This window comes from Leptospira kanakyensis, from assembly GCF_004769235.1.
In the GTDB taxonomy this organism is placed as follows: domain Bacteria; phylum Spirochaetota; class Leptospiria; order Leptospirales; family Leptospiraceae; genus Leptospira_A; species Leptospira_A kanakyensis.
In genome coordinates, this window is sequence record NZ_RQFG01000010.1 from 57,672 (window position 1) to 173,014 (window position 115,343).

104 protein-coding genes (1 of these 104 only partly in view) are annotated in these 115,343 nt (G+C 38.7%); 35 read left to right on the forward strand and 69 right to left on the reverse strand.

Annotated features, from left to right (window positions below):
* Both rnc and acpP read right to left on the reverse strand, forming a co-directional pair.
* Positions 1 to 491, reverse strand: partial view of a ribonuclease III gene (gene rnc / locus EHQ16_RS08220; protein ID WP_135631431.1) — the 5' portion only. Its footprint begins 238 nt before the window's first position; the window shows 491 of its 729 coding nt (coding positions 1-491); it begins with the start codon at positions 489 to 491; its stop codon lies off the left edge, out of view.
* 53 nt (positions 492 to 544) lie between these two features.
* Positions 545 to 778 carry an acyl carrier protein gene (gene acpP / locus EHQ16_RS08225; protein WP_100744393.1) on the reverse strand — a complete coding sequence of 78 codons (234 nt, stop codon included), beginning with the start codon at positions 776 to 778 and terminating at the stop codon, positions 545 to 547.
* A gap of 375 nt (positions 779 to 1,153) precedes the next feature.
* Here acpP and EHQ16_RS08230 point away from each other — a divergent pair, with 375 nt between their 5' ends.
* From EHQ16_RS08230 to EHQ16_RS08240, 3 genes are all read left to right on the forward strand, one after another.
* Positions 1,154 to 2,641: a sulfurtransferase gene (locus EHQ16_RS08230; protein ID WP_135631433.1), complete on the forward strand. Its 1,488-nt coding sequence runs from the start codon at positions 1,154 to 1,156 to the stop codon at positions 2,639 to 2,641.
* 103 nt (positions 2,642 to 2,744) lie between these two features.
* Positions 2,745 to 4,655 carry a DUF1538 domain-containing protein gene (locus tag EHQ16_RS08235; RefSeq protein ID WP_135631435.1) on the forward strand — a complete coding sequence of 637 codons (1,911 nt, stop codon included), beginning with the start codon at positions 2,745 to 2,747 and terminating at the stop codon, positions 4,653 to 4,655.
* A complete protein-coding gene (locus EHQ16_RS08240; RefSeq protein ID WP_135631437.1) occupies positions 4,652 to 5,773 on the forward strand; it encodes a P-II family nitrogen regulator in 1,122 nt (373 codons plus the stop codon). The genes EHQ16_RS08235 and EHQ16_RS08240 overlap by 4 nt, the downstream gene beginning before the upstream one ends.
* Before the next feature lie 124 nt (positions 5,774 to 5,897).
* On the opposite strand, the gene fabG is transcribed toward EHQ16_RS08240, so the two are convergent.
* From fabG to cmk, 7 genes are all read right to left on the reverse strand, one after another.
* Entirely contained in the window at positions 5,898 to 6,659 is a 762-nt protein-coding gene (gene fabG, locus EHQ16_RS08245) for a 3-oxoacyl-ACP reductase FabG (protein WP_004787563.1), read from the reverse strand.
* Positions 6,660 to 6,736: 77 nt separating this feature from the next.
* A complete protein-coding gene (gene plsX, locus EHQ16_RS08250; protein ID WP_135631439.1) occupies positions 6,737 to 7,759 on the reverse strand; it encodes a phosphate acyltransferase PlsX in 1,023 nt (340 codons plus the stop codon).
* 5 nt (positions 7,760 to 7,764) lie between these two features.
* The gene (gene rpmF / locus EHQ16_RS08255; protein WP_015679024.1) at positions 7,765 to 7,965 is read right to left on the reverse strand and encodes a 50S ribosomal protein L32; all 201 of its coding nucleotides are present in this window, start codon (positions 7,963 to 7,965) and stop codon (positions 7,765 to 7,767) included.
* A gap of 67 nt (positions 7,966 to 8,032) precedes the next feature.
* On the reverse strand, positions 8,033 to 8,647 hold the full coding sequence (hisG, locus tag EHQ16_RS08260) for an ATP phosphoribosyltransferase (protein WP_135631441.1): 615 nt from the start codon (positions 8,645 to 8,647) through the stop codon (positions 8,033 to 8,035).
* A gap of 3 nt (positions 8,648 to 8,650) precedes the next feature.
* Complete coding sequence (locus EHQ16_RS08265; RefSeq protein ID WP_135631443.1) at positions 8,651 to 9,397, reverse strand: tetratricopeptide repeat protein; 747 nt, start codon at positions 9,395 to 9,397, stop codon at positions 8,651 to 8,653.
* Between the two features lie 4 nt (positions 9,398 to 9,401).
* Positions 9,402 to 11,102 carry a 30S ribosomal protein S1 gene (locus tag EHQ16_RS08270; protein WP_135631445.1) on the reverse strand — a complete coding sequence of 567 codons (1,701 nt, stop codon included), beginning with the start codon at positions 11,100 to 11,102 and terminating at the stop codon, positions 9,402 to 9,404.
* 20 nt (positions 11,103 to 11,122) lie between these two features.
* On the reverse strand, positions 11,123 to 11,875 hold the full coding sequence (cmk, locus tag EHQ16_RS08275) for a (d)CMP kinase (protein WP_135631447.1): 753 nt from the start codon (positions 11,873 to 11,875) through the stop codon (positions 11,123 to 11,125).
* 144 nt (positions 11,876 to 12,019) lie between these two features.
* Here cmk and EHQ16_RS08280 point away from each other — a divergent pair, with 144 nt between their 5' ends.
* A complete protein-coding gene (locus EHQ16_RS08280) occupies positions 12,020 to 13,552 on the forward strand; it encodes a histidine kinase dimerization/phosphoacceptor domain -containing protein (protein ID WP_135631449.1) in 1,533 nt (510 codons plus the stop codon).
* Here EHQ16_RS08280 and EHQ16_RS08285 read toward each other — a convergent pair.
* The 3 genes from EHQ16_RS08285 to EHQ16_RS08295 form a co-directional block, all read right to left on the reverse strand.
* The gene (locus tag EHQ16_RS08285) at positions 13,533 to 15,131 is read right to left on the reverse strand and encodes a hypothetical protein (protein ID WP_135631451.1); all 1,599 of its coding nucleotides are present in this window, start codon (positions 15,129 to 15,131) and stop codon (positions 13,533 to 13,535) included. The two genes, EHQ16_RS08280 and EHQ16_RS08285, sit on opposite strands and share 20 nt — an antisense overlap.
* Before the next feature lie 109 nt (positions 15,132 to 15,240).
* Positions 15,241 to 15,666 (reverse strand): hypothetical protein, encoded by a 426-nt coding sequence (locus tag EHQ16_RS08290; protein WP_135631452.1) that lies wholly within the window; start codon positions 15,664 to 15,666, stop codon positions 15,241 to 15,243.
* A 124-nt stretch (positions 15,667 to 15,790) separates the two neighbouring features.
* Complete coding sequence (locus tag EHQ16_RS08295) at positions 15,791 to 16,978, reverse strand: helix-turn-helix domain-containing protein (RefSeq protein ID WP_244242001.1); 1,188 nt, start codon at positions 16,976 to 16,978, stop codon at positions 15,791 to 15,793.
* Between the two features lie 204 nt (positions 16,979 to 17,182).
* On the opposite strand from EHQ16_RS08295, the gene EHQ16_RS08300 reads away from it, so the two are divergent.
* Positions 17,183 to 17,812 carry a DUF6272 family protein gene (locus tag EHQ16_RS08300; RefSeq protein WP_135631454.1) on the forward strand — a complete coding sequence of 210 codons (630 nt, stop codon included), beginning with the start codon at positions 17,183 to 17,185 and terminating at the stop codon, positions 17,810 to 17,812.
* A 92-nt stretch (positions 17,813 to 17,904) separates the two neighbouring features.
* On the opposite strand, the gene aroA is transcribed toward EHQ16_RS08300, so the two are convergent.
* A complete protein-coding gene (gene aroA, locus EHQ16_RS08305; protein ID WP_135631456.1) occupies positions 17,905 to 19,191 on the reverse strand; it encodes a 3-phosphoshikimate 1-carboxyvinyltransferase in 1,287 nt (428 codons plus the stop codon).
* 87 nt (positions 19,192 to 19,278) lie between these two features.
* Here aroA and EHQ16_RS08310 point away from each other — a divergent pair, with 87 nt between their 5' ends.
* Positions 19,279 to 21,816, forward strand: coding sequence for a cyclic nucleotide-binding domain-containing protein (locus tag EHQ16_RS08310; RefSeq protein ID WP_135631458.1), 2,538 nt, complete (start codon positions 19,279 to 19,281; stop codon positions 21,814 to 21,816).
* A gap of 38 nt (positions 21,817 to 21,854) precedes the next feature.
* Complete coding sequence (locus EHQ16_RS08315) at positions 21,855 to 22,757, forward strand: NAD(P)/FAD-dependent oxidoreductase (protein WP_135631460.1); 903 nt, start codon at positions 21,855 to 21,857, stop codon at positions 22,755 to 22,757.
* Here EHQ16_RS08315 and EHQ16_RS08320 read toward each other — a convergent pair whose 3' ends face one another.
* The gene (locus EHQ16_RS08320) at positions 22,758 to 23,444 is read right to left on the reverse strand and encodes a hypothetical protein (protein WP_135574738.1); all 687 of its coding nucleotides are present in this window, start codon (positions 23,442 to 23,444) and stop codon (positions 22,758 to 22,760) included. It lies immediately after the preceding gene.
* A gap of 83 nt (positions 23,445 to 23,527) precedes the next feature.
* Between EHQ16_RS08320 and EHQ16_RS08325 the strand changes: the two genes are divergently transcribed.
* Positions 23,528 to 23,932: a hypothetical protein gene (locus tag EHQ16_RS08325; RefSeq protein ID WP_135631462.1), complete on the forward strand. Its 405-nt coding sequence runs from the start codon at positions 23,528 to 23,530 to the stop codon at positions 23,930 to 23,932.
* 6 nt (positions 23,933 to 23,938) lie between these two features.
* Positions 23,939 to 24,430 (forward strand): hypothetical protein, encoded by a 492-nt coding sequence (locus EHQ16_RS08330; protein ID WP_135631464.1) that lies wholly within the window; start codon positions 23,939 to 23,941, stop codon positions 24,428 to 24,430.
* Positions 24,431 to 24,434: 4 nt separating this feature from the next.
* Here the strand turns inward: EHQ16_RS08330 and EHQ16_RS08335 are convergent, their stop codons facing one another.
* The 19 genes from EHQ16_RS08335 to EHQ16_RS08420 all read right to left on the reverse strand — a co-directional run bounded on the left by EHQ16_RS08335 (position 24,435) and on the right by EHQ16_RS08420 (position 44,025).
* Positions 24,435 to 24,920, reverse strand: coding sequence for a tetratricopeptide repeat protein (locus EHQ16_RS08335; protein ID WP_135631465.1), 486 nt, complete (start codon positions 24,918 to 24,920; stop codon positions 24,435 to 24,437).
* Positions 24,921 to 24,982: 62 nt separating this feature from the next.
* Entirely contained in the window at positions 24,983 to 26,872 is a 1,890-nt protein-coding gene (dxs, locus tag EHQ16_RS08340) for a 1-deoxy-D-xylulose-5-phosphate synthase (protein ID WP_135631467.1), read from the reverse strand.
* A gap of 7 nt (positions 26,873 to 26,879) precedes the next feature.
* Positions 26,880 to 29,207, reverse strand: coding sequence for an adenylate/guanylate cyclase domain-containing protein (locus tag EHQ16_RS08345; protein WP_135631469.1), 2,328 nt, complete (start codon positions 29,205 to 29,207; stop codon positions 26,880 to 26,882).
* Between the two features lie 90 nt (positions 29,208 to 29,297).
* Entirely contained in the window at positions 29,298 to 30,098 is an 801-nt protein-coding gene (gene trpA / locus EHQ16_RS08350) for a tryptophan synthase subunit alpha (RefSeq protein ID WP_135631471.1), read from the reverse strand.
* Positions 30,099 to 31,286 (reverse strand): tryptophan synthase subunit beta, encoded by a 1,188-nt coding sequence (gene trpB / locus EHQ16_RS08355; protein ID WP_135631473.1) that lies wholly within the window; start codon positions 31,284 to 31,286, stop codon positions 30,099 to 30,101.
* A gap of 193 nt (positions 31,287 to 31,479) precedes the next feature.
* Positions 31,480 to 33,240: a proline--tRNA ligase gene (locus EHQ16_RS08360; RefSeq protein WP_135631474.1), complete on the reverse strand. Its 1,761-nt coding sequence runs from the start codon at positions 33,238 to 33,240 to the stop codon at positions 31,480 to 31,482.
* Positions 33,241 to 33,284: 44 nt separating this feature from the next.
* Positions 33,285 to 34,991 carry a site-2 protease family protein gene (locus EHQ16_RS08365; protein WP_135631476.1) on the reverse strand — a complete coding sequence of 569 codons (1,707 nt, stop codon included), beginning with the start codon at positions 34,989 to 34,991 and terminating at the stop codon, positions 33,285 to 33,287.
* A complete protein-coding gene (gene dxr / locus EHQ16_RS08370) occupies positions 34,988 to 36,148 on the reverse strand; it encodes a 1-deoxy-D-xylulose-5-phosphate reductoisomerase (protein WP_135631477.1) in 1,161 nt (386 codons plus the stop codon). Before dxr ends, EHQ16_RS08365 begins: the two co-directional genes overlap by 4 nt.
* Positions 36,149 to 36,178: 30 nt before the next feature.
* Positions 36,179 to 37,090 (reverse strand): phosphatidate cytidylyltransferase, encoded by a 912-nt coding sequence (locus EHQ16_RS08375; protein WP_135631479.1) that lies wholly within the window; start codon positions 37,088 to 37,090, stop codon positions 36,179 to 36,181.
* Positions 37,087 to 37,800 carry an isoprenyl transferase gene (locus tag EHQ16_RS08380; RefSeq protein WP_135631481.1) on the reverse strand — a complete coding sequence of 238 codons (714 nt, stop codon included), beginning with the start codon at positions 37,798 to 37,800 and terminating at the stop codon, positions 37,087 to 37,089. The genes EHQ16_RS08375 and EHQ16_RS08380 overlap by 4 nt, the downstream gene beginning before the upstream one ends.
* Before the next feature lie 6 nt (positions 37,801 to 37,806).
* Positions 37,807 to 38,358 (reverse strand): ribosome recycling factor, encoded by a 552-nt coding sequence (gene frr, locus EHQ16_RS08385; protein ID WP_135631483.1) that lies wholly within the window; start codon positions 38,356 to 38,358, stop codon positions 37,807 to 37,809.
* A complete protein-coding gene (gene pyrH / locus EHQ16_RS08390) occupies positions 38,348 to 39,094 on the reverse strand; it encodes a UMP kinase (protein ID WP_135631485.1) in 747 nt (248 codons plus the stop codon). The genes frr and pyrH overlap by 11 nt, the downstream gene beginning before the upstream one ends.
* Positions 39,084 to 39,680, reverse strand: a complete 597-nt coding sequence (gene tsf, locus EHQ16_RS08395; protein ID WP_135579135.1) for a translation elongation factor Ts — start codon at positions 39,678 to 39,680, stop codon at positions 39,084 to 39,086. Before tsf ends, pyrH begins: the two co-directional genes overlap by 11 nt.
* Positions 39,680 to 40,561 (reverse strand): 30S ribosomal protein S2, encoded by an 882-nt coding sequence (gene rpsB, locus EHQ16_RS08400; RefSeq protein WP_100717689.1) that lies wholly within the window; start codon positions 40,559 to 40,561, stop codon positions 39,680 to 39,682. Before rpsB ends, tsf begins: the two co-directional genes overlap by 1 nt.
* A gap of 2 nt (positions 40,562 to 40,563) precedes the next feature.
* On the reverse strand, positions 40,564 to 40,797 hold the full coding sequence (locus tag EHQ16_RS08405; RefSeq protein WP_002974969.1) for a hypothetical protein: 234 nt from the start codon (positions 40,795 to 40,797) through the stop codon (positions 40,564 to 40,566).
* 694 nt (positions 40,798 to 41,491) lie between these two features.
* Positions 41,492 to 41,617 carry a hypothetical protein gene (locus EHQ16_RS19645; protein ID WP_279632392.1) on the reverse strand — a complete coding sequence of 42 codons (126 nt, stop codon included), beginning with the start codon at positions 41,615 to 41,617 and terminating at the stop codon, positions 41,492 to 41,494.
* Positions 41,618 to 41,736: 119 nt separating this feature from the next.
* The gene (locus tag EHQ16_RS08410) at positions 41,737 to 42,348 is read right to left on the reverse strand and encodes a hypothetical protein (RefSeq protein ID WP_135631487.1); all 612 of its coding nucleotides are present in this window, start codon (positions 42,346 to 42,348) and stop codon (positions 41,737 to 41,739) included.
* Positions 42,349 to 42,616: 268 nt separating this feature from the next.
* Positions 42,617 to 43,111, reverse strand: coding sequence for a hypothetical protein (locus EHQ16_RS08415; protein ID WP_135631489.1), 495 nt, complete (start codon positions 43,109 to 43,111; stop codon positions 42,617 to 42,619).
* 92 nt (positions 43,112 to 43,203) lie between these two features.
* The gene (locus EHQ16_RS08420; RefSeq protein ID WP_135631491.1) at positions 43,204 to 44,025 is read right to left on the reverse strand and encodes a metallophosphoesterase; all 822 of its coding nucleotides are present in this window, start codon (positions 44,023 to 44,025) and stop codon (positions 43,204 to 43,206) included.
* 244 nt (positions 44,026 to 44,269) lie between these two features.
* On the opposite strand from EHQ16_RS08420, the gene EHQ16_RS08425 reads away from it, so the two are divergent.
* The 10 genes from EHQ16_RS08425 (at position 44,270) to EHQ16_RS08470 (ending at position 57,741) form a co-directional block, all read left to right on the forward strand.
* Entirely contained in the window at positions 44,270 to 44,611 is a 342-nt protein-coding gene (locus EHQ16_RS08425; RefSeq protein WP_135638868.1) for a hypothetical protein, read from the forward strand.
* Positions 44,593 to 45,651 carry a hypothetical protein gene (locus EHQ16_RS08430; RefSeq protein WP_167482648.1) on the forward strand — a complete coding sequence of 353 codons (1,059 nt, stop codon included), beginning with the start codon at positions 44,593 to 44,595 and terminating at the stop codon, positions 45,649 to 45,651. Before EHQ16_RS08425 ends, EHQ16_RS08430 begins: the two co-directional genes overlap by 19 nt.
* Positions 45,648 to 46,379, forward strand: coding sequence for a class I SAM-dependent methyltransferase (locus EHQ16_RS08435; RefSeq protein ID WP_135631495.1), 732 nt, complete (start codon positions 45,648 to 45,650; stop codon positions 46,377 to 46,379). Before EHQ16_RS08430 ends, EHQ16_RS08435 begins: the two co-directional genes overlap by 4 nt.
* A gap of 163 nt (positions 46,380 to 46,542) precedes the next feature.
* A complete protein-coding gene (locus EHQ16_RS08440; RefSeq protein WP_135631497.1) occupies positions 46,543 to 48,717 on the forward strand; it encodes a bifunctional alpha,alpha-trehalose-phosphate synthase (UDP-forming)/trehalose-phosphatase in 2,175 nt (724 codons plus the stop codon).
* Complete coding sequence (locus EHQ16_RS08445) at positions 48,717 to 50,495, forward strand: glycoside hydrolase family 15 protein (RefSeq protein ID WP_135631499.1); 1,779 nt, start codon at positions 48,717 to 48,719, stop codon at positions 50,493 to 50,495. Before EHQ16_RS08440 ends, EHQ16_RS08445 begins: the two co-directional genes overlap by 1 nt.
* Positions 50,496 to 50,665: 170 nt before the next feature.
* Positions 50,666 to 53,695, forward strand: coding sequence for a PAS domain-containing protein (locus EHQ16_RS08450; protein ID WP_135631501.1), 3,030 nt, complete (start codon positions 50,666 to 50,668; stop codon positions 53,693 to 53,695).
* A 168-nt stretch (positions 53,696 to 53,863) separates the two neighbouring features.
* A complete protein-coding gene (locus tag EHQ16_RS08455) occupies positions 53,864 to 55,369 on the forward strand; it encodes an LA_3751/LA_3752 family putative glycosyltransferase (RefSeq protein WP_244242002.1) in 1,506 nt (501 codons plus the stop codon).
* A gap of 79 nt (positions 55,370 to 55,448) precedes the next feature.
* On the forward strand, positions 55,449 to 56,288 hold the full coding sequence (locus EHQ16_RS08460) for a hypothetical protein (RefSeq protein ID WP_135631505.1): 840 nt from the start codon (positions 55,449 to 55,451) through the stop codon (positions 56,286 to 56,288).
* A gap of 132 nt (positions 56,289 to 56,420) precedes the next feature.
* The gene (locus EHQ16_RS08465) at positions 56,421 to 56,813 is read left to right on the forward strand and encodes a VOC family protein (RefSeq protein WP_135631506.1); all 393 of its coding nucleotides are present in this window, start codon (positions 56,421 to 56,423) and stop codon (positions 56,811 to 56,813) included.
* Between the two features lie 67 nt (positions 56,814 to 56,880).
* On the forward strand, positions 56,881 to 57,741 hold the full coding sequence (locus EHQ16_RS08470) for an AraC family transcriptional regulator (RefSeq protein ID WP_135631508.1): 861 nt from the start codon (positions 56,881 to 56,883) through the stop codon (positions 57,739 to 57,741).
* Positions 57,742 to 57,779: 38 nt separating this feature from the next.
* Here the strand turns inward: EHQ16_RS08470 and EHQ16_RS08475 are convergent, their stop codons facing one another.
* Entirely contained in the window at positions 57,780 to 58,241 is a 462-nt protein-coding gene (locus EHQ16_RS08475) for a hypothetical protein (protein ID WP_135631510.1), read from the reverse strand.
* A 117-nt stretch (positions 58,242 to 58,358) separates the two neighbouring features.
* Between EHQ16_RS08475 and EHQ16_RS08480 the strand changes: the two genes are divergently transcribed.
* Both EHQ16_RS08480 and EHQ16_RS08485 read left to right on the forward strand, forming a co-directional pair.
* On the forward strand, positions 58,359 to 58,553 hold the full coding sequence (locus EHQ16_RS08480; protein WP_244242003.1) for a hypothetical protein: 195 nt from the start codon (positions 58,359 to 58,361) through the stop codon (positions 58,551 to 58,553).
* A 74-nt stretch (positions 58,554 to 58,627) separates the two neighbouring features.
* A complete protein-coding gene (locus EHQ16_RS08485; protein WP_135631512.1) occupies positions 58,628 to 59,467 on the forward strand; it encodes an SGNH/GDSL hydrolase family protein in 840 nt (279 codons plus the stop codon).
* Between the two features lie 73 nt (positions 59,468 to 59,540).
* Here the strand turns inward: EHQ16_RS08485 and EHQ16_RS08490 are convergent, their stop codons facing one another.
* From EHQ16_RS08490 to EHQ16_RS08500, 3 genes are all read right to left on the reverse strand, one after another.
* Positions 59,541 to 60,023, reverse strand: coding sequence for a hypothetical protein (locus tag EHQ16_RS08490; RefSeq protein WP_135631514.1), 483 nt, complete (start codon positions 60,021 to 60,023; stop codon positions 59,541 to 59,543).
* 55 nt (positions 60,024 to 60,078) lie between these two features.
* Positions 60,079 to 61,485 (reverse strand): NHL repeat-containing protein, encoded by a 1,407-nt coding sequence (locus EHQ16_RS08495; RefSeq protein ID WP_244242004.1) that lies wholly within the window; start codon positions 61,483 to 61,485, stop codon positions 60,079 to 60,081.
* Positions 61,486 to 61,572: 87 nt separating this feature from the next.
* Positions 61,573 to 62,331 (reverse strand): response regulator, encoded by a 759-nt coding sequence (locus tag EHQ16_RS08500; protein WP_135631518.1) that lies wholly within the window; start codon positions 62,329 to 62,331, stop codon positions 61,573 to 61,575.
* 242 nt (positions 62,332 to 62,573) lie between these two features.
* Here EHQ16_RS08500 and EHQ16_RS08505 point away from each other — a divergent pair, with 242 nt between their 5' ends.
* The 4 genes from EHQ16_RS08505 (at position 62,574) to msrA (ending at position 66,760) form a co-directional block, all read left to right on the forward strand.
* On the forward strand, positions 62,574 to 64,154 hold the full coding sequence (locus tag EHQ16_RS08505; protein ID WP_135631520.1) for a methyl-accepting chemotaxis protein: 1,581 nt from the start codon (positions 62,574 to 62,576) through the stop codon (positions 64,152 to 64,154).
* Between the two features lie 112 nt (positions 64,155 to 64,266).
* Positions 64,267 to 65,454: a diguanylate cyclase gene (locus EHQ16_RS08510; protein WP_135631521.1), complete on the forward strand. Its 1,188-nt coding sequence runs from the start codon at positions 64,267 to 64,269 to the stop codon at positions 65,452 to 65,454.
* A 53-nt stretch (positions 65,455 to 65,507) separates the two neighbouring features.
* The gene (locus EHQ16_RS08515; RefSeq protein ID WP_135631523.1) at positions 65,508 to 66,032 is read left to right on the forward strand and encodes a hypothetical protein; all 525 of its coding nucleotides are present in this window, start codon (positions 65,508 to 65,510) and stop codon (positions 66,030 to 66,032) included.
* Positions 66,033 to 66,079: 47 nt separating this feature from the next.
* Entirely contained in the window at positions 66,080 to 66,760 is a 681-nt protein-coding gene (gene msrA, locus EHQ16_RS08520) for a peptide-methionine (S)-S-oxide reductase MsrA (RefSeq protein ID WP_135631525.1), read from the forward strand.
* 18 nt (positions 66,761 to 66,778) lie between these two features.
* Here msrA and EHQ16_RS08525 read toward each other — a convergent pair whose 3' ends face one another.
* Entirely contained in the window at positions 66,779 to 68,299 is a 1,521-nt protein-coding gene (locus tag EHQ16_RS08525) for an HDOD domain-containing protein (protein ID WP_135631527.1), read from the reverse strand.
* 197 nt (positions 68,300 to 68,496) lie between these two features.
* Entirely contained in the window at positions 68,497 to 69,123 is a 627-nt protein-coding gene (locus EHQ16_RS08530; RefSeq protein ID WP_135631529.1) for a trimeric intracellular cation channel family protein, read from the reverse strand.
* A gap of 82 nt (positions 69,124 to 69,205) precedes the next feature.
* Between EHQ16_RS08530 and EHQ16_RS08535 the strand changes: the two genes are divergently transcribed.
* On the forward strand, positions 69,206 to 72,277 hold the full coding sequence (locus EHQ16_RS08535; protein WP_135631532.1) for a beta strand repeat-containing protein: 3,072 nt from the start codon (positions 69,206 to 69,208) through the stop codon (positions 72,275 to 72,277).
* Positions 72,278 to 72,279: 2 nt separating this feature from the next.
* On the opposite strand, the gene EHQ16_RS08540 is transcribed toward EHQ16_RS08535, so the two are convergent.
* The 17 genes from EHQ16_RS08540 to EHQ16_RS08620 all read right to left on the reverse strand — a co-directional run bounded on the left by EHQ16_RS08540 (position 72,280) and on the right by EHQ16_RS08620 (position 91,781).
* Positions 72,280 to 73,320 (reverse strand): SMP-30/gluconolactonase/LRE family protein, encoded by a 1,041-nt coding sequence (locus EHQ16_RS08540; protein ID WP_135631534.1) that lies wholly within the window; start codon positions 73,318 to 73,320, stop codon positions 72,280 to 72,282.
* A complete protein-coding gene (locus EHQ16_RS08545; protein WP_135631536.1) occupies positions 73,317 to 74,195 on the reverse strand; it encodes an acetyltransferase in 879 nt (292 codons plus the stop codon). Before EHQ16_RS08545 ends, EHQ16_RS08540 begins: the two co-directional genes overlap by 4 nt.
* Positions 74,196 to 74,208: 13 nt before the next feature.
* A complete protein-coding gene (locus tag EHQ16_RS08550; protein WP_135631538.1) occupies positions 74,209 to 75,441 on the reverse strand; it encodes a PP2C family protein-serine/threonine phosphatase in 1,233 nt (410 codons plus the stop codon).
* Positions 75,442 to 75,444: 3 nt separating this feature from the next.
* Positions 75,445 to 75,819, reverse strand: coding sequence for a cupin domain-containing protein (locus tag EHQ16_RS08555; protein ID WP_135631540.1), 375 nt, complete (start codon positions 75,817 to 75,819; stop codon positions 75,445 to 75,447).
* Positions 75,820 to 75,821: 2 nt separating this feature from the next.
* Complete coding sequence (locus EHQ16_RS08560; RefSeq protein ID WP_135631542.1) at positions 75,822 to 76,679, reverse strand: SDR family oxidoreductase; 858 nt, start codon at positions 76,677 to 76,679, stop codon at positions 75,822 to 75,824.
* Complete coding sequence (locus EHQ16_RS08565; protein WP_135631544.1) at positions 76,676 to 78,457, reverse strand: sensor histidine kinase; 1,782 nt, start codon at positions 78,455 to 78,457, stop codon at positions 76,676 to 76,678. Before EHQ16_RS08565 ends, EHQ16_RS08560 begins: the two co-directional genes overlap by 4 nt.
* 1 nt (position 78,458) lies before the next feature.
* Positions 78,459 to 78,827 carry a bactofilin family protein gene (locus tag EHQ16_RS08570; RefSeq protein ID WP_002974586.1) on the reverse strand — a complete coding sequence of 123 codons (369 nt, stop codon included), beginning with the start codon at positions 78,825 to 78,827 and terminating at the stop codon, positions 78,459 to 78,461.
* Between the two features lie 5 nt (positions 78,828 to 78,832).
* Positions 78,833 to 79,054: a hypothetical protein gene (locus tag EHQ16_RS08575; protein ID WP_208742276.1), complete on the reverse strand. Its 222-nt coding sequence runs from the start codon at positions 79,052 to 79,054 to the stop codon at positions 78,833 to 78,835.
* A complete protein-coding gene (gene acpS, locus EHQ16_RS08580; protein ID WP_135631547.1) occupies positions 79,054 to 79,437 on the reverse strand; it encodes a holo-ACP synthase in 384 nt (127 codons plus the stop codon). Before acpS ends, EHQ16_RS08575 begins: the two co-directional genes overlap by 1 nt.
* A gap of 8 nt (positions 79,438 to 79,445) precedes the next feature.
* Positions 79,446 to 85,160: a protein kinase domain-containing protein gene (locus EHQ16_RS08585; RefSeq protein ID WP_135631548.1), complete on the reverse strand. Its 5,715-nt coding sequence runs from the start codon at positions 85,158 to 85,160 to the stop codon at positions 79,446 to 79,448.
* Between the two features lie 9 nt (positions 85,161 to 85,169).
* Positions 85,170 to 85,934 (reverse strand): SDR family NAD(P)-dependent oxidoreductase, encoded by a 765-nt coding sequence (locus EHQ16_RS08590; RefSeq protein WP_135631549.1) that lies wholly within the window; start codon positions 85,932 to 85,934, stop codon positions 85,170 to 85,172.
* Complete coding sequence (locus tag EHQ16_RS08595) at positions 85,931 to 87,190, reverse strand: AfsA-related hotdog domain-containing protein (RefSeq protein ID WP_135631550.1); 1,260 nt, start codon at positions 87,188 to 87,190, stop codon at positions 85,931 to 85,933. Before EHQ16_RS08595 ends, EHQ16_RS08590 begins: the two co-directional genes overlap by 4 nt.
* Positions 87,191 to 87,292: 102 nt before the next feature.
* Complete coding sequence (locus EHQ16_RS08600; RefSeq protein WP_135631552.1) at positions 87,293 to 87,724, reverse strand: universal stress protein; 432 nt, start codon at positions 87,722 to 87,724, stop codon at positions 87,293 to 87,295.
* A 105-nt stretch (positions 87,725 to 87,829) separates the two neighbouring features.
* Complete coding sequence (locus tag EHQ16_RS08605) at positions 87,830 to 88,633, reverse strand: ABC transporter permease (RefSeq protein WP_135631554.1); 804 nt, start codon at positions 88,631 to 88,633, stop codon at positions 87,830 to 87,832.
* A complete protein-coding gene (locus tag EHQ16_RS08610; protein ID WP_135631556.1) occupies positions 88,623 to 89,540 on the reverse strand; it encodes an ABC transporter permease in 918 nt (305 codons plus the stop codon). Before EHQ16_RS08610 ends, EHQ16_RS08605 begins: the two co-directional genes overlap by 11 nt.
* Positions 89,541 to 89,550: 10 nt before the next feature.
* The gene (locus EHQ16_RS08615; RefSeq protein WP_135631558.1) at positions 89,551 to 90,576 is read right to left on the reverse strand and encodes an ABC transporter ATP-binding protein; all 1,026 of its coding nucleotides are present in this window, start codon (positions 90,574 to 90,576) and stop codon (positions 89,551 to 89,553) included.
* A 35-nt stretch (positions 90,577 to 90,611) separates the two neighbouring features.
* Positions 90,612 to 91,781, reverse strand: a complete 1,170-nt coding sequence (locus EHQ16_RS08620) for an ABC transporter substrate-binding protein (protein ID WP_135631559.1) — start codon at positions 91,779 to 91,781, stop codon at positions 90,612 to 90,614.
* 138 nt (positions 91,782 to 91,919) lie between these two features.
* On the opposite strand from EHQ16_RS08620, the gene EHQ16_RS08625 reads away from it, so the two are divergent.
* The 4 genes from EHQ16_RS08625 to EHQ16_RS08640 are packed head-to-tail and all read left to right on the forward strand — an operon-like array spanning position 91,920 to position 97,465.
* On the forward strand, positions 91,920 to 93,377 hold the full coding sequence (locus EHQ16_RS08625) for an NAD-dependent succinate-semialdehyde dehydrogenase (protein WP_135631562.1): 1,458 nt from the start codon (positions 91,920 to 91,922) through the stop codon (positions 93,375 to 93,377).
* Positions 93,374 to 94,663, forward strand: a complete 1,290-nt coding sequence (gabT, locus tag EHQ16_RS08630; RefSeq protein ID WP_135631564.1) for a 4-aminobutyrate--2-oxoglutarate transaminase — start codon at positions 93,374 to 93,376, stop codon at positions 94,661 to 94,663. The genes EHQ16_RS08625 and gabT overlap by 4 nt, the downstream gene beginning before the upstream one ends.
* Before the next feature lie 6 nt (positions 94,664 to 94,669).
* Positions 94,670 to 96,115 (forward strand): gamma-aminobutyraldehyde dehydrogenase, encoded by a 1,446-nt coding sequence (locus EHQ16_RS08635; protein WP_135631566.1) that lies wholly within the window; start codon positions 94,670 to 94,672, stop codon positions 96,113 to 96,115.
* A 42-nt stretch (positions 96,116 to 96,157) separates the two neighbouring features.
* On the forward strand, positions 96,158 to 97,465 hold the full coding sequence (locus tag EHQ16_RS08640; RefSeq protein ID WP_135631568.1) for a DUF389 domain-containing protein: 1,308 nt from the start codon (positions 96,158 to 96,160) through the stop codon (positions 97,463 to 97,465).
* A 49-nt stretch (positions 97,466 to 97,514) separates the two neighbouring features.
* Here the strand turns inward: EHQ16_RS08640 and EHQ16_RS08645 are convergent, their stop codons facing one another.
* Positions 97,515 to 98,204, reverse strand: a complete 690-nt coding sequence (locus EHQ16_RS08645) for an LIC_11490 family protein (RefSeq protein ID WP_244242005.1) — start codon at positions 98,202 to 98,204, stop codon at positions 97,515 to 97,517.
* Between the two features lie 43 nt (positions 98,205 to 98,247).
* Here EHQ16_RS08645 and EHQ16_RS08650 point away from each other — a divergent pair, with 43 nt between their 5' ends.
* Positions 98,248 to 99,489: a hypothetical protein gene (locus EHQ16_RS08650; RefSeq protein WP_135631570.1), complete on the forward strand. Its 1,242-nt coding sequence runs from the start codon at positions 98,248 to 98,250 to the stop codon at positions 99,487 to 99,489.
* Positions 99,490 to 99,954, forward strand: a complete 465-nt coding sequence (locus EHQ16_RS08655; protein WP_002974575.1) for a chemotaxis protein CheX — start codon at positions 99,490 to 99,492, stop codon at positions 99,952 to 99,954. It begins immediately after the preceding gene.
* 10 nt (positions 99,955 to 99,964) lie between these two features.
* On the opposite strand, the gene EHQ16_RS08660 is transcribed toward EHQ16_RS08655, so the two are convergent.
* From EHQ16_RS08660 to EHQ16_RS08670, 3 genes are read right to left on the reverse strand one after another with little or no spacing between them, the layout of a single operon-like run.
* The gene (locus EHQ16_RS08660) at positions 99,965 to 100,888 is read right to left on the reverse strand and encodes a tetratricopeptide repeat protein (RefSeq protein WP_244242022.1); all 924 of its coding nucleotides are present in this window, start codon (positions 100,886 to 100,888) and stop codon (positions 99,965 to 99,967) included.
* Positions 100,889 to 100,944: 56 nt separating this feature from the next.
* Complete coding sequence (locus EHQ16_RS08665; protein ID WP_135631574.1) at positions 100,945 to 101,679, reverse strand: LIC_11485 family protein; 735 nt, start codon at positions 101,677 to 101,679, stop codon at positions 100,945 to 100,947.
* 3 nt (positions 101,680 to 101,682) lie between these two features.
* Positions 101,683 to 103,539 (reverse strand): OmpA family protein, encoded by a 1,857-nt coding sequence (locus EHQ16_RS08670; RefSeq protein ID WP_135631576.1) that lies wholly within the window; start codon positions 103,537 to 103,539, stop codon positions 101,683 to 101,685.
* Positions 103,540 to 103,589: 50 nt separating this feature from the next.
* Here EHQ16_RS08670 and EHQ16_RS08675 point away from each other — a divergent pair, with 50 nt between their 5' ends.
* Positions 103,590 to 105,230, forward strand: a complete 1,641-nt coding sequence (locus tag EHQ16_RS08675) for an ATP-binding cassette domain-containing protein (RefSeq protein WP_135631578.1) — start codon at positions 103,590 to 103,592, stop codon at positions 105,228 to 105,230.
* Here EHQ16_RS08675 and EHQ16_RS08680 read toward each other — a convergent pair.
* The 5 genes from EHQ16_RS08680 to ompL47 all read right to left on the reverse strand — a co-directional run bounded on the left by EHQ16_RS08680 (position 105,227) and on the right by ompL47 (position 109,055).
* Positions 105,227 to 106,267, reverse strand: a complete 1,041-nt coding sequence (locus EHQ16_RS08680; RefSeq protein ID WP_244242006.1) for an Lsa36 family surface (lipo)protein — start codon at positions 106,265 to 106,267, stop codon at positions 105,227 to 105,229. The genes EHQ16_RS08675 and EHQ16_RS08680 overlap by 4 nt on opposite strands.
* Before the next feature lie 26 nt (positions 106,268 to 106,293).
* Entirely contained in the window at positions 106,294 to 106,890 is a 597-nt protein-coding gene (gene rdgB, locus EHQ16_RS08685) for an RdgB/HAM1 family non-canonical purine NTP pyrophosphatase (protein ID WP_135631582.1), read from the reverse strand.
* Positions 106,887 to 107,237, reverse strand: a complete 351-nt coding sequence (locus EHQ16_RS08690; protein ID WP_002974559.1) for an STAS domain-containing protein — start codon at positions 107,235 to 107,237, stop codon at positions 106,887 to 106,889. The genes rdgB and EHQ16_RS08690 overlap by 4 nt, the downstream gene beginning before the upstream one ends.
* A gap of 5 nt (positions 107,238 to 107,242) precedes the next feature.
* Positions 107,243 to 107,839: a ComF family protein gene (locus EHQ16_RS08695; RefSeq protein WP_244242008.1), complete on the reverse strand. Its 597-nt coding sequence runs from the start codon at positions 107,837 to 107,839 to the stop codon at positions 107,243 to 107,245.
* Positions 107,840 to 107,972: 133 nt separating this feature from the next.
* Positions 107,973 to 109,055 carry a multi-beta-barrel domain surface protein OmpL47 gene (gene ompL47, locus EHQ16_RS08700; protein ID WP_135631587.1) on the reverse strand — a complete coding sequence of 361 codons (1,083 nt, stop codon included), beginning with the start codon at positions 109,053 to 109,055 and terminating at the stop codon, positions 107,973 to 107,975.
* Between the two features lie 64 nt (positions 109,056 to 109,119).
* On the opposite strand from ompL47, the gene EHQ16_RS08705 reads away from it, so the two are divergent.
* Together EHQ16_RS08705 and EHQ16_RS08710 are read left to right on the forward strand one after the other, a co-directional pair.
* A complete protein-coding gene (locus EHQ16_RS08705; RefSeq protein WP_135631589.1) occupies positions 109,120 to 109,761 on the forward strand; it encodes a flagellar filament outer layer protein FlaA in 642 nt (213 codons plus the stop codon).
* 84 nt (positions 109,762 to 109,845) lie between these two features.
* The gene (locus tag EHQ16_RS08710) at positions 109,846 to 110,295 is read left to right on the forward strand and encodes a hypothetical protein (RefSeq protein ID WP_244242009.1); all 450 of its coding nucleotides are present in this window, start codon (positions 109,846 to 109,848) and stop codon (positions 110,293 to 110,295) included.
* Positions 110,296 to 110,350: 55 nt separating this feature from the next.
* Here the strand turns inward: EHQ16_RS08710 and EHQ16_RS08715 are convergent, their stop codons facing one another.
* Genes EHQ16_RS08715 through EHQ16_RS08730 form a run of 4 tightly spaced genes read right to left on the reverse strand, consistent with a single transcriptional unit; the run spans position 110,351 to position 115,324 of the window.
* Positions 110,351 to 111,898 (reverse strand): hypothetical protein, encoded by a 1,548-nt coding sequence (locus EHQ16_RS08715; protein WP_135631593.1) that lies wholly within the window; start codon positions 111,896 to 111,898, stop codon positions 110,351 to 110,353.
* The gene (locus EHQ16_RS08720) at positions 111,879 to 113,642 is read right to left on the reverse strand and encodes an apolipoprotein N-acyltransferase (RefSeq protein ID WP_135631595.1); all 1,764 of its coding nucleotides are present in this window, start codon (positions 113,640 to 113,642) and stop codon (positions 111,879 to 111,881) included. The genes EHQ16_RS08715 and EHQ16_RS08720 overlap by 20 nt, the downstream gene beginning before the upstream one ends.
* A gap of 24 nt (positions 113,643 to 113,666) precedes the next feature.
* A complete protein-coding gene (locus EHQ16_RS08725) occupies positions 113,667 to 114,704 on the reverse strand; it encodes a PIN/TRAM domain-containing protein (RefSeq protein WP_135631597.1) in 1,038 nt (345 codons plus the stop codon).
* Between the two features lie 38 nt (positions 114,705 to 114,742).
* Entirely contained in the window at positions 114,743 to 115,324 is a 582-nt protein-coding gene (locus EHQ16_RS08730; protein ID WP_004785733.1) for a CarD family transcriptional regulator, read from the reverse strand.
* Positions 115,325 to 115,343 lie beyond the last annotated feature (19 nt).

A 115,343-nucleotide genomic window follows, 5' to 3' on the forward strand; every position in this document is an offset into this window, starting at 1 on the left:
ACCGCCTTTTCCATTGTTTGGAAATGGGGGATGAGAAAGGTTCGGCAACTTTGCAAACCTTGGTCTAAATAAAGTGCTCCTAAAAAGGCTTCAAAACAATCTGCTTGGAGATTGAGATTGGATTCTCCCTTTTCTCTTTCCCCTTTGCCGAGTAACAAAAATTCAGGGAAGCGGTAGGAGCGGGCTAACTTGGCAATGGCGGGAGCTGAAACCATTTTACTTTTTAATTTAGCAAGTTTCCCCTCTTTTCCTTTCGGAAGGGATCTGTATAAAAACTCGGCAGCTAAGATTCCAAGAACAGAATCACCTAAAAATTCCAATCGTTCGTTATCAGAAAGATAACGATCTGAGTCCTCATTGGCAAATGACCTATGAACAAACGCTAGGTGGAGAAGAGATATATCTTTAAACTGAGTTTTAGTGAGAGATTGAAGTTCTTTGAGAGAGGAAATTCTTTCGGGAGGGAGTTTGATTCGAATGGAGTCGGACAAGGTGCAAAGATCCGGGTTCCTCTATGAAAGGAACCCGGTTTTTGGATTGGGAATTACCCCTTAAGTTTATCGATGAATTTAATTACATCGCCTACGGTTTGGATTTTTTCTGCGTCTTCATCAGAAATTTCCACACCAAACTCTTCTTCAAGAGCCATTACTAGCTCAACTGTATCAAGAGAGTCAGCACCAAGATCATTGATGAAGTGAGCTTCAGGTGTAACTTCTGACTCATCAACACCAAGTTGTTCTACGATGATTGACTTAATTTTATCGAAATCTGCCATTTTATATCCTCCAGGCCACTGTAAACAGTGGGGCAAGTGTTAAATCGTTTTCCACCAGGCATATATGTACGCCTAGCGTTTTTTTAAAATGAAATTGTCGGAATTTTTGGCAAGTCTAAATAGATTATTTTCCTCTTGAAACCTTTGACATCGTTCTAACATCACCTAACGTTAATTAACCTGATCATACAAACGACTATTTGCTAAAAAAGGGCCCCAAGCAGTACAACACTTCTGAATTTCCAAAATCCTAGTCCGATTTCCAATGCTTTGCTCCATTTTAGCAGATTTAACTTCTGCTATAGTGGAAACAGCTTCCCCTATTCGTTCGTGATTACGAAATCATCCTTACGAATAAAAATTAAGGAGAATTCCATGATTCAAAATTGGACCCGATCATTCACAACCTTCCTCCTACTTTCCTTTGCGGTATCTTGTACAGAAAAGAAAGAAGACAACAATGCCTTACTTGCAGGTTTATTGCTATTTGCGGCAAACCAAGTCAAAGTCAGTTCTGCTACCGACTTGGTAAACGAATCCGCAGATGATTATAACCAAAACAATTGGGGACTCATCACACCACAAACCTTGGCTAAATTTGTGAACAATTGGCCTGCAAACAAACCAAGCCATATCACTGGTAACCTGATCATTTTACAACATGATGCGGCGAATCGTGTAACCGGTGGTGCAGCATTACCGTATGTAGCAGAAAATCCAAGCCAAGGTGTTTATGTATATCTTCTTGATGACTATATACTAGCATCCGGTGGTTCTTTTCGCTTCAACCAAACCAGAGATACTGGTTTATTTAAAGATTCAGTTCGTTACCAAGCCAATGGTCAATATGTGGATGATTGGTTGAAAACCTTCGGAATCAATCTCTCGAAGGATTTAGTGGTCTTTGCCGTAGGGACTGGAAATGGAATCACCGCTGGTGCCTATCCTGCCAAAGGAACAGGTGCAGGTGCTGTGCAAGAGATTACTCGTGGAGTGTATTGGTTGCGGTATTGGGGAGCTGATATCAAAAACTTGGCAGTTCTCAATGGTAACTTACACAGAAAAGCAACGGCAGCGGGAATTCCATTATCGAGCAGTCGATCAGGAATCAACTTAGAACGAAATGGTGGATTCTCAGTAAAACAGTTGCGAGTAGACAACACTGTCCTGACATTAGGACTCGAAGATATTTATGAAATTGCAAAATCAGGAGGAAATGCAAATCTCACTGGTCTTACCGCCAAACAACAGATTATCGATGCTAGGCCTGCCATACAATACGATGGGACTGCAGATGGATTGAATGTTGCAAGAAATGCGCTTGTAGCAAATCCAACAAACTCAGCTTACATCACTACGTCCTACCAGTCTTCTGGGGCACCATCAGCTTCAGCGGGGAACCAAACATTTGTTCCTTTTGAAGGAAATATCAAATCCTCAAAAACATTCCCATGGTCTGATCTTTTAAAAGATAATGCAGACGGATATGAATATTTAGATAAAGCAGCACTCAAAACACTGTTTAATACAACAAGGGCAGTTTACACTCCGGGAACAACGATCGTTAGTCAATGTAGAACCAATTTTGAGGCTCAAGTCAATGGATTCGCATCTTTGAATATTCTTGGATATCCCACTGTGTATTATGATGGTTCACTTGTGGAATGGACAGCTCTAGTCGCAGGACATGGAACCAGTGCCGTGAACCAAGTACCATCCGACTTTAAATGGAGAACTGACATTGGAGATGTTTCAACAAAACATTGGTACAATGAACCAACTCATGTGGTTCGTCCTAGTATTGATCTCACGGCAACCACCACAAAAAAATTCATCCAAGAAGATAAGGCGTATAAGTACTAATCTCTTTCCCAGTTTACACTTCGTCTCCTGGCATCTGCCGGGAGACATTCTTTTATCAGTTAAAATCCCTTTGCAAAAATGTTTTGTCTGACAGATTGTCATAATGGCAAGGAACGAAAAAGAAGAATCCATTCATATAGGATTCAAAGAAACATTAGCACTCATACTCCCGTACTTTCGAAAAAAACTTTGGGAACAAACAAAGTCAGTCGTTTGGGTTGTATCCTATTTAATATTATTCCAACTCATTGTACTCAGAATCCCCATTAAAGAAGCAGGAATCATTTCTTTAGGAATATTTGCCGTCATCCTCGGGTTAACCTTTTTTATGGAAGGTTTGTATTTAGGCATCATGCCACTTGGTGAAACAATTGGATTAAGACTTCCGCAAAAAGCAAACTTGTTAACAATTATGGTTTTCTGTTTGTTTGTGGGAATCGTTGCCACACTCGCAGAACCCGCCATCTCCGTACTCAAACAAAGCGGATCGGCTGTGAATCCCTGGGATGCCCCATTGTTATTTCATCTACTCAACGAAGGTGCGGATGTGCTTTTCCTTAGCATCGCGATTGGTGTTGGTTTTTCTATCGTATTTGGGATCATTCGTATTATTTATGGAATTTCTTTATCTAAGTTTTTAGTACCAAGTTTGATCGTTCTCATTTTGATCACGATATATTCCTTTAACAACGACAACTTAAGATTAATTTCAGGACTTGCTTGGGATTCCGGTGTGGTAGCCACTGGTTCTCTCACAGTTCCACTGATTGTTGCTTTGGGTCTCGGTGTATCCAAAGCATCACGCACAAGTGATACAACAACAGGTTTTGGTGTGGTGACACTCGCCTCTCTTTTTCCTATATTAAGTGTATTTGTTGTCGGCCTTTACTTTGCGCCAAAGTTACCCCAACCCATGTCCAAAGAAAAATTTTTTGGAAACGGAATTACTGTAGAACAATCCAAACTGATGTTTGGTGAAAAAAATCCAGAAACTCTATTCGGAATCAGCGAAAAAGAACAAAATTCACAACTATCCATTCACAACAAATTAGTAAAAATCATCGAAGGAATTTTGGAAAGTTTTTCAGGCTCTCTCCAAGCCATCATTCCTTTAGCCGGATGTTTGATTCTTTTTTTATACATCATCTTACGAGAAAGTTTACCATTCACCGATGAATTGTATCTGGGAATTTTATTTGTCTTTTTAGGGCTCGCTATTTTCAATTTTGGAATCTTTTTTGGACTCAGCAAACTCGGAAGCCAAGTAGGGAACAAACTCCCCTCTTCCTTTCGTTCCATTGAACTTACCGATTCCACACGGGAAATTAGAAACTTTAATCCAAAAATCGTTTTCACTGCCACCGACGAACAAGGGAAAACAGAAGATTTCTTTTATTTAAAAGATAAAAAGTCTTTTTCTCAAATTCCTTTCCGAGATAAAAACTACGATTCCCAATCAGAAATCTACAGTTATGTGCCAATCCATGGACCACTTTTTGGAAAAGAGGACAACCTCTTAGGATATTTTGTTGCACTTCTGTTTGCTTTTTTATTGGGCTATAGCGCCACACTCGCCGAACCAGCGCTAAGTGCCCTTGCAAATAGTGTGGAGGAAGTGACTGTTGGTACGGTTAAAAAGATGGTTCTCATCCAAGCGGTGGGGATTGGAGTTGGACTTGGTACTTTACTTGGAATTTTAAAAATATTTGTGGGGATTCCTCTTTTGTACATCCTCTTACCATCTTATATATTTTTAGTATTTTTAACCTTACTCAGTAAACCAGAGTTTATCGACATTGCTTGGGATAGTGCCGGGGTAACAACAGGCCCCATTACCGTTCCCCTAATCATTGTTCTTGGGCTTGGAATCGGGAATCAGTTGAACATTGTGGATGGATTTGGAATTTTATCCTCTGCCGCAATCTTTCCGGTACTGACAGTGCTCATTATGGGATTGTGGATGGAAAGATCACGAAGACAATCATTATCAAATATTGAGGCAGAAGAAAAATGAATCATTGCCAAGCCATTCGACTTACCGTTGTTGTTCACAAAGACATTGCAGAAGACGTTCAAAAAGTTTTTACCGATTTAGGTGTACCCTACTTCTCTCATGAACTCGGAAGGTATCCCATCCTCAAAAGAAATCATATTTTTCTTTTGAACCTATATTCCAGTGCTCAGTTGTATAATTTACCTGTTGTTATTTTTCAAGTGCTTACAGATAAAAAAACAGAAGATTTTTTATTCAACAAAATCATTGAATCGGCAGACCTTACCATTCCAGGCCATGGATCCATATATACTGAAGAAATTTCCGTATTTAGTCCGATGGCTGAAAATCTAGTCTACCGAAATCCCATCAAAACAAAACCGATGGGATTTACTGGGCTCACCGGAATCTTTTGTATCATCCAAAGAGGGGCCGCAGACACCATGTCGCATTACATCCTAGAAAATGGGGTGGCTGTTCCTACCATTACTTATGGTGTGGGAAGGGGCTTACGAGACCGACTTGGGTTACTCAGAATCACCATTCCCAAGGAGAAGGAAATTGTTAAGTTAATTGTCCATTCTTCTGACGCAGAACACGCACTAGACTTTATCATTGAAGCAGGGAAACTCGATTTACCTGGGAAAGGATTTATCTTTGAATATCCAATCAAACGAGGACTCATCAACACAAAGATCAGTTTGGATGGACCGAAACAAGCCGCAAGTATGGAACAAGTGATATCAGCTTTAGACCATTTGTATGGGAATATTGATTGGAGAAGGCAGTTTACGAACTTCCGAAAAGGTGCACGAAAAAGGAATTATTTTGAAGGTGTAAACATCCATCTCAATGCAAAAGAAGGCTCGGTTGAAAAAATACTGATGAAACTTTCTAAGTTAGGAATTTCAGGTGCGACCATTTCCCAAGATCGTTTGATTAAATTTGATGAAGAAAATAGTCTCTTTAACCCAGCACGTGATTCTGCAAATTTGCTCATCCCTAAAAAAATGTTAAACGAAGTGATTTCTGAACTAGAAACTTTAAGTTTTTTTGCAGAAGAAACAGAGGGGATTGCATACACAATGGAGATTCCAAGGGCATTTTCTTACCAATCGAAAGGAAATCAGAAAAAATAAAAAATCCCCTCTAAATCCGAATACCTCGGGAATGAGGGGATCCAATGTAACGAATTGAATTCTATCGCTACCACTAAAGTAACCATCACTTAAATTCTCGTGATGGTTACTTTAGCCCTAAATCTTAGTGACCGCCACCTGGTAAAAATCCACCACCATTGATATCAAGGATATGTCCTGTGATAAAAGAAGATGCATCAGATGCAAGGAATGCGATTCCGTTTGCGATGTCTTCTGGAAGACCAGCACGTTTGAGTGGAATTGCTTGCACCATACCGTGTCTGATGTTTTCAGGAATTGCTTCTGTCATTTCAGTTGCGATAAATCCTGGAGCGATTGCGTTACAACGAACCTTTCTAGAAGCCATCTCAAGAGCTACTGCTTTCGTAAAACCAATCACACCTGCTTTAGATGCAGAGTAGTTTGTTTGTCCAATGTTTCCGTTTTCACCAGAGATAGAAGAAAGGTTGATGATGGATCCACCATTTTCTTGTTTCATCATGACTTTGATGGCAGCTTGTGTACAGAGATAAGTTCCTGTAAGGTTTACTGCGATGACAGAATCCCACTGCTCTTTTTTCATTCTCATAAGGAGAGTGTCACGAGTGATCCCTGCGTTATTCACTAGGATGTCTACAGTTCCAAATTCTTTTTTTGCTGAATCAATTAGTTTTTGAGCATCTTCTTCTACAGAAACGTTTGCTACTACTGCGATTGCTTTGTAACCTTTGGATTTTAATTCTTCAGCAGTTGCATTCGTTGCTTCTGGGTTCATATCCGCTACAACGATATTGGCTCCAAGAGAAGCTAGTTTCAAACAAGTTGCTTTTCCAATTCCTCTTGCTCCACCTGTTACGATGGCTGTTTTTCCTGATAAACTAATCATTTGGTTTTTTCCTCTTTTTTTCTAATTCCTAAAAACATTTTCTAAACTAAATCAATTAAAATGAATCCTACTGGTTTCTAAGCCGAATCACCAAGTATTGTTTTGTATTCACCGAGCCTTGTGCGAATCCTCTCGTTGATTCCATGTTTGGCGCACTCAGCAATGACACGCACTGCATTTTTAACTGCCAATGCATTGGATGAACCATGACCAATCATACAAATCCCTTCTACACCGAGTAGAAGAGCACCACCATATTCCGCATAGTCTAAACGTTTTTTCACAGCGTTAAATGTTGATTTTAAAAGTAAGGCACCTGTTTGTGCAAGACTGGATTGTCTGATAGAATTTCTTAAAACATTAAAGATAGATTTTGCAAGGCCTTCTGTTGCTTTGAGAACAATGTTCCCAATAAAACCATCACATACAACCACGTCCACTTCGCGACCACCACCATAAAGATCACGACCTTCCACATTTCCTACAAAGTTAAATGGGATTTTTTTTAAGAGATCAAAGGTTTTTACTGAAACCGTATTTCCTTTTTTGTCTTCTTCCCCATTGGAAAGAATTCCTACCTTTGGATTTTGGATTCCAAAAAGTTCTCGGGAATAGATTTCACCCATCACCGCAAATTGTGCTAAGTATTCGGGTTTACAATCTACGTTCGCACCGGCATCTAACAGAAGTACAGGTGGCCCTTCTTCTCTTGGAATATGAGCCGCGATGGGTGGGCGCAAAACGCCAGGTAGGCGGCCGAGATGTAACAATGCGGCGGCCATAGTAGCACCTGTGTTTCCCGGAGAAAACACACCGATACATTCTTTATCTGCTACTAAACGAACTGCTTTGACTACGGAAGAATCCTCCATAGCGCGGACTGCTATCGAAGGAGAATCATTCATACCGATGATTTCGGTAGAATGAATGACACGGATTTTTTCAGTGTCATAATCAAATTTCAACAGGATATCGAGTAACTCTTGTTCGTCGCCGACGAGATACACAGACAGTCCGAATTCTCGTACTGCTAGCACCACGCCCTCGACGATACCTTCAGGGCCGTAATCTCCGCTCATCGCGTCCACGGCGACCCACATAATGGTTAGTTATCTTCGGTCGTTTTTTTAACTTTTTGAGCGACTACGAGTTTTCCCTTATAAAAACCGCAATAAGGGCAAACACGGTGGGATAGAACAAATGATCCACAATTGGAACACGGGTTTAAGTTAGGTTTGCCGATCGCATGATGGGCTCTTTTCGTTCTAACTTTCGATTTTGATTTACGTCTCTTTGGGACTGCCATGGCTATCCTCTATGGAATTATAACTGGTTTTTACTATGTTTTGGAAAACGAATGTGAAAACAATATTTTAATTTTCTAGGCTCTCGATAAGAGACCGTAATTCGCTATGTTTGTGATAAAAAGCAGAGCGATTGCATACCAAACGGGCTGTACTGTATAAAATGGACTCAAATTCCTTCAAACCATTGGCTTTTAGGGTGCCACCGGTCGAAACTAAGTCCACAATGCAGTCCGAAAGGCCCACAATGGGAGCCAGTTCAATCGAACCATAAAGTTTAATAATTTCGCAGGAGATCCCTTTAGAGAAAAAATACTCTCGGGTAAGGTTTGGGTATTTGGTCGCCACTCGCACTTTGGAACGTTTGGCAAAGAGGTCAAAGTCGGGAAAGGAAGCAAGAGAGAGCCTGCAAGCTCCTAGTTTCAAATCTACAGGGGAAATGAGGTCAAATCCCCCTTCCCGTAAAATATCCCAACCCACAATGCCTGCATCGGCAGCGGCTTCTTCCACGTAAGTGCATACATCTTGGGATCTGACAAATAAAAGACGAAGGCGTTTGTCTTCAGAGACAAAGGTGAGTTCTTTCGAACCCTCGGATGGCAGAGTTTTCAACCATCCTTTGGATAACAAAAGAACCGCAGTTTCTTCGGCAAGCCTACCTTTCGGAAGAGCCAAAGTTAACATAGGTTAGTTTTTCCCGAGTTTGAGGAGTAAATAACTAGAGAGAAGTTTTACATCTTCCCCAGATTCTGCTACGTCGAGTTTGACTGCTTTTTCAAGATATTGTTTGGCGCCCGCCTTGTCTCCGTTAAGGTAAGACAATCGACCAGCTTGGTAATAAGACCAAGCCTTAAATCCATTGAGTTCTCTCGCAGGTTCAATCACCGTTGCAGCAATTTTATAATTTTCTAAAGACTTTGTGTTGTTTTTTTCACGTTCACGGTAATTACCAGCAACGTAAAAATAAAGAGCTTTGATTTCTTTAGGAGTATCAATTTTTTTAGCAGCGTCTTCTAAGAATCCAGCAGCCTTTCCGAATTCCCCTTTTTCTGCATACAGTTTTGAAAGATCTTTCCAAACCCTAAGTTCCATTTTACCGGTACTTTGGTTTTGTAAAAAAGTTTCCAAACTCTGAATCTGTGCATCAAGACCCACCTTTGATTTTTGGTGGTTTAGTTTCAAATCCTCAAGTGTTACCGTTTCTTTTTCAAAAAGGTAAGCACGATATTCGAAAAACCCAATGACAACAGCTAACACAACAATGGCGGATGCAAGACCGATAAAAACAGACTTACGATTGCGTGCTAAAAAATGTGTGAACTTTAAAAAAGCGAGTTCGGCCTTGGAACCTTCAAAATCAGCGAACTCATCCTTTTGGATGAGTTCTGCTTGTTTCTTTTGTTCGATTTGGTTTTTTTTATGAAACTTATCCATGGACCTATCGGTTTTGGTTTAAATTCATAAAAGAACCGATGGATTCACGTGAAGGTTGGTTGTCTTCCTTCATGTATTTTGCCATCTCTTCACGTTCTACTGCTTTATCAAAGTCTTTGATAGAGAGAGAAATTTTCTTATTGTTAGGTTCAATTTTAACAACAACTGTGCGAACAGAATCGCCCACTTTGTAAAGATCTTCTAACTTAATGTTGCGACCATCTGGGATTTCAGAGATATGAACTAGGCCTTCGTAACCTGGTTCTACTTCTACGAAAACACCGAAACTAACAATCGACTTCACACGACCTTCTACAAGAGTACCTGGTGGGTATTTTTTGCGAAGAGCTTCGTATGGATGTTCAGAAAGTTGTTTCAGACCACAGCTGATACGTTGTGCATCTAAGTTCACATCAAGGATTTTGTATTGAACCGATTGGCCTTTTTTAAGGAGGTTTAATGGGTTCTTTTCTTTTTCATCCCAAGTGATGTCAGAGATATGAATGAGTCCTTCGATTCCACTTTCTACTTCAACGAAAGCACCGTATTTAGTGATTCCAGTGATTTTACCTTCGAGTACGTTTCCGGCACGAACGTTAGCAGAAAGAGCTTCCCAAGGGTTAGGAAGAAGTTGTTTGAGTCCGAGAGACAATCGTCTTGCTTCGAAATCAATGTCTAAAATTTCAGAGTCAACTTCTTGGCCTTTTTTCAAAACATCTTTTGGATGTGGTGGTTTTTTTGCCCAAGAAAGTTCTGTTGTATGAATCAGACCTTCCAATCCTTCTTTGAGTTCAACGAAAGCACCGAAGTTGGTAAGAGAGGTTACGATTCCGCGAACCACCATTCCTTTTTCGAGTTCTTTCTTTGCCCAAATCCATGGATCTTCGTAAAGTTGTTTGATTCCAAGAGAAAGTTTATTGTTCTCTTTATCAACTTCCAAAACAACCACTTCGACTTCGGCACCGATGTTGAAGTATTGTTTGAAAGGCGCAAATTTTTTATAAGAAATATCGTTTTGGCGGAGAAGTCCGACCACTTCGTAAACAGAAAGGAAAACACCAAAATTGGCAATTTTCACAACCTTACCGTTCACTTTGTCCCCAACTTTTACTTTGCCGAGGAGTTCTTCCCACTTCTCGCCGTTGATTTCGTCGAGCAGAGTTTTACGAGAAACCACACCGGTTCTTGTTTTTTCGTTGAGTTCAATGATTTTGAATGAAAACTCTTTTCCACCTTCTGTGGATTCTTTGAAACGAACCCCTACGTGAGACGCAGGTAGGAACAACTGAATTCCTTCGCTTTCTACAAGGTATCCCTTGTTTTTGACTTCACCGGCAATTTTACCAGAAAGTGGATATCCGTTTTGGCTTGCGTCTTTGATGGTTTCCCAACCAACTCTTTGGTCCGCTTCTTTTTTGGAGAGGACACAATATCCGTCGACCCGCTTCTTAATGATCGCACTGACTTTTTCACCGCGTTTTGGCGTTTCAGAAAAGTCTTCACGTGAGACACGAGCTTCCAATTTTTCTCCAATATCAAGGAAAACAGTGTCACCAATGACATCGACTACAGTCCCTTCAATGAGGGTACCTTTTCCTGCGGAGTTTTCTTGTTCTTGTGCTTGTGACTGCGATTCCCACTTCTCTAATAATTCGCCGAAGGAAGTGGTCTCATTTTTGGGGGAGGATGGGTTGGTTGAATTCAATGGTTACCGGGATACAAAACCTAGATTTGCCCAGAGGATGAAACCTTGGACAGGATAGTATTTAGGACAGTTTCTGTGTCGAGGGTGCTCGTGTCAATTAGGATTGCGTCGGAAGCCTGTTTCAAGGGGGCCACAGTACGAGTGGTATCACTTTCGTCCCGTGCTTCGATCTCGTCCTTAATGTGGTTTAGGTCTGCTTTGAAGCCTTTTCTTACTAATTCATCGTATCGGCGTTTGGCCCGCACTTCCACAGAAGCAGTCAGAAAAAATTTAAATTTGGATTTGGGAAAAACTTCTGTCCCAATATCCCGGCCATCCATCACCAATTGATGGGTTTTGGCAAATTCACGGATGTGGTGGTTCAGGATTTCGCGAAAAGCACGTCTAGGTGCGATGTAACGAATTTTTTTGGTGATCTCTGGATCGCGGATTTCAAAACTTATGTCTCTTTCACCCAGGAACATTAAATTTTCTCCCGTGGAAGAAAGTTCACAGTGTACGGGAATTTTTGCCACTGAAAATCCGAACTCTACTTCGTCTTTTTCCAGTAGAGTGGCGTCGGCTAATTTTTCTGTGAAAAAAGGAAACCTAGATTCATCTTCTTTAGTTTCTAAAAACTTTTCCCATATAGCAAGAGTTAGCGCCCGGTAGTAAGCACCTGAATCTAGATAAAGATATCCGATTTTATGGGCAATCATACGAGCGAGTGTACTTTTTCCAGAGCCGGCTGGCCCATCAATGGCAATGACATTTTCGATATTCAAGAGACTCATAGGTTCAAATTCTAAAACTAGAATGGGAATTGATTTCGTCCAGAGGAATTCTTAAAGAGAACAAAGGCTAACCTACGGTAAACGATTTTACCTTGACAAGCCCATTTCCGACCTCTAACTTAAGCGGCACTCAGGCGGGTACTAGTGAAACTAAGAAATCGCAATCTAGATCCTGAACGTATTGCCGACTTCGAATGTTTCCGAAGTGGGATCCTAGAACTCATCGTAGGGAACTCTCCGCTCACCGAAGTACTGAACGAAATTGTTATCGGGATAGAAACTCTAAATCCCACGATGATCTGCACTGTTGTTCTCGTTGAAAATTCTAAAATCAAAATGGGTGCTGCCCCTTCTCTTCCTAAAATTTATAACGATGCCATTGAAGGTGTCACCATTGGACCCGAAGTTGGTTCTTGTGGTACGGCAGCTTACACTGGCAAACGAGTCATTGTTGAAGATATTAGCAAAAGCCCATTGTGGAAAAATTTTAAAAACATTGCACTCAGTGTAGGTCTTTTCTCTTGTTGGTCGGAACCAATTCGTTCCCACAAAAAAGAAGTCATTGGCACCTTCGCCATTTATCATAAAGAAATTTTAAGTCCTAGTGAGTTTGATATCTTTATCATTACGGAAACAGCCGATCTCGTGAGTATTGCCATCGAAAAATCAATTGTTTCAGAAAGGTTAACGGAAAGTGAAGGAAGGTTTCGTAATTTTTTTGAAAAGAATTCTTCTGTGATGCTTATCATTGAACCCAACTCGGGAGAAATCATCAATGCCAACCAAGCAGCTGTTGCATACTACGGTTACCCTCATGAAGTTCTGACCAAGATGAAAATTGATGAGATCAACACTTTGCCCAGTGAACAAGTAAAAGAAGAAAGGATGCGTGCTCTCTCAGAAGAAAGAAGTTACTTCTCTTTTCCGCATAAATTAGCAAATGGAATCACTAAACAAGTAGAAGTTTATTCCACTCCTATTGAAACCAATAACCGCCACCTTCTTTTTTCCATCGTCCATGATGTTACGGAAAGAAAAACTGCAGAAGAAAAAGTAAAATCCTTACTTTCTGAAAAAGAATTAATTTTAAGAGAAGTCCACCACCGAATCAAAAACAATATGACGATCCTTTACAATCTACTAGATTTACAAGCTGGATCACAAACAAACGTAGATGTACAAAACTCTCTTAAAGATGCCACTAGCCGGATCAAAACCATGTCCCTTCTCTATGATAAATTATATTCGGGAAAAGGTTTTTCTGAATCTGCTCTTGATGAATATTTAATCCCTTTATCCGAACAAGTAATCTCTTTGTTCCCTTATCCGGTAAAACTAAATACTGAAATCACCAAACAACAATTATCTGCAGAACAACTCCAGGCAATTGGAATCATTACCAATGAACTTTTAACAAACAGTTTAAAATATGCCAGAGAACCAAACAAAGATTTAATCATTACGATCAAAACATGGCGCGAAGGCCAAAACTTCCAAATTCTCATTAGTGATAACGGAAAAGGGTTTGACCCAAAAATGTCAAACCCAGAGAATCTGGGTTTTGGACTGACTTTAGTGACGATGCTCCTCCAACAAATCCAAGGAACTCTTAGCTTCCAAGGAAACAAAGGAGCCGAATACCAAATCAAATTTCCAATCAGTAAACCCCATCTTTAATCGCTGGGAAAGTATATCTAAATCTTTTTTTAGAACTTCCGAGATATGCAAATTCCATCCGAATGTTTTTTACAAGATTAATATCATTGCCACCATCTAAATACAACCGAACTTCCTTCTCCATAGTATTCCGATAAAAATAATTATCTTTGATGTAATTATACATTTGAAGATACAAAACCTGATTTTCTTTGGATAGTTTTGGGTTTGGTTTGTCTGCGCTGATACTTGCAAATTTCAATTTTCCATTCAAAAAATGTAAATTAGATGAAAATAAATAATTCATAGGACTTGTTTGTTCCATTTGAATCACAAGCGGAAGTTTGACCTGATTACAATTCCAATAAAACCTGAGTGTAGGTTCTTCTACAATTACTTCCTTCCAATAGAATTCCAATTCATTCTTAGTACTACAAAATTCATTTGATTTCTCATCTGAATTGGGAAAACGAATCGAGGTTTTTGGGAATACGGAAAATACGGATTGGTTTTTACTTACCTTCGAATAAACCCCATGAGGAATCCAAACTTTGTTTTCAAGTTGTAAGGTTAGTTCCCTTGCTTTTTCTTCTCCACTTCGTTTTTTTAATTCCGTAAAAAGAGAGGCCGAAAGTGTATTGATAAACTCTGGAAAAAACCTATCCCCTGCATTTGTTTTTGAAATTGCTTGAAAAATAGTAACATCTGCTAACTCAGCACCCACAAGTTCTCGATACTGCCAAAGTAAAGAAGGAATGAAGGTAAAATCTTTTTTAAAATCGGATTCAATGGCCGCATCATAAAAACCAATCTGTTTGTCCAAACGAAAGGATGAAACTAGAAGTTGGCGTTTGACAGCCTCGCAGGTTTTATGTGTGTAAAGTTCTGGATAATTGAGTAATGAAGCAGCATAATAATCAGAAATCCCTTCAGCGAGCGAACGACCGATGGCATTGTTCCCCAGATATTTTCCTGTGATCAAATGAGTGTATTCATGATAAATCGAATCAGGACAAGTTGCCGTATCAATGATCCTTTCAAAGGCAAATGTGCTGAGGACTGGGAAATCCCATTTAGGAGCAAACCACAATTCACTATTCCAATTCCCATTGGATTCTGCCGGAGGGATGGTCAGTGCAGTGTTTTTTAAACTAACTTTCGAATCAAAATAATCTGTCGGCGAATACGCGTATGGTGCATCAACTCGCACAATCACCTTGGAAGGAAAAGTTGTTACTTTTTCTTTTGATCCAGATAAAGTAGATATAGTTTGGAACTTGGATTCTATTTTACGAAGATGGAATCCTAATGTTAATAATTTTAAATTCCCTTCCACTTGTTCTAAAGGAATGGGTGTATGATCCAACTGGGAATGGATGGCAAAGTTTTCCAATATATAATGTGTTTGTGATTTGAGACCTAATTCTTCTAAATTTACATTTTTATGTATGAATTGTCTACGTTCAACATCCCAATCCAAAACTTGGTTTTCTTTTTTTACTTCAGCGTTTAAGTTTATACCGAAGAGGAATGTAAAAGCAGAAAACAGAATGTAGATTCTTTTTTTTCTATCAGTGCTCTGAAACTCTATACTTTTCATTTTTATACTCGATTGAATTTTGTTTAAAAAAGAAATCTTGTTTCTAGTGACCATTATTATGGATAGAAACAAGATTCTTAAGTTTTTTTATTTGTGAGAACAGAAAGGATTAGAATCCAAGTCCTACGGAATCATACATTCCGCCAGTCACTACGTTTCCAAATCCACCTGTGTGAATGAGTAATCCTACAACGGCCACAACAGTCACAGAAGCTAAAATGTTTTCAAAAACTTTGAAGTTTGTTCCGTGTAAGTAGTTTCCTGTAGATTTTTTTAATTGAATGGAAGAAACAATACTTTCCAAATCTTGATCAAGAGTTCCTGCAAATTCTGCATTTTTGATTTCTCTGCTAATTCTTACGAATTCTTGAGGAGTGATATGAGCTTTTAAATACTCATGTGCTTCTTTGTTTGTCATTCCATTGTTTACTAAAACTCTTGCAGCTTCCTTTACACTCATTTGGTTTGTTGGTGTTGCAAATGCGGCTTGGCTAGCAAATACGATCGCAAGAACTAAACTGATTTTCTTTTTCATGGGATTATCCTTTGAATCAAATTTGTTTTTGGTGGGATCTTTATGAACTCCCCTCTCAAACTTGAATCCATCCTACTACGAAAAAGAATCCGAATCGTCTGGATCGATCGAATTGGATTGAAAACTACGACCGAATGGATCGAACTGGATGTTTTTTCAGGTTTTTTTCTCTATATTCTCTCGGAGTGGTTCCTGTTTCCTTTTTGAAAGCTTCATTGAATGTAGATTTGGAACCAAAACCCACATCATAGGCAATGGCAAGGAGAGACCTTTCCGGTTCTTTTTCGATTTTTTCCTTCGCTTCGTTCACTCGGTAAAGATTTGTGTATTGATAAAAACTTTGTTTGATTTCTGTATTTAAAAATTCGGAGAGTTGGTGTGAACTAAGATCCATCCTTTCCGCTAATTCACGAAGGCTTAATTTTTCTTCTCGGTATATTTTCTCTTTTTCAAATAAACTCGCAAGTTTGCTCCGAACTTCCTTGTGATCTAGTTTGGAAATTTGTGATATCTTAGCTTTTTTCTCATCTTCTACAATTTTTCGGACTTCCAAAAAGAAATCGGGATAACTCTGTCTTAGTACATATAAAAAACATAAAAATATTCCAATGGCAATTCCTGACAATTGGTGTGCCGTTTGGCCTCCAGTGACTAAAGTTTTGAGTCCATTTAAGGACAAAGCCAGACAAAACCCAACAATCATAATCCCAATCTTTAAAGTATAATTTTTACGGAAGGTACTCCAACGAATTTGTTTGGATATCCTTCTAAAAATACGGAGCATACACCAGATATAAATTAGAATTGTAGGCAAAACCAAAACCAAAGGCCGATCCAAAAAAGGATTCAATCCTTTGTTTTCTATTTCCAAATAATTTGTTCTGTTCCAAAAATTCCAAATCAAAATCAAAACAAATAAGGAAACCAATGGAACGATACGGTAAGATAACCTACGAAAAGAACGAAATTTTCCTTCTAAAACGGTAAGAAAGTATTCATCTAACAATACCCCAAGGCAGGCGACAATCGGTAAATCTGTTAGGTATAAAAGATAGAAGCCCTTGATTTTTCCGGAAGAAATTAGATAAAAATTAAATAAATGATAACTGGCCCCAAGGAAGATAATGCCGAGTAATACTTGTTTTCTATTTTTATGATAACTGAAAAATTCCCCGATTGCATAAAGGAAAGCAAGTAAGGAGGAAAACAAAAGGAAGAAGTTTAAGGATTCATGGTGAGTTTCAAAAAAAGAAAACATCGTTATACCAGCTGGATTAGAGATTCCACAGAGTGGATTAGTCTTTAGACTCATAGTGGTTTTTATTCAAAATATGTTACCATTCATTTTCGATAAAAATGGAATATTTATTTCCAAATGATTTAACATAATTAGCAAATTTTTAGGACACAATTTGTCCGGTTCGATCGAAACGGATTATTTTATAGGTAAGAACCGATCCACTCAGACGACCAATTTTCATTTTTCAGGTATCCTTAAATCATAAAGAGGTGCCCAATGTCCTTTGTCAGTTTTTCGAATCATGGTTTCAAAATCGCAGAAAAAACCAACGATCCTTTATTTTCACAAAACAAGAATCATCACCTAACGATTCCTAACGAAGAAATATCCCTTCTCGAAAAAACCGTTTTGTATCATAGCCATCTATCGATTTCTCTTTCGGCGATTGATATGACTTTTTATTGGAAACGATGTGATGTTTTATCCAATTTTATTTCTCAATTTTATTTTCATTCTTATGAATCTAAAAAATTAGATAACAATGCCATTTCCACTATCATCAATGAACTCGTAGAAAATGCAGCGAAGTATTCCGATAAAGAAAATAACAAAATTTTTCTCGAGATAAAAGACTTAGGTCACAATTTAAGGATTGAAGTCAAAAACAGAGTGACTCCATGGACAAAGGCAGTTTTTGAAAATAAAATCAATACAATTCAATCTGGGGACATAGACCAGTTGTATTTTGATGCGTTAGAGTCAAGAAACCATGGAACAGGAAATATGGGCATCGGCCTTCTGATGTTACTCAAAGATTATCAATTGAAATTGGCTTATGAGTTTACAAAGGTTGATGAATTCAGTTTTGAAGTGACCATACGAGTCCATATCCCAACAATCACTTAAATACAAAATCCTGGGTTAAAAAATTTTAGGTTGGGGTTTGGGGTCCATAAAAAATTTTGTTTAAGGCATTGTTTGAAACCTTAAACAAAATTTTAAAATGACTTTAAGATCTCAAAAAATCCAGGGAAACTTGTATCCACCCAACTTGTGTCATCAAATGTCAGTTCTACGCCAGATAACTTAGAAAGGATGGCAAAACTCATTGCAATCCGGTGGTCCATAAAAGTTTCAATCGCAGTGGATTTGATTTCTTTTACTTCACCGAATTCGTATCCATCTTTGGATTCGTTCACAGTGACACCAAGTCTTTCCAAATTGGATACCATAGACAAAATGCGATCTGATTCTTTGGCTCTGAGTTCTTCGGCATGAGAGATTTGGAATCCACCTTCGGAAAATAATCCAGCAATGGTAAGGATCGGGATCTCATCAATAATAGAAGGAATCAAATCTTCTGTAATCACTGAACGTTTTAGTTTAGAAGGATAAACGAGTAAATCTCCAATCTCTTCGCCGCATTCTTGCCGTTTGGCGGTCACTTCAATCCGACCACCCATATTTCTGAGTACTGTGATGATGCCCACTCTAGATGGATTGAGACCAATGTTACGAATGAGGAGAGGTTCTGTCCCTCCCGCACAAAGACCAAAAACTATATAAAAAGCAGCACTCGATATATCACCGGGAATCACAAACTTAGCACCCTCAAAATGATAAGGTGGTTTGACTGTGAAGTGGAAAGGTGAGTGATGTTCGATATTCCCACCCAAAAACCGAATCATATTTTCCGTATGGTCGCGGGAAACTTCGGATTCTTTATACTCAATCGAAATCTCCGAAGCAAGGGCAGCAAGTACGAGTGCACTTTTGATTTGTGCCGAAGCAATCGGACTTGTATAAGAATAATTTTTAAGTTGTTTTCCCGTCACAAGTAAAGGTGCCCGATCATTCCCTTCCACAGAAACAATTTCGGCTCCCATTTCCCGAAGGGGGTTCATGATCCTTGCCATGGGTCGTTTGCAAAGAGAGGCATCACCAGTCAAAGTGGCTGAGACTCCTGGAAGCCCTGCCAGAAGTCCTGCGGAAAGCCGAATCCCTGTGCCCGCATTTCCAAAATCTAGAACCCCAGAGGGGGATTTTAAGTTCTTTTTCCCAGGGCTTTGTACAGAATAACTCCCTTTGCCGATGGATTCGACTGAAAGCCCTAAACTAACAAAACATTTTAAGGTGTGAAGAGGATCTTCCCCTTCTAAAAAACCATGAATTTCGGATTTTCCTTCGGAGAGTGCACTAAAGAGAACCGACCGATGTGAGATGGACTTATCTCCAGGGACATAAATTTCTTTTTTGGCACTTAATTTGGTTTGGGGCTTCAACATGTTGTTTTTTCTAAAAAGTATTTTGCAATTTGGTGCTTCTTTATTAGGTTTTGACGGAAACCAAAGTTTCGCAAAACGAACAACCAAATGCCTCTAGATACCAGTAAAAATAACCAAAAGATCCCAGTCAATCCAGGTGAAGTCCTTTTCATCGGAGGCAAAGCCTCGACTTCCATGAACATCTTACACGAAGGTTCGGTTCGAGTGGAAACCACTTTGGGTGATACAAGCATTGTTCTCTATAGTTTAGAAGGGGCAAACCTCACTCCTGGTATCTTTGCACTATTAGAAGGAACACCCTATCCTTATACCATCCGAGCCAAAACATCTTGTGTCATCTCTACCTATGTGATGAACCAACCCAATGCAAAAAAAACTCTCACTTCCAAAGTTTCTGTGGGTGTGATGGCAGTAAGAACTTTACTCAAAGAAATCGGAGAACTCTACAAACGAGTCATTTCGATCAAAGGTCTTTCTGCCAAGTTCGAACAAACGATGGACAACTTGGGTGCCGTGTATTATATTTTAAACCCCTCCATCTTTTCCGATGTAAGTCCAGGAGCTCTCATCACTCGTGATGAAAACATCATTGATCCTGTGATGAAACTCATCCGAAACAATCTTGCTGGGTTCCAAGAACATGGTGGAATTTTACCTGATAAACCTAGTGTTACTTTTTTAGAAGAAGACCATGGAGAATTTTTTGAAAGAAACTATAGCGAAGCAGTCGAGTGGAACGATGCCGAGTTTCATTTCATTCGCAAAATCCTTTCAGTGAATCCAAAAATTTCACAAGCTTTGTTTGAAGCTGATCCAACTCTTTTACAAAGTGCAGCAGAAAGTTATGTAAAAACCTATCGCGAGTTATTCGAAATTCTAAATAAAGAAACCTTTGAACTTTCAGAAATGTTGAATACAATGTTTGCTGGGGAAAATTCTCTCATTGAAAAATTCAATTTAACTTTGGATTTATTCAACACAGGATATTCGACAATACCTTCCACTGTTTTATTGCCTGTGACAGAATGGGCACTTAAAAAATCCAAATCCTTACTCGAAGAGTATAAACAAATTTTTGGTTCACCTTTTGCTTCTGTAGGAAATAGTTTAGACAAATTAGAAACTAAACAAGCTGAATTAACTGGTAAATACAGCCACGAACTATCGGCACAAAAAAACAAAGAGGAACTTTCTGCGCAAGGGAATGGAACCATCCATGCAGGGATTGATACCAAAGCTCTCAAAGTAGAACTTCTAAATTCCGCCAGCCAAATCCTAAACTATTCCCAAGTAGATCCGGATTCAGTAAAAGAGTTCTCCACTCTCATGGTAAAGCTCAAGTCCTTCAAAAACCCATTGGATCCAGAACCAGACAATCGAAAGATCAGAAGGACCATTGCAAAAACCTATTGGGATGTTTATAAAAAATCTTTCTCAAAATGGTTACAAGCGGGCAAACAAGCACCAAAAGCCGTTGAACTTATGTTACGTTACGGGTACTTCGACGAAACCCTTTTGGATGAAGGCCATATCGTAGAACTTGTAGGCCGCCTGCACCAAGGTGGCGGAAATCCAAGTGCTCCTATCCATTACGGTACCGATTGGTTAGAAAGAATCTATTCGCGGGAAGCCCCGACTTCTGTGGATGAACTCGGACAAACATTTTTTGAAAAACTAAAAATGGATCTAAAAGATTCCGGAATCAAATCAGAAAAAGACATTCCTCCTGATTATGATACTGGAGAAGCAAGGCTTGGTTCAGAAATTACTTCGATGTACGAACCAAACGTTCGTTTAACGTCAGGTAACATTGCCAGCCACTTCCCTATTTTGACTAGATACCATATCACAATTCCTTTGGATAAATGTTTTGTTTCTAAAGAAGATGTGGAAAAGGCCCTCCAATATATTTTAGGTGTAGACTACACCGCTTTCAATAGAGAAGTCATTTATCGAAACGAAGATATTGGTATCAAAAATGAATTCATTCAAAGATCCATCATTCCAGATTTTATCTTAGTTCCATCCATTGGACCTAAAATTATGATGTGGCAGGATCTATCTATTTTCCGTGGTGCGGGTTCTAAAGAGTCAAGAGGCCGTATTTGTATTCCTCACTTTGTCACCGGAGACTTAAAAACATTTATGTTAGAAGCCATCGCGGCATTCCGTTGGGAACTTTGTAAAAACATTCTCGGCCCAGATTGGAACAACGTAGGGATTCCCTCCATCACGGCAGATTACACAGATTATGTGCAGTTCTACAAAAAAAGTAAGGATCTTTCCCCAGAACTCAAAGAAAAAATCTCTTCGGAATTCAAACGATTCCGTACTGACCGGGACAAATTTGCTTACGATTATTCCATGTGGATTCGTTATGAAGCAGAAGGAGTGCAGCGGGTCAACCGAGTGGTCAGGTCTATCTTCTACCGCCATATCCCTTTCCACAAAAATATCAGGGAAAAGGTAAGTTCCCAACCTGCTTATTCAGAATTACACAACCGATTCAAAAACATTCGAACACGCCAACACAAGGAATTCGAAAACAAATACAAAAAGTATATGGATGCCAGTGGAAACCTACCCAAAGAACTTTATGAGAATTTAACTTTTTACGAAGTTTAATCCTTGCCAACTTCCATAGATGCAACATAATTGCATCTATGGAATCCTTTCAAAAAGTAGATATAACTATCATTGGTGGAAGTTATTCGGGACTTTCTGCCGCTCTTTCCCTTGTTCGGTCTTTACGAAACATTGTGGTCATCGACTCCGAAAGGCCCTGTAACAAAAACACACCCGCGTCCCATAACTTCATCACACATGATGGAGAATCTCCCAGTGAAATTCGTTCTAAGGCTCTATTGAATTTAAAAGAATATCCAAACTTCAAACTACAGTTAGGTGAAGTGACTTCCGTCCAAAAAGAAGGAACGGGATTTTTAGTGCAAGGGAATGGATTTACGGAAATCCAAACAGATAAAATTATTTTTGCCACTGGCCTCAAAGATATTTTACCTGAGATTCCTGGGTTTCTTGAATCATGGGGAAAGTCTGTCATCCATTGCCCCTATTGCCACGGATATGAATTTGTCGGAAACAAAACAGGACTTTGGATGAATGAAGCAGGTGTATTCGAACATTCTAAATTTCTAAAACATTGGGCAAAAGAACTGACAGTTTATACCAATGGCCCTATTCAATTTTCAAAAGAAGAACAGGTTCAATTAGAAAAAGAAGGGATATCTGTTGTTACGGAAGTGGTTAAAACCCTGATTCATAACGAAGGCCAAATTTCTGCCATCCAACTACAATCAGGAAAGGAGATTCACATAGAGGCTCTTTACACAAGACTGCCGATGGTACAACATTCAAAGTTACCAGAATTACTTGGATGCAAACTCCTTCCTAGCGGACACATAGATGTTTCGAATTTTTATGAAACCAATGTGCCCGGTGTTTATGCAGTTGGTGATATGGCTTCGATGTTTCGTTCGGTGGCACATGCTGTCCACTCCGGGAATATCGCCGGTGCCATGCTCAACCGTTCTATGATTTTGTCTTAACTAAACTTCTTCTACAAAATAAGGTCTTGTGTATTCTCTCACAATTTCTACCACAAAGCGGCCCCAGGATTTGGGGTCTTCTTGGGAGATATTGACCTGTTTGATTTTTGGGAAATAGGCAGTGGGTTTAAATACCGAATGGGTGAGCTCCAAGGCTCTGAGGTAGTTGTCCAATCGTTTTACTTTTACAAAATTGATGATTTCGTTTTGGATTTTTTCTTTAGGAAGGTATCCCACAATGATCATCCGAGGGAATAGGTTTTTTTTGAGTAGGCCGATGAAGTCTTCAAAACTATCCACTCGGTCGATAAAACCTTCGTAAGCACCACCACCAAGGTTCATGATCTGGGTCACGATGTCCATGGAAAAGGAAACCCCTTCCATCGTGGACATATCAGAGATGATGACAAGCCCCTCATCCGGTTGGAAAACCTTAAACATATCTACGCCCTTAAAATGGCGCCTAAGGAGTTTGGCTGCGGATACATCGATTTCCTGTGCTTTGGCCAGGAGAACCTTCCCTTGGGGGTCGAGAATGGGATCTCGGGTGATGAGGTACCGTTTTTTCACGGCATTTTGGTTCATGACTCGAAAGGCCTTTACTTTTTCCTCGATTTCATCCAAGGTTGAGTAACCAATCTTAAGTACATTTTCCCGTTTGCGTTTCCCGATGTCTGTTTCTTCCATGAAAGCTTGGTGCCTAAATCTTTGTATTGCTTATCCTATGGTAATTCTACCAATGTATAGCATATTTTTGTCTAAGGAATAGAATGAGGTTTAATTTTTCCCTATTTCCCCTACTCTCACTTGTCATCAGCTGTTCTACGGTGGATTTTATCCCAGAACCTGATTACAGGCCAAATGATTCGCGTTATAAGGTGAATGCCTGGGAAGATGTTGAAATCGTGAGAGAACGACCGAAACGCCTGTTTAAAATTGTTGGAGAGGTGGTGGTTCGCAACACAGAAGACCTAACTTGGGATGAATATGAGCCACGGGTCAAAAAAGATATGTTCCGTCGAAAAATCGATGGAGTTTGGATGACAGAAAAAAACCAAACAACTATAGATTCCGTTTCCGTTGAAACTATGGACCAAAAAGGTCGCTCCACCAATTCCTATTTACAAAAATCGAACCTTCCTAGTTGGAAGGGATATGCCTATAGGTACAAATAAAAATTTATGCCAAGAATCTTTGACTCAGAAATCTATATTTCTCCGAATGATGAGTGGATCTTTCGTGGGAACAAAATTGATAAAGAGGAAATTTTACAATATTTCCGGAACAATCTGCACGGGAACCAGAAGGGTGTTTATATTGAGAACAAGTTCGGAGAACTCTCTGAACATGGATACATCAGAATTGATGGGTGCCCTTGCCATGTCCTTCATGTAGAAAAAACACCAGAAGGATTGGTTTTTCACACAGATGATGGAAGGAGTTACCCTTTTGGTGAATTCGAAATTTATGAAACCGGTGATGGTGGACTTTTGGGCCAACGTTCGGAAGAAGAAAAAGTCAAATACAGATTCACTTGGAATGCAGCGAGTGAACTTTCTTTGTTTTTAGAAGAAGAAGGTGAATCCACTTTTTTGGAATGGAAGGGAGTGAAAATGGAAGTCCCCAAGTTTTTGGGAGAGATGGTTGTCCCTCTCCCAACCGATTTTTCTTAATTTCTTAATTGGATGGAGCTTCTTCGTCGGATTTTAATTCCCGCCAAAGTTCATTTGCCTCAGAAAAATCTTTTTTTAATGTGAGTGCTTTGTGAAGGTATTGTAAGGATCTTTCTGGACGATTCCACAACTTATACAAAGTTGCTAGATTAAAATAAGAAATATGAGGAGCGTCGTTACGTTCACAACGAACGGATTTTTTCAGCCAATACACTGCCTCTTTATCGTTCCCCATACGTAACAAAAGAACTCCAATTTCATTACAAGGATTGCCGTATTCGTGATTGAGGCTCACTGCTTTATAATAAGAAGCCAAAGCATCACTCCACTGGCCTAGAGCGTTTTGAACCAAACCTAAATAAAAATAGGCCTCTTCGGATTCTTCCAATTCTAAACTGGAACGAAGGTGGAATTCGGCTCGGTCTAAATCACCGACTTTGAAATGGTCTTTTGCTAAATCTAATGAAAGTTGGAAAGAACTAGAAGACAATGAGATACTCGCCTGTTTTCTTTCATTTTCGGAAGACTTAAAAAATCTCCGTAAAACTATTTTTATTTTTTCAAAGTCAAATTGAGTTCTTCCGCAATTTGCGAAGCAGTCAGCTTGTAATGATCCAAAATTTGATTCCTTTCCCCGTGATGGATGGGTTCTGGTGGCAAGGCAAAGGTCTTCAAAAACTTACCAAGCAATTCGGAAGGAATTTCATTCAAAAGAAAACCAGAGGCACCAGCATGGATATAACTTTCGTCCAAAATCACAAACCTTTGGTTCTTTTCAATTTGTCCGTGTACTAGTTCTGTATCATAAGGTCGTAACCAAAAAAGATCCACAACAGAAACAGAGATCCCTTTTTCTTTCAAAATTTCTGCCACGGCTTTAGCGATCGGCAACATAAATCCAACGGAAAGAATGAGTAAATCTTTTCCTTCGGTCACTAACCTACTTTTTGCTTTTTTGACAATTTGCGGCGAATCAAAATTTAACTCGCGTAAGTTGCCATTGTCTTTAGGGAAACGAATGGCAATGGGATGGTCTACATAATCCTTCATAAAATGAAGGGTATCAATGATATCCTGTGCAGAACTTGGAACAATGATATCCATATTGGGAAGGCCAGCCAAATACCCAAGATCAGAAAGACCTTGGTGGGTTTCCCCGTCCGGGCCAACAATGCCTGCACGATCAATCACAAACCGAACGGGCAAATTCATAAGCGAAACATCTTCCACAAGTTGATCCATAGCCCTAGTGAGAAATGTGGAATAAATACACATATACGGAATGGCACCACCGCTAGTCATGGCACCAGCAAATGCTACCGAATGTTGTTCCGCAATTCCCACATCAAAAGTATGAGTTGGATAGGTTTCTTGGTATTCCCGAAGTCCCGAACCTTCAATCATCGCAGGAGTGATGACAGCAATTCGTTTGTCTTTGTCTGTTAAATCGGTAAGTGTTTTTCCAACAATTTTAGAAAGACTAATTTTATTGGAGTCGGCCGAGGCCATTTTCCCCGATTCTTTGTTAAACGGCGTAACACCGTGGTATTTGATTGGATCAGCTTCTGCCGGTTTGTATCCCTTCCCTTTTTGCGTTAACACGTGTAAGAGGATAGGGCCTTGGATTTTGGAAAGGTTCTGTAACATATGAACCACACGGTTCACATCATGGCCATCAATTGGGCCAAAATAAGTAAATCCCAAATCTTCAAAAAGTCCACCGGGACGCATCATAAAATGTTTAAAAGAAGTTTCCATATTATGGGCAAGCGCTTGTAATGCGGGCCCAATGAGCGGGATCCATTTTAAAAAACTATAAAATGCCGTTTTACCTTTGTTATAGATTTGAGAAGAAATGATACGATTGAGATAGTTAGAAATGGAACCCACGTTTTTGGAGATCGACATGTAGTTATCATTCAAAATGACTAACATATTTGGTTTGATATGACCACCGTGGTTCATGGCTTCAATTGCCATTCCCGTGGCAATGGATGCATCCCCAATCACCGCAGCCACTTTATAGTCTTTGCCAAGTAAGTCACGGGCACAAGCCTCACCCAGAGCCTGGGAGATAGAAGTTCCCGCGTGGCCTGTGTTGTACAAATCGTATTCAGATTCCTCTCGTTTTGGGAATCCCGAAAGTCCCTGCCATTTACGAACGGTAGGGAGTTCTTTTTTTCTGCCTGTCAGGATCTTATGAGGGTAAGTTTGGTGGCCTACATCCCAGATGATTTTGTCGGTAGGAGTTTGGAAAACATAGTGAAGGGCAACGGTAAGTTCCACAACACCTAAGTTACTAGCGAAGTGCCCTCCCACATCGGAGAGGGTGTCGATAATGTATTCCCGAAGGTCGTGGCAAACTTTCGGGAGTTCCGCTTCTGTTATCTTTCTAAGGTCTTCCGGAAATTGGATTTTGTCGAGATAAGGATAAGATGGCATGTAAACTTCATGTTGCCGCCTTTTGGAGAGGCCGCTTCATTTTCTCCATATCTTCTGGGTTTGTGATTCCAAGCAATTCGTAAATCCGAACAGGTTGGGTTTTTCCTTTTACTCGCACTAAATCCAGTTCCCGAGCGACCACTCGGTCTTTCACTTTTTCGTAAGTATATTCGGAGATGATCACATTTGTGGTGTACATTTTATTGGATCCTTCCAATCGGGATCCCAAGTTGATCGTATCACCCATACAAGTGTATTCCATCCTGTGTGAAGATCCCATATTCCCCACAACCGCAGGCCCAGAATTCAGACCGCAACCAATATCGATCACAGGAACATTTCGTTCTGCCCATTTTTGTTGGAGGACTTTTAAATAATCTAACTGAACGAGTGAGGCAACACAAGCATAGTACGCGTGGTCTTCGAGTGGAACCGGAGCTCCCCAGAAAGCCATAATCGCATCACCCATATACTTATCAATGGTTCCCTTGTACTCAATGATGATATCAGTCATTGCCGAGAGGTATTCGTTCAGTAACTTCACCAAATCTTCTGGACCCAACTGCTCGGAGATGGTTGTGAACCCACGAACGTCGGAGAAGAAAATGGTGATCTCTCGTTTGGATCCACCAAGTGCTAAGTTGTCGGGGTGTTTGAGGAGTTCATCCACAACGTCTTTAGATACGAATTTGGAGAAGGTTTGGCGAATGTATTTTACGTTCTCTTCTTCTGTTAAGATTCTAAATCCAATGATGGCAACAAAAACCACAATCTGTTCGATCGTTACCGAAGGAAGGACTGTGATGAGGTTGAAAGTTTGGAAGATATAAAGAGCAGCTACAACATAAAGTAAGAGCTGAGTCAACATAATCGCAAAACCGATATGTGTTTTTACCCTTGGTTGCAAAAAGCCAATCATCACACCAAGACCAACATAAATTAAGAAAATTCCCCAGTTGGGAACAGTGGAAAGAAAATCTTGGTTTAAGATGGTGTTTACGGCATGCGCGTGGTGTTCAATTCCCGACATATCACCAAACGGAGATAAGTGGGAGTCTTTCGAAGCCCCGCGACCTGTTGCATAATACATCGCAACAAGAAAGATTTTGTTACTGATTTGGTTGGCTTCGAGAAGTTCAGCATCCCAATCATTAGTAACTTCAAAAATTTCGTTTTGTTTGAACGAATAACGTCCACCCACGAAGTTGATTTCCATTTGGCCTTCCCAGTCAATAGGAATGACCACTTCCCTTTTCTCATTCGGAACTTGCATCACATCTCTTTCTTCAAACTTACGTTCTTTGATGTTAAATTCACGAATGATCTTTTTAGGAATATTGGACAATTTGATATAATGTCCCATATTGACTTCCACGTCTCTTTGTACGTCGATACCGTAGTATTTACAAACAATGAGTAAGTCGATGGATGGGAAATATTCGGTTTCTCTATCTCTACCTGAGTTATAAACCTTTACCACAAGTGGCATTTTACGATTCAAACCAGATTCATCTTTTTTTACGTTCGCAAAACCAAGTCCAGCTGACAATTCAGCAATGGGTTCAATCGGTGGCTGTGGGAACTTCACCCAAGAAATTCCTGCATCGTTTTCATCGATGACATTTTTCAATTGAAACTTACGGAGGATATCAATTCGTTTTTCTAAATTGAGAACCGCTTCTTTTGACTCCGCACTGACTTCCATTGGAAAGTCGAAGAGGACATTCCGGTTCTTTTGAAGAGCTGCTGCCATCTCTTCCGTTTGACCGGGTTTGTAATCTACGAAGAAAATATCGAACATCAGAATGTTATTCGATTCTTTAAAAGTTTCTATGATATCGGCGTAATAACTCCAAGGTAAAGGCCAAGTCCCTTGTAATTTTTCGAGTGATTCTGTTGTGATACCAATGATATTGATATCCTTACGAGCCTTAGCTGGTGGTTGGAACTGTATGTATTCAATACGGCCCGTGTCCCCTTCGCTTTCTGTTTTGGTGTTGGATCCACGTAAGAATTGGAATCTTGTGGAAATAGAATTTTCTTCTAAATCTTTGAGTGGTTGGAAAGTGTTTACCATTGCATACATAAAAATGGCAATTACATAAGACAACCAAATGGCACCTGACTTCTGTTTGTCCTTGGATACCTTTGCAATGGTTTTATAAACAAAGTAAGAGGAAACGAGTAAGGCGAGTAAACCACCAATAAGGAAGGAAAATTCATATTCCCATCCTGTCATGATGACAGAAATGATCACACCGAGTGTTCCTAGGGTGGCAACGGTAACACTGAGATAGTCCAAAATCGAAAGCGATTTTGATTCTTTGTCGGACATAGAGCCTCTTTATTCGTTTGGGAATTTCCGACCATTTTCCCGGAATTTTTAAAGAGACTCAAATGTTTTTGAAAGATTCAGGAAAAAAATTTAGGAAATTGATGCCCTGATTTTTGAAATGTAATCCGCCAGTGCCGTAACGGTTTTGGTTTTGTCAGACCCGTTTTCTTCAATGACCCTTTGGATGGCAGAACCAATGATGATTCCGTCTGCATACTGAGAAATTTGGTTGGCTTGTTCGGGAGTGGAGATTCCAAACCCGGCACAAATCGGCAATCGGATGGTGTCTTTCAAAAACTTGATTCTTTCCTTCAAATCGACCGAAAACTCCCGTCTTTCCCCCGTCACCCCAAACGAAGTCACATAATAAATGAAACCTGAGGATGTTTTGCTCAGAGCCTGGATCCTCTTTTTTTCGGAGGCAGGTGTGACCAAATGGATGAGATCCATATCCCTTACTTTTAGTTCTCGAAACAAAGTTTCACTTTCTTCTGTGTCAAAGGGTAAATCAGGAATCACAAGTCCCACAATCCCTGATTCCTTGGCTCGGTCTAAAAATTTCGTAATCCCACAATGGTAAATAGGATTGAAATAAGTTAGGTAAACAAGAGGAGTCTCAGGTTTATGATCATGGATGGCTTTGGTAACCCGAAAGATTTCATCGAAAGAAAAACGATTTTTTAAAGAACGAGCGGCTGCCCTTTGGATGACGGGACCATCTGCCACAGGATCAGAAAAAGGAATTCCTAGTTCCAAAATATCAGCCCCATTGTCTAAAATGGTTTTTCCAAATTCGATGGAGTCATGATAGTTTGGATCCCCTAAGGTAAAATAAGGGATAAAGGCTGACTTAAAACTTCCGCTTTCAAATAATGATTTTATTTTACTCATTTACTTTCTTTCACCCAAGAGCCGCAAAACTTCCGTTACGTCCTTATCACCCCGACCAGAAAGACAAATGATAAGATCTTTTTTCTTTCCTAGATCCTTTGCTACGTCCCGTGCCACATGAAAGGCATGAGCAGTTTCCAGGGCAGGGATGATCCCTTCCACACGAGTCACTTCCAAAAAGGAGTCTAATGCTTGTTCGTCTGTGACCATTCGATATTCCACTCTTCCTGTTTGAGATAGATGAGCATGTTCTGGCCCAACTCCCGGGTAATCAAGTCCTGCAGAAACAGAATGTGCTGGAACAATTTGACCAAATTCATCTTGGATGATTAAGGTTTTTGTTCCATGTAAAAATCCTGTTTTTCCATAAGTTAAGGTAGCAGAATGTTCTCCTGGTTTTGGGCCAAGGCCTCCTGCTTCCGCACCATAAATAGCAACTTGTTTATCTTTTAAAAATGCATGGAACATTCCTATGGAATTAGATCCACCACCCACACAGGCCACAATTGCATTGGGAAGTTTTTTGTTTCGTTTTTTAAACTCTGCTCTTGCTTCTGATCCTATAAAATCTTGGAAGTCACGAACAATTGTAGGAAAAGGATGAGGTCCAATCGCAGAACCAACAATATAATGAGTTGTGGATACGTTGAGTGCCCAGTCTCTCATAGCTTCACTAGTAGCTTCTTTGAGGGTGGCTTCACCTGCAGTGACTGGAAGAATTTTTGCACCTAACATCTCAATTTTTTTAGCATTGAGGTTTTGTCTTTCCACATCGACGGCACCCATATATACTACAGTTTCCATTCCGAACATAGCACCAACGGTAGCTGTGGCAAGTCCATGTTGACCAGCTCCCGTTTCAGCAATGATTCGTTTTTTTCCCATAAAACGTGCAATGAGAGCCTGCCCTATGGCATTATTAATTTTATGAGCACCAGTATGATTTAGATCTTCGCGTTTGAGCCAGATACGAGCACCTCCCCATAGTTTGGTGAGACGTTCAGCATAAGTCAGAGGACTAGGTCTTCCGACGTAGTTCTTTAAATAGTATTCGAGTTCTTTTTTGAACTTCTTACTTTTCTTTAACTTTTGATAGGTGGATTCAAGTTCTTCTAATGCTTCCGTTAAAATCTCAGGAGAGTAACGGCCGCCGAATTCACCAAAATATCCAGGTAGGTTTTTGCCCATATATCCCAAGATGAGAGGATGGGGGAATATGAAAACTGCTTCTTTTGTGGGGGGTGGGGGTTTTTGGGTACAATCTCCCCGCCCTGACTTAAGGGTGGGGAACTAGACCCGCCACCCAATGGCTTCCTTCTATCACATCGCCCGAATTCCGACCACCCCTTCTTCCGATTCTAAATAAAAAATCCGAAGAAGTTCATGTTCCTACTTGCTCTACAGCTTTCTCAAGGCTCTCATGAAGGTTACGGATTTGTTTTTGCAGTTTTCCTACCAAGTCTTCATTGGTCGTGAAGTTGATGGTTTCTTCTGCCATCGATTTTCGGTCAAGGATCGTGATTTCCCCTTTCTCCAAAAATCCCTTTCCTAGGGTAAGTCGGATGGGAAAACCAATGAGTTCGGAATCTTTGAACTTAAAACCTGGTCCCAGGTCGCGGTCATCCCAAAGCACTTCAATCCCTGCCGCAACAAGAGCTTTGTAGATGGATTCAATTTTGGCAATGTCGTCTGGATTTTTAGCAATGCTCACCAAACAAACAGTAAACGGCGCGATGGATATAGGCCAAAAAATTCCTTTATCGTCATTACATTGTTCGATGACAGTGGCCATACAACGATTTACGCCAATCCCATAACAACCCATAGTCGTTGTGGTGGCTTTTCCTTTATCATTTAAAACAGTAATATCAAATGCTTTCGAATACTTTTGGCCTAATTTAAAAATATGACCTACTTCGATTCCTTTTTCCGCAGTGAGACCGGTTCCACAATTAGGGCAAGGGTCTCCTACTTTGGATTGCGATACATCGATTTTTGTCACTTCCTCTTCTTTGAAAAAGTCGCTGAGCTTAACTCCTGCTATATGATAATCTACTTCGTTCGCACCGGATACATATCCAAATTTCCAATCGATAAGAGAATCGATGATGATTTTGAGAGATTCTGATTTTGGAAATCCTGGCCCGATGAATCCAGGAACAAGACCAAGTTTTTCCATTTCAGCAGCACCCATAGGTCTTAGTTCATTGCAAGCCAAATGGTTTTTTAGTTTGTTTTCATTGAGTTCGCGGTCTCCCTCTAAAAAGGCTAGGACGTAGGTTCCGTCTGCCCATAAAGCCACTGCCTTTAGGAGGTTTTCTTCCTTCGTCCCAATAAACTCAGCAACTTCTGTAATTGATTTTTTAGATGGAGTATGAATTTTATCTTTTCCGGCAAACGCTTGTTTTGCAATCGCAGCATTTCGAATCACAGGAGTTTTTTCAATATTCCCTGAATATTGGCAAGAAGGACAAATCGTAAGTGTTTCCTCTCCAATAGGAGACACTACCATAAACTCCTCAGAAGCAGACCCACCCATATTTCCAGAGTCTGCTTGTACTGGGATTGTAGAAAGACCCATCCCGGCAAAAATCCTTCTGTAAGTTTTACGCATTGTTTGGTAGGTTTTGTCCAAAGACTCATCATCTAAATGAAATGAATATGCATCTTTCATTGTAAATTCACGAGAACGAATCACTCCGAATCTCGGACGAATTTCATCTCTAAACTTTGTATGAATTTGGTATACGTTGATCGGTAGATCTTTATAAGAACGAACCATTGGTTTCACGAGTACACAAAAAGATTCTTCATGAGTGGGGCCAAGGCAACTTTCATTGTCATGACGATCTTTCAAACGAAACATCTCTTTCCCCATTTTATCCCAACGACCAGACTCTTTCCAAATTTCACTCGGAGTTAAAATGGGAAGTTGGAATTCCAAACCTCCTGCCAGATCCATCTCGGAACGAACAATACCTTCTATTTTTTTTAAAACTCTTAACCCCAGAGGAAGATAAGAATACAACCCGGCCGCGGATTTACGAATGAGTCCCGCCCTAGTCATCAGTTTATGGGAAGCGACAACTGCATCTTGAGGATCTTCTTTTGCAGTAGGAATCAAATAGGAACTAGCTTTCATCGATCTTTTCTCTTTTACTTATATAAAACTAAACGTAACAAAAATTAAAAAATACGCATCACATCATTGAACGAAACATAAAGTCCAAGGCCAATGAGAAAGAAAAACCCCAATCGAAAGATAGCTTCAATCGCTTTTCTCGGAAGTGGTCTACCAGTAATGGCCTCATAAGCATACAGTACAATGTGTCCGCCATCTGCCATAGGAATCGGTAATAAATTCATGACCATAAGGGCGAGGGAAATTTTTGCAACAAAGTCGAGGTATGTCACCCAACCATATTCCAAACTAATTCCCGCAATTTGTACAATCCCAATCGGCCCAGAAAGATTCTCTTTTGGAGAAAGAAGCCCAGAAAATAACATTCCAATTCCTTTTAAAGTAGTGGAAACATTTTCATAAACTTTTGTAGACGCACCCACTAACGAGGAGTATACAGTAGATTCTTTTTCTAACTTTTCTGCTTCAAATTTCATCGAAGCACGAAATCCGAGAAGCCCAATCGGTTTCAAATTGACATCGGCAGAATATTTCATATTCCCAATCCAGATATCTTTCCTACCTTCAGATTGTTTTAGGTATTCCGAAAAGGCATCCGCTTTTTCAAATGTTTTGCCTTCAATTTTTAAGTTAGAAAGACGGTTTTCAATTTCCGCATCATAACTATCCAATCGGAAGTATGGAATTCCTAGTTCGGAAAATTTAGGATGTCTGATATCCCAAAATTCAAACACATTGGCACCTAACACAGGAATTTGAATGGTTACAGTTTCAGTCGCCCAAGGTGTAAGAAGTGGATACGTTTTTCTTTCTACAACAACAGGGATTGTTTTTCCCTGGTGTTTTCCGAGTTCTGTTTGTAATTCAGGCACAGTATGAACATCTACGCCAGCCACTTGCAAAATCATATCCCCATCTTTTAGGAAGGAGAGTGCACGCCTGCGAAGGGATTTTTCTCGTTCTTGGATCTCTCTTTGTTTTAAAAGTTCTTCCGGAATTTCATCTTTTCTTTCTTCGATTTTTTCCTGAAAGTATACAGAAGATTTGTCATCACGATCGAGGAGATTTGCCATAAAATGGCTGAGTTGTTCCCCATAAGTAAAAGTAGCCACCACTCGTCTTTCTCCAAATGGCATCACTCCAATGGTGGGGTGTCCTCCAGCGGAATATAAATTAGGTACAACTTGTACGGTTTTTACTTCTTCTTCCCGTTTGTAAGAAACGGAAACAGGATCACCAGTAGTCAAACTCACATTAGTGAAAATATCTTCAAAACTTTCTGTTTTTTTTCCATTGATGGAAACAATTTGATCTCCGGTTCGAAGCCCAGCTGTATAAGCCGGACTAGAAACCTTGTTGGCATCTTCGATAAAAATACGATTGGAAGAAGGACTATCACCTGAAAGTTCCAATATAAACAATAAAACAAAACCTAACACCAAATTAGCGAAAGGTCCACCAAGAACAGGAATCATTCTTCGAAGCGGCGGCGTGGATAGTAAATCTCCTTGCCTTGGTTTTTTGTTTTTAGAATAATCATCTCCACGAAAAAGAACATAACCACCAATGGGAATGGCTGTGATTTGGTAGATGGTTTTCCCAATTCTTTTTTTCCAAATCCCTTTCCCATAACCAAGAGAAAAAATCCGAGCTTCCACTCCGACTAACTTTCCACATAGGAGGTGCCCCAACTCATGGATAAAAATAGAAACCGCTAACATGAATACGGCCCCGAATATCATGATGATCATATAGTCACTCCCCCTTTCTGAAATTCTTTTTGAATATAATTACGAGATTCCCTATCTTTTTCTAAATACCCTTCCAAATCATTAGGAAAGGAATTGGAAATTTTATTTAGCGCCGACTCAATTAACTTAGGAATGGCGGTAAAAGAAATTTTTTCTTCTAAAAACAAAGCAACAGCTTCTTCATTGGCTGCGTTAAACACACAGGGTGCCGTTCCTCCTGCCCTTCCCGCTTGGAAAGCCAAACGAAGTCCCGGATAACGACTTAAATCAGGAGGAAAAAATTCCAAGGTCTTCCATGTCCCAGGTTTTCTTTCAATGAGCATCTTTGGTGTTGGTGTTGGGTAAAACAAAGAATGAGCAATGGGATAAATCATATCTGGATGGCTTGTGTATTGCAAACAAGCCCCGTCCATGGTTTCAATGATTCCGTGGGTGAGAGATTGCGGGTGGATCACCACTTCAATTTCGTCATAGGAAAATCCAAATAAATAATGTGCCTCAATCACCTCGAGACCCTTGTTGATCAGTCCCGCAGAATCTACAGTGATTTTTGGCCCCATCGACCAAGTCGGATGGTTTAGCGCCTGTTTAACGGATACATGCTCCAACTCTTCGATAGGAAGGGTTCGAAAACTTCCTCCCGAGGCCGTGAGTGTGATGGCACGAATATTGGATCTTTTTTCTCTTTCAATGAGCTGAAAGAGTGCATTGTGTTCGGAATCCACAGGAACCATCAAGGTATTGTGTTTTGCCACCAAACGATTGATGAGCGGCCCAAAGGTCACGAGTGTTTCTTTATTGGCAATGGCAATTTTTTTTCCCGCTTCAATGGCGGCAATGGTAGGTTTTACCCCTCTTGCCCCAACAACGGCTGTTACTACTACAGATACAGAGGGAAGGCGAACCAAATCCGATAACGAATCTTCACCATAAAGAATGGTTGTGGATTTGTATTTGGATCCGAGGCTACCTTCTAACTTTGAATCGGTGATAGAAATCACCTCGGGAGAAAATTCTTCGATGAGTGATTTCGCAAGATCTAAATTGGAATGAACCGAAAAACTATGTAAAGAAAAGGAATCTCTAAATTGGCGGAGCACCTTCACTGTCGAAGAGCCAACAGAACCAGAAATTCCTAATACGGATACTCCAACCATCTAAGCCTTAGACCGATCCGGAACTGAGAATCAGACCGCGTAACCGAGAATTCCCTTAAATAGGAAATAATAATAAATCACAGGAACGGTAAATAAAAGGGCATCTGCTAAATCTAAAACCCCACCATGGCCAGGAATCAAACTCCCTGAATCTTTGATTTTAGCATCTCGTTTCATGGCAGACTCGGCCAAATCACCCATCACAGAAATGACAGACACGACAAAGGCAACTAGGATCGATTCCAAAACTCCAATCGGCAACTTCACACCACTAAAATGTTCCCAAGTAAAATTGAGAATTTGAACACCGAGCACAGCAGTGATATTTCCGGTCACGTAACCTTCCCAAGTTTTTTTAGGAGAGATTTTGAGTCCTGCAGGGTGTTTTCCAAACCAACGACCACCAAAATAAGCACCCGCATCACTCATAAAAGTAATCACAGAGACTAAAAAGATATAATAAGCACCAAAAGGGAAAGCGAGGAGGAGTAAAAAATGTCCGATGGGAATTGCTAAATAGATTGGACCGAGTATTGTAGCGCTTGCCGAAAACAATGCTCCATCTAACGGGCGTTTCAGAATTTGTAAAATCCAAACCGTGAGAGACAAAGCAATCAGTAAAAAAGGAATCGGATGGAATCCTTCTCGTAAAACTTTAGACAATTCTAAAACAAAAGCTGGAGGAGTGACTTCAAATTGAAGTCCTAAAAATTGAATGTAGTATACAGTAAATATCAAAAGGGAAAAGATAAGGCCAGTTCCAAAAAAAGGTTTGGAATCTTCTCTTCTGCAAAATGCATACAATTCTTTTAAACCCAAGTAGATGGTAATACAACCAAAGGCATAAAATTCCAAATAGTAAAAGGAACTATGGAAGATCATAAACACATATACAAAAGTGAGTACGATTGCAGATAGGATACGGAGTGTTGTCTCACTCATAACAAACCACCAAATTTACGTTTTCGGGAATCAAAAAAAAGAAGGGCTTCCTCCAAAGAGGTTCTTCCAAAGTCCGGCCAAAGTGTATTTGTGAAATACATTTCAGCATAGGCACTCTGCCACAAAAGAAAATTGGATATCCTTTGTTCTCCCGCAGTTCTGATCAATAAATCTACCGGCGGCAAAGGGAATGTATACAAATATTTTTCAAATTCTTTGGGGCTAATGGGTTTGTCCAAAGATTCTTTTTTGGACTTACGCACTGCCATGATCCGAGAAAAGTTACTGAGGATCTCTTCGTGCCCACCATAGTTCAAACAAAAGTTGGCGGTGAGTTTTTTGTTCTGTTTTGTGACCGCCATCGCATGGTCAATTTTGGTGAGGACTGTTTTAGAAAGTTTGTTCCTTGCTCCACTGTGGTGGATCCGAATTCCTTTGGAATGAATGGTATCAAGTCTGGTTTCAATAAACTCAACTAACAAACCAAAGATGGCTTGGATTTCAGTGATGGGGCGTTTCCAGTTTTCTGTAGAAAAAGCGTAAAGGGAGATATTGGGGATTTTGTATTCCAAAGCCACATCCAAAAGGCGATCGATTGCGTTCGCCCCTTCTCTGTGGCCTTCGGTTCTTTTTTTCCCTTGGCTTTCCGCCCACCTTCCATTTCCGTCCATGATGACAGCAATGTGGGCAGGGATTGTGTTCAACTTCATAGGAAATTAAAGAGTGGTGATCTCTTTTTCTTTTTCCTTTTCTAAATCTCCCAATTTGGCAATATAAGAATCCGTAATTTTTTGGATTTTATCTTGGTAGCCTTTGAGTTCATCTTGGGACATTTCTGCCTGGTGTTTTTTTAGTTCATCATTGGCATCACGGCGGATATTACGAATGGCAACTTTTTTTTCTTCGGCCCTTTGTTTGACCACTTTTGCCAACTCTTTTCGTCTTTCCCCTGTTAGTTCAGGTATATTGATACGAATGCTAGACCCATCATTGTTTGGAGTGAGCCCAAGACTTGCTGCAAAAATTGCTTTTTCAATGTCTTTCAACATTCCTTTTTCAAAAGGAGTGATGAGAATCATACGAGGTTCTGGACAAGCAATTTTACCAAGTTGGTTAAGCGGAGTGAGTGTTCCGTAATAGTCCACTCTTACATCTTCTACCATCATAGGACTTGCTTTTCCCGTACGTATGGTACCGAAGTCTTTTTTCAAAGCCTCAACCGTTTTGTCCATTTTGGACTGCATGGATTTTATAATTTCATCTACCATCTAAAATCACTTCCTCTGAATTGGAGATTAGCGTACCAATTGGTTCCCCATCGATTAATTTTCTTAAATTTCCTGCTTTAAAAATATCAAACACGATAATGGGCATATTATTGTCCATACAGAGACTAAGAGCAGTTGAATCCATAACCTTTAAGCGGTGTTTGATGGACTCCATAAAAGAAACTTCTAAGTAACGTTTTGCATTTGGATCTTTTTTTGGATCCGCAGTGTACACTCCGTCCACTTTTGTGGCCTTCAGGATGACTTCACATCCTACTTCCACAGCCCGAAGGGATGCAGTTGTATCCGTTGTAAAGTACGGATTCCCCGTTCCACCGGCAAAAATGATCACACGATTTTTTTCTAAATGGCGAACCGCACGCCTACGAATATAAGGTTCTGCAACGGATTTCATTTCGATGGCGGAAAGAACTCGGGTAAACATCCCTTGTTTTTCGCATGCATCTTGTAAGGCGAGACCATTCATAATGGTGCCAAGCATTCCCATGTAGTCTGCGGTAGCTCGTTCCATTCCGGACTTTGCTAACGTTTCTCCACGGATCATATTTCCACCACCCACAACCACAGCCACTTCAAGACCTAAGTCATGAACTTCTTTGATTTGTCCGGCAAGTGAAAATGTTTTATTGGTATCAATACCAAGTTCACCCTCACCGGCAAGAGCCTCGCCGGAGAGTTTGATAAGAATTCTTTTGAAACGCGGACTAGTTCCCACCTACTTGGAACCTCGAGAACCTACCAACAGTAATGTTCTCTCCAAACTTCGCAATGGCTTCTTGGAGAAGGTCATTGATGGTTTTGGAGTTGTCACGAATCGATTTTTGGTGGATGAGACAAATCTCTTCAAAGTATTTTTTCATTTTACCAGGAAGGATTTTTTCGATTTGGTCTGCTTTTTTACCTTCTTTTTCAAGAAGAGCTTTTTGCACACCCATCTCATTGTCAATTTCTGACTGAGGGATAGATTCCTCGTTTACATAAAGTGGGTTCATCGCAGTGATTTGAAGAGCGATCTCTTTTCCAAGAGCTTCAAACGCTTCATTGTTTGCAACGAAGTCAGTTTCACAGTTAAGTTCTACAAGAACTCCTGTTTTTCCTGTTCCGTGAATGTAAGCGATGACTTTTCCTTCACCAGTTTCACGACCAGCACGTTTTGCTGCTTTCGCTAAACCTTTTTCTCTTAAGTATGTAACTGCTTTTTCAATATCGCCACCCTTTTCTTCGAGGGCTTTTTTGCAGTCCATCATCCCCGCGCCTGTACGTTCGCGGAGATCTTTAATTTGTTCGGAGCTAACTGCCATTACTCTTTACCTTCTGTAGCTTCAACTTTTACTTCTGCTTTTTTTGCAGCATCAGCATCCACAGGGATGTCTTTTGCCACTGGAGGAAGTTCATCGTCCATAATGAATTTTCCAGACTCATCATACTCACCTTGGTATTCAAGAGCAAGTTGTTCTGCGTCCATATCTTCAGCAAAATTAGTTTGGATGACTTCTCCACCTGTTCCTTCGAGTACAGCATTTGCCATAGTATCGAGGAATAAAGAAATTGCACGGATCGCATCATCATTACCTGGAATTGGGTAATCGATTGGTTCTGGATCACAGTTTGTATCAATCACTGCGAACACTTTCAAACCAAGTTTTTTAGCTTCTTTCACAGCAATTTCTTCTTTTTTTGGATCGATAACAAAAAGAATCTCAGGTACTACAGCCATATCCTTAATTCCACCAAGTGTTTGGCGGAGTTTTTCTAACTCACGTTTGAGTGAAAGTGCTTCTTTTTTAGTTCTAGCTTCTTGTTCGAAAGAGTTGTTCTCTTCCATTTGCTCTAGTCTTTTCAAACGAGCAATTGACTTCTTCACTGTGTTCCAGTTTGTCAAAAGTCCACCTAACCAACGGTTAGATACGTAGTACATGCTGCACGCTTGTGCGGCTCTTTCAATCGCGCCACGAGCTTGTTTTTTAGTTCCTACAAAAAGAACTTTCTTACCTTGACCGGTAAGTTTTTTCAAAGCATCGTAAGCTTCTTTTGTTTTTTGAACAGTCTTTTGAAGGTCGATGATGTGAATTCCGTTACGAGCCGTATAAACATAAGGACTCATTTTTGGATTCCAACGACGTGTTTGGTGACCGAAGTGTACGCCTGCTTCTAGCAGACTTTTCATGGAAATTACTGACATAGTTACCCCTTTTTTAGTGCGAGATATCCAGACGCTACAAGACCAACGATACTTGCAGGGGTTAGCTGGAACTCGACTTTAATTATGTAAAGCTCGAGAGATACTGGTGATTCGAACAAAAACCGAGAGAGGTAAGTTGTACCAAGAAGTCGATCTAAGACCACTCCGGCCACAGCTCCTGCCATCAGTCCCAAAAAAAGCACCAAAAGTAGGTTCCCGATTTGGGTTTTGTTCATCCAAAAGCACCTTTGTCAAGCTTTCTTGTCAGGATTTGGAATTTGGGCAGATTGTCAAGGGGAAAGGAATTTCAGGCTCCAAAATGAATTTCCCGGGAGGTTCACTACCGGAAAAGAACGAGATATTTAGGCAAAATCCCTTTTTTATGGGGCGCCTTTTCCGGCTCTTCCTCGACGAGGGCGCTCGGTCGATCCGGGGCGCAGGGATTACACCTTTTGTTCCAGGAAGGAGGGTTCCCGCAACCAAAGGCCTTACCAGAAGCGACACCATTAAAATTTTAATATATATCAAAACAATACCTAACCACTTTATAAATTAAGTAAATCGGAACAGAATAAACGACAAAGTTTTTGAGTATCTTATCAGGGCCACTAACTACCCGTATTTGATTCTGCCTGGCAAATGAGATCAAATAGGTTTTCGCCGCAAAAAAGTCATTTTTCATTCCTCTGGAAAAAATTAAAGTTACTAGAGATTTATTTTTCATAACAATCCCTATTGTTGAATACCAAAAGATATCATCAAAATAAAAGGATTCGATTTGATCTGAATGAAGGTACAGTTCTTTAAAGGGTAAAAGTAGATTTTTATGGCTAATTATAATTTCTTCAGATGTTGCCGATAAAATGGCGAATTTATTCTTTAAAACAACATAAGAGAATAACCTACGAAAAAAAACATGAAGACCAAAAATTATAAGTAATGTGGTAGATACGGAAACGATGATAGAGTCAGAAAATATGCCAAAAAGAAAACTAACAAAGTATATGATAAAACTTGGTCTTCTGTGTTCATTTCTAATATAAATTCTAACTTCATACAAACGATAATTTTTCTTTAAAAAATAATACATACATAGGGAAGTTGGCGTACCCTAAACGAGACCATAAGTGCCGAAGCACAAACGTTTCCCCGTTGTGATACGCCAGGTTCTATATTTAAAATAATTTTATAGAGTTAATTATTTTTTTTATTTCTTCAAACTTCCCGTTTTTTTCATCTGTTCGGAATCCAGCTCCAATCATGAAAAACTGATTGTTATGTGGCAAAATCCAAAGAGCTGAAGTTGTTTCAAATGATAACTCTTCATCGATTTTTAATGTATAAGAAAATCTAGCAAAACTACAAGTTTTCCCGTTAATCGTTACGATTTTCGGCTCATCGATGATTTTGTAATTTAAGAACTTTGATTCCAATACAGAAGTAATAGATTTGAGAATCATATCGGGTTTTGATAGATCTAAATTTCCAGCAGGTTTGATATTAATTTTGATGGAAGGGTTAAGATCGTCATGAGGTTCTTTATATTTTGTTATAGCGAAAAAAGGTATAGTCGCATGTTTCTTGATTAAATCAGTAAATTCATCATCATTTGTTTTAATATTTTTCAAATGTTCCGAATAATCTTCAGCAGAGACATCAAACCAGCCATTTGGTTTATCTATCGAAATTCCAAATGTTTTGAACTCTACAGTTTTTGTGTTTTTTGCATACAGATGTTGTGAAACAAATGTAAGAGCGATTGCGATTATGATGAATCGATTTTTCATAAATTGTCCTTTTTTAATTTAAACCTTAGTGCCTTGCGTATAGTGAAGCAGTTAGTCGCCGTAAAACCCTGGAATTGATTGATTATAAAACATTATTTTCCTAAAATTTTCCTAATAATAGTGTAAATTCCATAGATGATGGAAGCAAATATAATGAATATAAAAATTAAGAATGAAATTTCCCATATACCAAGATTGTGCATAAAAATATCCGTAATTTGTTTATTTTATTTTTTTCGAAACCATTTTTCAAAATAATCTATAATTATTACAAAAAATATATTTGGATAGTATTGATTTTCGTTTTATCAAGATTCATTGTAATGAAAATTCTTGTATTTCCAAATTCCGTTCCGCAGAAGATACCTCGACATTTGAAGTAACTAATTATATTTGTAGGGTTTGTAAATTTAGAAATTTCCACATTTTGTATTTTGACGGATCCCAAGTAGATTGATTTATTTGATTTATTTTCCATATCATAATTTATTGTAAATCCTTCAATTCTATCTGTTGTTTCTGATTTCTTTATTTCTAGACCATTTTCTAAATAAATGTTTAGATTATCCTTTTTCAGTTCGTTGTTTTTTTTAAGTGTAAATTTTGAATTAAAATCGGATAAAGTTGCGTTTTTTGGAATTTCCCATTGATTCAAAAAGACATTGGTTTCTGTAATTTCAATTACATTGCTTTCTTTTTCGGTTCGATCATTGCAAAATGTAACCGATATTAAAACTAATGCTATCAATAAGCTTTTTTTCATAAAATATTTCTCCCTTTTTTTTACTATAAACCTTAGTGCCTTGCGTATAACAAAATCATAGGCGGAATTGCCAAAAGTCTACAATTAAATTCCTACTTAGAACGTAAAACGATGATAGGAACTTCTACTGGGCAATAAAATCGAACAGGAATGATTGACCACCCTACACCCGCCGAAATAAACACCAACTCATTGTATTTAGATTTCTTAATACCAATATCAAAATTTTTATCTTGTACCGGCAAAACCGGAGATTTGTTTAAGAAGGGAATTCTTACCTGTCCGCCATGGGTATGCCCCGTGATGAATAAATCCACTTTTTCGGAATGAAAAGAATTTGAAGAATCGGGATTGTGAGCCAGTACTATTTTAAAATCTTTTTGGCTTGATCCTTTTAAAATACCATCAATCGGGATATGATCCTCCCAAAAATCGCCTAACCCTGCAATGGCGATTTGATCATTACCCTTATTTATGAATACAATTCGATTACGAGCTGACTTCCCACTTTCCTCTAATAATTTTAAAGCTAATTTATGATTTGCCCAATGATCGTGGTTTCCATTAACAAAAAATTCACCATCTTTTGCTTTTAAAATTCCAAGCAATTTCCAGACATTGATCAATTCTTGATCAAAATTTCTTTTTTTAACATAGTCGCCAATGCCTACAATTAAATCGGGGTTTTGTTCATTGATAGAATGCAAAGTTTGTTCAATCCAAAATTCGGGAACTAAAAAACCGTAATGTAAGTCCGATAAAACAGCGATTCGATAACCATCGAAACTTTTTGGTATTTTATTTGATTCAATTTCGTAAACGGGGTATCGAACCAAATACCTTTCCACAAACAAAGAGTTTACTAAAATCAGAAGGAAAATAATGGCCGAAGATCTAATGAATTTATTTTTCATTTTTCGATGAAATGTCCTTTTTAAGTAAAATAGAATCAATTCTTTAATCTAGCTTTAGGAAAGTCTATTTCGAGAAAAAATCAACCTCATAGTTCGCATCATTTTCCATTTTACACCTAACCAAGGCAATAGAAAATCAAACTCTTTGCGGGGTCACGGAACTATTGTTATTTTCAAAAACCAAACACATACCCATAAAAAATAAGATTGATTCATTTTTATAAGCGCAGATATTTAGACCCAAATGAAATGGATCATCACCTTATTTCTGTTTTGCTTTCAAAACTGTCTCTTCGGTCCTAGTTTCCATGGATTTGGAAATATGAGTTCCGCAGGTCACAAAAACCGAATTTATTATGATGAAAAAACAGGAAACTTTGAAACGATTGCAAATTTTAGAGGGAACATCGTCAAACTAGGGACAGTTGCTCCAGACCAAACCCAAAATCTAGATCCCAAACTAATGAAAAAAAGAATCTGCGAAACAACACATACAGATTTAGTCAAAACATTTGATTTAATTGATGAGAATACAATTGTATCTGTTTACGAATCTTCTGGTTTTATATGCATCGAATATTATTAATTTTGATTCTTATTATTTGTGCCAGCTGCACAAACCACAGATCTTATCGACAAATCACATTAGAGAAAAAGAATTACCAAACTACCAAACGTTTACCATTCATTGGATCTAGTTGTGGTTCAGGTAATTTTTTCCCAAATGATCTATACAGTAGTTACGCACTCATCAAAATTTGGGAAGATGGAGAGTTCCGAATCTCCAACCTATCAAGAGAACCATTTGATGCGATAGAAGATCTAAGAATTTATCAATCACCTGACCACTTCTGGATGTTATCCTTTGTACCATTTTTCAGCAGATACGATTGCGACAAATACCACATCACAGGGTATCTACTCTATCTGGATGAAACTTCAAAACAAAAGTTAACCGCCAAATTACAAACAGAGAGAACTAAAACACAACCAGACCTTCCTATGATGGTAGTTCGCGAATATTTTTTGATGGATGCAGACATACTTTCACAAAAAAAAGAGAAACAAAAGGAAATAGAAAGAGAAACTAATTCTAGATATCATAGAGAATCCATGTTACTTCCTAAAGTTTGGAATCCTAAACCCAAATCAGAAATTGCCAGTATGACTCAAGAAAAACTAATCGATTATTGTTTGGAGTTCCCCTATGAATGTGTCACAGATTCTAATTACTTGAAAGAGATACAAATTAGAAATAACCAAAAACAAAATCCAAACCCTTCCGATTTTTCCTCAGTTCTTTTGACAAAAACAGAAAACATCACCAATCAAATCTATTTCGGCTGTTATTGTCGTAAAAAACCAGACCTATCCATTTACAGTTTTTGTCCCATCGATACCTTTGGTTTGGATTCTGTCTGTAAAAGTAAAAATGATTGTTTAGAAAAAACTAACGGCGAAGGTCAAAAACTTTGTCATAAAAAATTCAAAGAAGATCTATCCATTCTTTTGAAAACAAAAGAATCAAAAGATACCATCCATAAAGAAAAAGATAACTTTGAGAGAATGATTTTTTACACAAAGAAACTATGGGCTTTAGAAACACTGAAGGAACTGAACAAATGAACGCGAAAGAACACTACGCAAATCAATTGGGTAATTTTTATTCTTGGATGCTCAGTGATTGGAAAACAAAAGAATCTGAGTTTCGAGAATTTCTAATATCGAAGTCTCTCGCACCAAAAAAGAAAAATTTGGCGATTGATTTAGGTGCTGGCAATGGGATTCAAACTTTGGCCTTATCAAAATTAGGTTATCAAGTAATTGCCGTTGACTTCAACCAACAACTTTTATCCGAACTAAAAGAAAATGCAAAACTGGAAAACCAATCCATCCAAATTGTGGAGGCAGATATCCTTTCAGTATCTCAATTCAGACTAGAACACCCATCCTTACTGGTCTGCTGCGGAGACACTCTCCTTCATCTTTCTTCCAAAGAAGAAATCGAAGAATTTTTAAAATCTTGTTTTGATTGTTTAAACCAAAACGGAGACCTACTCCTTTCTTTTCGCGATTATTCGATCACTCTAGAAGGGGATTCTCGTTTTATCCCTGTTAAATCTGACTCATCTAGAATCCTTACTTGTATCTTAGATTTTGAAGGAGATAGGATTCGTGTGACAGACCAACTTTTGGAAAAACAAAATGATGTTTGGAAGCTGTCCATAAGTTCTTATTTCAAAGTGCGCTTACTCAAAGAAGAATGTCTAGTGATCTTAGAAACAATTGGATTTCAAATCGAGTGGGTGGATTTTTACCAAAGAATGATTACGATTCTGGCAAAGAAAAAATAAAAGAATATTTGTATCATATACAGTCTAAGAAGTTTAGATATCTTTTAAAATTAAAATATAAATCTAAAAACGCTACCATATAGTAAACAACTTACAAACAAACGAGAGAACTTTTTTCTCATAAATCCCTTGCAATGATCTTTTTACATGTTTTCATAGTAACATGAGATTGATACTTGTATCCAACAGGTTACCAGTCCAATGGGATGGGACACCTAACGTAGGTGGTTTAGCCACTGGCCTTTCTAGTTTTTTATCACATTGGAAATCAGAAGGAAATGAAATTATTTGGGTAGGTTGGCCAGGTAAATCCATACCAGAAAAAGAACAACCAACCTATGCGGAAGCCATGAAAAAGGAACATGGCACCGTTCCCGTTTTCTTAAAACAGAAGTTAGCTGATTCTTTTTATAATGGATTTTGCAACAAAACTATTTGGCCCTTATTTCATTACTTCACTGCACACTGCGAATATTTAGATGCCACTTTTGATGCTTTCGAAGAAGCCAATAACGAATTTGCAAAAGCAGTGACCAAAGTTTACCAACCAGGAGATTGGGTTTGGGTGCATGACTACCATTTATTTTTATTACCTGGCATCTTAAGAAACTTATATCCCAATATTATACTTTCTTTTTTTCTACATATCCCCTTCCCTACATTCGAAATTTTCCGTTTATTACCGGAAATGTTTCGCACCAAAATCTTAACAGGAGTTTTGGGATCCGATTTAATCGGATTTCACACACAGAGTTATACACAATATTTTTTAAGAACGTTATTACGATGTTTAGGAATAGAAAATGAAAGAGGATTTATTTACCACCAGAACCACATAACAAAAACTGGTGCTTTTCCGATGGGGATCAATGTAGAACAATTTACGGTTTATGCAAAATCTAAGGAATGTAGGGACATAGCATCAACCTTCAATAAAAACCACAAAGATCTCAAACAAATTCTTTCCGTAGATCGACTAGACTACACAAAAGGTGTATTACAAAGGCTAAATGCTTTTGAATTATTTTTGAAACAAAATCCATTATGGATCAAAAAATGTAAGTTAGTTTTAGTGCTTGTTCCATCAAGAACCGATGTATCGAGTTATCAGTCCATGAAAAGAGCTATTGACGAAAAAGTAGGATCGATCAATGGAAGTTTCGGAACACTAGACTGGACTCCCATTTTATACCAATACAAAGGATTCCCATTCGAGGAATTGGTTCCTTTATACAGAAATACCCAAGTTATGCTCGTGACTCCATTCCGCGATGGAATGAACTTAGTAGCAAAAGAATTCTTAGTTTCCCAAACAAACGGGATGTTGGTCTTAAGCGAAATGGCCGGAGCATCAGCAGAACTACCAGAAGCTATTTTAGTAAACCCGAATGATTTATCTGGAATGGCAGACTCAATTAAAGAAGCAATCGAAATGGATGAAAAAGAAATTCATTTTCGAAACCAAGTGATGATCAATCGCCTTTCAGAGAACACAGTCAATGATTGGGCAAAAAGAATATTTTCAGATACAGAAGATACTTCTAAAAAGAATTTAGCATTCCAAACAAAATCAGTATCACCAAATTCTGAATTTTTATTACCAACAAAAGACAAACCAATATTTCTTATTTTTGATTACGATGGGACATTGGTTCCATTCGAACCATTACCACATTTGGCTGTTCCGAGTCAGGAGCTACTGAATTCTTTTATGGAAATGTTAAAGATCTCAAATCTATCAATTGCGATCATCAGCGGCAGGGATAAGTCGTTTCTAGAAAAAACTTTCAAAACATTACCAGTTCATCTTGTAGCCGAACATGGTGCTTGGCATAAACCACCTTACGGATCCAAGTGGAACTCTTTATTTACATCTAATGCAGATTGGAAATCACAAATCAAAGACCATTTAAATGAATTTACTAAAAGAGTTCCTGGTTCCTTTACCGAAGAAAAAGAATTTTCTTTAGTTTGGCATTTTAGAAATGCAGACCCTGACATTGGCCTCAATGCTGCAAGAGAGATGTTAGATGAGTTATCTCAAATTTCTTCTAATAGTGGATTTTTTGTCCAGAGGGGCAATAAAATTATAGAAGTCCGAGAATACGGAACCGGCAAAGGAAAAGCTGCTTCCAAAATTGTTCCACAATCTAATTTAAACTTATTTGTGTTTGGCGATGACACAACAGACGAAGACATGTTTCGCGAATTACCGGAATCTGCATTTACTATTAAAATTGGGAAATCAGAAACAATGGCGAAATATCGATTCAAAAATCCCGAAGACGTCCACAGTTGGATTCAAAATTTAATTTCCCATTTCAAAAAGGAACAATAATGGAACAACATAAATACAATCTTGGCATTATCGGCAATGGAAGTTATATCGCCCACATCAATACTAAAGCAGAAATAGTTTGGCTGTGTTGGCCTAATTTTGATAGTTCTCCAATTTTTGGTAATTTAATTGATGAGAGGTGTGGCTCCTTCTCACTGATACCTCAATCTAAGATTCTTTCACATTCACAATCCTATTTAGAAAATACAAATATACTTCGTACGGATATAGTTACTGAGACAGGTTCTTTTGCAGTCGTTGATTTTGCACCGAGATATTACAAAAACGGTGTGTTACACTACAAAAGAAATTTATATCGGAAAATCATTCCTCTCGATGGTAATATAAAAATTAAAATTTTAATCAATCTTACCTATTCTTATGGGAATGAAATTTTACTACCAAAAGTAACATCAAATCTAATTCAATATGAATCATCTGAATTCAAAATAAATTTGTTAGCAAATGTTTCCGTAAACCAAATCATCAAAGGAAACTATTTTCAATTAAACCAAACATTATACCTTGGCCTATTTGAGTCAGCTCCAGAAGAAATCATTTTGAATGAATGGATTGAATCAGAGTTTACAAAAACAAAAAGTTACTGGCAAAACTGGGTCAAACACTGCACGATTCCGAATTTTGCGCAAAAACAACAAATTCGTTCTGCACTTTGTTTAAAACTCCATCAGTTCCAAGAAACAGGAGCGATCATTGCGGCATCCACTACAAGTTTGCCTGAAGCACCTAAGTCAGGTCGCAATTGGGATTATCGTTTCTGCTGGTTACGTGATGGTTTTTATACTTTACTCGCACTCACGAATCTCGGTCAATTTGAAGAATTGGAAAGGTATTCACAATACATTAGCAATCTAACACCTACAAAAGAAGGAAGATTCCAACCATTATATAGTATATTTGGAGAATCCCTACTAGAAGAAAAGATTTTAGAGTTAGATGGATATTTAAAAAATGGCCCAGTCCGTATAGGCAACTCTGCATATACACACAAACAAAATGACGCTTATGGACAAATTTTATTATCCTTACTCCCCCTATACTTAGATGAACGGATCCCAGAAAAAAATAGATTCCATAATCTAAACTTAGTAAAAAACATTTTAGAACAAATTGAATTAACCATGGATGAACCAGACGCTGGACTTTGGGAATTTCGCAATTTTTCACAAAAACATTGTTATACGTTTTTATTTCATTGGATAGGCGCAAAAGCAGCAAGAGAAATTGCTCTTCAACTAGGTCAGGATCAAATAGTAAATAAAACCGAAATTTTAATGAAAAAAGCTGAAAAAAATATAGAAGCTTGTTACGATGAAGAACTCGGTTGTTATACACAAGCACAAGGGAAAAAAGATTTGGATGCCAGTTTACTCCAACTCATCACTCTTGGTTACCTAGATCCAAAAACAGAAAAAGCAAAATCTCATATCAAAGCGATTGAAAATTCTTTAAAATCAAAAAATGGATTTATGTATCGGTATCTTCACCAAGATGATTTTGGTACACCAGAAACAACTTTTTTAGTTTGTACATTTTGGTATATAGAAGCACTCGCCTGTATGGATCGTGTCAATGAAGCAATTGCATTATTTGACTATGTTTGCGAACATTCTAACCAGCTAGGATTATTTAGTGAAGACTTGGAATCGAAAACAGGTGGCCAGTGGGGTAATTTTCCTCAGACCTATAGTCATGTTGGACTCGTGAATGCAGCACAAAAAATTTCCGAAAAGAAGTCTAAAAGTTTGTTCTGGTAATTGCCTAAAAAATAGTAGAAATCCTAATTTTATGATCTAAAATTCCCAACACAAATTTCGTTTCACGATCGAAACGGCATTTGAATCAGTTTTATTTTTCTCTCATTACCCTTCATTTTGTCTTGAATCATTCTAAAAATTCTAAAAAAATTTATAAATCCAAGAATCCTATGAAAACTTATGAAGGTATTAGTTTAGAAGAGGCAATCCAGAAAATCACTGAGCTGGAAAGAATCCTCGAAGAAAAAGAACAAAATACCTATAAAACCTTTTTTGAACAAGATGAAGAAGCCATCGTTGTTTTTGACATCCAAAGCCGGTTGTTTACTGACTGCAATGCAAAACTAACAACTACACTTGGATTCAGTAAAGAAGAGTTCACAAAACTATCAGTTATGGATATCAGCCCAAAATACCAACCAAACGGGCAATTGTCGGAATCTCTCGCCAAACACTATATTAGCGAAGGATTCAAACATGGAAACATTAGGTTTGATTGGGTTCATTTAAACAATAAAGCAGAAGAAGTATTTTGTGAAGTACGTTTATACAATTACACAACTGCTAATGGTGGAGCCTTCGCAAGAGCGGTGATCCAAAAAAAAGACCAAGTTGTACAACTTCAAAAAAAACTAGAACAAAAAGAAAAACTTTTATCCAAAGTAACACAAACCCTTCCTGGAATCATTTACATCCAATCTATGGCAACAGACGAGTTCCTGTATTTGAACAATACATTAGAAACACAGTTAGGTTATCAGGTTGGCTCCATTTTAACTTTTGATTTTTTAATTAAAAACATTTTGTATCCTGATGATGTTCCAAAAATCGAAGAACATGCAAAAAAAATGTTATTAGAAAAAAATACAGAGATCTATGAAATAGATTTTCGAGTTTTTCACAAAAATGGAAATATCCACTGGCTTCGTGTTTGGGAAACAAATTTTTCATTTAGTGCCGATGGAGTTCCTACAGAAGTATTAGGTGTTGCCCAAGACATCACAAGTATCAAAAACATCGAGCTCACTCTAAAAAAACAAAATGAACTAGGAGAAGAAATTCGTCGAACTTCTAAATCAGGAGTTTGGGAATGGACGGTAAAAACGGACGAAATGTTTTGGACTCCCGATTTATATTTTTTATTAGATAATGATCCAAAACACTACAAACCAAACAAAGAAAATCTAATTGCATTTTTTACACCAGAAAATCGCCAAATCATTTCGGATGCATTCAAACTAGCAGAACTAAATTCCGAACCCTTTGACTTGGAATTAGAAATGATGGTCAAAACAAAATTTTGGGTTCGTATCCAAGGGAAAACAATATTAGATCACAACCAAGAAATCAAAATCATAGGAAGTATCGAAAACATAGACGACTCTAAAAAGAAAAAAATTGAACTTCTCGATAACGAAAACCGATTTCATGAAGTTGCTGATCAAACAGGACTTATCATTTATGATTACGATGTAGGGACTGGAAAAATTGTTTGGGATGGCGCCATTAAATCTGTATTAGGTTATGGAAAAGAAGAATTTAACCAATTTGATATCGATGGTTGGGAAAACCTACTCCATGAAGAAGATCGTTTGCATACAATCCAGGCTCTCAAAGAATCCATAGCTACAAGAACTCCCTACAGAGCCTACTACCGAATTCGTAAAAAAGATGGAAGTTTTACTCCAATCGAAGAAAGAGGAGCCTTTTTGTCTACGAACCTCTCGGAGCCAGGCCGTCTAGTTGGTGTGTTGGAAAATGTATCTGCAAAAGTAGAATTTCTAAAAACCATAGAGACCAATGAAAAAAGATTTAGGAATTTTTACAATTTTGCCAGTGAAGCCATAGTCATCACCGAAGAAGACAAAATCATCGATGCAAACCTTGCTTTCCAAAAGTTATTCGGTTATGAAACATTTCATGAAATCACAATCTCTAGTTTGATTGGCGACCCTCTTTGGATGGGGTTGTCTTCTAAAGAAAAAACATTTTCTGCGGAAGGACACAAAAAAGATGGTGTTTCGATTCCCCTTCAAATCAATCGAAAAGAAATAGGAGAAGGAAGATACCTCCTTTCTTTTATTGATCTAACATCTATCAACGAAGCAGAATCCATAAAACGGGCATTAGATGATATTCAAAAAAGAAACGATCGCATCGTCACCCAAAAAATCGAACTCGAAAAAGCTCTTGATGAATTAAAACTCACACAATCACAACTCATTCTCAATGAAAAGATGGCTTCCCTCGGGCAATTGATCGCAGGAATTGCACATGAAGTCAATAATCCTCTCGGAGCGATCAAAGCATCTAGCGAACTGATCTTAAATAAAATCAAAGACCAAATCCCGAGACAAAGCGAAATCATTCATTTCCTAAATCAAAAATCTCCCGAAATTAGAAAAATTTACTTTGATTGGCTCTTAAAATCTTTTAATACCAAAAACCACGTACACGGTTCTATTTCGAGAAAACAAAAACGAAGTTTGACAATTCATTTGAACGAACTTGGCTGCAAACATTCCGAAGTCATTGCAGAAGAAATCATCGATTTAGGAATCCAAGATTCTTTTTATATGATTGAATCTCTCGCAAAAGAAGAAGACTTTTTAGAATTATTCAATTACGGAATTGACTATATCCAGGCAGCCCAATATTTGAATTCCACACTTGAATCAATACAACGTGTATCCAAAATCTTATACGCACTCAAAAACTTTACCCACTTTGATAAACTCGGTGCAAAAGTAAAAGCCGACATCATTACAAATATAGAAACTGTTTTAACACTTTATAACAACCAAATGAAAAATGGAATCACAGTGGTCAGAGATTACCCAGAATCCATTTCACCTATTTACTGTTACCCTGATGATCTCATACAAGTTTGGACAAACTTAGTATTTAATGCCATTCAAGCCATGAACTACAAGGGCCAACTCATTGTTCATGTGAAAGAAAAACTATCTGCAACCAACCACATACCGTTGATAGAAGTGACAATTGAAGACAATGGCTGCGGGATTCCTGATGATATCAAAGAAAGGATATTTGAACCTTTTTTTACAACGAAAGAACTAGGAGAAGGGAGTGGTCTCGGTTTAGATATTGTTCGCCGGGTCATTCTGAAACATAACGGACATATAGAAGTAAACTCAAAACCGGGGAAAACAACATTTACAGTTCTCCTTCCTATTTAGAACTTTCTCCAAATAAATTTCTAATTTTACTTATCTAAAGTATAACTACCGTCAAATTATGAGATTAAATCTAAACTTTGGCCGAACGAAAAAAAGATTTTTTCCATCCACAGTAAGGATGATCAAATTTTTATTTACCTTTTTTCTAGGAAAACAAAAATACGAGTTGTGACTACAAAACCTAAAAACGTCGCCATCATCCTTTCTCTTCTATTACTTACCTTACAGATTCTAATTCGAGTTGATACATTCTATTTATCTGACCCATTAGTAAAAATGATTCAAGTGATTTCGCTTTGGAATCAAAATTGGTCTACAGAAGGAATCCTTTATTCAGCTAAAGATTTTGATCCTCTTTTTTTAATGAGTCCCCTCAATGAAGGATTTGTTTTTTTACATGAAGGACGATTGATTGGACAATATCCAATTGGACTCACTTTCCCCTATTCTTTACTTGGTTTTTTACCCTTAAATTTTCTTCCTTACTTCAATGTTGTTTTTTTTGCCCTATTTTTGAGAATATTATTCAAAAACGGAATCAAAACATCGGTGGTTCTTCTTGTAGCATTCGGAACCGTCACATTTCCACTGTTAGTGGATTTTTCGGAGAATGGATTATTTTTAGTTCTTTCTGGTTATGGTTATGTTTTTTTATATAAAGCTTTTTTAGACGATAAAAAAGAAAATTGGATTTTAGGAAACATATTTCTCGGATTATCTCTTTGGCTTAGATTGGAAGGGATTCTTTTGTTTATTTCCATACAATCGACAATTTTTCTAATTTATTATTTTGTAAAAAAACAATCTTTTATAGAAGCAATCCATCCGAAAAGGTATTCTATTTTTTTCTTGTTTATTGTTCTATTTTTAATTTGGAATACGGTTAGTTATTCCCATCCACTTGGCACAAGATATCTCACCAACTTCGGAAAGTTTGAAAAACAATTCTACGAACAAATTAAGATTTTTTTATCTATCGCATTTACCTACCCGAGACAATCCGCCTGGTCTTTAGGTTTTTTTCTCCATACTCCTATTTTTATTTATCTTTTCATCAAGTTACGAAAAACTCAAATTCTTAAAAACTTAAATATAACATTCCATTTATCGATTGTTATCTTATTTTTATTTTTTGTAGCTTTTACCTCGCCCAATGACGGAATCACTCTCACCGGAAGATATTTACTTGTTTTAGTATACCCTCTCTCCTTTCTTTTAAACGAAAAGATGGATGAATTACAAACCAACAAAGTTCTATTCAAATTACTTTATACCTGGTCATTTGTTTGTACAACTCTGATCATGGTTGTTTTTTATCTTTCAAGTAAGGAACTAAAAAAATTACGTTCGGAATTGGCCCAATTCCATTCGCCGCTTATTGTCACCACAAATGAAATATTATCCGGAAGTTTTGGTTTAGATCTATTAAATCAGAAAGTAATTTCTATTCGGAGAAAAGAAGTCGTAAAATATTTTTACGATAATATTAACAAAATGGCTCCAAAAGAATTTATGGTTTTGACCGTGGGAAAAGAAACCAAATACAATACGGAAGAAAAAGATGTATTTTCGGCTATCTTATTTGATTCAAAAGAAGCAGGTTACAACTGCGAGAAAGAAGAACGTTCTTCTAGAGTGCTCGCCAGGAGGTGTATCCAGATCGACAACCGCTAATTTTTTTTCCAGAGGAATACAAGATAAAAGCAAAAAATTGATTTGAAATCGGTAAACTGATCTATATTCTCTGTGCACCATGCAGGATTTCTTACTCAGTTTACTTCCTTGGACAAAAAGAGAATGGTCCGATTTTTTGGCAGACCTGACTCCCCTCTTTGGTTTATTTATTTTTGCATCTGAACCAAGAAATATCATGATCGCTCTTTATCCTGAATTGTATTTTGTTTTTGGGTATGGAATGCTCCGACTCATTTCAACTGCTATATATGCAGCCATCCAACAAGGCAAAGAATCGAGTTTGTTAGATTTGGATATCCCAGAACCAATCATTGGGAAAATTTTCTATTTTATCTTTGTTCCATTTTTTGGTGTGATCCTTATGATTGCCCTTCTTTGTATCGTTACTTTACTCATAGGTTTTAATTTTTTCTTTTATATGATGATTGAATTATTTCTCAGTGTGGCCACCACAGGAGGATTGGAAACAAACTTTAATTTCTTAACCCTCTACAATTCACTCGAACCCAAAGAACAATATTATATTTGGGGAATTTTTTTATTCACACTCTATCGTTATGTACCCAAGATTTATGAATTTTTCAAAACACAAATTTATAAAAACTACAAAGACTCTTGGTCCTGGGTTGCTTTAGGTACACCAAAAATTCCGAAACACAACCAATTCCAAAAGATGACAAATGCATTTCGAACTATGTTTGGTAAAGAAAACCAACCATCTGATTTTTGGGAATACACACCTATATTTTATATTGGATTTTTATTCTTTTACTTTGGTGTTCTTGTTTTAATGATCAAATATCCATTGTTTGGCCCCATCATTACTCTTGTGATCAAAGCTTTTGTAGAAATGTATTTTTTTCGGCTCCACAAAGAAGCGCAAGGGATCGTAGCGTAAATCCTTTGCGAAGCAAAGATTGGAGCGAAGAGCGCGGTCGCACATTGTGCGCTGCGCCCCAAAAAATAGCAAAAACGATCCAATCCGTCCATTTCATTTCCTGTATAATAAATTCAATCAAAAGGAGAGAATATGGCATTCCAACAAATCCAAACAGGTATCATTACAGAAAAATTAAACGAAACAAAAACCTTTTATGAAAAGTGGTTAGGACTGATTACAAAATTTGAATCAGATTGGTTTGTTCTATTATGTTTGCCAAATAGGCCAGAAGTGGAAATAGCAATCATGAAACCTAACCAACCTCAGGTGAGGAAATCTTATTTTCAAATTCCTTATCAAGGAAAAGGGATTTGGTTTATCTTTGAATCAAAAGATGTGGAAAAAGAATTTGCAGAATTAAAACAAAAAAACGCACCGATAGACCTTCCTCTCACAACGGAAGAATGGGGAGACGTCCACTTCACTTTGATTGATCCCAATGGAATCGGCATTGATATTGTCCAAGAAAGAAATCCAAATTAAAATTTAGAAAGACAAATGTCTATGGACTTTCTTAACTTAGTTTTATACTTAAGTAGGAAAACTTCCATTGCCACAAACACCCAACCTCTATCCAGTTTGGAACCAATTAGAAGGAAAATTGGATGATACCATTGGCCTGAATCAAATTGCATTTTTTACTGGGTATAGCGATTGGCATTTTCATCGGTTGTTTAAGTCTTTCCAAGGCGAAAATGTAAAGGAATACATTCGTAGGTTACGATTAGAAAAAGCTGCATACGAATTAAAAATTACAAACTTTCCGATTATAGAAATTGCTTTGGAAGCTGGTTTTTTATCACACGAAGCTTTTTCCAAAGCGTTCAAACGAGTGATTGGTTCTACACCTTCTGAATTCCGAAAAAAATACCAAACAAAAAAACCATTAACGAAATCATTTCACCAAACATTGCCAGACGGAATTTCAAAATTTGGATTTCAGAAAAAAAACATTTCGTCCTTTTATATTGCTTTTGTTCGCCATATTGGAACTTACGAAGAACTACCTGGACCAATCACTGGGAGTAAGGAAGTGAATCAAATCCAATCTTTGATTGATCACTGGAATTCATCTCAGTCCCATCATAAATGGATTGGGATTAGCCAAGATGATCCTGACATTTCACCGAAAGGAAAAATTCGATTTGATTTGGGCATTACCATTGGAACAAATCAAAAAAAACTTCCTCAAGGATTTGGAATCCAAACCATTCCTTCTGGAAAGTATTTACAAATTCGTTACGAGGGAAGTTACCAAGGGCTGCCAAAAATTTACGATTGGATTTTAAATGAATATATCAAAACAACTCCAATCAAATTAAAAAACAGACCACCTTGGGAGTGTTATCTGAATCCTTTTGAAAAGGAAGATAATAAACGCATTACAGATATTTATATTCCGATTGAATAAAATCCTTTTTAGTTTTCGGAGAATCTGTGACTTACAAATTACATAGACAATGGAGTTTCAGGCCCTGGCCCGAACAGACCACGACAAACGGGGAAATTGGGTCGGAGCACTCTTGATGCATTGGCAACTGACTCGCAAGGAAAAAATAAAACTTCATTCAAACATACGGTTAAATCCTTTTTATGAACGTATTTATAAACCGACTTACAACTTCTGAGAGTGTACTTTGATTCGTCAGTGGTAGATGATCCACTACATCCAGATCCTATATTGGTAGTATAATAACCAGCGCTAGTTAGAGTAGTATCAATCGACTGCGGACAGAGAGAACGTTTTACTAACAATGCACCATAAAACTGTCGTACGGCGACATCTCTGGAAACCTTATCTCCATTCATTTCGTTATGTGTATCAAAATACAAATCGCCAATACAGCCGTAAAACAAAACTGATATGGCAAAAATATTCTTGAAAAAAAAGCGAAACGATTTTGAATTCATTTAAACTATTAATATGAGTTAATTCGAATCGTCGACTTTTTCTCAATTGTAATTTGGTTTTTCCTGAATCAAAATTGACGGCGAACAACACTTCTGTGACAATCCCCTACACTGCAATTGAACTACTTTCACTTTTTTTTTCACCACGCCATCCAAACAAAACAAATCAAACCTCTAACCGATTCCGAAATCGATGATTGTATGGATATCCTATACGGATCCTTATACTTTCGATTGTTACTCAAACATGAGAAACCTGAGTTAAAGGATTTAAGGCCGTGGTTGGAAAAGTTTTTACGAACATTAAAGTAAGATCTTCATTTTTTTCCCGTTCGTTTTTCAAATTTTGCTTTTTCCTTTTTTGTTTTTGATTAGGATCAATGAACATGAAACATCTCTCAAAACTTTGGCTCCTTGGTTTTCTTATTTTTGAATCTTGTGTTATCTTCCAAGCAACAAAAGTCCCTGCAAATAATCTTAAAACTGCCCTAGAAACAAACTCTACCAAAACACCCAAGATTGTATTTCTGGGAGATAGCATCACACATGGCCGTGTCAGTTATGATTATGTAGGTTCTATCGCCAAACATCCGTCTTTAGCCGATTCCCAAGTGATTAATGAAGGGATCAATAGTCGATTGACAGTTCAAATTTTAGAACAATTAGAGAATTTAAAAAAGCTGAATCCTGATTATGTTTTCCTTTTGATTGGAACCAATGATTTAAAGGCAACCTTAACTAAAGAAGAGTACGATCGTTATGCGGGCCTTTGGAAATTGAAAGAACCCGTTACTGAGGAAAGTTTTACGAACAACCTCACAAAAATCATCCAAACCATTCAAAAAGAAACCAAAGCAAAAATAATCATTTTTTCGCCGCCGGTTTTGGGAGAAGATCCTACCTCCATTCCTTTCCAGAGATCCAAACGGTTTGCTGAACTTACAAAACAAATAAGCACAAAGGAAAAAACCACCTACAAACCACTCCATGAGACTCTATCCCAAGGACTAGACGAGGCCAAACTAAGTTCACGAAAGCCATACGTCCAAAACACTTGGGGGATGTATTTAACCATCCTAAAATACTATTCTACTACATCTAGTTGGGATGATTTAGGAGATTCCAATGGATATTATTATTTAACCGATGGAATCCATTTGAATGCACGTGGGGGAAAGATTTTGGAAGGTATGGCATTAGAAGAGATTTTACCAAACAAGAAATAGAAGTTGTTCTGTCGGGATCAGTAAAACCCGACTAAATCTATAAACTAACATTTGAAAATACGGGGATCTTTAGTTAAGGTTGGATCACATTGAGCTGATACAAAAGAAAGGAAAACACAATCAAATTAGAGAAGAGTATCAGTCCAAAAAATATTTGAATCATCTTTGGACTGACCTCCGTAAAAAAACCACCACCTTTCACCCTGACAAGTCCTGGATGTTTCACTAAAAACTCAGCACCATTGTTAAAATAAATCCAATAGAAAGCGAGTGACCAAAGGATTAAGATAGAAATATGGAAAATGATTACAAAAGGATTCAAAGTTTTTATATATAAATAATCAATCAAACTGTTTGTATATTGGAAAAGATTACCGATCCCGACAATGATCCAAGGAATGTTCCCATAGAAAAGAATACCTTTCACCAATTTGTCATACCCAGGTTCTAACTCTGGTTTTTCTTTTATGTATTTTTGGGATCTAAATTTTAATACAAGTGCATTGAAAATTGTAACAATAATAAACGAAATCCAGATATGATTAAAAAGAGTCATTTTTCAATCCCTAAAGAAAAACTCGCTTATTTGGAAATTTTAAGGAAACAAATTTTTAATACATAATGACACGGTGATTGATACTATCAGCAACAAATATTCCTTCTCCATTAATGGATATACTTTGAGGAAAGCTAAGAGCCGTGGCAGATAGTCCCGAAGCGGAAAGAGTAAAACTACCATTCCCCGATTGTCCAAAAACTTTTGATGCAGTTGTGTTTGTTCCTGAATATAGTAAAATTCGATTATTGGTAGTGTCTGCAATCCAAACATCTCCACCCATTGCAAATACGCCCCTAGGTGCATTCAATGTCCCAGCACCAATACCCCCATTATTTCCTAAATTAGAGGTAAAATTAGGTTGTCCATACACGCGAGTGGCGGTGGTGCTTGTACCTGGGTAAAATAAAACTCGGTGGTTTCCAGTATCGGCAATGTACACGCCATCAGAACTCACAGCCACACCTTCTGGTGAGCCAAGAGTCGTGGCTGTACAATTAGAAGTGTTTCCAGTAAAACTAGTTTGGCCATAAACACGACTGGCACTATAACTTCCATTGGGAAAATAAAGTACACGGTGGTTTGAATTATCTACTACATAATACCCATCTTTGTCAGCTGCCATTCCATAAGGTCCCGTAATGACATCTGCAGCGGCATATGGAGCAGATACCGCCGTGTTAAAATCGACTTGGCCATACACTCGGGAAGCAATGTTATTGGTTCCTTCAAAATACAAAACTCTAAAATTGTTGAGGTCAGCTAAATAGAGTCCAAAAGAATCTTTAGCAAGACCCGTAGGATACGCGATTCCAGAACTAGAAGTGGCAAAAGCATTAGAACCAAAGTTCGCCTGGCCAATCACTCTCGAAGCTGACGTAATGTCTCCTGAATAATATAATACGCGAGTGTTTCCAGAATCAGAAACATAAATTCCCAATTCATCAGCTAGTACGAAGCTAGGAGAAGAAAGGGAATTTTGATTTGGTGGATTGGCGGAAGTAGCTGATATGAAATCAAGTTGCCCATAAACTCGCTTAGCGGTTGTTGTATGGCAAATGATTTGAATATTAGAAATTCCGAGAATTAAGGTTCCTTCCCAACCATTATGTACGACACAGGCGATTGTATCTGGTTGTTTTGCAATGGACAATGTATATTTTGAACCGAATCCACTTGCGATCGGAATGGAAAAACTTGTGGCACCTGGCGGAACGGAAAGTTCGGAACCGGTACTAGTTCGAAGCACCATTCCCGACGTGGTAAGGCCTACAATGGAACCACTTAGAGACAAGGCTGTCGATACACTACAATGGGGTGAAAAGTCAGCTAGCGCAAACTTCGAAAGGATTGAATTTAAAAATTCTTTGGAATTCAAATCACATGAATTGGATAATTCTGGTTTGTTACAGGAAAAAAAACAGAACCCAATCGTAAGTATATAAACAAAAAAACGATTCACCACAAATTGAAACTTATTTATTTCTTAAATTCCAAGCAAGTCTAAATCTCTGTTTACATAGATTAGGTGGTGATTTTTCCGCATTTGTTAAAAAATTAAATTCTGGAATGTCAAAGCATGGGGTTTTCCATTGATTTCGACAAGCTCAATACTCAGATTGCCTTCTTTGACTTCACCGTTTCGTAGTTTAAATCTTTGTTTGTATCCCGTAAGTTTTCCCTCGGTCAAAAATTTTTCTCTGATTTCAGAACCATCTTCCCCTTGGGCATACATGTTTAGCTCACTGCTCGTTTTACCAACAACCTCATTTTTTTGAAATCCAACGAGTCGTTCAAAAGCAGGATTTACGTTCACAAATCGAAATTGATTGCCTATATCATGTAAGGACATAGCGATAGGACTAATCAAAAAAGCTTTTTCGAAAAGTTCCTGGGCTTCTGATTGTTTTCGAATACTTTCAAATAATCGTAACGCCATCTTAATCGAAGCAATCAAAACAATTTCTCCTGTCGTTTTCAAAATATAACCATACGAGGTAATCGATTCGGTTCTGTTGACAATTTCCGTTTCCGTGTGAGAAGATAAAAAAACTAAAGGAATAGAATGTTTGGAAAGAATGATCCTTGCTGCCTCTGTCCCGTCAATTCCAGAACCCAAATCAATATCCATAAGGATGATATCTATTTTGTTTTCAGGTTGAGATAAAAATGATATAGCAGTTTCTCCCGTGCGGACATGATGAACTATAAAACCTGCAGATTTTAAAATTCGAATCTGCATCATTGCAATGATGGCTTCATCTTCCACAAGAAGAATTGATTTACCAGTCACAAGATTTGATTCCATTGTCATTCGCTCATCATAGAAACTATCTTTTCGTTTGCAAGGATTACTTAAAAACGAAAGGAAACAATAGGAATAGATTCTAAATTCTAACGCCTATTTAATCTTTTCAGCTAGTTTTGAAAGATTAGAAAACTTCGGAAAATAAGAATTTGGATCGTCAGATAAAAGTTAAATCATATACAGAGTCACCTTGCATGGGTAATGTTCACAAGGGAACGATCTGTCCAAAAGGAGACTAGGGAATGTCCGCAGAAACAAATGAAATCAGCCGATTCGAAAGGAATCTATTCCGTAAAGGTGTTTCTCTCATCGTATATACAAAGTACGGACTTAGTGCTGTTTTTTTACTCGGTGTGGCTGCCAACGTGGCAACTAAAAGTTTCGTCCCTAATTTAATTGGATCCCTAGCATTTTTATTTAATGGAATTATCCCTGGATACTTCTTACGTAAAGGAAAAGAAGTTTCTAGAATTTGGGCCTTTACCATCATTTTCATCGACTTACTAATCTTAGTTAGTTTCTTCTATTTAGATATTTATAATAACTATGTCAAAGGAGATGCAAGTAACACTGTTAACGCTGGTATTTTCTACATTATCTTTGTTTTCATTGCTATTTATTCCAGTTTCCTCTTCGAATCTAAATTAGTGCTGATTGTGGGAATCATATCTACCTGCCTTTATATTGGTGGGATTTTTTTATCATCAAAACTTGGTGCAGCACTTGTTGGGAAAGCCACTCCAGAAATGTTAAGGGCCAACCATATCATTGTCGCAACGGAAGTGCAGAAGGTCATTTTTTACTTCGGAGTCATCTTTAGTTTGCGTTTTGTAGTTTCACTGATGCGAGAAATGCAATCCGACTTAAAAATAAAACTAAAAGATACATTAGAAAAACAAACATTCATCACAAACAAATCCAATCAAATGGAAAAATCAGCAGCCACACTTGCTGCATCCGTTGACACCCTTCAATCCATGTCAGATGAGTTACACAACCAGTCACAAAACCAAGCGGCATCCGTTGAAGAAATCTCTGCTTCGGTAGAAGAACTATCCTCTTCTGCAGTCAGTTCTGCCAATCTAGTGGAAGACCAGGTAACAAGAGTTAAAATTGTTGACCAAGACTTTTTATCTCTACAAAATATCAGTGAAAGTGTAAAAGCAAAAACCACACAAATTGCAAAAGATGTCAGTCTCTCAGCCGACTTCAGCAGAAAAGTAAAAACTTCTTCCGAGGAACTTAACACCATTTATTCAGATCTCAACAAAGCCTTTGCTAAAGTAGAAGAAATCAACCAGATGATGTCAGAAATTGCTGATCAAACCAACTTACTCGCATTAAATGCTTCAATCGAAGCAGCCCGAGCTGGAGAACATGGACGTGGATTTGCCGTTGTAGCCCAAGAAGTCGCAAAACTGGCTGAACGTTCTCAATCGAACGCAGGCACCATTGCTAAAATTGTAAAGGAAGCTGGACTAAAAATTAACGAAGGTACCAGGTTTTCCAAAGAAGTCAAAACCCAAGTCGAAAGCCAAAACGGGGAATTACTGCGGATCGAAACGGAAATTTTAAGTTTGGAAGGCCATGTCACTGAACAAGAAAATTTAAACACCAAACTCAGGGTTACTTTCTCCGAACTCCATGTACTCTCAGAACAAATTGGTGTGATTGCACAGGAACAAATGTCTGGCAGTAAAGAAATCAACCACGCCATTACAGTCATCGATGAAACCACTCAAAAACTGGCTGACTCTGTCCAACTCCTCTATGAAGAAATCAATGAGATCCATTCGCAATCCAAACAATTAACAGCAAACTAAGGGATTTCCCTTTAGCTGAACTTAGTTTTAGGAATAAACCTGTCTTTACAATAGGTAGCTCTCCTAAAACCTTGGGAAATTGTAGGAAATAAATTGCTTTCCTAAATTTGCCATGCTGAAACCGAAACATACCAATCTACCCGGCCAAAGAATTGAAGATACCATCATGGCCATTTTGGAAGAAGGTTCATGTCATGAAGAAACAATCATCCAAAAAATCAAAGAAAGCCAATTCCATAATTTAGAAGACTCCGGGATTTATTCTGCCCTCATCAAAGTTCTAACTTCCTTAGAGATTCCTGAGAATGATTCTGCAAACATTTGGCAAGAAATTATAAATAATAAACACAAATTGACTCAGTGTATGGGGCGCGAAGTCGGAATCCAGATCGCAACCTTAGATTATTTTACTAATATCAATCAAAAACTAAAAAATCCAAAAATCATCGAAATGAAACTTTTCGCTGATACCGAGAAACTAATATTAGTTGATGAACTCACAAAATTATACAACCGAAGACACTTCGAAAAAGCACTTGTTCGTGAATTCAAACAATCAACAAGATACAATCAAAATCTAACACTACTCATCATAGACATTGATGATTTCAAAAAAATCAATGATACTTATGGTCATACAATGGGTGATGAAATTCTCTCTAAAGTAGCAAAACAAATCACCTCGTGTTTACGTATGGAAGATACAGCTTGTCGAATCGGTGGAGAAGAGTTTGCAATTATTTTCCCACAAACAAACGAAGAACAAGCTCTCATTGCCTCAGAAAAACTCTTAGAAGCTTGCCGCACCATCGAACTCAGTGGACGACCTGTAACGTTAAGTGGTGGGATTGTATCTTATCCAGAAAAAGTGAAAAACTGTTCGGAAATGTATGACCTAGCAGATAGAGCATTGTATACGGCGAAACAATCTGGCAAAAATCAAATTGTAGCCTATTCCAATGAAAAAAGAAGTAGTTTGCGTTTTGATGCAAATTTGGAACTACTTTTTATTTTACCGGACAAAACTCTAAAAACCATTTCTAAAAATATTTCCGTCACAGGAATTGCCTTCGATACTGAAGATGACATCAAACTCAACGAATCCTTCGATGTCAAACTCCGCGAATCAGAATCAAACAAAGAAATTAATGCCAAAATCAAAGTGATCCGTAAAGAAGAAGTGGGAATCCATAAGTTCCATATGGGAGCAGAATTTTTAGAACTCTCCCCTGAAGACCAAACCAAATTAACCGACCTTTACACCCTACAGCGATCGAAAATTCCTAGCGGAGTACTTTGATCATTAATTAAATTTTCCTTGCCGGATCTTCTAGAACTAGTTTCCATTTCATCGTGTTCGGTTTTTACCTCAGCTTCTTTTGGATTTTACTCTCTTTATTTTCTCCGGAATTTTCCTTTCCAACTGGCCTCATCCCTCCACTCCAATTTCTTTTTTGGTGGAACCTTGTATTTTCATCGTTTTGGATCCTTCTCCTTCTGATTGTAGTTTTTGGACTTTTGGGATTTTTGCTAAGGGTTCCAATCCTTGGAATTTTCTTACAAGGGATTCGAAACCAAGTCACTGAAATTGGGTGGATCAAATTTTTAATCAACAGAACTACTGTTTGGTTGCTCAGCCAAACGCTAATCCTATCTGGTTCTTATACTTTCGGATATAAAAACCTTACCGAATCTTGGATGTACACAGCAGCCCTCATGACCATAGTCCTTGGATATTTCATCAAACAAAATTTTTACAAACCAATGGCTAGTATTTCAGGATCTCGGAATGTTTTTATTTACCGCGGGCAAATGGGAAATGGATTTCCAGAAAATAAGGAGCAGTTCCCAAGGGAAAAAGATGTAACTCCCCCATAATCTAAAAAGGATTTTTGCCAAACTAAAAAAAATCCAATCTAATGGATATGGCTTCAAAAAATAAATTTACCACTCTTCCGTTTGTAACCTTAGGAGTTTTATTTTTCCTTTCGACTGTTTTCTATTTCAACTGCCAACTTTTTAACAAAGATAGCAGTGTTCAAAAAGTCAATCTACAGCCAGTACAGGGACAAAAAATCGCAGCTTTTGCAGAAGGTTGTTTTTGGTGTTCTGAACATATATTTGAATCCATTCCTGGAGTGACCGACGTTATCTCTGGATATGCCGGAGGGCATACAAAAAATCCTACTTACGAATTAGTAAACACAGAAACCACGGGTCATGCAGAAACCGTTTTAGTGTATTACGACCCATCTAAGATAGATTATGCGGAACTTTGCCGAATCTTTTTTCTTTCCCACGATCCAACCACTCCCAACAGGCAAGGGCCCGATGAAGGTTCTTCTTACAGATCCATTTTATTTTATGGAACTGAGGAAGAACGGATTATTGCCAAAAAAATCCAAGAAGAAATCAAAGGAAAACAGATTTGGAAAAATCCAATTGTGACGGAATACCAAGAACTAAAAGAATTCTATAGTGCCGAAAATTACAATCAGAACTTCATCCAAAACAATCCCAACCAGTCCTATGTTCGTGCTGTTTCGATGCCGAGGTATGTGGAATTCCAATCTAAATACGAACTCTACAAAAAAACGATGAAGTAAAAAACTGATTAAAACTAATTAGTAATATAAAAACTGTTCTCTGAGTTTTGTACGAAAAGAATCGAACTCAGATTTACCAGTAAACTTACATTTTTTTAGAATATCTTCTGGAATCTCGGATGATTTAGCTTCTTTGGCATTAATGGATATCATCATATCACTCAAATATATTGGAAAAACTATATCAGAATAGACTTCATCAACAAGGAGTGGCCTATGATGGAATTCCATTGCTTTGGTATAAAGAATTGGGAAATTCCATTTTTCGCCAACCATTGCACCTAACTTTGAGTGAGTGATGCCGATAGCCGACTCTTCCATACTGATTGTCGAAGCAATTTCTCTAGAATTGGAATAAGTTTTAATCTGCGACATATGTTGTTTATCAAATGATAAAAGTAAAATTTCTCCAATATCATGTAAAAGAGAAGCTGCAATCAAATTACTAAGATCTGATTTGTTCATCTCCATCTTTTGACCAATGGCTTTACAATAAAAAGCAGACTCATTCGATTTTTCCCAAATCGCAGTAAAAGCTGGAAACTTATCTTCCAACATTTGTTTAGTTCCAAGACTATATAATAAAGTTTGTAATTCCTTAAGTCCAATCAGTTGGATGGCTCGATCTAAACTTTCTACCTTACCACCTCTCCGAAATGCCGCAGAGTTAGAGAGTTTGAGAATATTGGCAGATAAAGCAATGTCCTTTTTGATCATTTCCGCAATGGTACCAATGCTGGAATTAGGTTTGTCTATTGCGTCTTGGATGTCTTTGATTGCTTTGGGGAAAGTAGGTAAATTATCAATTTGAGAAACGATCGAATCTATTTTTTCCAACTGTAAACTTTCTTTCGAAACCTTAGAAGGGATATCGATCATAAAAACAGTTTTGTTTTCGCCCGACTCAAATTTAAAAGCAGAATCTCCTAACCCATCGTTACGAAGCATCATAAGGGTCATAATCAAACCAAGACCTGCACCTTCTTGGTCACTTGACATATCCATAAAAGCTTCAGCTAAGTCATTGTATGTTTTTGCTTTATCAATTCTTTCTTTGATTCTTGCCGATTCTGCCGTTGTTAGTTGCACATTATTCATGATTCGAATGCGCATTAAACTTTTATTATGAATAAAAGATACAAAAACCCCAAAATTATTTTTTTGGAGAGACTCTTCGATCACTTCCCGATTCTCTAAATATGTTTTTTTGAACTCAGCAATCTCTGCGGCGTATTCGACTTCATTTTCAATATTACTCGCACGATTTTTGAAAAAAACTCGTTTTGCATTTGCTTTGATAGCATTGGTTACGGTTTCTTTGACAGCGGCAAGCACAGAGTCCCTAACAATGATTAGGTCAAGCTGCAATAAAAATCTGTCTAAAATCTGGTATAATGTATTTTCTACTTCATCAGTAATTTGAAAAAACTTAAAATGGAAGGGAGCATTTTCTAAGATGGGCTGATTGATATCATCGATGTTAGAATGAAGGCCTAAGTCTTGTTTGTATTCTAATGTGACTGCCTTGGGACTAGCCATAAAACCTCAAGTGTCAAAGTTGTGTCAAAAGGGAATTCCCTTAACCAACGAATTAAACGACACTTCTACACCATCGATAGCAAGTATTTTACTAAATGCAAGCGTTTAACAATAAATCTACGGAACACAAACTTTATGTGACAAGTACGAAATTCTTTTTGTGCCAAACCCCTGATTTCGCTACGATTGTGTACTAATTAATCAAAGATTTTAATTTTAGGTAATCCTAAGTTATAACGAACTGCTATAACACGAATGCTCACAACGACAGTTGCTGACAAAATTAAATTAATATTGTCATTCACGTTCCAAACATTCAAAAGTATATACAATACAGATCCCACCAAACAAGCAGTAGCATATATTTCTTTTCTAAAAATAAATGGAACTTCATTCATCAGTGTATCTCGGATCACTCCACCGAAAATAGCAGATATCATTCCAAGAAGTGCAGATGCAAAATAATTCACTCCATGATCCAAAGCAATCCTTGTTCCAAGCACTGTATAAATTCCAATCCCCAATGTATCAAACAGGAAGAGTTCTTTTCTAAGTTTACTCAACATTCGTGGCAAAAGAATGACGAGTAAAAACCCAACAAAGATGGCCCAGAGGATGTTTTCATCCCGAACCCAAGAAACAGGATAATTTCCAAGAGTGATGTCTCTTAAAGTCCCTCCGCCAATTGCCGTAATAAAACCAGTGAAGAACACACTGAAAAGATCATGATGGTGGTCTTTATGTTCCAAAGCAGCCAAAGCTCCGGACATCGTAAATACCATGATACCAGAAAGCCCAATGTAATCATAAAAACTAAATTCCACGGATTATCCCCTATATTTATCATTTAGACGGAAAAAAAATGACATTCTCCGCTTCTTTCAATTGTTGTATAAAGTAGAGAGTATGAACAAGTCTGCTAACATTCTAAGGAATGCCATTCTCATTCCCATCTTTTTATTCCAGGCCTGTATCCCTAGTTTGTCTAAAGGTTTTTTACAATCAGTCACTGACTTCATCCAATTGCGAAGTTTGGTCAACCCGGCTTCGACTGGGCCCTACTACGTTTCGGTTTCCGTTTCCGGCCTCCTTGGAACTGGCCTTGTTTTGGATTTGAATTCTGGAACAGAAAGTATCGTTGTCAATGCCGACGGATCTTTTGACTTTAAAACCGCTCTTAGTACCGGAAATAATTTCAATGTAACAGTAAACACACAACCGACTCTCCCGACTCAGACTTGTTCTGTTAGCGGTGGGATGGGTGTGGTCGCTTATGGAAATATCAACTCGATCATCGTGAATTGTGATCCTTTACGATACACTGTTGGTGGCACCATCACTGGCCTTGATGGAATCACTGGCCTTGTTCTCACAAACTCTGTCGATGGATCCACACTGAACGTAGCGGTTGCATCGGGCTCTTTTGCTTTCACGCAAACCTATCTGGATGGAACCACTTATAACGTTTCTGTTACCACCCAACCAAACCATCCAGTTCAGAACTGTCTCACTACCAACGGGTCAGGAACCATCTCTGGTGCCAATGTCACAGACATCATCATCGCTTGTAATTCAACTGCCTTTCCGATCGAAGTCACTGCTGTGGGGATCGCTTCTGGCACACTGAGTATTAGAAATAATAATTCGGAACTACTCACCATTTCAACCAATGGATTACATAGATTCCCCACGAATATCATAACGAACAATACTTATAGTTTGCAAATTGTGGGAACTCCCGCGAACCATCAGTGTGTCCTTTCTGCTTCTGGTGGCACTGTTACGGGAACCATCTCCATCACTGCCAATTGTTTTAGTGTTCTCAGTTTTAATCCTTCCAATGGGGGAGTCCTGCAACCAACGGAAAGTTTACGATTACAATTTTCGGATGAAGTGAATGCCGGCAGTTGTATAACCTCAACAGGAACATTAAACACAGTATTGAGTATACCAATTCAATTTTCAGTGACAACAACCACAATCACGAATGACACACTCATTGTTTCGCCCGCTGCTACAGATTCCTGGATCACTGGACACAGAGTCTTAACTCTAAATTGTTTTAATGTCGGCGGAACACCACTTTCTTCTACGGTAAATATACTATACTTGGTTCCATCTGCCATTCGTTATGTTTCGGCTTCTGGTTTAGATACCAATCCAGGTACGGATGTAGCTCCCAAAAGAAATATTCAGGCTGCCATCGATGACTTTCTAGGCTGTGCCTCTGGTGACTGTGCCGTACTCGTGGAAGATGGTTCTTATGACCCTACGTTCTCCGGTGGCGCCATCCATCTTGTTTCAGGAATTTCACTTTACGGTGGTTATCAACCGACAACTAGTTTTGGAGTTTGGAGACCAAATTTACATGGCTCAGTGATACTGATGGACACAACACCAGCAGGTTGTTCCATAGCAACCATCACTTCACCATGTGCCTCTATTATTGGAGATGCAACAGTTACTAGTAATGTTACCATATCGGGATTTCGTATCCAATCTGGACCAGATACTGCACCCTATATGGCAGGAGTTTTTTTAGACTCCACAAACAATGTCCGTCTCATCAATAATGATATTGATGGAGGAGTCGGAATCAATGGTGTGTCCGGAGTTCATGCCATCAATAGTAACCCCTATTTGATCCAAAATGTGATTCTTGGAGGAAATTGTACGGCAGCCAACTGCGACTCCGTTGGTGTATACATGTCTACGTCAGTACCCATTGCACCGGTTATTTTAGTTAATTCCATTTCCGGAGGAACTCCTACAGGCTCAGGTGTAAATTCTAGAGGGATTCGTTATGCTGGAACCGCTGCCATGACAGTCACCAATATCATTGGGAATTTGATCACAAGTAAAAACTTAAATAAGACAACGAGTCTTTTCAGTATAGGATTTGATATCAATTCAGGAACCGGTTTAACAGGTACCTTATCAGGCAATATAATCACTGGCGGTGCAGGAGGTACTTCTATTGGTTTAAGAATCCAAGCAACCACTTCCATCCAAATAGGTTCACCTACACAAGGAAATCAAATTACATCCAGTGACGCGTTGACTGGTACCTACGGATTGTATTTAAGTGGCGGACAGACTGTACGAAGAAATGTAATCAGATTTGGAACTGCCATGAGTGCAGCCGTTGCAACGGCTATAGGAATTTATGCAACAGGCGGCGGAACGCAAATCATTGAAAGTAATTCCATCCAAGATGGAAATGTGTCTTCTACTGGAGCCACGGCAACTCTCAATGGAATCTATTCAGCAAACGCAAGTGCAACTTCGAGTATTACTGGGAATTATATCCGCATAGGAAGGTCAGAGGGTACAAATTCTACAGCTACAACAACTGCTGGAATTTCTTTAAATACCCCTCAAAATGCGCTCATTGCCAACAATTGGATCCAAAATGGAACTAGTGATGTGAATGCAAGGGGATTGGAATTTAAATCAGTATTTTCAGGTCTCAGAGTTTACCACAATACAGTCAGTAGTGGGACAGGAACCAGTAACGAAACGCCCTTATTTATCGGTGCAGGTTCTGCCTCTATTGACATTCAGAATAATATTTTGATGTTAAACAATAATTCGGCATCCACCGCTTGTATCTATAATGCTGGTATTGGCCTACAAACTGCCGTTAAATATAATGTTCTACATAATTGCGTAAACTTAGTGATTCAAAATGCGCAAAACTATAGTTTTTGTGCTGGTGGAGTTCCTGGTACTCTCGTTTGTACCTTACCCCTTGGAATTCCAGCAAACTTCGGGAACAACCTCAACATAGATCCTGAATTAGCTTCGAATTTTGGAGTGATTGCTAACTACACCCCAACAACGGCAACTTCCTGTTTGATCACTAAATCTACCAATGCTCTATTGACAGATAGCTATAATGGAATTGGTACAAGGCCAGGGGTTGATGGAGCGATCAGTCTTGGTGCTGTAGAATACGACCAAGCCTGCACACCTTAACTTTAAGGTAATACGTAGATTCCCACACGATCGTTGTATAAACTTCCGATATACAACTGTCTTTTCTTTTCCAATACACTCGTAACTTCTTTTAAATGTTCTCCGCCAGGGTCTTGTAAGGTCATAAGTACCTTGCCGTTCCCATCTATTTTGAGTGCGTAACCATAAGGTTCTGCCTTAGGCCAAAGGAATTTTGGCAAAAAGGAAATCATTCTTTTGACTACGGGAGAAGGATGCATATTGTCCATCCTGTCATTTCTCACTGTAAAAAGAGCCACCCAAAACTCTCCGTTTTCATTACGAGTGATATTGTCTGGAAAACCAGGGAGATTCTCTATCACCGTTTCTTTTTGGCCTTTTTTTGCACCCTTTAACCAAAGTTTGGTGATCTTGTAACGGTAGGTTTCATTCACTAGCAGATAATCTTCATTTTTGGACAATGCAATTCCATTGGCAAAGTACAATTCGTCCGCAAGCAGTTCGGTTTCTTTGGTTTTAGGATCGTAAACAAAAACTCGTCCATAAGGCCGTGCTTCTAAAAGATCATAAAGGTATTCTTTTTGTTCATAAACAGAAGCATCGGAAAAGTAAATTTTTCCATCTTGGGCAATGTCTACATCATCTGTAAATTTAAATGGTTTTCCTTTGTATTCCGAAACAAGGACAGTTATTTTTCCTGACTTATCTAATGACAGGAGGCCACGATAGGCATCAGCGATGATGAGGTTTCCCTGTTTATCAAACTGAATTCCCAAAGGACGTCCTGACGTATTGGCGATGGCTTTGATTTCACCTTTAAGAGTGATACGAATGATACGCCCATCCTTGTCTCCACCATAGATGTTTCCATCAGTGTCCACGTCCAATGACTCCAACCCTTTTACTTTTCCAATGGCAAGTAAAATGGATTTTTGTAATTCGGTATTGGGTGCATAAACTCCAACTAATTCCGGCTTGACGGGAGGTTCATAGGAAACTGGTTCAAATGTTCTACAGGAAAAAAATAAAGAAAAAACAGATACATAGATTAAGAAATATTTCATTTTGGTTGTTTCTCCTTCTCGATCAAAACATCTTTTAAAGCCCATCTTTCATCCACCCATCGTTTCATTTTTTTAGACATAGGTGCAAACTGTTCGTTCTCTTCCACAGGTACTAGGGATGCGGGAATCACATCCACAAACACTTTTAGTTTGCGAATTTTACCTTGCATCAACTCTAAAAAACTAGGATTTTCTGTAGGATAAACTATCGTTAAATCGATAAAAGCATCAAGCGAATTCTTTAGTGTTGTGGACACAACGGAGATCCCACCACTGTGGGGCCTGAGTAAATGTTTGTAAGGATTTTTTTTCAGTAATTTCTGAACCCGTTCTGGAGTCCTACGATGGCCTTCGAGAAAATTCAAAATAGAAAAAGGCATACCGGCAAATTTCGCACAAACGTTTTTTACATTTTCTAAATCTTTGGTAGCAAGTTCTGGATTTTTTTTCAACTGTTCCTTGGTACTTCTTTTTACAAAAGGGAAATCAAGAGCAAGCCAAGCATGCCCAAGAATTGGAACATATTTTAGTGAATCTTTGATGAAAAAACGAATGAGTGGGATTTTTCGATTTAAAACAGACTGAATGATATAGATATCAGACCAAGATTGGTGGTTACAGATAATCATATAACGTCCATCTGGTTTCAAATCTTTATAAGCATCACCGACCACTTCAAATTGGACACCATACAAGATTCTGGAAATTCGATAGTTATTTTCGATCCAGATTTCTCCCACTTTTAATAGAAGCCTATCACCTAACCTTCTCGCAGAACCAGTTGTTACCAACTTCCAAATATACAAGGGATACATCGTTGGTATGATCGATAACAAATTCAAAAGAAACAAAATATAAGCAATGATTAAACCCAAAAGAAACTCCTAACTAATACGTCGTACCGATTCCAAGAATCGTAACATCATCCATCATAGAGGCATCTCCTCGAAATGAATGAAAATCATCCATCAGCAAATTGATTGTATCTGCTAAACTAAGATCCAAACTCTTTGCCGATGCAAAACTGGAAAGTAATTTGGATTCTCCAAGGAGGATCCCCTCTCCGTTTTCCTGTTCCAAATAACCATCAGAAATCATAAACAATCGATCCCCTAATCCAAAAGCTAAAGAATGATTGGAATATTCCACATCTTTCTCGAGACCGAGCATTACCCCTGATTCTGCCAGAGGGATGATTCCATCTTTTGTCACTATATATGGTTCATTGTGACCTGCTGAAGAATAAGTCAATTGGCTTTCTTCCATGTTCAAATCGACTATGACTGCGGTGAATTGGTTGGATTTTTTACCATACCGATCCATAAAAATTTGATTTAAGGCATAAAGAACATCTGCTGGATTCTGAGTATTGTGTTTAATATGATCATACTCAGCTTTTATCGCCATAGTGATGAGGGCAGCCTGGACACCGTGACCAATGGCATCGGCTAAAAATAATCGAATTTTGTTTTTTTCTAAACGAACCACATCAAAAATATCCCCACCAACTTCTGACATAGGTTCGAATCGTGATCCAAAATCTAAATGTGCTACATACTTAAGACCCAGTGGTAAAATATTTCTTTGGATGGTTTTAGCAGTTTCCAAATCTTCTTGGATGATTTTTAAAGATTGTGTTAACTTAGCAGTTCTTTCTTTTACCATCTCTTCCAAAGTTTCGTTTTGAAGGCGAAGTTCTTTATTTTTCTGAATGAGGACTTGGTTTTCTCTTTGTTCTGCGTTCCGAATTCTTGCAGTTAACAATTTCAAAAGAGTTAAGGTCATATCGGGACTTGTTTGGATCAAACGATGGAAATCTTCCCGAGTAAGTTCATAAAGAACAGAATCTTCTTTTGCAGAGATATTTACGGTGCGAGGAGCGGAATCAATCAGTGCAATTTCTCCGAAATAATCGCCAGATACTAAGTCACCAATAACAAGTATTTCTTCTTTAGTTTCATCCAAATACTTCCAAACTTCTACGATCCCAGATTCTATAAAATAAAATGAATCACCTAGCGTATACTGCTCGATGATAAGAGAACCTTTACCAAATAGGGCGCGTTTCATTTCTTTTTTTAAGAAACTTAAATCCGCATTTGGTTTCTCCGTAGATCCCATAAGTCAATTACCTGTAGAGGTTTCTTCTCGATTGACCAAGTCCAAAGCAAAGGCAGGTTTGCAGACAGACCAGTATTCTGCTTCTTCGGGAAAAGGATTGGAATACCGAACCTTGGTTCCCTTTTCTATCAAAATGGATTCACCAGCAGAGAGGATTACAATTTTTTCACCCACTTCAATTTGTTTTTTACCACGAACCATAAGTGTCCACTCATCGAAGTTAGGTGTTTGAAAAGGTTCACCCCAACCACTAGGCGCTACCATATGAGCGATCGATATATCAGAATTACCCGTTGAAGGAATTCCAAAATGTTCGGAAATTGTTTTTCCACCAGGAACGGGGATTTGGATTGGATTCGTTTGGTGTTTAAAACCCATATCTAAAAACCAGGAAATTTAAAACTAAATTTGTGTTTCAAAAGATCTTCCGTATATGACCATAAATTCCTTCGGGCCTGTATATCGTAGGATGGATCTGAACTTTTTGTGATTTTACTTTTTACAAAATATTTACCAGAAACAGAAGATACAGAAGGATCAGTTACAAGGAAAATAGATGTTTTTGCACCTTTTTCTTCCGAAATTGCAAAAAGATTTTGAGCAAACGTTAATAATACTTTCGCTAAACCTTCGTTATTTTGACCAAACTTGGTTTTAACAAATCCTGGATGGAGGCAATTGACAGTAATTTTTGTTTGGTTCAAACGTTCCGCAAGTTCATATGTAAAATAAATGTTCATGAGTTTTGATCTTTGGTATTGTTTCCAACCAGAATAATCCTTATCACCTAACAAATCACTAAAATCAAGAGACACACCCATGTGGGCACGTGATGCTACATTGACAATTCTAGCTTCACCTGCTTTTTTTAATGAAGGGAGTAAACCAAGAGCCATAATAAAATAATTCAAATGATTTAATGCAAACGTAGCTTCAAGGCCTTCTTTGGTAAGAGTATGTTTATCAAAATAAGCACCGGCATTGTTGAGTAAAACATCAATTTTTGGGTGATTCTTACGAATCGTTTCGGTTAGTAAAAAAGTTTCTTTTGCAGAAGATAAATCAGCCACATAAGAATGAACCACTGCTCCTGTAACTTCTAATGAATAAACAAGAGCCGCTAACTTATCTGCATTACGACCAACTAAAATTAATTCGTCTTGATTTTTTGCAAATGAATGAACACAGACCCGCCCGATGCCATCAGTAGCACCTGTAACTAAAATTGTTTTTTTCATGAAATGATCTCCTCTTTCATCTTTTTGGGAATGGTAAACACAAACCGGGAACCAGAAACCCCATCACTATCAGCAAACAAAATCCCACCGTTCACGGAGACAAATTCATGACAGAGCAAAAGCCCTATTCCGTTTCCTGTTTCCCCTTGGGTACCAGTCGATTTTATAACCTCTCCCACTTTGAACAGTTTGTCTAGGATTGCCCGAGACATCCCTACGCCTGAGTCGATCACAGAAACTTGCCAATCTCCACCAACATCAGTGGCTTGGATGAGAATTTGGCTATTGTTATGACTAAACTTCAAAGCATTCGAAACTAAATTTCTAACCACTGTGATGATCATTCGATCATCACAAAAAACCATTGCATGAGAAGGAATTTCTACTTCTAATTGAATGCCTTTATTCGAGGCACTGAGAACAAATAGTTCCAAACATTCTCTGACAATATTATCCAAACGGTAGTAATGCGGGCGAAACTGTTCTTCCCCTCTTTGTAACTTAGACCATTCTAAAAGATTCTCTAATAAAGAAAAAACTGATTCAGTAGCATCAACAAGAGACTGTGTCATTCCTGCGAGCGCGTCCTCTTTTTTTTTCATATCTTCATTCAAAACTTTCAGTAACATTTTAATCCCAGCTAAGGGTCCACGTAAGTCGTGGGAAATAATCGATAAAAACCTGTCTTTGGTTCCATTCGCAACCATTAGTTCACGGTTGACATTAGACATTTGTTTTTCTAAATTTCTTTGTTCTGTATTGTCCCTAAAAACAAGAACCATTCCAATTTTTTTTCGATTTGCGTCTCGGATCTGTTTGGCGGTAACTTCCCAATACTTTCCATCTTTTTCCCAAATCCACTTAGTGAGAGTTTTTTTATCAGATAGGTGATCGAGTTTAGAGATAATGCCAGGGGCTGAAGCAAAAAAATATTTATGAGAGAGTAAACTAGAATTTTTAGAAGCAATTTGGAATAAATGTTCTGCTGCCATATTCCAATCTACAATACGATGATTAAAATCGAGAATGACAACTGCTTCGTCTAACTCGTCTACAATTTCCCCGCGCACCAATGGCACAAGATCGAACATTCGATAATATCCAATGGCAAAAAAAATCAAAATTACTTGTATGGTGCTCATCACCGCAGTGATATTGAGTCCTGGCAGAGGCCTAAATCCAGACTTATGTAAAATTGCTGTTACCCAAATAAATAAATAGGAAAACAGAATGAGCATATATCTTCTGCGTTCGGTGGACTTGGATACAAAGATACCTTTGATTAATAAATATCCAACAAACACTGACCAAAAAAAAGAAAAAAAATAAGAAACAACAAACCCACCTGTATTGGTTTCCTGAACCCACTGGATCCTTCCATTGATATTTACCAAATAAGTATCGAGTGTTAAAGTTTTAAAGATTGGATCTAATACACAAACTGCCAATGTTAAAAGTGGTTGGATTGTGAGCAAAACCCAAAACTTTTTTGTCAACAAATGTTTGTTTTGCGTAAACTCCAAAGAAACAAGAACCATTCCCAGGTTGGCAAGGGAAACTCCGATGTATAATAACGAAATAAAGGATCTATGTAAGTCAGGACTAATGAATACAAAATCGAGACCATAGAATCCGGTCCACATCATGGAACCGAAAACTAAAATGAGTAAGTATTTAACAAGGTCTAGGCGGAAGGATTTTAAAACGAATAGCCCCAATACAAGATTGAAGCCGAATGCTAAAAATAAAAGTAAGCTATAAGGATGGAATTGCCACAAACTAAGTTTCTTCGCTGCTTAGCATTTCGCAATTTCCGTCAAACACAACACCATCGGCAATTTGTAGTTTTGCGGTACGAATGTTACCTTGAACTTTTCCAGTAGATAACATTTCTAATCTTTGAGTTGCTGTTACGTTTCCAATGATAGTCCCACCAACAACAACAGTTCCTGCTTTGATGTTTGCTTTCACACGCGCACCTTCACTAATCACAAGATAACCATCAGAGATGATTTCTCCAGTAAAGTCTCCAGAAATTTGTAAAGGTTTTTTGAAGGCTAAAGTTCCGCTAAATGCTGTTTCTTTTCCGAGGATAGTAGCAATAACTCCGTGTTCGGTGATGGTTGTTTGCATTTCTTTTTTTGACATAGTTCCTATTTAGTTTTCATGTTGTATACCCCGTCCCAATCTTCTGGTGGGGGATCTGCGATGTAATCATCACATCTTTCAATGTATAGTTTTGAAGGGCCATCTTCTGGATGAATCGCGAGTCCTTTTTTGAACTCTTCTTTTGCTTCTGCGAACTTTCGCGACTTATATAAAGAAAGGGCATGGTTGTAATGAACCAGAACTGCCTTCATTTTATCACTAACGATCATCTGGGCTCCTTGTAAAAAACGACAACTGCCGTTGCGTAGTGGTCAGCATGGCTGATGGATACGGAACTGCTAGTAAATCCTTTCTCTCGGAAAAACTTCTCAGTTTTCCCATGGATGACTAGCGTTTTTTTACCAAAATTTGTCCCTGCGAGTTCAATCTCGCGCATATCTGCGACTTCCCCTGGATTTAGGTTCAGGGCCTTGATCACAGCTTCTTTACAGGCAAACCGGCCTGCGAGAAAGGGGACTGGATCCTTGTGTTTGTGGCAGTATTCCACTTCTTCTTCGGTAAAAACTCGCTTTAAAAACCGATCCCCGTGTTTCTCTAGGAGTTCACGAATTCTATGGTTTTCGACGATGTCGTTCCCGACGGATAACATAAGATGATTTATTTTCGCCGAAGTTCTAAGAGTCGAGCAAATAAAATATTGTTTTCTTTATGGTAGGGGCGTCTGAGTTTCACTCTTTCAGAATAATCGAAGGCAGCAGAAAAATCTCCATTTTTAAACAAGGCTTCCGCAATATAAAATAGTGTTAGGCTGTCCGATGGATTTTTTTGGGCATATCCTAGTGCAAATTCTAAAGGGAACGCAGACATTCTATGTTCCGTATATAAATAAATTTTTTGAACCGAAAGTGGAGCATCGTGGATGGAATCAAAATTGCTGGAAATTATACGTTCGACTTCCGGCCATTTTTTTTGTTTGTATAAGGTCAAAGCACGAAGGTAAACAAAATGTTTTGGATGGTTTGTCGGAACATGAATGGGTGATCCTTCTCCCGTATATTCCACTCGAATGAGCGAGAGATCATCGATCAATTCTCCATGGCTTTTAATAGCATCCCGAATGGATTCCAAATCCCCTTGTCCCTCCAAAGTTGTTTTTAGGAACAATTCATCATCCTCATTGACTTCCATTTCCACTTCAGATCCGATCAAAATATCATCGCGACCGTCAGAACCAATGAGTAAAACATCACCTTTTTCTAGTTGGAAGGTATTAATTTGGAGCGCTTTTTTAGATGCGAGCAATCCAAGTTTCGCACAAACATAGTTATGCGGTAAAAAGGAAGTTCGATCATTTCGATAAATGACTGGCCTTGGATGTTCTGCATTTAGAAAATAAAAAAATCCAGTTTCATCATCGATCAAACAAAGAAACATAGAAATCAACATGGATCCATCAAAGGTAACCAACGTGTTATGTAGTTCTATATAAGCATTGCTCACCCATTTTTCAGGAGTGATATCACGAACTTCCTCAGACTGCCCATTCCTTTTGATAATGGCTTCAAATACAGATCCAATCACAAGGGCACCACTCGCCCCTTGCATGGATTTACCCATTGCATCACCATTTAATACAACAATGTATTTTTTATTTTGTAATTGGATGGAAGAAGACACACATAAATCCCCACCAATTTCAGAACTCCATTGTTTATAAGAAAATTTTTTCTTTTGTTCCGTAAGGAACTGAATTTTCATATTAGAAGAACTTGCTAGGTTCTGAGTTAGCGGTTCAATGAGTAAAGAGGCTAAAAAGTAGTCTCCGTCTTGTTGTTCTTTCAAACCCTTAACTTCCGTTAGGGCAAAATTCAATTCTTTGGTTCTTTCATCTACCTTTTGTTCCAAATTGGTATAAAGAAGTGAATTCTCAATTGAAACCGCGATCTGCGAAGATAAAATTTTAAGTATTTCCACTCGTCCAGGAGTGAAAGCATCCGTTGTTAGATTATTTTCCAAATAAACAATCCCAACCACAGTTCCATGACTTAAAATGGGATAACAAAGTAAAGATTTAGGCAGGGTGGATTTGACATAAGGATCATTCTTAAAATCACCTTCTCTTGCTGCATCCCCACAAATCACAACAAGACCGGTTCTCACCACATAACCAATGATTTGTGAAGGAATTTTGTTTTGATTTACATAGGCCACTGGCTCTAAAAAATCAATGGCAAAGGGAGATTCTGAATAAACAAAAACAGATTCTTTTTCGGCTTCAGATTCTGCCAATACTTGCCAACCAGAATCAGATTTTAGAATAAAGTATCCTCTTTCCGCACCAGCATTTTCGATCAAAATTTTCATCATCTTTTCCAGAAGACGATTGAGTTGGATTTCTCCGGAAATGGTTTGAGAGGCTTTGATGACCGTATTGATATCAAGAGAAGAACCTACATCTCCAAAAATATCTTTAGTCGTACTAAACAAGGAAAGGCTATCTGTAGAATCCGTTCGAAAGTTTCTTCCAATATATTTTTTTAAGGCAATATGATTTGCCTCAAGTTGTTTCACCTTGGATAAAAATCCATATTTTCCATAACGGTAATGTGCTTCCACCAAATGTAGGTTACTATACTGCTCAAATCCGGTTTCCTTCCACATTCGAACCAAAAATTCATTTGCAATGGCTTCTTCTAAGATAAAGTTAGATTCCCTTGCGGAAGAAATGGCCGCCTTACAAGCGATTACGGCTTGCGTTTTTTCATTGGCCAAATAAAGAATCAAAGCAGATATAATTTCGTATTTATGGACAAAATTTTCAGGTGAACTTTTTGCCCATACCTTCATCCGTTTTTCAAATCCAAGTAATCTTTTCTTTAGATTTACCTTCGTTGTTCCCTGTGGAGTTACATCGTCAACGATCAAAGAAAAAGCAACCAAAGCTCCAAAAAATACATGTTCGGGAACAAACATCATTCCAAACATAGCACCTTCTAAAGAATCCAGTTTTAATGAATATTCATACGCTTTTTGTTTATCACCCAGGAAATATTCAATTCGCAACTTACATAAATTATAATCGAAAAGAGCATTTGCATTTCCTGTGGTTAACCATTCTGAAACAGTTTCCGATTCGGAAAAATATCTACCTTCCAAATTCATTGGATCGGCCGACTCACCCCTCATATTTTCCACTAATTGTAAGTTCAACCGGTGTACTTGGTAAGCATGATTTTGACGTAAACTTAAAAGTGATGCATCATAACGCAGTTGGCTTTTATATAAATCTTCCAAGTTTTCTCTAAATAACAAACCTTGGAAGTGGATATTATTCAAAGAATAAGCGGAGTATTGTAAATCCCCTGTTTCCATTCCCGCAAGGAAACTATCCCAAAATATGGAACGGCCATCTCTTGCATGATTTTTCCATGGTGCAATCATACAAGCAAACATAAACAAGGTTCGGCATCTAAACGTTCTAGCATCAAGTGAATCAAGTAACCTTACACCTAACTGGCCAAACTTAAGTCCATCTTCATAGTTCCCGAGACCAGAACCCTGAATGATTCCCATGGCACAAAACCCGAAAGCACTGATTTCGCATAATCCGTATTTTAAAGTATGATTGACTAATTTTAAAACGATGACAGGGAATAAATTTGGTTCTGCGAGAAAAGAGGGAGCAATACAAGCATTCAGAATTCGCATGATTGCCAGATACTTTGGATCTTCCGATACCGGAAGTTGTTCTAAACTTTCAATGGATCTTCGCCCTAATTTAAACTTGAACTTTAGAATTTCGCGTAGAGGCGAAAGTGGGGTGGCTTTTTTTGGCAACCTAACACCTACAAGTTTCAAAGCTTGTTTCAGGGTTTCCAATACCTCCTTCATCTTGTTTTGAGTCACAAGCATAGAAGATTGGAGTTCATAAACCAAAATTTTATCTAAGTCATTACGAACAAAATGTAGAATGTAATTAAAACTTTTTTCAGCTGCTTCAAAGTTTTTAGAAAGGTAAGCTGACCTTGCATAAGCCAAATGAAGTTTCAAAGTATTTTCATACTCAGAATTCCATTCAGCATCTGTCATAAGTCCGACCATTCGATCAAAAAAAGTAAAAGCAGCATCGTAGGCAGAAGAATTTAATGCTTTAAAACCAGCCTTTTCGTTTAAAATTCGTAACTCAGCCAATTCTTCACTGCCCTTCATTTGGGAAGCACCCAAATTCAATTGGTTTACAATTGTAAATAAATGATCGTCGAGTTTATACTTATACAGAATGGAAAGGTAAGTTTTTCCAATTTTATAATGGAGCTGCGACTTTTCTTCTGGGGAAATGATTTTGTAAATTGCTTCCCTAATTTTATCATGAGTGAAGTTTGCATCTTCCATTCCTAAAATTAGGAATTCTTCATTGGCAAGAGCTACCAAATCCATTGATGCTTTATGGTAAGGTCTTTCAGCAATGGTTGCATATATATCATGCCGAAACCAGTTACCAATACAGGCGGTAAGTTTTAATGCTTCGATGAGTTCTGCAGATTGGAGATTGATTTTATCTATAATTAAATCGATAACGTTATCTGAAATGTTAACGGCATCAATTTTATCTTTATCCCAAGACCAATGATCATCAGTAAAATAGATGTAAGATCTTTCATAAAGATTCTTAAACATTTCATTTACATGGAATGGATTCCCTTTTGTTTTTTTCCAAAGAACTTCTGCAATGGGCCTAATTTCAGACTCAGGAACCACTAAAGTTTCGGAAACGAGCATAGCGACATCTCGTTCTCGTAATGGCTCTAAACGAATTTCGGTAACAGGGATTTGGTATTCTCCAAGTTCTTCCAACAAACGAAAAAATGGATCTGTCGGGAATACTTCATTATCACGATAAGATAAAATAATAAAAAAATGTGAAATTTCAGGATCTGTGAGTACTTCTTTCAAAAGTAAAATACTGGAAGAGTCTGCCCATTGTAAATCATCCAAGAATAATACAACAGGATGATCCTTGGTACAAATTGTACGCAAAAACTTTCTGAAAACCAAATGGAACCTGTTTTCCGTTTCTAAACTATCCAACTCTGGTGGAGCTTGTTTTTCACCTAACAGCTGTGATAATTCGGGTACCACATCAATGATTAGTTTTGCATTAGCACCAAGTGCATGGTTCAGAACTCGGTTCCATTCTTTTACTGAAGACTCACTTTCAGAAAGTAACTGGCGTACTAGACCTTGTAAAGCTAAGTTAATCGCACGGTAAGGAATGGATTTTTTATATAAATCAAATTTACCTGAGGTAAAATAAGCTTTTTCCCGAGTCACCGGTTTTTGAATTTCGTTAATCAGTGCGGACTTTCCAATTCCTGAACGTCCAGAGATAAGGAAAATTTCTATTTTTCCTTCCGTAGCATCCAAAAACTTTTCTTCGAAGATGCGGAGTTGGTCTTCTCTTCCGTATAGTTTTTTGGGAATTTGGAATCTGGAAGATTTATCATTTTTGGCAAGTTCCATTTGGAACTGATGTAAGGATTCACGTCCATTTTCCAAAAGAACCGATTGCATCGCCGATAAATCAGAAAGTAAACCAGTTGCTGTTTGGTAACGATCTTCTGGATTTTTTTCCAAAAGTTTCATAATCAAATCAGAGATAATTTTTGGAGCACCTGTTCTCTCTTGCGGAGACAGCGGAGTTTTTGCCAAATGGGCGTGAACCATTTCCAAACTATCTGTATATAAAAAAGGAAGATCCCCAGTGATTAACTGGTATAAGGTGACTCCGAATGAATAAAAATCAGTTCGATAATCTACTGTTCGATTCATCCGTCCCGTTTGTTCCGGAGATATATGAGCCAAGGTACCGGTTAAATTTTGGTTCATAGGAAGATAAAAATTTCGATGTGTTAATAGAGTGGCCGAACCAAAGTCGATAATCTTTAATGCGCCGGTATCAGGATTATAAATTATATTTTGTGCTTTGATGTCATTATGAACAATTTTTGCTTTATGAATGTCGATGAGTGCCTTACAAACTTCGATTGCAATATTTAAGAATGTTGCAATATTACTATATTTACCACTTAACTGTAATTTGGCGAGATCGGTAAATCCTACATGAGGGAAAACAATTGCAACGGTGTTTTGATAGGATTCTAAATCTAAAGGTCTAAGTGTATATGGAGAATCGATGGATCTTAGGATTTCAAATTCACTTTTAAACCGAGTAATTTCTTGGTTATCAGGATAATCACGATTGAGTAGTTTGATCACAACGGGACTACCAGTGGCAGCCTCCCCTGTATACACGGAACTTCTTTTCCCTAAATGAAGTTCCTTAATCGCTTTATATTTTCCTACAGTAAACAATGAAATTCCTTATCTAGCTGTTTTACCACCGTCAACCGGTATGACAGCTCCTGTGATAAATGCTGCCCCATCAGTAGACAACCAGACACAAGTTTTGGCAACTTCTTCTGGAGTTGCCATTCTACCAAGAGCGTAAGATTTCATCCTTTCCTTTTTTACCTCTTCGGGGTTAGGAACATTTGCATAAAATACATCGTCCATTTCTGTTTGAATCCCACCAGGGCATAGGGCCACCACACGAATCCCGGCAGATCCGTACTCTAAGGCAGCAGACTTTGTGAGTCCGATGATCCCGTGTTTTGTCATGGAATAAGGACCCGCTTTTTCTTTTCCTCGAACACCCAATGCAGAAGAAACGTTGATGATGACACCACCTTTCCCTTGGCTTAGGAATTGTTTTAATTCAAATTGCATGGAAAGAAAGGTCCCTTTTAAGTTTACGTCCATCACAGAATCAAAAATATCTAATGGATAATCTGCCGTTGCTTTCAGAACTCCAGAGATACCTGCATTATTGACCGCAACATCAATGGATCCATATTTAGAAACAATTGATTCAACAAAATTACGAACTGCTTCCGATTGTGTGACATCACATCTAACAAACATTCCTGTCCCACCTTGTTTTTCAAGCAGGGCCAACGTTTCTTCGCCTTCTTGTTTCCTTCTTCCGCAAAACCCAACCACATAACCAGCGTTTGCAAATTCAAGAACAATGGATCTTCCTAGTCCCGAAGTTCCACCTGTCACTAATGCTACTTTTTTTCCGCTCATTGGATTTCCCTTTCTTCGATCAATCGTCCGTAACGATTGATTGCTTCCTTTACATTTGCACGGTCGAGTTCAGAAATGGATTCAAAACGAAACCCAGCAAAAAAGGTGTCTTCATTATTATCGTCTTCTTTAACCCATAATAAAATACAAGTTCCGTGAACGAAACCGACAATATCGAAATGCATAAAAAATTCAAGTTGCCCGCTATTGGCTAAATCACCCGGATGGATTCCAGAACACCGCACCATAAATCCGGAACTGGAAATATTTTCAATTGTGGAGACAATATTACGTCCGTTTTCCCTAACCGAAATATTGTTTTTAAATTGATCCAAAATTCGAAACCTCGGATCAATTTCATACACTTCTTCCTGCGTGCTTTTTAAGCGTTTGTATACTTTTAAGGGCAAGATACTAGCAGCCATTTCAATGCGAGTGATTTCTTGATTTTCCTGATAGGCAGTGATTTCCAACTTCGAATAATTCCAATACCCTGATTTGCTATATTTTAACTCTTTTGCAATGGCACGAAGTTTGATCGGCATATTCATCTTCGCATATTGGAAAAATTCCGAATTTAAATATAACAATAAAAAGGTGACACCTTCAAAGGGAACTTTTCCATACATGTGATTACAAGAAATTCCAAATTGTCTGGCAGCTTCTACAATCTGCATACCTGAAATATGTTTTAGATTGGGTGGTGAAAAAAATTTATGACTAGGAGGAACATAAAGATTTGCAAAAAAAGTATCTTTTTTAGGAATTTCTTCAAAGGGTTCGAAGATTGCGGAGATTTTTGACTTCTCTACATTCCCAACATAGTAGTCCCTACGTTTGATAATTTGAAGGATTCGAATTTCATCGGATTCGGTGACTTTATCGTTTAAAACATAACTCTGTAAATCTGAATCAAAATGGTAGAATGTACTAATAAAATCCTTTTGTGTATCATCGATATCCGCTTCTGCTAAAATTCTTTCAGCAGATTCTTTACGAATTCGATACGGAATGGTTTTGAGTTGGTAATGTGATCCACTAGTATCTTGTCTTTTTGCGTAGTATTGTAGCAGAAAGTCAATTTCTTCAGGTTTAAGTTTAGGAAAAACATGTTCTTCCATGACAACTGCAGTGATCATCCGAGGAAGAGCACGTCGTATGTTCGAAACAAAACTATCGTCTTGGAAATAGGTTCGAGTGTATCGTTTATCGAGAGGTAAAACTGCGGGGAATTCTTCTTTTTCAAAAACCTTCATATGAATCAACCGGAAATCTGTTCTAGGGTTCGTCCGTAGATTCCGATAGGATAGAATTCAGCGCAACTAAATTAACAAGGAATTGACAAATTTATGTCAAGTTCACCTAACTATAGTTACTGAACATGGTGCATAGTGCACAACACGATCAGATACACTTCCCATAATGAATCTTCCTAAAATTCCATGACCTCGGCTTCCAATCACAATTAAGTCTGCATTTTCTTTTTCAGCAAGTTTGCATATTTCTTCAGCAGGATATCCTTCTAGAATCACACGTTCCCATTTTACGGTTGTCTCATCCAAAATGGGATGTATTTTTTCAAAACGTTGCTCAGAGATCCATTTCACGCGGTCTTTGCCCGCAGGTGCTGCATCGTAATACCCTGGTAAAGGACCAAAATCCTCAATCACTTCCACGATATAACATTTTGCATTACTTGCTTTTGCGATTGCTAAACCAAATTCTAACGCTTTGGCAGAACTAGGAGAACCATCGATGGGGATGATCAGTTTTTGAATCAATTTTTCCATACAAGAATTCTACCATCTTCTCCCGTTTGGGAAAGTGAAATTCCTTTGATAAATGTCAAAATCTAATAATCAAAACCTGTTTTTATGCAAGCCGTTTGAGTGGGATTATTTTTTCCCACCCTCATCTTCTTTGGTTAAGTAATAAGCGGCAAGAATCGGCAATGTTGTGACAAGAATCACAAATACCGCAACCACATTTGTGACTGGCCTTTGTCTCGGACGAATGAATTCTGTTAACATCCAAATGGGAACTGTGGATTGTTGGCCCGCCGTAAACGTAGTCACAATCACTTCATCAAAGGATAATGCAAAGGATAACATTCCGCCAGCTAACAACGCTGTAGCGATATTTGGCAAAATCACAAATCGGAATGTTTGCCATGGGTTAGCACCTAAGTCCATGGATGCCTCTACCATAGAATGAGAACTTCTGCGAAGTCTTGCTAAAACATTATTATACACTGTCACAATACAAAAAGTGGCATGGGCAATCACAATGGTCCAAGTGCTAAACGGAATTCCAAAAAGAGACATGGCAGACCGAAGAGAAATCCCTGTCACAATTCCCGGCAAAGCAATCGGCAGAATCACAAGAAAGGAAATCACTTCTCTTCCAAAAAACTTACTACGATACACAGCAAGGCAAGCCAAGGTTCCAAGGATGATAGCCATAATTGTTGAAATGGTAGCAACTTGTGAAGAAAGGATAATGGCTTCCCAAATATCATTTCTTTCCCAAGCTACCCCAAACCACTTGAGTGTAAATCCTGGTAACGGAAATTGGAATGTTTTTTCATCTGTAGAAAAAGCATACATGATGATGATAAAGAGAGGGATATGAATAAAGAGGAACCCAAGGGTGGTGGCAACTTTTAGTCCGATGGTTCCGAGATTCCATTTAGAGGGCATCAAAGGCTCCTAATCGTTTTGCGATCATGAGGTAAACCATCATAATGATGATGGGGATTACAGAAAAAGCAGCCGCCAAAGGGATGTTACCTGCTGTTCCTTGGTGTGTATAAACCGCCATCCCAATAAAATAACTGGAGTTTCCAATGATGGTAGGGATGATATAGTCACCTAATGTGAGTGAGAAGGTAAAAATAGAACCCGCCACCACTCCCGGAAATGCTAATGGCAATATCACTTTTCGAAAGGTTTGAGAAGGCCCACCGCCCAAATCGGAGGATGCCTCAAGTAAGGATTTAGGAATTCGTTCTAATGATGCTTGGATCGGAAGGATCATATAAGGAAGCCAGATATAAACAAAAACAAGAAACATTCCAATGTAAGAGAATGACAAAGAAGTTCCACCAATCACAGGAATGGAAAGAATCACATCGAGCACATGCAGAAGCCCAAGTTCGTTCAAAATCCATGTAAGGATTCCTTCTTTTGCCATAATCAGTTTCCAGGAGTAAACTTTCACAAGATAACTCGACCAAAGAGGTAACATCACTCCCAAATATAAAATGGGTTTTAGTTTAGGACCAGCATACATCGCCATATAATAAGCAATCGGAAAGGCAATGATGGCACTCACAATCGTAACAGTAAAAGCCATGGTTGTCGTACGAATGATGATATCCCAATTCGTACTTTGGCGAAACAGATCATAATAAGATTCTAAAGTAAATTCTCGTTTGATCACTCCTGAGAAAGAATCAATGGAGAAAAAACTTTGGATGAGGAGAGTGAAAAGCGAACCCAAGTACACAACCCCAAGCCAAATGAGAAGGGGTGCGAGTAATAAAAAGATCGCAAGGCCTTTCCGATAGAATAAAAAGGTAAAAAACTTATCAAAGGTACTAGTCATTTACAAATCCTTAAAGTAAATGCATGTCAGAATCTTTCCAACCTACAAGGACTTCGGAACCAACAGCAATGTTCTCTGCCGATATTTTTAGATTTTGAGTGGAAGCAATGATACGAGATCCATTCGGAGTTTCAAAATGCATTTTGGATGTGGCTCCCGAATACACTTGGCTTTTGAGAATTGCTTTAAAGGTTCTATATCCTGTGGAGTGATTGTCTTCTTTTGCGTTAGCAAATACATGGACTCGTTCTGGACGAATCATACCTTTTCCATTTTGACCCGTGAGCCTTTTGGTTTCTTCCACAGAAAGGATATTAGAAGTCCCTACAAAGTTGGCAACGAATTCGGTTTTTGGCCTGTCATACAATTCTTCTGGTGTCGCAATTTGCTCCACCTTACCTTTGTTAAAGACGGCAATTCGATCCGACATCGAAAGTGCTTCTTCTTGGTCGTGAGTGACAAAGATAAAAGTAATCCCTACTTCTTTTTGGATGGCCTTGAGTTCCAATTGCATCTCTTCTCTGAGTTTTAAATCAAGTGCACCAAGAGGTTCATCGAGAAGTAATACCCCTGGACGATTGATGAGGGCCCTTGCCAAAGCAATCCTTTGCCTTTGCCCTCCTGATAATTCAGAAGGTTTACGATTTCCCACATCGGGCAATCGAACCATAGCAAGCATCTCCGATACTCTTTGATTGATTTCGTTTGTATTTGTTTTTTTGATTTTTAATCCATACCCAACATTTTCCGCAACCGTCATGTGGGGGAATAAAGCATAGTCTTGAAAGACTGTGTTCACATTTCTTTTGTAAGGCGGGATGCCAGTGACATCAACACCTTCCAAAAGAACCCTTCCTGAAGTCGTATCCTGAAACCCTGCCACCATACGGAGACAGGTTGTTTTTCCCGACCCGGAAGGGCCTAACATCGAAAAGAATTCACCTTTTCTAATCCCGAAGGAGACATCATCCACCGCTATAAATTGGTCGAATTTCCTTGTTACATTTTGAAATTCAACATCGTAAACTTGGTCCATTCCTTCTCCTTCAGAACTTTTATAATGTTAGGATCTTATTTACTTCCAATGATGGAAATATAGTCTTCAGCCCATTTTTTGTAAGGTATACATTTTCTTCCACCGGAACAATCTTCTTTTGGAGTTCTCCAGAAAGAGATTTTTTCAAAGTTATTGAATCCGTTAACCGCACAACCTGTGTCTCCAAGAAGAGCGTTTCCTTTACAAGCAGAAGGAACAGAAGGCACTGATCCAAACCAAGAAGCAAGGTCTCCTTGTACTTTTGGAGAAAGTGAATGTTCTAACCATTTGTATGCACAGTTTACGTGTTTTGAATCTTTATGAAGCATTGTGCTGTCTGCCCAACCAGTCGCACCCTCTTTCGGAACGATAGAAGCTACCGGTTGTTTTTCACTGACAAGTAAGTTCACTTGGAATGGCCATGTAGAAGAAGCAACAAGTCCTTCTTTTTTAAAGTCATCCACTTGTACCATCGCATCATGCCAATACTTTGGAACGAGTTGTCTTTGTTTTTTTAATAATTCAATGACGGCTGCATATTGTTTCTCATCCAATTCATAAGGATCTTGGATTCCAAGTTCTGGTTTAGCTTGTTTTAAATATAAAGCAGCATCTGCAATGTAGATTGGACCATCAAATGCTTGTACGCGACCTTTGTTTGATTTTCCATCAGCCAATACTTGTTCTTCAAAAACAACATTCCAACTAGTTGGTGCTTTTTTGAAAACTTTAGTATTGTACATAAGAACGTTTGGACCCCATTGGTAAGGAACACCGTAATGTTTTCCTTCCACTGTATGCCAAGGAGCATTTTGCAAACGAGAGTCTACGTTTTTCCAACTAGGGATAAGGTCTGTATTGATTTCTTGAACCTTTCCACCAGCAACCAATCGTAACGATGCATCACCAGATGCAGTCACAAGATCAAATCCACCTTCATTCATGAGTGCTACCATCTCGTCAGATGTAGCGGCAGTTTTTACATTTACTTTACAGCCAGAACTTTTTTCAAATTCAGTGACCCAGTCATATCCTTTGTCTGTTTCACCACGTTCAATGTACCCCGGCCAAGCAACGATGGAAACTTCTCCTTCGCCTTGTCCGATTTCGGAAACCTTTGTTTCTTTTTTGCCGCAGGCAACCGCAAATGCGATTGAGAGAACTGCAACAGAAGAAATCACTCGTTTGTATGAATCGAATTTCATAAACCTATGTGCTCCTGGTTTTACTTATGTCAGGAATTAGATACCAAGAATTCAAAATTAAGCAACCACTTCCTAGGTTTTCAAAAAAAAGGTAGGAATTTTTCTGCGGTGGGATTTCGATGAAAGCACAGGTTTCGTATGAAATATATCAAAGATAAAGACCTTTTCCGACAAGAAAACTTCATCGGTGGGGTATGGTGCCCTGCAGAAAACAAAAAAGAAATTTTAGTACATAACCCCGCAAACGGCGAAATCATCGGAAACATCCCTCACTCCGAAGAAAAAGATACAGCGAACGCAATTCGTTCTGCGAAACTAGCACTTGCTGATTGGAAATCACGACCTGCAAAAGAAAGAGCAGGAATTTTACGCAAATGGTTCCAACTCATGATGGACAACCAAGAAGATTTGGCTCTCATCATGACACAAGAACAAGGAAAGCCACTAACAGAAGCTAGGGGAGAGATAGCTTATGCTGCATCGTACATAGAATGGTTCGGAGAAGAAGCAAAACGTTCTTATGGTGATATCATTCCTTCTCATAGAAAGGACACAAGGATTCTTGTTTTAAAAGAACCCATTGGTGTAGTGGGAACCATCACACCTTGGAATTTTCCAGCAGCCATGCTTGCAAGAAAAGTAGCTCCGGCACTCGCCGCAGGTTGCACTGTGGTGTCGAAACCAGCAGAACTCACACCCTACTCTGCACTAGCCATGGCAGTTCTTGCGGAAAGAGCGGGACTTCCTAAAGGCGTCTGGAACGTGTTAGTTGGTGATCCAATCAAAATTGGTAAAACCATTTTAGAAAGTAAAGAAGTTCGTAAACTGAGTTTTACAGGTTCCACAAATACAGGAATTTATTTGATGGAAAAATCAGCTGCTACCTTAAAAAAACTCTCACTCGAGTTAGGTGGGAATGCACCATTTATTGTTTTTGAAGATGCCGACATGGATGAGGCCGTGAAAGGTGCCATGCTTTCTAAATATAGAAATACAGGACAAACTTGCGTTTGTGTGAATCGTTTTCTTGTCCAGGCATCCGTCGCTGAAGTGTTTGCAAAAAAATTGGCAGACAAAGCCAAGGAGCTAGTGGTTGCCAATGGAATGGAACCGAACGCACAACAAGGCCCACTCATAAACGATGCGGCTCTCGAAAAAGTAAAATCTCATATTTCCGATGCGGTTTCCAAAGGAGCAAAAATTCTCACTGGCGGAAAAGAACATACCCTCGGTGGTAATTTTTTTGAACCGACTGTGCTTTATCCCGTAAACTCTTCCATGGTTGTCACAAAAGAAGAAACCTTTGGTCCAGTCTCTTGTATCCAAACCTTCCAAACCGAAGAAGAAGCTGTCCAATTGGCCAACGACACAGACTTTGGACTCGCTTCTTATTTGTATACAAAAGACATGGCTAGACTTTTTAGAGTCGCCGAACAACTGGAATACGGAATGGTGGGAATTAACGAAGGACTCATTTCTTCAGAACAAGTTCCCTTCGGTGGTGTCAAATTCTCTGGAATGGGACGAGAAGGCTCTAAATACGGACTCGATGATTATACAGTAACCAAATATCTCTGCCTCGGAGGAATCACATGACGGGCAATCAAAAACAAAGCAACCAAACCCTTTGGGAAAGAAGACTTGCAAACGTACCGCGAGGTGTTACAACCGCCTATCCAGTGTTTGCCGAAAAAGCAAAGAATGCAGAAATTTGGGATATTGAAGGAAAACGGTTCATTGACTTTGGGGGTGGAATTGGTGTCCAAAACACTGGCCATTGCCATCCGAAAGTAGTCGCTGCCATCCATAAACAAGTGGACCAAGTGCTTCACACTGCCTTTCAAATTATGCCTTATGAACCTTATATCGTTCTTGCAGAAAAACTAAATGCCAAAGCACCGATTGAGGGAGGAGCAAAAACCATCCTTTTCTCTTCCGGTGCCGAAGCTCTAGAAAACGCCGTAAAAATTGCAAGAGCCGCTACGGGACGACCAGGGATCATTAGTTTTCTCGGTGGATTTCATGGAAGAACCATGATGGCCCTGGCTCTCACAGGAAAAGTAGTTCCTTATAAAAAAGGTTTTGGCCCCTTTGCAAGCGATGTTTACCACATTCCTTTTCCTATGGAATACCATGGTGTGACAGAAGACGACTCTATCAAAGCCCTAAACAATTTGTTCAAAGCAGACATTGATCCTTCTCGAGTGGCGGCCATTGCCATCGAACCCGTGCAAGGTGAAGGTGGATTCTATATTGCCTCTCCAAGTTTTTTAAAAAAACTCAGAGCCATTTGTGATGAACATGGAATCCTTCTCATTGCTGATGAAGTACAGTCAGGGTTTGCAAGAACAGGAAAACTGTTTGCGATCGAACATTCAGGAATCAAACCAGACCTCATCACGACTGCAAAATCACTCGCAGCCGGGATGCCTCTTTCTGCCGTGATCGGAAAAACTTCGATTATGGATGCAGTAGAACCTGGGGGACTCGGCGGAACCTATGCCGGAAACCCAGTCGCTTGTGCAGCAGGAATTGCTGTGATGGATCTCATCGAAGAAGAAGGGATTTTAGAAAAATCAGTCAAACTCGGAAAACTATTGGTAAGCGAACTAAACGAAATCAAAAAAACCTATCCTCATATTGGCGAAATACGCGGATTAGGTGCTATGGTTGCGTTTGAACTAGTAGAAAATGGGGACGCAAACAAACCATCTGCCGATTTAGCAAAAAAACTAACCGCCAAAGCATTAGAACATGGACTTGTTTTACTTTCTTGTGGTGTGTATGGAAACGTAATCAGAATCCTTGTTCCCATTACCGCAGAAGAGTCCATTGTCAAAGAAGGCCTAAGTATCATAACAAAATCACTAAAGGAAATTTAATACGGCATGAAAGAATATAAACTTTGGATTGATGGAAAGTGGACAAACACAAGCGGCGGGAAACTCATGGACATCGAAGATCCTGCCACGGGCAAAAAAATTGCCAAGGTAATTGATGCGAGTGTGGCCGATGTAGACAAAGCTGCCAAGGCAGCTCACAAAGCATTTTATGATGGAAGATGGTCAGGGATTACTCCAGGCGAACGATCCAAAGCCATTTGGAAACTTGCCGATCTTTTAGAAGAAAAAACCAAAGAGTTTGCAAAAGCCGAATCTCTCAACGCAGGAAAACCTTATAAAAACTTAAGCCTTGCCGGAGACATTCCTTTTGCTGTGGATAACATTCGGTTTTTTGCAACGGCAGCTCGTGATGTTCATGGAAGTCGTGCCAACGAATACCAACCAGGATACACATCCATTTTACGCAGAGAACCTGTGGGTGTGGTGGGGCAAATTGCTCCTTGGAACTACCCTCTTCTTATGGCCGTTTGGAAATTTGGACCCGCACTTGCCGCAGGTTGCACTGTTATTTTAAAACCAGCTCCAGGAACTCCCATCACCTCTCTTATGTTAGCCGAGCTAACAAAAAAAGCAGGAATCCCTGATGGTGTGATTAATATTGTCACCGGTGGAAATGCCACAGGCCAAGCGATTGTTGACCACCCCCTAGTCAGAATGGTTTCTCTTACCGGATCCACGGGAACGGGAAAAAACATCATGAAGTCGGCTTCTGATTCCTTAAAACGAGTGCATTTGGAGCTCGGAGGAAAAGCCCCACTTCTAGTTTTTGATGATGTGGATGTAAATCTTTTTGCCGCCAAAGCAGCGTTTGGTGCCACTTGCAATTCAGGACAAGACTGCACTGCTGCCACAAGAATCATTGTTCCCAAAGCCTTACAGAAAAAAATCACCGACTCTGTTGTGGATGCAATGAAAGCAGTAAACATGGGTGATCCTTTTAATGATAAAACAGAAATGGGCCCACTCATCTCTGCCATCCACCGCGAACGTGTCCTCGGGTTTATGGATCGTGCCAAAAAACAAGGGGCAAAAATTCTTACCGGTGGTGTCATACCGAAGGGCCTAGGCAAAGGATACTTTTTTGCACCGACTGTCATCACTGATGTCAAACAAAACTATGACGTAGTGCAAAACGAAATTTTTGGACCGGTTCTCACCATCCAATCTTACGATAAAGAAGATGAAGGGATTCGGCTTGCAAACGATGTCAACTATGGCCTTGCCTCTTCCATTTGGACAAAGGATATAGCGCGTGCTATGCGAGTTGCCAAACAGTTTGAATTTGGAACGGTTTGGGTGAACGATCACTTACCGCTTGCATCCGAAACTCCTCATGGTGGATTCAAACAATCAGGATTTGGAAAGGATCTCTCTATCGAATCTGTGGGTGATTATCTAATCACCAAACATGTAATGGTAGGCGGGGTTTAGATTCTTTAAAACAAATAGAAACAGTCGGATGTCTAAGGGATTATGGCATCCAAAACGAATCCGATTGTTTCTATATTTCAATGGTTAGCACCAAGATTCCATCTCTTTGATGATCTGGACAAAACGGGGACAATCGAGTCTGTCCAAAAAGGAGCCGAATTAAAAGGATCCAACCTCTGGACTTTGATATTTGCTATTTTTATTGCAAGCATCGGACTCAATGTTAACTCCACCGCTGTCATCATTGGTGCCATGCTCGTTTCTCCTCTGATGGGACCCATTGTAGGGATTGGATTTGCCGCCGCCACCAACGACTTTGACAATTTAAAAAAGTTCCTCCGCACATTGAGTGTGGCTACACTTGCGAGCATTGCCACTTCCTTTATTTACTTTTCCTTATCACCCATTAACGAAGCACAGTCGGAACTACTCGCAAGAACCTCACCAACCATTTATGACGCTCTCATTGCAATCTTTGGTGGTGCCACAGGAATCATTGCCAATACGAGAAAAGAAAAAGGAACTGCCATTGCCGGTGTTGCGATTGCAACCGCCCTTATGCCCCCACTTTGTACGGCAGGTTATGGGCTCTCGCAAGGTAACTGGTCTTATTTTTTTGGTGCCACTTATCTTTATCTAATCAATTCCATCTTCATTGCCATCACTACTTTCATTTTTGTGCGGTACATGGAGTTTCCAAAAGTAAGTTGGGGTTTGTACAAAGACAAAGAAAGAAAAGTAAAAATTTATTTAGGTTTATTTACCCTCATCCTACTCATTCCATCCATCTTCACTGCCTATCAAATTGTTAGGACTTCCTACTTTAAAGGAAAAGCAGAAGAATTCATTCGTAATGAAATCATGGTTGATCACCGGCGCGTTTTGGAAAAAGAAATTATATACAAGAAAGATCCGACCATTGAACTCACCATCATTGGCCCCAAAATCGATGAGACCCAAGAAAAAGAATTACAAAAGAAATTAAAATACTATAATCTAACAAATACAAAACTTGTCCTACACCAAGACATATCCACGACAAATGTAGATAAATTAAAATTTGAAATCCTTTCCGAAGTCTACAAAAAACAAATGGATTTCGGCCAAGGGAATACGGAGATGATCTCAAAAGAGATTCAGATTTTTTTCCCGAGTCTAATTTCTGCTAGTTTTACAAAAACCAAAAAGTTCGATATGAATCAAAACTCATACGTGGATATAAATCTTTTTGATTCGGAATGGACAAAACTCCCCACCTCAAAAGAAAAAACTCAATTGGAAAGGTACATTCAACTACGAACGGGAGAGAAACAAATTGAATTGATTACGAGAGAAGTTTCCAAAAACTAAATTCGATATTAAACAATTTGTCAAATCAGTGTTTGTATTGTGAGTGTATCTAAACTAAAGCGGCTTGTTTTAAAAAGTCTTTGAACGTATCGATGTCTTTTGTGAAAAATACTGGTTTGGGTGCTTTTGTTTCCTTTAATAGAAAAACAATCCCTTGGTTGTGGAGAACCACTTGTTCTAATTCTTCTGGTGTGTATGTATAAGTAACGTTTCCGGAATGAAACAAAAACTTCCCATTTTCTTCGCGTAATGATCCTGAGCCAATCCGTTTGAAATTCTTTAGTCCATCTTCCATCACATCGATGTCCGTTGACTCTTCACCAAACGTCAGTTTACCGGAATAATCCAAAAACAAAGTTCCCTCAATTTGGAACCTGCTTTCTTTCGGAGGCGGTGGTTCCTGTTCCAAATTTCCATCCCCAGTGGGAAGTAAAACTTCAGATTTTTGGACTACCGAAGGAGTGACCTCTTCAGGCAAAGAATAGGAAAGATGTCTGTCATCGGAAATCGCTCGTTCCCTTCGGATCCTTTCATCCAATTGCGGTGAAACAGAGGGTGCAGAAGGCATTCGATATTGACCCGAATTTTGGGGTTTCCGTGTCGGGTAGGCTGCGGGTTTGGATTTTTGCGGGGATAGGGCTACGTATAAAAAACATAGGACACCCACAAAGATCATAGCAAAGGCAGCAAACAACATACTACCTATATTATCTTGCCAAACGACGATTCCCTTGATCACATTTTTTCTTTACAAGGGCTTCGGAAACGGAAACGCTTCCTTTATGTTCGAAGAAGAACCCTCTACCCTCAAAGAAAAAATCTATCGTGCGATTATTGCTGTCTTTTTATTCATTTTAGTCGGAACCCTGATCATCACCTTTTTGCCTGGGGACGCCGAACAAAGCCTTGTGGGCGCCATCACAGGCCAAAATTCTACCAAAGCAGGGACAATTGCTGGCCGAAGCATCCCGGTAGACTACTTCAATGCTGCTAAACGTGATTGTTATTACCGGTACCAACAATACGGCAGAGAAACGGCGCAAAATCCCGAACTTTTGAATTCTTGTGCTTTCTCCACGGTTAAGGAAATCTTTATCGCCAATGACATTGCCACTGCTGTGGGTTTCCAAGTATCGGAAATCAGCATCAAACGTGAGATGTCCAAACAAGCAAGAGAAGTTCATAAAGAATCGGTTTCTCAAGCTGGGTACGGAGAAGAAGATTCTCGTTCCCTCTCCGAAATTTACCAACAAATTTACCGTTCTGCTCCAATGAATTACCGCATTGATACGGCTACGGGATATGCACTCTATCCAAACTTTCTAGAACAACCACTGGCTCCAACAGAGAATGAAGCAGAGTTAGAAGACGAAGCCAAACGTGCCAAAATCTCTTTCCGAGTGGTTGCGATATCCGAAGTCAACCTTTTGAATGCAGTAGAATCTAAGATCAAAATTACTGACGAAGAACTTACCAAAGAATATGAGAAGGAAAAAAAGGATGGTTCTCTTTCCAAAGATCCTTCTGGAAACTTTGTTAGTTTTGAATCAAGAAAACCTCTCCTACTTTCCAAAATGAAATTTGATCGCAAAAGAAAAGAAGTAGAGGCTTGGAAAGGACGAATCGCCGCTAAAACTTCCGAACCGAATGCTCTGGAAGCCATTGCGACAGAAACCCTCCAACCCATTGAGACCGTATCTAATGTTTCTTTGTCTGACTTAAAACTGGTAACTTCCAATCGTGGCAATAGCTACCGTTTGGCGAACTCTGCAAAATTTTGGGAAACCCTCGCAAATGATCCTTTTGGCAAAAAAACGGTAGTAGGCCCTTTCTCTGACAATGACAAACAGGTCTATGTGGAATTTGGAGACCTAACTTACGGACAAACCACAGCCAAAAAACCAGCGGATCAGGCTGCAGATTTTTTGAAACAAAGGCAACTTCTTAGCTTTTTTCTTGAAATAAACCAGTCCATAGCAGCAGAATACAACGTAGAGAAAAAAGGCCTTCTCTCTTTAGAATAAATGCAAATTAAAGCCGACTTCATCAACCCGTTCCTGGAAGCAGCCACCATCGTTTTTCGCGATGTGTTACAACAGGATCTCATCCGAGGCAAAATCGGAATCAAGGATTCTCCTGCACCGAGCCATGAAATTGCAATCATCATCGGTGTGGTGGGTTCATTCAGTGGTGAAGTCGTTTATAGTATGAATCTAGATGCGGCGTACAAAGTGTCCCGGAAACTAGTTCCTGGTCTTTCTGATGAAGACGTAAAAAACGAATACAAAGACATCCTCGGTGAGATTGCCAACATGACTACCGGTAATGCTATGAACATTTTTACCTCTGCAGGCCAATCGGTAGAAATTACAACACCTAACATCCAAGAAACAAACAACACTTCCGTTCGGTTCAACAAAAAACCAACACTCTCCATCAACTTATATTCTAAGTTTGGAAGAATTGAAGTAAACGTCGCAATCGCTTAAAATATATTTTTTAAATCGAAGAACCTAAAACCCGCAGTCGATCGCGGGTTTCTTTTCTAAAATCATATCCAGGCACGGGATTTTTTCCTTCCACTCCATTCATATAGAGTTGGTAGTATTTTAAAGCACGTTCCAAGTCTCTTTCCTCCCAACTACTTTCATACACTTTTCCCAAGTAATGATGAGCTGGAAGGAACTCTGAGGATTCTTTAAAATTTTTGATGATATTCACCAATTGGTGTGCCGCCGAACGAAATTCCTTTTTACGAATGAGAAGAATTGCCATCGCATAATGCGACCTAGGTGTGAGTTCAGGATGTTTTGGAAATTCAGTCACAAGTTTTAAATATTCTTTATATGCCTTTTCTTCTGAATCGGAATTTCCGATGCGATCCAAAGAACGTGCCAGTTCAAATTGTGTTTTGATTTTAAGGTCGGGGTCTTCTTGTTTTTCGACAAGACCCGAAGATTCTTTGTCCTTTCCATCCAAACCGAAAAGATTTGTGTTTTCCACTCTGGAAAACTTTGCCGCATCCCCTTCTTTGCCATAGGAATCAGCAAACTCGGATTCGGCGGACTTCTTTTGGTCTCTTGTCAAATAGGCCTTTCCTTTTTGGAAAGACGCCTGGGAAGGATCGATCACTTCCTTCTTTTTTTTCTTTTTATCTGCTGGTTTTGACTTTGTTGTAACGGACGCTTGATTTTCTACAACGGCAACATTTGAACCTGACTCGGCGTTGTTTGGATTGGAAACAGAAGTAAGTGTTTTAGAATTTGTGTTGGAACCCGAATCATCACTAGATAACCCATTGGAATTGTTCGTTACAGAATTTTCTTTTTTATCGGTACCGGAGTCTTGGTTCCAAGTTTCGGGAAAGGGTAAAAATAATTCTGTCGTTTCAGCCTGAATTTTAGAAGTGGCGCTAACAATCATGAGTAAAAAGAATAAAGAAATTCTCAAGAACAGCTCCAAACAAAAATACAAAACCTTCATCGTAGATTTTTTGGAATTCGTTCCAAACTTCTAGGTTTTCCAAGACCTTCATTCGATTCAGGTGGTTTTGGTAACTTTAAAGTTTCCAAATTCTTTTCTTCGTTTTTTGCCTTCACTTTTTTTTCTAAATCCGAAACCCGATCGAGCATCCTTTGCATACGAAGGTCTGACTCAGAATCGGAACCAGTGGCAGACTTTGAATCCTCTTTGGGTTGCATCGGTTGGACATCAATAGGAGCGGGAATCAAACCATCACCTGACGGAGTGTAGATGGGAGGAACCGATGTATCTTCTGCCTTTCTATTTCTGAAGTCGTATTCTTTTCCTAAAAAATCTTGTTCTTCAGGAATTGTATCGTGACTGTACCCATTGGATTCCCTTTCACTGATAAAATCAAATTGCATCCTACGGTTGGATTCGTATTTTAAATCTTCAGGATCGGACATACGAACATCTTTCCGTTTCCGATTGTAATCCCTTTCAATTTCCAAAAGAAACAAACTTCTTGTATCTTGAGCCAGTTGCATCCCTTGTGGTTTGGCATTTTCCCAACCATTGGTCCAACCCACATAAATCGCCATAATGAGAAAAAATACAAAGAGTGAGATGGCGATTTTTTTGAGTAGGTCTTGGACTTGCGATGGAATTTTGTCTACGAGTCCATCCACAGCTCCCATCATCTTTTGGGTGTCTACATTGACTTTGGGTATATTTATATTTTTAATGTCCACTGGTTACTCTTCCGAAATTTTAAAGACTACCCTTCGGTTTGTCCCGCGACCTTCTTCGGTCTGATTGTCCGCTAATGGAACCGAGGGCCCATGTCCCATCACAGCAATCCGTGATTCTTCTATTTTATGTTTAGACTTTAAATAATTAGCAACCGAATTTGCTCTTTCCAGAGACAACTTTTGGTTGGCCGATTTGGTTCCCACATTGTCTGTGTGACCTTCAATTAAGATTTTCAAATTGGCCGATTTCCGTAAAATCCCTGCCAATCTGTCTAGTTCTGGTTCGGATTCTTTGGTGAGTTCGGCAGAACGGAAGGCAAAAAACAAATTGTTCATCACAATTTGGTTTCCTTTTTTCAATTTGGGCAGAACAAGGAGGACTGTTTTTTCTTTGTCTTCTTTTTCTTTTCCCACCAAATTGAGGTTTTGTGAGACAGGAAGGTATCCTTCTTTTTCTCCATAAAAGCCGTAGTTTTCTTCATAAGGAAGGATGATGCTAAATTCACCAGTGGTTGGATCACTCACAGTAGAGCCGATGGATTTTTTTCTAGTTAAAGATTCATACTGCACAAAAGCTGAAAGAGGTTTCCCTTCTTCATCTACCACTTTTCCTTTGATCACAACCACAGGTTCTGGTTGGAAATGATGAGGAATGGCAGCCATATACAATTCCCCTTCACGGGAAACATAAGCCCAGTTCCCAACCGCAGGAATGCTAAAAAAGTTAACACCTCTTAGGTTGGAAGATAACTCTTGCGGTTCTGACCATGAAGTCCAAGAATCGTTCAACCTTCTTGTAATAAAAATGGAAATCCCTTCTTTTCTTCCAGACGAAGAGAAATATAAGGTTTTGTCATCTGGGGCAAGAAAAGGTGCCATTTCTTCTTCACCGGTATTCAAAGTATTTCCTAAATTGATCCCTTCTTCAAATACACCAGAATCATTTTGTAAACTTACATACAAATCCAACTTACCAAAATTTTTCTTTTGTTGGGCAGAATAAAGCAGAGTCCGACCACTGGAAGCAAGAGCAGAGCCACCAAATACTTGTTGGTTGGGATTGTCTGATTTTCGATACCAATTATAAAAACTGGGAAAATTGATAGGAGTGGGCATAGACCAACCTGACTCAGTTTTATGTGTTTTGTATAAAGGAGCACGATTTTGAATTTTATCAGTTCGTTCTTTATATTCCGTTTCTAACTTTGTTAAAACAATATGAAACTCTTTTGGATTTTGCGCTTCTCTCGATGCAATTTGAGATTTATACATCATCTCTCGTTTTAGGTTGTCCAACATCTCTTCTTCACCAAAATTACCAAAAACAAAAAGTTCGTTCCCACCGGGAAGAGCCGAAATCACAGCGGAGGGAAATTTATTGTTCAGCGGTGTAGGAAGTTGTTCCCCTTGCATCCAAAATCCGTATTGGTCTCGTTTTGCGGCCCAAATTTTTTGGGTGGATCTCCCCCCTTCGCGAACAAGGGCAGTCCAAAACAAAATTTTTCCATCGGGAGTACACTGCGGGTTAAAAGAAAAAAGACCTCCCGTCACATAACGAGGGATTTTTTTCAAACTCCAGTCAGGTGTTTTTCCCGATTCAAATGGTTCTACTTCATAACGAATGGGATTACAGGTTTCGGATTGCACATCGCATAACATCCGTATCTTTTTCCCTGCCAAATAAGCCAACTCTTCCTGCAAAACACCACCGCTGATGCGGAATACTTGTTTGTCTGTTCGGAGGAGATGGCCGGTATTTAGGAGGTCCCCCTCCAAAACCTGGATTCCATTTTTTACACTTTGTGAGCTAATGAGCCCATTCCCGAAAAGGAGGAGAATGATGATGAGAATCCGTGCCATACCATACGAAATGTCGGTTGAAACCTCCGATTCCCTTAGAAAATTGACCTATGATCCAAGCTAGCGGCATTACAGTCTCCTTCGGGAAAAAACCTCTTTTCGAAAACGTCTCCATTAAATTCAAACCGGAATGCCGTTACGGTCTGATCGGAGCCAATGGTTCCGGAAAATCGACCTTTATGAAGGTTTTAGCGGGTATTTTGCAACCTACAGCCGGTTCTGTCGTCGTAGACAAGGACATGAAGGTCGGATACCTCAAACAGGACCACTACGAATACGAAAATGAGACCGTTCTTGGCACCGTCCTACGGGGAAATCCTGAACTTTGGAATGTCATGTCGGAGCGAGATGCCATCTACTCCAAAGAAGAGATGACCGATGAAGACGGAATGCGAATCTCCGAAATCGAAGAAATATTTGCCGATATGGGTGGATACGAAGCCGAATCTGTGGCTGGAGAACTTTTGGAAGGTCTTGGAATTCCTACCTCGGCTCACAACCGCCCTTTAAACTTCCTCACCGGTGGATTCAAACTCCGAGTCCTTCTGGCCCAAGTATTATTTTTAAAACCAGACGTCCTCCTTCTGGATGAACCAACGAACCACTTGGATATCAAAACCATCCACTGGTTGGAAGAACTTCTGACAAATTATGAAGGTGTGGTCATTGTGATTTCCCACGACCGTCACTTCATCAACTCCGTTGCCACTCATATTGCCGATTTGGATTACAATACCATCCGTATGTTCCCAGGTAACTACGATGACTTTATGATCGCAGCAGAACAAACTCGCGAACAACTCATGAGTGATAGTAAACGTGCAAAAGAAAAAATTGCCGACTTACAAGAGTTTGTTTCCAGATTCTCTGCAAACGCCAGTAAATCAAAACAAGCCACTTCGCGCCAAAAGATGATCGAAAAAATCAAAGGAGAAATGGTGGATGTAAAACCATCTTCCAGAGTGGCACCTTACATTCGTTTCAAAGCAAAACGAACTTTAGGAAAAGATGTATTCGAAGCAATCAACATCTCCAAATCTTATGATGAAAAACCCGTGATCAAAGAGTTTAGCACTTCCATCACCAAAGGGGAAAAGGTCGGAATTGTTGGAACCAACGGTGTTGGAAAAACCACTCTCCTGAAAATGTTACTCAAAAAATTAGAACCAGATTCTGGTCAGGTGAAATGGGGAGATTCCGTAGAAACTTCCTTTTTCCCACAAGACCATCGTGAGGCGATGGAACCGGATGCGGACACTCTCGTGGAATGGTTGTTACGTAACTCTCCACAAGGAACTGAAGTACAAGAAATTCGAGCCATCCTCGGACGAATGCTTTTTTCTGGAGACATGGCTAACAAATCGACTACGGTTCTTTCCGGTGGGGAAAAATCACGAATGATCATTGGAAAGATGATCCTTGCTTGTGATAACGTCATCGCACTCGACGAACCAACCAACCACTTGGATTTAGAAACCATTGAAGCACTCAACTACGCCTTATCCTTGTTTGAGGGAACAGTCATTTTAGTTTCTCACGATAGGGAGTTTATTTCTTCACTTTGTACAAGAATCATCGAAGTGACACCAGAAGGAATCAAAGACTTCAAAGGAAACTACGAAGAATTTTTGGAACGAGAAGGAAACGATTTCTACAAACGTCTGACTGGTGGTGCGGTAATCACAACTTAAAATTGTTTTTGCAGGGAAAGGTTGATCGATTGTATCTCCTTCCCTGCCATTAGTTCCGTTACCAAACTATAATCACCCTGACCAATCTTAAAACCCAAACTTCCATAACCAAATCCTGATCTGTGATTGTATCTTGTCGCAAGTCTGATACCGATGGCGCTAGGATTAGAAACAAAGTCGTCAGGATTTTCCATTGTAGAAATGGCGGCAAACCGAGTCACTTGTATGGCCGTATAACCATGATTATAAACAACGCCAATTCCAGGAATGATGGATAAAAATCCAATCGTATAGTTGTATTTTAAATCTAAAGAAACAGATGTAATTCTGGATTGATAAAACAAATCGTTTTGGCCAATCCATCTCCGTTTGTCTCCATCAATTCTAAACTGGGTAGGCCTTCTGTCATAAGAACTGAGATAAATATCCTGGTTGGTTTGAAAGACCCCCATCCCAACTGAAAATCCAGAATCAACAGGAAAATATCGAAGTACAACCCCATAATTAAATACCCTTCCATTCACATCCGTGTTACGAATTTTTACAAAAGGGATATTGGCCGCACCAAACTCATAAGGGAAAAAATGTGTGGTGAGATTCCACTGTTTCGCAGAAGATCCATTCAACCACTCTCCTAAATTCACAGTATAACTGAATGAAGGTGAGGCAGCCACTCCTGCCTTTGGCAAAGTTCTAAGTTCTGAATTTTCATAATAAAAATCACCTGCTTTCTCTTGACCGCGAGAGACCGTATACCCGAGTCCCAACCGGTATCGATTCACATTAGAGCCACCTGACTTGTTTGAATTCAAATTTTGTAATACCGCATTGTCCCCCATGGAACGAAGGAACCCATTCGTATACACACGATCAAAAACTGGTTCTGCAAAATTCCCTAGTATTTTAAATTCCATTGGAATGTTGGAACATTCGGCCCCTACACAAACTACTTGTGCTTCAAGTTTTGTTCCAATGAAAGAAATCAAAAAAACAAAAAATAATAGGGAATGGAAAAATTTCATAATGACTTGCGACATTTGTTCGCGATACAATCTAACTTTTGTTATTTTTGATTAGAAAGCCAATCTAAAAAAAGTTCCATTGCTTTTTTACGATGGGACACTGTATTTTTTTCTGATTCAGGAACCTCAGAAAACCGTTTGTGGAAAGGAGGATAGAAAAAAATAGGATCATATCCAAATCCATATTTTCCTTCAATGTCATAGTCAGCACTAATGATACCATCAACCCGGCCTTCAAATGAAACGGCGTTACCTGAATCAACATAACTCACTACGCAGGAATAGTATGCCTCACGATTTGTATTTCCACCTAACTTTTGTAAAAGAAATTCTGCCCGTTCCCTGTCTGTAAGGCCTGGACCACCGAATCTTGCAGAATAAACCCCTGGTTCTCCACCAAGAGCGGGAACCGAAATTCCCGAATCATCCGCAAAAGACGGAAGTCCTGTTAGACGAAAGAGTTCTTTTGATTTGATAAAAGAATTCCCAGTAAATGAGTTTTCCGTTTCTTCTGGGGAAAAAGATATTCCTAAATCTTTTGGGAGAACTACTTCATACCCGAAAGGTGCAAGTAACATCTGCATTTCCTTCCATTTGTGTTCACTTCCGGAAGCAAATGCTAAAGTCTTTTTTGTCAGTGGGAATCTTCCTCGTCGAGTTGGAATCCTTCCATAGCAGCAGATAAATCTGGAAAAATTTCAAACACCTTGTCGAGCATAGTAATTTCAAAGAGTTGGATCAAATCTTCGTCAACAACGATGACCTTGATATCACCATTCATTGGCTTTAACTTACGTTTGGTGGCGACAAAAATACCAAGAGCCGTAGAACAAATATGATGTACTTTGGTTAAATCTAGAATGATTTTTTTAACAGAGCTTTGTGTGAGTTTAGAAAGTTCTTTTTCAATTTCATCGGAATCAACCTTGAGGATGGCCCCAGAAAACTTTATAATCCTTATGTCATCCTTGACTTGAACATCCATTCGATTCAATCACCCCCACTTAACAGTAAAACTACGCAAGTTACCTTCCGAACACCAGCTTGTTTGTACAACCTAGCAATTTCGTTTACAGTGGCACCTGTCGTAAATATATCATCTACGATTAGAACATGAAGTCCTTCCATGATTCTATCACTTTTTGTGAATTCGAATGCCTTTTTTGCATGAAAAAAACGATTCTCAAACCCTAAAGAGGATTGTTTGTCCGCTGAAATCTTACGCAAATTAGTATCTCTCCTGATTTTCCAAAGTTTTTTCCATTTTTTGAGAAGGGCATCGGAAGCATGGTAGGGCCTGGGACTGGATTTAGGGGAAGAAGGAACGAGAGCGATTAGATCGGGCGGATCATCTTTCAAAAATTTTAAAATGGTTCTATGTCCCAAACAAAAATATTCGGAAAGTAACCTTTCATTTTCAAACTTTAAAGATTGGAAGAGTGACTTTTCAAAACTTCCCCTCTTCTGTAGATGGAAAGTCTGGTCGTAAAAAACAAATCGATCTGAGGGAGGATTTGTTTGTTTTTGGTTCAGAATTTGTTTTTGCGGTAGATAGTTTTGTTTTGCGCAAGATTTGCAAACCGCCATGATTTCCGAAAAAAAATCAAGGGAACCACAACTCACACAAAATTTGGGAAAAACAAAGGATAAAAAGAAAACCCCTCTCATAATGAAAGGGGTTTCTATCCGCTAGGTAGCGGTTCTATATTTTTTGGTAAACTTACTTAGCAGGTGTAGTTTCTGCCGGAGTAGGAGTTGTGTCTGCCTTTGGTGCTTCAGTTGATTTTTGGATTGTTGAAGTTGGAGGAGTTAAGTCTACAGTGAGTTTTACTTCCACCACGTCAGATTGGTTTCCAACATTATCAACAGCCATTGCTTTGATCACATGGTCACCTTGCGTTTCGATAGCAATTGCTTCTACGTATGGTTTGTATTCTTCTTCATCAACTTTTACTAAAACTTTTTTGATTCCAGATTCTTTATCAGTAGCATTCACATAGAATACATTCCCTTTTCTTTGGAAATTTTTTCCATTGATGTCAACAAGTGGAAAAGAAGGAACGATTTCTACTGTTGGTTTTACATCATCTACAGTAATGATTAGTGAAGATTCAGGAGAAGAGTTTCCTGATTTATCAGTTGCAGAATACTTTACTACGTTTGCTCCACCGTTTTCCAATTTGATTGGATCAGCATAAGCTTTAGCAGCTTCTTGGTTGATACTGAATTGAATTTTTTCAACACCAGTTTGTTGGTCTTCTGCTACAAGAGTGTATGTATTGTTTTTAGAAGCAAAAGGAACTCCGTCTAAAACAAAAAACTGTTCTTGAGGAACTAAACTCACTCTTGGAGCTGTGTTATCCACATGAACCACTAAAATTTTAGGAGTTTCTGCGTTTCCCACTTTGTCAACGGAACGGTAATATACTTCAGTAAGACCTTCTTCAGCAATACGAATTGGTTGTGTAAACTTTCTGTATTCGCCGTTTTTAGGTTTCCACTCAATAAAATCGATTGTGGAAGATTCGTCTTTTGCATCTAATGAAAAAGTAGTTTTACTTGTAATGAAAAGAGCAGATGCATCAGAAGTAGAAGTTCCTGATTCTTTTTTGTCACCCAATATGTCTTTTACAGTTGTCTCAACTTTATCAACACCGTCTTTGGCTTGAGTAGAAGTGGATTCTGTTTTTTTGATTGCCTGGTCTTTTGTGGAAGTAGTGGCTTTTGGTGCAGCAACCTGTGCTGAAATTTGGCCTGCGAAAGATATTGTCAGTATGGCCAAAAGATATTTGTGCGCCTGCATTTGTATAAGTCTCCTTTTTACAGATAAAACATATATATCCCCCTTCTAAGGAATTATTGTCAACATGATTGCACTGAGAAACTTCGGGAAACTTACACTTTTTCTTTTCCTATATGGAATGGTTCCGATTCTGGCTGAGGCCGGGATTTGGAGGGAGATTCTTCTCGAAAACTTTGAATTATCCAATTACAATGTGGAAAACTTACGTACAAAATTGGAAAAAGGAACTAAACTTCCGGAAATCACTCTTTCTACCAATTTTACTGCTCCCATCCCTGGATCCAAACAAGCCCTGGTCTTAAGAATTCCCAAAGATGCCAATTTCCCTTTTTCTTTATATTTCCCAAAACCCATTGAAGTGAATGCTTTCATCAAAGAAATCACCATTCCCATTTATTCTTCACAATCCAACGGGAACCTAACACTGATCATAGAATCACAAGATGCAGAAGTGAGACAACTCAACTTAACTTCTTTGAATTATAGAGGATGGAAATCCATCACCGTTTCCATATCCAAAAATTTTGATCAAAATGATCGAGTTTTTCTACAAAAGAGCTCCATTCGAATCCTTGGATTCTTTTATTTGCCTTATGAAAATAATGATCCCAACCAAGAAGTTCTTATCGCCATTGATGACATAACTGCCATTGTGCGAGATAAATACAGACCCCTTCGTAACAAAGAAATCCTCCTCGAAGACTGAATTTTCGTTAAATCGAACAAAGTCTTCGCTAAAAAAAAACTCTTTTCTTCCCAACCTCATGACCGAACCTGATCCTAAATGCAAATGGAACTGTCCCTAGAACAATACGAAACCCTGCTCAAGTTAGTATACATGGGAGATTGGGTCATTTCCACCTTGCAAGCCAAGGATCGCTCAGAAGACGAACCAGATACAGACTCTCGGTTTGCCGATGTGGTGCGTCATGTTTTTGCGCAGGCCGATCACGCGGGTCTAGGGAATATTGTCCAAATCGACCAAAACAACGGGGAACCATATTTAACTCGTGAATTTGAGGAAGAAAGTGGACTCGTTGATATTTTAGAAGACTACGAGGACGAAGTATTCTGGCAAGCTCTGATTGAAAGACTGGCACATAGAGATTTCCTCCGCCACTACGGGGAAACTGCCATTTCTCAAATGGCAATCGAAGAACGAATTGAAAAGGAAACTCCTTTTCATGACAAGTGGGCAACCGAATTCCACGAAAACGGTCTGGAAAATTTAAAAATCTAACCCAGCCGAATACAAAAACAATTACTTTAAACCACCAAACTGCCGCTATAGTTGGTTAGTTTTGATTGGGTTCGACTGGTTTCTTAGATTTAGGCCAAAGCAGTTTATCTTCTCTTTCTTTTTTCTTCATCATGGATTCACCGAGTCTTGTGCGTAAAATATATTCAATTTGGTCTTTTGTATGAGCGGATATCCTTTCTGCATCAGTAACGTTTCCCAAATCTCTTAACAATAGTTCTATGTTCTCATAAGCTTTTTCATTTAAAAAGTCCCCGTTAGATGGTAGTCCCGGAATTCGGTTCCAAGTTTTGATGGCTTCCGTTTGGAGTTTACTATCCTTCCGTAGAACACCGGATTCCCAAAGGACACGTCCTTTTTCAAAGTACCCATCTTTCAGGCGATACCCTTTTGGTGTTTTTGAAATCATTGTTTCTAAAATATCAATTCGTTTTTTAGAATATGCTTCTTCTACATCTTTGTTCGTGAATAATTTTTTATCTTGTAAAAGTTTCTTATATTTTGTTTCCACTCGTCGTAGAGTTTCATAACGTAAAGTTTGTTTTTGTTCCGGTGTTGCCAGTTTCAAATATTCTTTAGCTTGGAAGTATTGTTCAAGAGCACGGCCTTGAATTTCATAAATATTTTCGATGGTAAAAAGGATTTCTGTACCGGTACTAGTTCCAAGATTTTGGGACAAAGCCGCCATCATTTGGCGAAGGAAGTCTTCTTTGTTTAAGTTCTCTTGAAAATAATCAATGGCAAAATAACTGGGATCACCACTAAAAGGATAAGCTAATCTTTGTAAGTTTTCATAATACAAATCGCGAACAAACTGACTCAAGTCTCCTTTGTCTGGATCATAACCCATATAACGGGAGATAAACTCATCCAATTGTTTTTCTTTTTTCTGTTTGAGTGTTTTATCTAAATAACGAGTCCGATCTTCTTTGGACATGGATAACGGAGATTTTGGTTCCGCCTCTCCTTCTTTGGAAACTCGCATCGTAATCGGTGGAGATGACTCCTCTCCTTTTCGAAACTCTTCAATGATTCGGTTTCGTTCTTTGTGGACAAATAAATTGTCCTCGGCCGTTTCTATATCTACGCGAAAAGGATCACGAATCCCTTTTACTGTTGGGAGAACATCCTTAACAATGATATCTTCATAATCACGGTTTCTTTTGATATAGGAATCCGCAACACCTGAGTTCTCATTGATTTGGTCGTAATCATTTTTGAATTGTTTGCGTAAAGAGGACGTCCCTTCTAAATCTTTGACTAATTCTTCCCATTGACTCCCTTTGTATTTGCCCTTCGAAAATCCGTTTCCGTCGCCATCTTCTCCCTCTTCACCTTCACCAGGTTCGCCGCTAGAATCTGAATTTCCCGTTTCACTCATCGAATTTCCAAAACTCATTTGAAAACTGAGTTCTTTTTCTTCTTCCTGTTCGTAAATCCAAGGGGGGCCACAAAAAGTTTTTTGGTAGGGAGAGTCGGAATGATTGAACGAATAGATAATTAATGTTATGTGGGAGACTACAGAAATATAGAGAGCAATATAAAATCGACTATCAAATAGAAATTTAAGAATTCCTTTTAACATAAAAGAAAAACACGAGTCCTACAATGCCCATGTACAAATAAGAAAGTAAATTCCCATACAACCGGTAAAAAGTCATTTCGCCAGGAATCACTTGTACTTTTTTTCGAATCACAGCAGCTGTTTCTATAGGAGTAAAATCATTATCTATATTACGACCAAGATGGTCTGTAAATACGGACGTACCGGAATTAGTAGAACGAACTATCCACTTACGAAATTCTATCGCACGAAGTCGACCTAAGGTATGGTGTTGGTATGTCTCAACTGAGTTACCATACCATTTGTCATTCGTGACATTGACTATAAAATCAGGATCACCCGAAAACTTTCTAACAAACTCGGAGATGATGACTTCATAACAAATCAAAGGTAAAAAACTTCCGATTTGTTTTTCTTCTATTTTGTCTTTGGAATAGTATTCACGAACAGCTGCCGGGCCTATGGTTACTGTATCTTCAAAATGAAGGTTTTTCGTCTGCGAGGTGTGAGTTTTTCTTGGTTCATAATAGGGAATCAAATTGAAACTTGTCCCCGGTGCAAACTGTCCGGTTTGGCCAGACAAAGCATACATCCATTCGAACGGCATGTATTCCCCAAAGATCAGTAAAAAAACTTTTTGATAACTGTTCCTTCTTTCTCCATTTGGATTCATCAAAACAGAAGAATTATACATCCGAATGTCTTTTCGGGATATACGACCAGGAAGGGCATCTGAACTTAGATCCGCATCCAATTCATTATAAAACAAATTAGTTCCATGCCGTAAACTTAAGATGGCCATCAATGATTCAAACTGATGCCAATAGATACGGCTATAGCGAGTGATTTCCGTATCGTGAGTTGTGAAAAAAGGAATTCCTGACTCAGGCAAAACAACAAGATCTGCAGGTTTTGTTTCCAATTCCCTCTCAACCAAAGAATCGATCCTTGCCATTAAATTGCGAATCTCTTCAACGGGATTTCTTCCATCGCGAAATTCTAATGGTGCATTCGGTTGGATCACAAGAACATCACGTTCAGCAATCGGCTTAACCTTTGACCATTTTTGAAATAAATAATAACCATTCCCGAAAAACAAAACGAGAACCAAAACTAAACTGAGACCGCCAAATAAAAATTGTTTTTGGTATCCTTTATGTTTCGAGAGAAAGTTCGTCAGTACACGAAATAATGTTTTTGGTTTTCTGAATGAAAACAAATAATAAGAAACAAAAAAGAGAAATGCGGATAGTCCGTATGCGCTCGCATACTCCGCGTTTTGTGCCAAAATTTGATTTTCTGCCACAACATTTCCAAAATACCAAGGAAACACTTGGGGTGTAAAAAATTCCGCAAATAGAATGGATATAGATGCAATGACGGGGAAAAATTTTCCCACTCGTTTTGCCAAAAAGGAAAATAACAAAAGATAAACAGGAAATTTAAAATTAAGGAGAATGGCAGAACCAATAAAAATGGGAACTGCCAAATACCAATCAAAACCACCAAAAACAGTGGTCATATGGTAAACCCAATGGAAGGATACTAAATAAAAAAGAATCGAAAAACCAAAACCGTGATAGATGAGTTTTTTCCATTCCCCCCGATTTCGTTTTTCAATGAGAAAAAGTCCAAAGGGAGCCACCCAAACAAAAAATGGAAGATTTAAGGGAGCAAACGAAAGGAAGGAAAATACAGCAGTGAGCGAATAACAAAAAACGGATATGATACCTTCGCGTGAAATTAAAAAACGTAAGAGTTTCATATCCGTTAGACTACTAAAAATAAATTACGATTTGTTGTAGTTATTGTTACCGTTTTGCACTTTTGTAAAAATCATTTTACCAGCAGCAGTTTGGATGATACTTGTGACAACCACACGTACATCCTTTCCTACCAAGTGACCACCGTTTTCAATCACAACCATGGTTCCATCTTCCAAATAACCAATCCCTTGGTTTTCGTCTTTTCCTTCTTTGATGACGGAAATTTGAAACTCTTCACCAGGAAGAACCACTGGTTTGAGTGCATTGGCAAGATTGTTCAAGTTAAGAACGCGAACCCCTTGTAACTCAGCCACTTTGTTTAAGTTGAAGTCGTTAGTAACAACAGCTCCACCAGTATCACGTGCTAGTTTGACAAGTTTTGCATCCACTTCTCTTGTATCTGAATAATCAGTATAAGTGATTTTAACTTCGATAGAACCTTTTCTTTGGAGTTTGTTTAACATCTCAAGACCACGTCTTCCGCGAGCCCGTTTGATTGGGTCAGAAGAATCGGAGATGAGTTGGATCTCACGTAACACAAAGTTTGGAAGGATGAGTGGACCATCTAGAAAATGAGTATCAGCGATATCTAAAATACGACCATCAATCACAACAGAGGTATCCAGAATTTTATCTTTGATTTGGGTATTGGCAGTATCTAAACCAGGAATTTGAAAACTAGAACCCGCAGCCCCACTTCCGCCACCAAAAATACCAAGTCCTGGTTTTTTAGCGAAAGCCACTCCGGTTTTGATTCCTGTTAAGAAAAAAAGAACCGCTACAAAAATAGCGATGGATTTATATCCGTAATCGTTCAAGAGACTGACAGGGAAGGCCGCAATGGACAAACCAAGAAGTGCTCCTACACTGGCACAAAGTACAAGATCAGCTTTGATTTCAGGGAATAGTTTTCTCTCACCTAACACGAGGATTAGGGAATAAAGGAGAATGATTCCAGCAAGTACCCCCGCCAAAACGAGGTTTTGCGATTCCGAATATAAGAAGAAAAACGACACCGAAGAGACAAAAATTGTCCCAAGGGCTGAAAGTAAGTGTTTCATAACTCAATCCTTATAAAAGAGTTGAGTAAAACGGAAGTTTATTCTAAATCTAGATCATCATCCAATTCTTTTGGAGGCGGTGGTGGAGCCATTCCCTGAACCGAAGCCGCTAATACGTCCGAGACGATATTTCCTGCTTCTTCTTGGGGTACACCTTTACTAAGTGCAATTTCCATCTTTACTAAATTATAGGCGCTCTCATAGAGCTTTCTTTCCATAATGGAAAGTTCTTTGCCATAGGCACGTCTGTAAAGATTACGGCAAACATCAGCCACCTCGAAAATGGAACCAGATTTGATCTTGTTCATATTGTTCTGGTAACGGACCTTCCAGTCCTCTTCCGTGTCGACCTCATCCTTTTTTAGGAGAGTGAGAACTTTTTTGATCTCTTTTTTATCAATGATCGACCGGATACCCACATCCATTGCCCGATCCACAGGGATAGAGACCTTCATTTTGGAACCTTGAATTTCCAAACTGTAACAGTCTTTTTTCTTTCCCAGAATCAGCTTTTTTGCAACTTCTGTGACTTCACCTACTCCATGGATAGGGTATACAACGTAGTCCCCCACCTTGAATTTAGGCTCTTTAGTTTTTTCGTTTAGTTTTTTTGTAGCCAAGTAAGTATAATAACTTCCG

Excerpts from the sequence above, each read along its gene's own strand:
- acpP (WP_100744393.1), bottom strand. The coding sequence starts at position 778 with ATGGCAGATTTCGATAAAATTAAGTCAATCATCGTAGAACAACTTGGT.
- EHQ16_RS08230 (WP_135631433.1), top strand. The coding sequence starts at position 1,154 with ATGATTCAAAATTGGACCCGATCATTCACAACCTTCCTCCTACTTTCC.
- EHQ16_RS08235 (WP_135631435.1), top strand. The coding sequence starts at position 2,745 with ATGGCAAGGAACGAAAAAGAAGAATCCATTCATATAGGATTCAAAGAA.
- EHQ16_RS08240 (WP_135631437.1), top strand. The coding sequence starts at position 4,652 with ATGAATCATTGCCAAGCCATTCGACTTACCGTTGTTGTTCACAAAGAC.
- fabG (WP_004787563.1), bottom strand. The coding sequence starts at position 6,659 with ATGATTAGTTTATCAGGAAAAACAGCCATCGTAACAGGTGGAGCAAGA.
- plsX (WP_135631439.1), bottom strand. The coding sequence starts at position 7,759 with ATGTGGGTCGCCGTGGACGCGATGAGCGGAGATTACGGCCCTGAAGGT.
- rpmF (WP_015679024.1), bottom strand. The coding sequence starts at position 7,965 with ATGGCAGTCCCAAAGAGACGTAAATCAAAATCGAAAGTTAGAACGAAA.
- hisG (WP_135631441.1), bottom strand. The coding sequence starts at position 8,647 with ATGTTAACTTTGGCTCTTCCGAAAGGTAGGCTTGCCGAAGAAACTGCG.
- EHQ16_RS08265 (WP_135631443.1), bottom strand. The coding sequence starts at position 9,397 with ATGGATAAGTTTCATAAAAAAAACCAAATCGAACAAAAGAAACAAGCA.
- cmk (WP_135631447.1), bottom strand. The coding sequence starts at position 11,875 with ATGAGTCTCTTGAATATCGAAAATGTCATTGCCATTGATGGGCCAGCC.
- EHQ16_RS08285 (WP_135631451.1), bottom strand. The coding sequence starts at position 15,131 with ATGAAAAGTATAGAGTTTCAGAGCACTGATAGAAAAAAAAGAATCTAC.
- EHQ16_RS08290 (WP_135631452.1), bottom strand. The coding sequence starts at position 15,666 with ATGAAAAAGAAAATCAGTTTAGTTCTTGCGATCGTATTTGCTAGCCAA.
- EHQ16_RS08295 (WP_244242001.1), bottom strand. The coding sequence starts at position 16,978 with ATGAGTCTAAAGACTAATCCACTCTGTGGAATCTCTAATCCAGCTGGT.
- EHQ16_RS08300 (WP_135631454.1), top strand. The coding sequence starts at position 17,183 with ATGTCCTTTGTCAGTTTTTCGAATCATGGTTTCAAAATCGCAGAAAAA.
- aroA (WP_135631456.1), bottom strand. The coding sequence starts at position 19,191 with ATGTTGAAGCCCCAAACCAAATTAAGTGCCAAAAAAGAAATTTATGTC.
- EHQ16_RS08310 (WP_135631458.1), top strand. The coding sequence starts at position 19,279 with ATGCCTCTAGATACCAGTAAAAATAACCAAAAGATCCCAGTCAATCCA.
- EHQ16_RS08315 (WP_135631460.1), top strand. The coding sequence starts at position 21,855 with ATGGAATCCTTTCAAAAAGTAGATATAACTATCATTGGTGGAAGTTAT.
- EHQ16_RS08320 (WP_135574738.1), bottom strand. The coding sequence starts at position 23,444 with ATGGAAGAAACAGACATCGGGAAACGCAAACGGGAAAATGTACTTAAG.
- EHQ16_RS08325 (WP_135631462.1), top strand. The coding sequence starts at position 23,528 with ATGAGGTTTAATTTTTCCCTATTTCCCCTACTCTCACTTGTCATCAGC.
- EHQ16_RS08330 (WP_135631464.1), top strand. The coding sequence starts at position 23,939 with ATGCCAAGAATCTTTGACTCAGAAATCTATATTTCTCCGAATGATGAG.
- dxs (WP_135631467.1), bottom strand. The coding sequence starts at position 26,872 with ATGCCATCTTATCCTTATCTCGACAAAATCCAATTTCCGGAAGACCTT.
- EHQ16_RS08345 (WP_135631469.1), bottom strand. The coding sequence starts at position 29,207 with ATGTCCGACAAAGAATCAAAATCGCTTTCGATTTTGGACTATCTCAGT.
- trpA (WP_135631471.1), bottom strand. The coding sequence starts at position 30,098 with ATGAGTAAAATAAAATCATTATTTGAAAGCGGAAGTTTTAAGTCAGCC.
- trpB (WP_135631473.1), bottom strand. The coding sequence starts at position 31,286 with ATGGGCAAAAACCTACCTGGATATTTTGGTGAATTCGGCGGCCGTTAC.
- EHQ16_RS08360 (WP_135631474.1), bottom strand. The coding sequence starts at position 33,240 with ATGAAAGCTAGTTCCTATTTGATTCCTACTGCAAAAGAAGATCCTCAA.
- EHQ16_RS08365 (WP_135631476.1), bottom strand. The coding sequence starts at position 34,991 with ATGATCATCATGATATTCGGGGCCGTATTCATGTTAGCGGTTTCTATT.
- dxr (WP_135631477.1), bottom strand. The coding sequence starts at position 36,148 with ATGGTTGGAGTATCCGTATTAGGAATTTCTGGTTCTGTTGGCTCTTCG.
- EHQ16_RS08375 (WP_135631479.1), bottom strand. The coding sequence starts at position 37,090 with ATGAGTGAGACAACACTCCGTATCCTATCTGCAATCGTACTCACTTTT.
- EHQ16_RS08380 (WP_135631481.1), bottom strand. The coding sequence starts at position 37,800 with ATGAAGTTGAACACAATCCCTGCCCACATTGCTGTCATCATGGACGGA.
- frr (WP_135631483.1), bottom strand. The coding sequence starts at position 38,358 with ATGGTAGATGAAATTATAAAATCCATGCAGTCCAAAATGGACAAAACG.
- tsf (WP_135579135.1), bottom strand. The coding sequence starts at position 39,680 with ATGGCAGTTAGCTCCGAACAAATTAAAGATCTCCGCGAACGTACAGGC.
- rpsB (WP_100717689.1), bottom strand. The coding sequence starts at position 40,561 with ATGTCAGTAATTTCCATGAAAAGTCTGCTAGAAGCAGGCGTACACTTC.
- EHQ16_RS08405 (WP_002974969.1), bottom strand. The coding sequence starts at position 40,797 with ATGAACAAAACCCAAATCGGGAACCTACTTTTGGTGCTTTTTTTGGGA.
- EHQ16_RS19645 (WP_279632392.1), bottom strand. The coding sequence starts at position 41,617 with ATGAAGTTAGAATTTATATTAGAAATGAACACAGAAGACCAAGTTTTA.
- EHQ16_RS08410 (WP_135631487.1), bottom strand. The coding sequence starts at position 42,348 with ATGAAAAATCGATTCATCATAATCGCAATCGCTCTTACATTTGTTTCA.
- EHQ16_RS08415 (WP_135631489.1), bottom strand. The coding sequence starts at position 43,111 with ATGAAAAAAAGCTTATTGATAGCATTAGTTTTAATATCGGTTACATTT.
- EHQ16_RS08420 (WP_135631491.1), bottom strand. The coding sequence starts at position 44,025 with ATGAAAAATAAATTCATTAGATCTTCGGCCATTATTTTCCTTCTGATT.
- EHQ16_RS08425 (WP_135638868.1), top strand. The coding sequence starts at position 44,270 with ATGAAATGGATCATCACCTTATTTCTGTTTTGCTTTCAAAACTGTCTC.
- EHQ16_RS08430 (WP_167482648.1), top strand. The coding sequence starts at position 44,593 with ATGCATCGAATATTATTAATTTTGATTCTTATTATTTGTGCCAGCTGC.
- EHQ16_RS08435 (WP_135631495.1), top strand. The coding sequence starts at position 45,648 with ATGAACGCGAAAGAACACTACGCAAATCAATTGGGTAATTTTTATTCT.
- EHQ16_RS08440 (WP_135631497.1), top strand. The coding sequence starts at position 46,543 with ATGAGATTGATACTTGTATCCAACAGGTTACCAGTCCAATGGGATGGG.
- EHQ16_RS08445 (WP_135631499.1), top strand. The coding sequence starts at position 48,717 with ATGGAACAACATAAATACAATCTTGGCATTATCGGCAATGGAAGTTAT.
- EHQ16_RS08450 (WP_135631501.1), top strand. The coding sequence starts at position 50,666 with ATGAAAACTTATGAAGGTATTAGTTTAGAAGAGGCAATCCAGAAAATC.
- EHQ16_RS08460 (WP_135631505.1), top strand. The coding sequence starts at position 55,449 with ATGCAGGATTTCTTACTCAGTTTACTTCCTTGGACAAAAAGAGAATGG.
- EHQ16_RS08465 (WP_135631506.1), top strand. The coding sequence starts at position 56,421 with ATGGCATTCCAACAAATCCAAACAGGTATCATTACAGAAAAATTAAAC.
- EHQ16_RS08475 (WP_135631510.1), bottom strand. The coding sequence starts at position 58,241 with ATGAATTCAAAATCGTTTCGCTTTTTTTTCAAGAATATTTTTGCCATA.
- EHQ16_RS08485 (WP_135631512.1), top strand. The coding sequence starts at position 58,628 with ATGAAACATCTCTCAAAACTTTGGCTCCTTGGTTTTCTTATTTTTGAA.
- EHQ16_RS08490 (WP_135631514.1), bottom strand. The coding sequence starts at position 60,023 with ATGACTCTTTTTAATCATATCTGGATTTCGTTTATTATTGTTACAATT.
- EHQ16_RS08500 (WP_135631518.1), bottom strand. The coding sequence starts at position 62,331 with ATGGAATCAAATCTTGTGACTGGTAAATCAATTCTTCTTGTGGAAGAT.
- EHQ16_RS08505 (WP_135631520.1), top strand. The coding sequence starts at position 62,574 with ATGTCCGCAGAAACAAATGAAATCAGCCGATTCGAAAGGAATCTATTC.
- EHQ16_RS08510 (WP_135631521.1), top strand. The coding sequence starts at position 64,267 with ATGCTGAAACCGAAACATACCAATCTACCCGGCCAAAGAATTGAAGAT.
- msrA (WP_135631525.1), top strand. The coding sequence starts at position 66,080 with ATGGCTTCAAAAAATAAATTTACCACTCTTCCGTTTGTAACCTTAGGA.
- EHQ16_RS08525 (WP_135631527.1), bottom strand. The coding sequence starts at position 68,299 with ATGGCTAGTCCCAAGGCAGTCACATTAGAATACAAACAAGACTTAGGC.
- EHQ16_RS08535 (WP_135631532.1), top strand. The coding sequence starts at position 69,206 with ATGAACAAGTCTGCTAACATTCTAAGGAATGCCATTCTCATTCCCATC.
- EHQ16_RS08540 (WP_135631534.1), bottom strand. The coding sequence starts at position 73,320 with ATGAAATATTTCTTAATCTATGTATCTGTTTTTTCTTTATTTTTTTCC.
- EHQ16_RS08550 (WP_135631538.1), bottom strand. The coding sequence starts at position 75,441 with ATGGGATCTACGGAGAAACCAAATGCGGATTTAAGTTTCTTAAAAAAA.
- EHQ16_RS08555 (WP_135631540.1), bottom strand. The coding sequence starts at position 75,819 with ATGGGTTTTAAACACCAAACGAATCCAATCCAAATCCCCGTTCCTGGT.
- EHQ16_RS08560 (WP_135631542.1), bottom strand. The coding sequence starts at position 76,679 with ATGAAAAAAACAATTTTAGTTACAGGTGCTACTGATGGCATCGGGCGG.
- EHQ16_RS08570 (WP_002974586.1), bottom strand. The coding sequence starts at position 78,827 with ATGTCAAAAAAAGAAATGCAAACAACCATCACCGAACACGGAGTTATT.
- acpS (WP_135631547.1), bottom strand. The coding sequence starts at position 79,437 with ATGTTATCCGTCGGGAACGACATCGTCGAAAACCATAGAATTCGTGAA.
- EHQ16_RS08590 (WP_135631549.1), bottom strand. The coding sequence starts at position 85,934 with ATGAGCGGAAAAAAAGTAGCATTAGTGACAGGTGGAACTTCGGGACTA.
- EHQ16_RS08595 (WP_135631550.1), bottom strand. The coding sequence starts at position 87,190 with ATGAAGGTTTTTGAAAAAGAAGAATTCCCCGCAGTTTTACCTCTCGAT.
- EHQ16_RS08600 (WP_135631552.1), bottom strand. The coding sequence starts at position 87,724 with ATGGAAAAATTGATTCAAAAACTGATCATCCCCATCGATGGTTCTCCT.
- EHQ16_RS08605 (WP_135631554.1), bottom strand. The coding sequence starts at position 88,633 with ATGCCCTCTAAATGGAATCTCGGAACCATCGGACTAAAAGTTGCCACC.
- EHQ16_RS08610 (WP_135631556.1), bottom strand. The coding sequence starts at position 89,540 with ATGACTAGTACCTTTGATAAGTTTTTTACCTTTTTATTCTATCGGAAA.
- EHQ16_RS08615 (WP_135631558.1), bottom strand. The coding sequence starts at position 90,576 with ATGGACCAAGTTTACGATGTTGAATTTCAAAATGTAACAAGGAAATTC.
- EHQ16_RS08620 (WP_135631559.1), bottom strand. The coding sequence starts at position 91,781 with ATGAAATTCGATTCATACAAACGAGTGATTTCTTCTGTTGCAGTTCTC.
- EHQ16_RS08625 (WP_135631562.1), top strand. The coding sequence starts at position 91,920 with ATGAAATATATCAAAGATAAAGACCTTTTCCGACAAGAAAACTTCATC.
- gabT (WP_135631564.1), top strand. The coding sequence starts at position 93,374 with ATGACGGGCAATCAAAAACAAAGCAACCAAACCCTTTGGGAAAGAAGA.
- EHQ16_RS08635 (WP_135631566.1), top strand. The coding sequence starts at position 94,670 with ATGAAAGAATATAAACTTTGGATTGATGGAAAGTGGACAAACACAAGC.
- EHQ16_RS08640 (WP_135631568.1), top strand. The coding sequence starts at position 96,158 with ATGGCATCCAAAACGAATCCGATTGTTTCTATATTTCAATGGTTAGCA.
- EHQ16_RS08650 (WP_135631570.1), top strand. The coding sequence starts at position 98,248 with ATGTTCGAAGAAGAACCCTCTACCCTCAAAGAAAAAATCTATCGTGCG.
- EHQ16_RS08655 (WP_002974575.1), top strand. The coding sequence starts at position 99,490 with ATGCAAATTAAAGCCGACTTCATCAACCCGTTCCTGGAAGCAGCCACC.
- EHQ16_RS08660 (WP_244242022.1), bottom strand. The coding sequence starts at position 100,888 with ATGATTGTTAGCGCCACTTCTAAAATTCAGGCTGAAACGACAGAATTA.
- EHQ16_RS08670 (WP_135631576.1), bottom strand. The coding sequence starts at position 103,539 with ATGGCACGGATTCTCATCATCATTCTCCTCCTTTTCGGGAATGGGCTC.
- EHQ16_RS08675 (WP_135631578.1), top strand. The coding sequence starts at position 103,590 with ATGATCCAAGCTAGCGGCATTACAGTCTCCTTCGGGAAAAAACCTCTT.
- EHQ16_RS08680 (WP_244242006.1), bottom strand. The coding sequence starts at position 106,267 with ATGTCGCAAGTCATTATGAAATTTTTCCATTCCCTATTATTTTTTGTT.
- EHQ16_RS08690 (WP_002974559.1), bottom strand. The coding sequence starts at position 107,237 with ATGGATGTTCAAGTCAAGGATGACATAAGGATTATAAAGTTTTCTGGG.
- EHQ16_RS08695 (WP_244242008.1), bottom strand. The coding sequence starts at position 107,839 with ATGGCGGTTTGCAAATCTTGCGCAAAACAAAACTATCTACCGCAAAAA.
- ompL47 (WP_135631587.1), bottom strand. The coding sequence starts at position 109,055 with ATGCAGGCGCACAAATATCTTTTGGCCATACTGACAATATCTTTCGCA.
- EHQ16_RS08705 (WP_135631589.1), top strand. The coding sequence starts at position 109,120 with ATGATTGCACTGAGAAACTTCGGGAAACTTACACTTTTTCTTTTCCTA.
- EHQ16_RS08710 (WP_244242009.1), top strand. The coding sequence starts at position 109,846 with ATGGAACTGTCCCTAGAACAATACGAAACCCTGCTCAAGTTAGTATAC.
- EHQ16_RS08715 (WP_135631593.1), bottom strand. The coding sequence starts at position 111,898 with ATGTTAAAAGGAATTCTTAAATTTCTATTTGATAGTCGATTTTATATT.
- EHQ16_RS08720 (WP_135631595.1), bottom strand. The coding sequence starts at position 113,642 with ATGAAACTCTTACGTTTTTTAATTTCACGCGAAGGTATCATATCCGTT.
- EHQ16_RS08725 (WP_135631597.1), bottom strand. The coding sequence starts at position 114,704 with ATGAAACACTTACTTTCAGCCCTTGGGACAATTTTTGTCTCTTCGGTG.